Raw genomic sequence first — 98,385 nt, 5'->3', positions numbered from 1 at the left:
TTCGCCCAGTTCCGCCGCCTTGCCATCCGCTACGAACGACGGGCCGACATCCATCTGGCCTTCTCGACCCTGGCGGCCGCCCTCATCGTTTGGCGCTTCATCGAACGATGGTTTTGTTAGGCGCTCTAAGAGGCCGCACTCCAGCAGGATCGCGCGGAGCTGGTTCATCAGCATGGTGCGCATGCCGACCAGCCGCGAGCGGACCCGGTGCAGGCTCTGCATGTCGAGCTGATCCTGCGCCTTCAATGGCACGAAGCGCATAGTCGGACGTGTGGCGGCCTCGGCGATCGCCTCGGCATCGCGGTCGTCGTTCTTCTGCGCCTTGACGTAGGGTCGGACGTACTCGGGCGACATCAGCCGGACGGCGTGCCCTTACGCGGCGAGCAGCCGGCCGAGGTGGTGGGCGCCGCAGCAGGCCTCCATCGCCACCACGCAGGCCGGTAGCTTGGCCGTTTGGCCGACGAGACTGCAGCTGTTCTTGCCAAGGTCGATGCCCAGCACCGTGACTGAACTCTTTGCCATTCCAGATCCCTCCAGGTGTCCCTGGCAGCAGCATGCCACCGACAGTTCCGTGAGGGGCGGGCCATCCCATAAGCCATCGGCATCTTCGCGGAGATGCCCAAGTGACCTTCGCCTTCATCGAGCAGTATGCGCGGACCTGGCCGGTGCGTCTCATGTGCCGCGTGCGCGGAGTTTCACCCAGCGGCTTCTACGGATGGCGGTTACGGTCTGAGAGCGTCCGCTCGGCCTCCAATCGCCAACTCCTGGACGACGTCCGGCGCATCCACGCCGCCCACCACCGACGCTAGGGTGTCCCACGCGTGCATGCCGCCCTGCGAGCCGAGGGCCGGTCCGTCAGCCGCGGGCGGGTGGAGCGTCTCAGGCGCCGGCATGGCATTCTTGTGCTGGCGGGGCGTCGGTTCCGGCCCTGTACGACCGACAGTTGTCACGATCTCCCCATCGCGCCCAATTTCCTCAAGCAGGACTTCTCAGCCGCGCGATCCGACATGGTCTGGCAGGCCGATATGACCTACCTGCCGACCGGCGAGGGCTGGCTGTACTCGACCGCCGTCCTCGATCTGGCCACGCGCAAGATCGTCGGTTGGTCGATGCGCGATCACATACGCGCCGAGCTGAGCGTAGCGGCATTGATGATGGCCGCCCAGCGGCAGCGGCCGGCCGCCGGGCTCATCTGCTACTCGGATCGCGGCAGCCAGTACGCGGCCGAAGGTTATCGGAAGCAGCTCGCCGCAATGGGGGCTAGGCCCTCCCTGAGTCAGACCGCCGGTTGCTACGATAACGCCCCGATGGAAAGCTTCTTCCACACGCTCAAGGTCGAGCTCGTCCATCAGCGACGATGGGCGACCCGGGATGAAGCGCGGTGCGATCTGTAAGCCTACATCGAGGGCTACTACAATCGGCAACGCATCCACTCGGCACTCGGCTATCTCACGCTCGAACAAGCCGAGAGGACCGCGAAATGCTCTCCCTGTGTCCGCGACATCGAGACAGGATCAGGGCGCGCTGGGCGTACTTGAGCGGACGGGAGCGGTCGCTGACAATCGACACTAGTCGCTCCGCGTCGGTTCGTTAGAGGAGCACGCATACCGTCTGGGTTCGGGCCCAGGCTCGCAGGTCTCACTGACTACGTGGATCTTCCGTCCGCGTCACTACACTAGATCACAACTTTGGGTTCCGACCATATTGTATCTGTTTGGTATTGAAGTAAGGAGGTTGAGATGCATAGGCGGCCGATCGCGAATCCTGCACCGCACCGTGTTGGCTTCGACTACAGCCAGCTGGACGAAGATGCTGCGGGGGAGGCACGGGCAATCGTCGGACGTTACCATGCTCGCCAGAAGGCCTACATAATTGATACGGGGCGGAACCTGCTTGCCGTGAAAGCTCGACTCGAACATGGGCTGTTTCTAGAATGGTTGCGGTCTGAGATTGGAATGACGCCTCGATCGGCTCAGCGGGCGATGGGCGCAGCGGAGGCCCTAGGCGATAAAAGCGACACGGTGTCGTATTTGCCCCCATCGGTTCTCTACGCTCTGTCTTCCCCGTCATTGCACGCTCTTGTCCGACAAGAGATTGTAGAGCGCATTGAGACGGGGGAGGACATGTCGCCTCGCAAAGTAGAAGCAGTATTGAATGAGGCTCGCATCAGATCCCGGCAGGAAAAAACCCAGGCAAGATCAAGGCCTGAGGAAAGGCAACGGCAGGAGGCACCGAACCACGATGCCGAAGCTCGGCGGGGACTTGAGCACGAGAGGTCGCCGGCTGAACAAGCCCGGCACTTAAAATTCAAGAAGGCAAAGGCCAAAGAGCTCGCTGCAATTTTGGCGCCTCTGTTAAGCGCAGATGTGTACAACCACGTCTATGGGCTGCTTTTCGTTGCCGAAAGAGCCGATCTACAGGAAGCTCTGAAGGAAACTTGGAAGAACACTGAAGCCGGGATCAAGCATTCAGACCATCAGCGCGCCGAGCTGATAAAGAGCATTAATGGCTGACACTTGTCATGATAAATTGAACCATGGCGGCGTAGAACTCTCTACTGAAGTCGCTACCATCGTTCGCGTTGATTAGAAAACCAATAAGCGCTCGCCACAAGTTCAGTCGACATTTAGGATCCTGCTGGGTAGTCGGATGCAATTCTCAAGCTCTCGGACGATAAGTCTAGGAGCTTGAGGATGGCCAAGCCGAAGCGGTGCAAGCTGACCCCGGAGCAGTGGCAGCGCCTCGCCTCCCTGCTTCCGGGTTAGTCCGGGGACCCCGGCCCCTCGGGGGCGGACAACCGGGTGGCGGTCGCACCGGGGCCGACCCATGCAAGACCGCGCATGACTCCCAGGTGAACTGCTTTCACCCCTGCGAACGGCGCATCTGCTCCCGAGATGTTTCGGCGCCCGAGGTCGCCATGCCACGCCTTGGCGACATGGCAACTCGTCAGGCGGTCATGACGAGTTGGATACCTAACGCTCGCACGTCACCCTCTGACCGAGCCAGCGTCACCGGCTGACCCCACACGTCACGCGGTGATCGGCCAAGTCCCTGCCGTTTGGGTTTTTCGTCGGTGTCGTATCAATGGGAGGCCTCTTGAACGGAGGCAGGCCATGTCGAACCACGACCCCGATCCGAACGTCACCCCCGAGGAGGGGCCGAAGCACCCCGAATGGACCCCGAGCCGCCGCCTATCGCGGAAGGGCATGTCCCGAGCTCGCAGCGAAGATCTGACCGCCCATGCGAAGGTCGAGGCCCGGCGTAAAGCCGACCGCCGCGAGACCCGGACGCCCAGCCGAGACGACGTTGCCCGTGCTGCCCTGCACTCCCTCCTCGGCGCCCTCGCGAAGGATGGTAATTCTAGAGCGGCCCAAGCCTTTCGAGATTTGACCCTCTATGCCCTGGAGTGCGCCCAGTTCGATCCGGAGGAGGCGCGTCGTGTCCTGGCCGACATGATCGTGCGGGCCGACCATGACCAGAATGAGTGGGTCTATGGTCGTCTCTTCCGAGCTTGGCGTGCCGGGGGTTGCAAAGGCCCTCGACCGAGGCGTTCGGCTGAGGCCGTGGAGATCCCGCGTCGTCCGAACGGCACGATGCCTTGGACGAACACCGAACCTCGCCCGCCGGGTTCGAAGCGCCCAGCTGCATCACCGGATGATCCCGCCTGACAATCACCTGCTGACGCCTACTAACGGGGGGCCGAGGTGAATCCTCGGTCCATCGACGAGGAGAAATGTCGACCTCAGAAGGCGAGTGTATCCACACACCCATCGCCGGCCGAAGTGCTTCGGTGGATTGCTGTCGGGCGGTCTCGCTCGCATCCTGGGTCCATGCCTTCGCCTGCGCCCGATAGTTCGAGCCCCCTGGCCTGAACGACGATCGCCCTACTCGCCGGCAGCCTGCCGGTCTAACTGATCTGGTAGTACCTGAAGGCGATGCGCGCCCCTCGCCGCAAAAGCCCCGGGATCGCCTGAACTGGCTTCAGGCGTCGTACCCGAACCACCATGACCTGCCGACTTCAGCTCGACAGGCGCCATGGATGCCGACACCCCACAGACGGAGGGCCGGCCGGCTGGTGATCTACGCGCTCCAGGCTGGCGCGATAGTGTGTCTGACGATCGCGATGACATCCGACCTTACCAAACGCGACGGGAAGATGCCGAACTTCGCCGGCATCGCCGTGATCATGATTGTCGTCGTCGCCTTCACGACGGCCGAGCTCACCAACCTATGGGAGTGGGCGTACGGTCAGCTTCAGGGCCTTCCATTCCGCGCCGGCGGCGGCGTCGGAGCGCTGCGCCATGCCGTAGCCCCGCAGCGCGCCATCCAGCGCCATGACGGTGAGGCGGATAGCGCCTTTGGAGCCCAGCGGCTGGGTCGTGAGGCGGCGAAAGGTCGAACCCATCTTCGGTTCAGTGAATAGCTGCGCCAGCTCGTCGAGACCGCGGCCCAACCGCCACTGCTCAATCCGGTCCATGATGTGGCCGGGGAGCTTCACGCAATCGGTCATCACCGCGACGCCAGCCTCCGAGAGAGCCTTGCCGGCCCCCAAGTTCCACGTCGATCGCGTTGTTGAACGACGTGCCCGAACCGATCGCCTGCGGCCTGATCTAAGCATAGTAGATGTCGAGGAGCCGCTGGATCCCCGTCCACGTCTTCTCGCCGTCTGGGAAGGAGCGGATCGCCGCTTCGACGCTCGCCCACTCGCCGGAGTGGCCGACGAGCCCCAGCGAGAACTTCGCTCCTCCAGCTTGATTGGCGCCGGCCTCGAGCCGCTGCGTCGCGTCTTGAAACACCTGCTCGACGTGCATCCGCACGAGGTCCTGAGCGGCGCGGGGATTGTTCCTGACCATGCCCTGGCCCCCTTGCGCAACCTCCTCGGCCTAGACGCCCTTCGCTCCGGTCGGGAAGAGAGCCTGTATCGCCTCCTGCACCTGCGGCTGGTTCGCGATCTTGCCGAGCGAGGAGCGCATCACGCGCTCAATGCCATCGTGCGCCGAAGCTATGTCTTGGAGCTGATCCCGTGCCGCTGGGAACTGCCGGAACAGGTCCTCGTGCTGCCGGGTCGCCGTGCGACTGTCCTGCGCCCAAGTCGCCCCCGGCTGATCCGTCGCCGCGTCGAGGATCTGGGTCGCGAGCCGGCCCTCCATGGCTTGGCGGGCCTCGGGCGGGGCCACGTCGTTGAAGGCCCGGGCCGGCGTTGGTCCCTCGGCGATCGCGTCCGGCACTAGGTCGGGGGGCACCGTCGAGCGACCGCTCTGCTTGTCCCGGGCGGCGATACAGCCGAGCGCCGTCCCTTCACCGAAGGGGTCGAGGTTGCGCGAAGCGGCCTCGAACCTGGAACGGGCATGCTCCTCCGGGACGGCGGTCAGCGCCTGGTCGATCCGCTCTCGCACTCCCATGAGCACACGCTGCGCCGATGACCCTGACCCAGCAAACTGGTCCAGGCCGAGCGCAAGTTTTTCGGGCATCCTGAACCCTGAAGGAGGGTGGATGCCATGCCTCGCAAACGCTTCACGAACGAGCAGATCGCCTTCGCCCTACGTCAGGCGGAGAACGGTGCGACGGTGGACGAGGTCTGCCGGAAGATGGGCGTGTCTGAGCCGACGTTCTACCGCTGGAAGAAGCAGTTCGTCGGCATGGGCGTGCCGGAGATCCGGCGGCTGAAGCAGCTGGAAGACGAGAACAGCAAGCTTAAGCGGCTGGTCGCTGACCTGACGCTGGACCGCTCGATGCTGCAGGACGTGCTCAAGCGAAAGTGGTGAGGCCCGCCGTTCGTCGTGAGGTCGCCGGCCACCTGCGGATGGCCTACGACATCAGCGAACGTCGGGCCTGTCAGGCGGCCGGGTTCGGTCGCTCGTCCCAGCGCTACAGGAAGCGGTCGGATCCGCAGGTGGCGCTGCGCATGCGGCTGAAGGAGTTGGCGGCGCGGGTGCGCTACGGCTACCGGCGGCTGCACATCCTGTTACGGCGGGAGGGCTGGGTCGTGAACCACAAGCGCACCTACCGCCTCTACCGGGACGAAGGGCTGTCGATCCGGTCCAAGCTACTCAAGCACAAGCGGGCTTGGCGCTACCGCCAGGGGCGACCGGCGATCGGCGGTCCCAACGAGGTCTGGGCGATGGACTTCATGTCTGACGGCCTGTTCGACGGACGCCCGTTCAGGATCCTGACGGTGGTCGACTGCCATACACGAGAGGCGCTCTCGTTGACGCCGAGAGCCAACTTCCGCGCCCTTAAGGTCGTCGAAGCGCTCGACGCCCTGGTTAGGCTTCGTGGCCGTCCGAGGAGCCTCCGGGTGGATAATGGGCCGGAGTTTGCCGGACGCATGCTCGATCAGTGGCCTACCTGAACGGAGTCGAGATCGACTTCTCTCGACCGGGCAAGCCGACCGACAACGCTTACATTGAGGCCTTCAACGGGCGCCTGCGAGCGGAATGCTTGAACGCCTCGTGGTTCCTGTCCCTAGCCGATGCCCGCGCGCGCATCGAAAAATGGAGGTGTCACTACAACGAAGACCGACCTCATACGGCTTTGGGCGGCTTGACGCCCCGAGCCTTCGCCGACCAAGCTCTTACAGCCCGACAGTTTGCATAGGCTGTGGACCACAAACGGGGTCAACTCCAACTGGCCCGCAGGCCATACCTCAGGGCGGACCACTTCGATGGGGGCGGATCACCGGTCAGCGACGCTTCCCGCTTCCTGCGCCGCAATCCAGTTCATGCACGACGCTTCGATGCGCATGCCGCTTGCCTGACAGGCCCTTGCTTCCGGCCCGGTTATTTCACCGGTGGGCGCGGCTTCCAGATCCTGGAGGCCACGTCGGCCTTGGCTGAAAGGGCGGCGTGGAGCGTGGGGTCGGCATCCCGTCGCCCCTCCCGGATCGCACGGACGAGCGCATCGGCTCCCTCCCCGGCAAGGAGGTCGGTCTCGGCGGCAGCGAGCCCATCTCCCTCCCCGATCTCGCGGGCGGCGATGCCCAGCGCGTTCGCCACCATCAGCGCCACGTAGCGCGGGCGGCCAGTGAGGCCGGGCACGACCTCCTCGGCAAGCGCCCGGCGGGCGGCTTCGATCAGGTCAGCGCCGGAGGGGTCGTCACGCATCGAATTGGCTCCGTGGCCAGGCGGCGGGGGCGGTGGCGGCGAGGATCGCCTGTTCCAGTTCCGGCACCATCCGCCCGGTGAGGGCGAGTTCGAGGGAGAATTCGCGGCCCGAGACGTGCCGCGCCCCCTGCTCCAGGGCGATCACCGCCCAGCGCAGATGCGCCATCACCTCCCAGTAGGCGACCCGCTCGCGGTCCACCGACTGCCCGCCCCCGGCGGCGTAGCCGCGCTCGAACGCCTCGCGTGAGCCGATGCCCCCCGCCTCCTTGTCGTGGCGGCCGAAGCGCCAGCAGGCGGCGCAGAACCAGCCGAGATCCTGGGCTGGATCGCCCCACCCGGCGAATTCCCAATCGAGGATCGCGGTCAGCCCCGCCTCATCGACCATGTAATTGCCGGTGCGGAAGTCCCGGTGGACGAGGGCCGGCGCCGGGCAGGACGGCGCGGCGGCCTCGGCCCAGCGCAGGCCCCATTCGATGGCCGGGCGCTTGGCGCCGATCCCGTCGAGGTTTTCGCGCAGGCGCGCGATCTCGGCGCGGGCCGGATCCGGCTCGGGCGGGCCGAGGAAGGCGAGCGCGGGCGGCGGGTCCTGGCGCGGGTCGAGGACGCCGTGGATCCTGGCGAGTTCGCGCCCGAGGTCTTCGGCGAGCTTCTCGCGGTCGCCGCCGAGGGTGAGGTCCTTGGCGATGCGCGGCCCGAGGCCGACCCCCGCCACCAGCCCCATCAAGGCGAAGGGCGCGCCGATCACCCCCGCGTCGTCGCAGAAGCCGATGGGCTCGGGTACGCGCACCCCCGCCGCGTGGGCGGCTTCGAGCAAGCGGAACTCCTCCCTCCGCGAGCGGCTGGAGGCGATGGTGGCGGCTGCGTCCCGGCGCAGGACGAACGCCCGCACCCCCTCCCCGCTCCGGCAGCGGATCAGGCGGTTCTCCTGGATCGAGCCGCCGCCGAGGGGGCGGCTCTCCTCGATCCGCAGGTCCGGCACGCCGAGATGCGCGGCGATCCAGGCGCTGAGCTGCGTCTCGTCCATGCTCACAGCCCCGAGACGAGGTGGCCGCCATCGACGGCGAGGACCGAGCCGGTCATGTACGATCCGGCCTGCGAGGCGAGGAGCAGCAGCGCCCCGTCGAGCTCGCCGGCCTCGCCCAGCCGCCGCTGCGGCACGCGCTTGATGAGCGCCTTGCCCGGCTCGGACTCGAAGAACGCGGCGTTCAGTTCGGTGCGCACGTAGCCCGGCGCCAGGGCGTTCACGCGGATGCCGTGGCGCGCCCATTCGAGGGCGAGGCTCTTGGTCAACTGGATCACGGCGGCCTTCGAGGCGGCGTAGGACGCGAGCCCCCCGGCGACCCGCAGCCCCAGGATCGAGGCGACGTTGACGATGCTGCCCCCCTGCCCCGCCGCGACCATGCGTTGGGCGGTGGCCTGGGCGACGAGGAACACGCCCTTCAGGTTGGTGTCGAGCACCCCGTCCCATTCGGCTTCCGAGAGGTCGAGGGCGGGGGTCGTGGTGGTGACGCCCGCGTTGTTCACGAGCACCGACACCGGGCCGAAGCGCTCCTCTGCTTGAGTCAGAGCCGCCTCGATGCTCGCCCGGTCGGTGACGTCCATCACGATCGCCCGCGCCTGCCCGCCCCGCGCCTCGACGGCGGCGACGGTCTCAGCCAGCGCCTCTGCGCGGCGGGCGCCGAGGGAGAGGGTCGCCCCGGTCGTCGCCAGCATGGTGGCGAAGTGGCGCCCGAGCCCGCTCGACGCGCCGGTCACGAGGATGTGCCGGCCGGTCAGGTCGAAGATGCCGCTCATGCTCGCCTCACTGCACGCGCTCGAAGGCGACGGCGATGCCCTGGCCGCCGCCGATGCACATGGTGGCGAGGCCGTAGCGGCCGCCGATGCGGGCGAGTTCGTAGAGGGTCTTCACGGCGATGATCGCCCCGCTGGCGCCGATCGGATGGCCGAGCGCGATGGCGCCGCCGTTGGGGTTCACCCTCTCCGGGTCGAGGTCGAGGACGCGGGACACCGCGCAGGCCTGGGCGGCGAAGGCCTCGTTCGACTCGATCACGTCGAAGTCGGAGGCGCGCAGGCCGGTGCGCTCCAACAGCCGCGTCACCGCCGGGACCGGCCCCATCCCCATCTCGGACGGGTCGACGCCGGCATGGGCATAGCCGACGATGCGGGCGAGCGGCTTGGCGCCCTCGCGGGCGGCCTTGTCGGCGCTCATCAGCACGAGGGCGGCGGCGCCGTCGTTGAGGCCGGAGGCGTTGCCGGCGGTGACGCTGCCGGTCTTGGCGAAGGCCGGGCGGAGCTTGGCGAGGTCGTCGCGGCTCGTGGCCTTGGGGTGCTCGTCGGTGTCGAAGGGCACGGTCTCGCGCTTGCGCTGCACCGGGATCACCAGGATCTGGTCGCGGAACCGGCCCTCGGCGATGGCCCTGGCCGCGCGGGCCTGGCTCTGTTCGGCGAAAGCGTCCTGATCCTCGCGGGAGATGCCGTAGCGGCTCGCGATGTTCTCGGCGGTGACGCCCATATGCCCGTTGCCGAAGGGATCGGAGAGCGCGCCGGTCATGTAATCGACGGCGGTGATGTCGCCCATCTTCTGGCCGAACCGGGCCGCCGACAGGAGATGCGGCGACCGGCTCATGCTCTCGGCGCCGCCTGCGAGCGCGGCGTCCGCATCGCCCAGCATCACGGATTGGGCCGCCGAGACGAGGGCCTGCAGGCCGCTGCCGCAGAGGCGGTTCACGGTCATTGCGGGCACCTCCTGCGGGATGCCGCCCTCCATCGCCGCGACGCGGGCGATGTAGGCGTCGCGCGGGGTCGTGGGGATGACGTGGCCGAAGACCACGTGGCCGATCTCCTCACCCTTGGTCCCGGAGCGCTTGAGCGCCTCGGTCACGCATCGCGCGGCGAGTTCGGAGGGCGGGATCGCCGCCAGCGACCCGCCGAAGGTGCCGATGGCCGTGCGCACGGCCCCGGTGATGACCACGTCCGTCATGGCGACCATTCCTTGTGTTACGCGCCCACGTCCCAAGTCCAGAAGGCGTCGCCCTCGGCTTCCAGGTTGCGGTTCAGCACCATCTTGTGGACCTCGTCGGCCCCATCCACGAGCCGCGCCTGCCTTGCGTAGCGGTAGATCCATTCGAGCGGCGTATCCGTGGAATAGCCCCGCGCGCCGTTGATCTGGATCGCCGTGTCGGCCGCCGCGTGCAGGAGGTTCGCCACATGAACCTTCGCCATGGAGACCTCCTTGCGGGCGAAGCTGCCCCGGTCCAGCGCCCAGGCGGCCTTGGCCACGAGGAGCCGGCCGATCTCGATGCGCATGGCGAGGTCGCCGAGCATGAGCTGAATGCTCTCCCGGTCGGCCAGCCGGATGCCGAAGCCGTGTCGCTCGGCGGCGTAGGCGCGGGCGATCTCAACGCAGCGCTTCGACAGGCCGAGCCAGCGCATGCAATGCGTCAGGCGCGCCGGACCAAGGCGGATCTGCGTGAGCTTGAGCCCGTCGCCCTCGTTCATCAGCACGTCGCGCGCGGGGATTTCCAGCCCCTCGAAGGCGATCTCGCAATGGCCGCCGTGCTCCTCCGGCCCCATGATCCCGATGCGCCGGACGATGTGCCAGCCGGGGCTGTCCCGGTGGAACAGGAAGGCGGTGAGGCCCCTGCGGGCATCGTCGGAGGTCCGCGCCATCAGGATGAAGTGGGCCGCGTCCTCCGCGCCCGTGATGTACCACTTGCGGCCGGTGACGACGTAGCTGTCCCCCCGCCGCTCGGCGCGGGTCTGGATCATGCCGGGATCCGAGCCGCCGCCGGGATGGGGCTCCGTCATCGCAAAGGCGGAGCGAACCTCGCCGCGCACGATCGGATCGAGCCAGCGCGCCTTCTGCTCGAGGGTGGCGACCTTCTCCAGCACCATCATGTTGCCGTCGTCGGGGGCGGCGGAGTTGAACACCACGGGCCCGAAGATCGAGCGATTCATCGCCTCGTAGCAGACCGCCATGCCGACCTTGTCGAGGCCCGCCCCGCCGGTCTCCGGCTTCAGCTGAAGGCACCACAGGCCCTCGGCGCGGGCGAGGCCGCGCAGGCGCTCCAGCTCCGGCAGGGCGATGTTGCCGTGGCCGTCGTAGGCGGCCTTGTCCCGCTCCACGGGGATGACGTGGGTGTCGACGAAGGCCGCGATGCGGGCGCGGTACTCCTCGACGCGCGGGGAAATCGTGAAATCCATCGGAAGCAGCTTCCCCAGATCGTCGAAAAACGAGCGAGCGCTCGCTTTTTTAGCGTTTGAACCCGGCCGTGGCAACAGGCTATGAGACCCTATGGGCGAGACGATGGACCCATGACGCTGGCACGGGATCCGGATGTGAAGGGCGCGGCGGTGGAGGCATTCCCCAGGCACGCCACGACGACCGAAGCGATCTGCGTCCGCATCCTCGAACGTCATCGCGACCACGTGAGCGTGCGCAAGCCGCACCTCGCCACCGCCAACCTCGCCCGGATCATCGAGGCGGTGCTGAAGCTGTCGAGCCGGCAGAGCTTCCACGAAATCAGCCTGCGCGACCTCGCCCGCGTCACCGGCCTCAGCATGGGCGGCCTCTATTCCTACTTCGACAACAAGAACACTCTCCTCGTCATGATCCTGACGGAGGTGTCCGAGACGGTGGAGGCGGTTTTGCGGGATGCGCCCGCCGGACTCGAGGCCGATCCCGCCGCGCATCTGCGCTGGCTGATCGAGACGCATATTCGGCTCACCGAGGCGATGCAGCCGTGGTTCGTCTTCGCCTTCATGGAGGCGAAGGGCTTCCCCGCCGCCGCGCGGGCCTTCGCCATCGAGAGCGAACTCGCAACGGAGCGGATTTTCGCGGATGTGCTGGCGCGTGGGGTCGAGCGAGGCGTCTTCGCGATCCCCGATGTCAATCTGACGGCGGCGCTCATCAAGCCGTTGCTGCAGGATTGGTACGTCAAGCGTGCGAAATACCGGAAACGCGGCACGCCCATCGGCGCCTATATTGCCAGCGTAATCGCCTTCGTCGAGCGCGCGATCACGAAGGCGTAAAGGGGGGGGAAGAGTCGGGATGAGCCGGCACCCAGTGCGCACTGCTATTCGGCAGTTGCAGGATCAGGGGCTGGTCTCGCGAAACAAGAAGGCTGGGACGTGGGTCGAGGCGACCGCCCCGGCCAGCGGATACCGGCAGGCGTTGGCCTCCCTGGAGGACATCATTCAGTTTGGCGAGGCCCACGTCCGCGACGTTTAGGCGATCGGCCTGGTGACGGGCGATGCCGGCGTCGCGGCGGAACTCGGGCGCGCCGGGAACGCACCGGACGGTCACTGAGAACAATTGAGAGCGAGACGGAGCGCCGTAGATCTAGAATCCTGTACGTTTTCACTCGCCGCTTAACGTGCGATTGAGATCCGCGTCTGGAGGTTCGGTCGATGAAGACTGGCTGCCACCCTGGCCTCTCAGGCCGATGACGCGGTGGTGGGCTTTCTGACCTCGTAATCGCGCAGGCCGGGTCCCGGGCCTTTGATCTCCAGACCGCCCGCATCTCCGAGCGCCTGGATACGGCCGAACAGAACGATGTCGCTGACCGCCTGACCGGGTGGGTCAACCTCGACGGCCAGATGTTGCATCGTGCGCCCGATCACCTTCGCCGCGACTTCCCAGTCTGCTGTGGCTTGGGAGATGAGCGCAGCGTCGAAGTGGGTCAGTGGAGCCGACACCAAGCGGCCGTCGCGCACGATGCGCAAGGGGGCATCCTCGCTCCTCAATGCCGCCCACGCAGCGGCGGCGGCGGCGCACTCGGCCCGTGAGAAGACGCGTCGCTTGTCCTTCAGGCCAGACGCGACGATGTCCTCACGCCGCATGATCCCGAGCGACCAGGGCCTTCGGACGCCGTCGCGCGTGACGAAGTCGAGGTCCGTGGCGTCGATGACGTCGAAGGGGCGGCCATTCATCCGGAACGCGAATTCGAGGAAACTGGCGTGTTCGGCCGCGTCGCTTCTGCAGACCCAGTAGACGGGATGCACCCGAGCCGACGTGGCTTCCGCCCAAGGCTCCTCCGCCTCGCGCTGATCGGCGTAGGGATCGGGCCGCAAGACGGCTTTGAGCCAAGCGTGCCGAACATCCGGGTCCGGCGGGTTGATGGGGCCGTAATTCAGGGCGCCCGAGAGCGCGATGACGCGCGCGTCGTCGCGCTGCGATCGGAGCGCGTCACGGATGGTATCCGCTCGGCTCACCCCCCACGTCACATGGACGATTTCGGCAGCATCGGACATCGGCGACCCTCATCGCCGCGCGGTCGTCGGGGCGGCGGAGATCACAGTCGCCTTCCGACGTGGCGACAATGTTACCCGTCGGGCCCGCCGTGTAACGTTTCATGACAGCACACCGAAAGTCCCGCCCCCCATGGCCTCCCACGGAAAACGGGGCCAGACGACGACCCATCAAAGAGCTTCTTGGACAACATCGAAACTCGTTGGCCGAAGCCATCCGAATTCGTCGGTATAGCGATGTAACCCGGAGGGTGCTGCGACGAATTCTGCTCTGTGCCACGAACGCGGCATTGAACGGCAGAAACTCAGAGATGACCAATCTGTTCCGTCTCGCCTCAGCCGTCTTCGTGTCGACAAATTCAAGATGCGAAAGACTATAAAAATCGGAGGACGACCTCTTCAAGCCGCTTAACAACCCCTTACATCATGAACGCGGCTGGGGTGCCGCGAAGGACAAGATCACCATGATGAAGCGTGTCGCGATGGCCGTGGTGGCCGCGAGTTCTCTTCTGGTCGCCAGCCAGGCGGCCGAGGCCAAGGGCTGCATCAAGGGCGCCATCGTCGGCGGCATCGCCGGTCACTACACCGGGCACGGCGTACTCGGGGCCGTGGGCGGGTGCGCGGCCGGTCGGGTCCTCGCGAACCGGCAGGCGCGGAACCGGCAGGTCGCGCAGCCCTCGACCGGCAACGGCATGGCGCGTCCGAGCCGGGGTGCGGGCGGCTACGTCGGCTACTGATCCCACCGTAGCGGCTGACGCCGGTTTCGGTCAGGTAGCTCAGGCTCGAATAGCCCGTGCCGAAGCCGTCGAGCGCGATGCGGACGCCGGTCGCGCGGAGGCGGTTCAGATTCTCCAGCACCTCCGGCCCGTGATCGAGCAGGACCGATTCGGTAATCTCGATCTCGAGCTTGTCCGGGCCGAGTCCGGTCTCGCCGAGGATGGCGGCCACCTCCGCGTGAAAGCCCGGCATCCGGATGTGCAGGGAGGAGATGTTCACGGCAACCCGCAGGTCGGGCCAGCCTCGGGCATCCGTGCAGGCGCGCCGCAACGCCCAGCGGCCGATCTCCACGATGAAGCCGGTCGCCGACGAGATGGCCGCGGCTGTCGTTGACGGCCTAATCCGGTCCTCGTTGTTACCGAGGATTGTCTCGCCCGCGTGCCCAGCAAGACGACGCGTCTCAGTCGCTCAACTATGGGTGCGGTGGCGCCCGCGTGGTCCAACCGATACGGGCGTGTTGTCCCGGTTCTCTTCGGCGAGCTTGCGCCACCGGGTCACGCGCTCCGGTTTGATCGCGCCTTCGGTGATCGCGGCGGTCACGGCGCAGCCGGGCTCATGGGCGTGGGTACAGTCGCGGTATCGGCACGACGGTGCGCGTTCGACGATCTCGGCAAACACGATGTCGAGCCCGTCCGCGGCTCCACCGAGATGCAGCGTTCGCATCCCCGGCGTGTCGATGACCCAGCCACCGCCGGCCATGCGATGCAACGAACGGCCGGTGGTCGTGTGGCGTCCCTTCGCATCGTGCTCGCGAATGCCGCCGGTCTCCTGGGCAACGACCTGATCGGGACCCGCCAGCGTGTTCACCAGAGTCGATTTGCCGACCCCGGAGGAGCCGACCAACGCCACCGTCCGCCCCATCCCGCACCACGGAGCCAGCGTGTCGGCAGCCGTGGGGAGACGGGGATTGACCGTCACCACGTCGAGTCCGCGTTGCAACGCGGACGCTTCACGCTGGTAGGTCTCCAGATCGTCCGTCGTGTCGGCCTTAGTGAGCAGGAGCACGGGTTGTGTGCCGCCTTGATTGGCCAGGGCCAGGTAGCGCTCCAGGCGCGCGGGATTGAAGTCGGCGTTGCAGGACGTGACGATGAACAGCGTGTCGACATTGGCCGCCGCGGCCTGAAGCGTCTTGCTGCCTTCCGTGCGTCGCTCCATCACCGTCAGGCGGTCGAGACGGCGGTGCAGGGTCCGGGTCTCGGGCTCGACGAGGATCCAATCGCCCACCGTGACGTCGCCCGCGTTGGCACGGACGGCCAGCGTCAACGCGACCGAGCCGGCCTCCGACAGGGCGGTCAGGCGAGAGCGGTGGATCGCGGCGATCCGCATCGGGGCGAGATCGACCTCGTGGGGCTCGCGCTGGTCTTCGAAGAAATCGGACCAACCCAGACTTGCAAGGTCGATGGATTGGGGGGCGGTCGGATGATCGGTCACGGTCCGGCCCATGACACGCGATCCCGCGCCTGGCCAGCCATCCGCCTCATGCTCCGGCGATAGCGGGGCGCCAGCGGTCGAGTTCGCGGTCGATGGCGCCTTCGGTGGCGCGCAGGAACTCGGCGGTCGGCAGGTTCCGGTCGAGGGTGGCGAGGTAGCTCACCACGACGGTGCCGGCCCGGGCCGGGCCGCCGCCGGGCCAGAAGAGGCCGGAATTCACGGCGACCGGCACCACCGGCAGGCCGAGGCGGCCGTAGAGCAGTTCGACGCCGCGCTTGAACCGCACGGGATCGGCCATCTCACCCCGGGTCCCCTCTGGGAAGATCAGCACCGAGCGGCCCGACGCGACGGCCGCTTGGCATCCGTCGATCATCGTGCGCAGGGCCTGCGTGCCGTTGGCGCGATCGATGATGATCATCGGCGAGCGGCGCAGGAACCAGCCGACCACGGGAATCGCCAGCAATTCGCGCTTGGCGATGATGGCGACGTCGGGGACGAGCACGAGGAAGGCCAAGGTCTCCCAGGCGGATTGATGGTTCGCGACGATCAGGCAAGGTTCGGCGGGGATGTGCTCCCGCCCCTCCTCGACGTAGTTCAGCCCGACGAGGCGGCGCAGGCCGAAGAGGATGCCGTGCGCCCACAGACGCGTCGCCGCGCGGATCGGACGGGTCGGCGATCCGGCCAGGGCGAAGACCGCCAGCGGCGCGAGGAACAAAGCTGTCCACCCCATCCAGTACGAGGCGAACAGAAAAAACCGGACGCGTGCCAAGGTGGGTCCTCTTGATCGGGCCCGAGCCGGGGCAGATCGTCTGAATAGCGTCTCGCGGCGCGGGACGCACGACGTTTCGGCCGCGATCCGCCGGCTCGGGCGGTGAACCGCGACGCGATGCCGTCCGATCATGACTGAATAACGTCCGTGGTCCCGGATCGTGCGGGCGGCGCGGCGGTGGCGAGCGCCCGCCGCACGGTGGAGCGCGCCGCCTCGATGGCGACGGTGGCGGCGCCGAGCGTGCGTGGTTCGGTCGGCCGGTTCAGGGCGTGGCGCGCGATGCTGCCCGCGAGGTCGTCCACCTCCCCCGCCATCGCCTCCAGGCGCACGCGGTCGGTCTCCCGCCGCGCCTCCGTCCGCAATTCCAGCAGCCGGGCGGTCGCCACCTCGATCCGCTCCCGGCGGATCCGTCCGAGGCGCTGGCGCAGCCACGCCGCCGTCGAGCCCAGGCCGCCGCCGAGGATGGCGACGAGGTAGATCCAGCTCTCGTAGCGCTCGATGAAGGTTTCCTGTTCGCGCTCGTAATAGTCGATGGCCCCCGGATGGATGGGCAGGCGGGCGCTCGTGGCGTCCGCCGTGTCCTCGTAATCCGGATGCACGACGTCCTCGGCCGCCGGTACGGTCTCCGCCAGGGTCGAGCGCATCTCGAACAGGTGCTGCGTCACCTCGGCGGCGACGCTGCGCGACAGGCCGGCGCGCCCCATCAGGCGGTAGGACGAGCCCACGGTGGCGACGTCCTCGGCGGGCAGGCGGGGATGGCCGCCATAGAGCCCGGCCGGCACCGTGACCGGCTGCAGGCGCGGCCAGCGCGCCAGCACGGCCGCTGCGTCGGAGACACCGAAGAGGGCGACCTCGCCGCCCTCGGCCGCGTCGGCGACGGCGCCGACCGCCCGTCGCGCCGCCGGGAAGGTGGGGGTCGTCACGAGGGCCAGGGCGTCGATGCGCCCGTCCCGGATCGCGGCGGTGACGTCCGCTTCCTCGACCGGGACGAGGGCGACGGCCTTCGGGCCGATGTCGCCGGCCGGCGCATCGGCGAGGAGGTCGAGCCCGTAATGGGCGACGAGGTTGCGCAGCAGGGTCCGGTCCGCCGTGCGGCCCGCGAGCATGCCGAGCCGCTTGCCCGCGAGGTCCGGCACGGCCTTGATGCCGGAGGCCCCCGGCGCGACGACGAAGGCGGCCAGCGCCCGCAGCACCGCGAGGGTGAGGCCGTTGCCCGGCAGGGCCACGTCCGGCTGGACCACCGCGAGGTCGGCCTGTCCGGCCTTCAGCGCCTCCGCGCTCTCGCGCACACCGTCGAAGCCCACGACCTTCAGCCGGATTCCGAGCTTCCGTCGGGCGAGTTCCGCCGCGTAGGCCCGCAGCAGCGCCGGCTCCGTCCCGCCCTGTGGGGCGACCGCGAGGGTCAGGGTCGTCGGGCGGGTCAGCCAGTACGCGGCGACGCCGCCGAAGACCAAGAAGGCCACGAGGCCGAGGGGCAGCAGGGCCTCGCGGAGGCCGGGCAACGCCAATGTCCGCAATACGCTTCCCCCCGCGACCGGTCGGCGCCCGAAGTCCGGGAGCCTAACGGCAAACCCGGTCAATCCGCTCCGCTGGCCGTCACGGGCCGGTCGGGAAGCGGCGCGGCGAGGACCTTGTCGATGCGGCGGCCATCCATGTCGATGACCTCCAGCCGCCATCCCTCGGCCACGAGGGTGTCGCCGGTCGCCGGGATGCGTCCGAGGCGATAGATGATGAAGCCGGCGAGCGTCGCGTAATCGTCCATGGCCGGCGGCTCGGCGAAGGCGAGGCGCTCGAAGGCCTCGGCGGCCGGCATCATACCGTCGATGAGGAGCGAGCCGTCCTCCCGCTCGACCACGGACGGATCCTCACCGGGCTCGGGGATGTCACCCGCGATGGCCTCCAGCAGGTCCGTCTGGGTGACGAGACCTTCCAGGCTGCCGTACTCGTCCACGATCACCGCCATCTGCACCGGATTGCGCTGGAAGCTTTCCAGGGCGGCGAGGACCGTCAGCGCCTCGTGGATGACGTTCGGGGGCTGGGTCGCCGCCTCGACGTCGGGCGTCAGGCCATCGAGGATCTGGTGGAGCAGGTCCTGCTTGCGCAGCACGCCGACGAGTTCGTCGATGCCGCCCCGGCTGACGACGACATGGGCGTGGCTGCAGGCCCGCACCGCCCTCAGGATCGCGTCCGGCGGCGCGTCGAGATCGACCCATTCGACCTCGTGGCGCGGCGTCATGATCTCGCGGACCCGGCGATCCCCGAGCTTGAAGATGCGCTCCACGGCCTCCTGCTGCGCCTCGCGGAGGAGGCCGGCCTCGCGGCTCGCCTCGACCAGCAGGTTCAATTCGGCGGTCGAGTGGTGGCCGCCCTCCCCGTGGCCGGGTTGCAGGCCGCACAGGCGCAGCACGCCGTTGCCGAGCCCGTTGAGGAACGAGATCGCCGGGCGGAAGAGGATCAGGAACAGGCTGAGCGGCCGGATGATCGCCAGCGCCGTGCGCTCGCTGCGCTGAAGCGCGAGACTTTTCGGCGCCAACTCGCCGAGCACGATGTGCAGCGCGGTGATGATGGTGAACGAGATCACCACCGCGACCGTGTGCGCCGCCGCGTTCGAGAGCGTGTCGGGCAGCCACACCAGGACGGGCTCGATCAGCCGGGCCAAGGCGGGTTCGCCGACCCAGCCGAGGGCCAGCGACGAGATGGTGATGCCGAGCTGGGTCGCCGCGAGATGGGCGTCGAGATGGTCGGTCGCCCAGAGCAGCGCCTTGGCGTTCAGGCGTCGCTCGGCGACGAGTTCGGCGACGCGGCTGCGCCGCACCGCCACCAGGGCGAACTCGGCCGCCACGAAGAAGCCGTTCGCAAGAACGAGGGCGAGGACGGCGAACAACCCGACGAAAGTGCCCCAACCATCGTCAGAAATCGCCGCCTCCCGCCAAGCCCCACGCCCCGCGGGTCCTTACAGCACGGACGGCGTTCAGCCTACGGGCTTTCGCCGTCCGTGCCGCAGAGCCGTCGACCTGCCTTACGGCATGTTCTCGGCGCTCGGGTAGGCGCGGACGCGGCTGCGCCCATCGACCATGCCAGCCGAGGACAGGCCGGTGCCGGAGGGCGACGGCTGCAGGTCCGTCGGCTGGGTCGCGGCGGTGGCCGCCGGCATCTCCCAGCCGTCCGACTTCCAGTTCCGCGTCCGCTCGTCCATGTCGATGGAGCCGTGCTGCTCGAGGATGTCCATCACCATCGGCGACCGCGAGTCGTCCGCGCGCACCGTCACGAGGGTGCCGCCCCGGCGCACGCCCTCGGAATAGACATGGGCGTCGCTCTCGTTGAGCCCGGCCCCCGCCAGACCGCCGACGAGACCGCCCGCCGCCGCGCCGATCCCGGCGCCGGTGAGGGCGCTGACCAGCCAGCCGGCCGCCACCACCGGTCCCACGCCGGGGATCGCCAGCAGGCCGAGGCCGGCGAGCAATCCGGCCGCGCCGCCCGCTACGGTGCCGAGGGTCGCCCCGGTGCCCGCGCCGGTCTCGGCGCCCTGCTTGGTGTCGTGATCGGTGCCCGAACCGAGGCGGCCCGCGTGCCTGTCACCCTCGTTGTTGCTGACGATGCTCACGTTCGCATGGGGGATGCCGCCGGCTTCCAGCTTGGCGACGGCCTCTCCGGCGTCGTCGTAGCTGTCGAACAGGGCGGTAATGGTCTGCTGTGCCATGGTGGCCTCCTGACTGGATTTCGGGGTGCTGGCCGTCCGGTGCCGCTAGTGGGGAGCGGCGACGTTGCCCTTGAAGTCCACGCCGACGGGCACGGCCTTGCCGTTCATCATCGCGGTGCCCCGCCAGATGCCCTTGTCGTCCTTCTTGAGATCCTTGGCGTCCTTGAAGCCGGCCTCGTCCAGACGGTGGCGGACCTGCGCCTCGGTGAAGCTGTTGGCGCCTTCCTCAAGCTTGGCGCCCGAGGCGGTCGCGGTCGTGCTCGGAGTGTTGGCGTCCGGCCGGTCGGTGTTGGGCCGGGCGACGGCCTTCTGGCCGCCCGACGACTCGCTCGTCGCGGCATCGGGGGCAGGCTTGCCGGTCACGGTGGTCTGGGCGGCGACCGGGCTCAGACCCAGAAGGGTCAGCAGAGCAACGGTGGTCAGTGTCTGGCGCATTACGCATCTCCCACGCGGTTTCACGGAATGAAGCCATGTCGCGGAGGAAGCGTTCCGAAAATAATGGACGATCCCGGCCCGTTGCAACGAACCTCGGCCATAGACAACGGCCGGTACATGGGATCGGCAAGTATAACTTCAATTAGCACAGCAAGGATCGTACCACGCATTGCCCCGGCCCCGGGGAACCGGGGGACGCGCGGGCTCCGTGGCGAAACCTGCGCACCATGGCATGATTTATTTCACGGCGCCGCGACACATCAATAAATCATCGTTTGTTTGTACATTATCGTCCGCGAATGATGTGTTCGCCGCGGGCTTTGGACGATCGAATTCAGACTTCGGTAGCGCCCTGGGCCGATCATGAGGCCACGATCGAGCCCCGTGCGGCCGCCTCGCGGCGCCGGGCTCGCCGCACGCAACAGGGATCCCGTCATGCTCGACTTCGTCGCCCGCCGCCGCCACGCCGTCATGCGTGCCGCGACGCTCGCGGCTCTCCGCACGCCGGTGGTGAATCTCGACGGGAAGGGCCTCGTCACGGCGATCAACCCGGCCATGGCCGACCTCCTCGGCGGCCTCCGGCCGGGGGAGGTCGTCGGCCGGCACATCGACGGCCTCTGCCGCGACACGGACGGACGGTCCCTCGCCGCCCTGGACGGTCGAGGGGCGACGGCCGTGGCCATGCTCGGCGGGCGCCTCTACGACGTCACGGCGGCGCCCGTGACGGTCGAGGGCGAGAATGTGGGCCAGTCCCTCGCCTGGAGCGACGCCGCGCCCCGCCTGGAAGCCGGGGACCATGCCCGCCGCCTCGCGGCGGTGGAGGCGGCGCAGGCGGTGATCGAGTTCCTGCCCGACGGCACGATCCTGACGGCCAACGGATTGTTCCTCGACCTGATGGGCTACACCCTGGACGAGATCCGGGGCCGCCATCACGGCCTCTTCGTCGATGTGGCCTATCGCGACAGCCGCGACTACGCCGTGTTCTGGGACGGGCTGCGCGCCGGACGCGCGGAGGTCGCCGCGTTCAAGCGGATCACGAAGGCCGGCAAGGCCGTGTGGATCAAGGGCGCCTACAACCCGATCCGGGACGAGGGGGGCCAGGTCGCCAAGGTGGTGAAATACGCCACCGACGTCACGGCGCAGACGGTCGAGGCGGCGGCGCTGCGGGGGCAGGTCGATGCCATCCGCAAGTCGCAGGCGGTGATCAGCTTCGACCTCGACGGCCACGTCCTGGAGGCGAACGCGAATTTCCTGAACGCGGTCGGCTACACGGCCGGGGAGGTCGTCGGCCAGCACCACGGAATGTTCGTCGATCCCGCCGAGCGCGCCGGCACGGACTATGCCCGCTTCTGGGAGGCCCTGCGCCGGGGCGAGTTCCAAGCGGGGCAGTTCCGCCGCATCGGCAAGGGCGGCCGCGAGGTCTGGATCGAGGCGAGCTACAACCCGGTCTTCGACGCAGACGGGCGGCCGGTGCAGGTGACGAAGTTCGCCATCGACGTCACCGCGCAGGTCGAGCAGCGCGAGCGCGTCCGCCTTCTGGAGGAGGAGGCCGCCCGGGAGCGGGCCGAGGCGGAGGTGCGCCACAAGGCCGAACTCGCGCAGCTCGCGGACGCCTTCGAGCAGACGGTGGGTGCCGTCCTGTCCTCGGTCGCCTCGGCGGCGACGGAGTTGCAGGCCACCGCCTCCAGCATGTCGGGGATCGCCGCCGACACCGCGCGCCAGTCGACGACGGTCGCCGCCGCCGCCAACCAGGCCGCCGCCAACGTCAACACCGTCGCCGCCGCCGCCGAGGAGCTCGGGGCCTCGGTGGACGAGATCGCCCGGCAGGTGTCCGGCTCGGAGGACCTCGCGGGGCAGGCCGTGACCGAGGCCGACCAGACGGCGATGCTGGTGCAGGAACTCAGCGAAGCGGTGCGCAAGATCGGCGACGTGGTGTCGATGATCTCGGCCATCGCGAGCCAGACCAACCTCCTGGCCCTCAACGCCACGATCGAGGCGGCGCGGGCCGGCGAGGCCGGGCGCGGCTTCGCCGTCGTCGCGGCGGAGGTGAAGGAGCTGGCGAACCAGACCGCCCGCGCCACCGAGGACATCACGAAGCAGATCGGGCGCATCCAGGGGGCGACCGTCAGCGCCGTGGGGGCCATCGACGGCATCCGGCACCGCATCCAGGAGATCAACGCGGTCGCCTCGTCCATCGCCGCCGCCGTGCAGCAGCAGGGGGCGGCGACGCAGGAGATCGTGCGCAACGTGACCGAGGCCGCCGCCGGGACCGGTGAGGTGACGAGCAACATCACCGGCGTCGCCCGCGCCTCGGAGGAAACCGGCGCGGCGGCCACGCAGGTCCTGACGGCGGCCTCGGACCTGTCGCGTCAGTCCGAGCACCTGGGCGGCGAGGTCACGCGGTTCCTGACCAAGATCCGGGCCGCGTGAGCGGCGACAAACGGCCGCTGCGAATTCGACCCTCGTTCTTGCTGGCGCCCCGCCGAAAAGACAGTCATTTAATCAAATCCTCATCGATTTGACCCGCTATTCACGCATCGGCTTGAGGGCCGTGGCAGTCGTCACCGTGCAGAATGGCGGGAACACAGGAGACGATCCTCCTTCCCCGTGGAGACTTGAGATGCTGCTCCCCAATGCCGAGTTCAGATCGAAGCTGAACGCGCTCGACGCCTCCCAGGCACTGATCGAGTTCGATCTCGACGGCCGGGTCGTGAACGCCAACGCCAAATTCCTCGCCGCCCTCGGCTACCGGATCGAGGAGATCCGGGGGCAGCACCACGCGATGTTCGTGGACCCGGCCGAGCGCGAGGGCAACGCCTACCGGCAGTTCTGGGCGGCTTTGCGCCGGGGCGAGTTCCAGCAGGCCGAATACAAGCGCATCGCCAAGGGCGGCCGCGAGGTCTGGATCCAGGGGAGCTACAACCCCCTCATCGGGCGCAACGGCAAGCCCTACGGCGTGTTCAAATGCGCCACCGACATCACGGAACAGAAGCTGCGCAATGCCGACAACGCGGGCAAGCTCGACGCCCTCGATCGCTCGCAGGGCATCATCGAGTTCGCCCTCGACGGCACCGTCCTGACGGCGAACCCCAACTTCCTGGCGGTCGTCGGCTACGGCCTCGACGAGGTGCAGGGCCGGCATCACGCCATCTTCGTGGACGAATCCGAGCACGGGAGCGACGCCTACCGCGCGTTCTGGGACGGGCTGCGCCGGGGCGAGTTCCAGCAGGCCGAATACAAGCGCATCGCCAAGGGCGGGCGCGCCGTCTGGATCCAGGCCACCTACAATCCCGTCCGCGACGCCGCCGGCCGTCTCGTGAAGGTCGTCAAGTTCGCCACCGACATCACCCCCGCCGTGGAAGAGCGCCAGTGCCGGGCGGAGCTGCACCGCAGCATCGATCACGATCTCGATGGCATCGCCGCCGCCGTCTTCCAGGCCTCCCAGCAGGCCGTGGGGGCCGCCAGCGCCGCCGAGCAGGCCTCGGGCAACACCCAGGGCGTCGCGGCGGGCGCGGAGGAACTCGCCTCGTCCGTCGGGGAGATCGGCCGGCAGGTCAGCCGTGCCCTGCAGGTCACCGGACGCGCCGTCGAACAGGCGAACGCCACCTCCACCGTCGTGGCCGGGCTCGCCTCGGCGGCCCAGCGCATCGGCGACGTGGTCGGCATGATCTCGAGCATCGCATCGCAGACGAACCTCCTGGCGCTCAACGCCACCATCGAGGCGGCCCGCGCCGGCGAGGCCGGCAAGGGCTTCGCCGTGGTCGCCGCCGAGGTGAAGGACCTCGCTGCGCAGACCGCCAAGGCGACCCAGAGCATCGGCGGCCAGATCGCCGAGACCCAGGACGCGGCGAACCGGGCGGCCTCCGCCATCACCGGCATCGGCGAGACTATCGAAGAAGTGAACGCCATCTCCTCGGCCATCTCCTCCGCCGTGGAGCAGCAGGCCGCCGTGGCGCGGGAGATGTCGGTCAACATGCAGGCGATGACCGGCGCGGTCTCCGAGATCAGCCACAGCGTCGGCGTGATCGCCTCCTCGACCCGCGAGGTCGATGCCGCGACGCGCCTCGTCCGCGACGCCTCGCGCAGCATGGCGGCCTAAACCGAGGAGGGCGGATCGCGGCGAACCGTCCTTCCCCTGGCGTCGCGGGCACCGTAATCTTGGCCGACGCTGCTTCGCGGCGACGGGGGCGGGCCACGTGCGGGATCGGGGGGACCGAGCCAGGGCGACTTTGACCGGCTTGCAGCGGAACCGTGCCGGCCGGCGCGGGGCCGTCGCGTACCCGGCATGATTCCCGCGCGCGCCGAGACTCCCGCGGCCTATGCGGGCGATGCGGGACGCCTGGCGGCCCTCACGAGCTACGGCCTTCCCGGCACGCCGGGGGACGGGACGTTCGACGGCCTCATCCGCCTCGCGACGGAGGCCTGTGCCGCGCCGGTCGGCATGATCACCCTGGTCGCCGCCGAGCGGCAATGGTTCAAGGCCCGCATCGGCTTCGAGAAGGCCGAGACCGGCCTCGACCGGTCGATCTGCGTCCACGCCCTGCCGGAGACGGACGCCCTCGTCATCCCGGACCTGACGCGGGACCCGCGCACCCGGGACAACCTCGCCGTCACGGGTCCCTCCGCCTTCCGCTTCTACGCGGGCGCCCCCCTGCGCAGCGCCTGCGGCCACGGGTTGGGCACGGTGTGCGTCATCGACCGCGCCCCGCGCGAAGGCGGCCTGACGCGATCCCAGGCGGACCTCCTGCGGGGGTTGGCCGATCAGGTCATGGCGCTGTTCGAGGCCCGCCGCACCCTGCTGGCCCGCGAGGAAGAGGCGGCCGGGCTGCGGGCGAGCGCGGCCTTCCTGCACAGCGTGCTGGCCGCCTCGCCCGATTGCATCAAGGTGCTCGATCTGGAGGGGCGCCTCGATTTCATGAACGGCCCCGGCCTCGTCGCCATGGATGTCGAGGATTTCGCGACGATCCATGGCGCTTACTGGCCTCGGTTCTGGGCGGGACCGTCCGAGGACGAGGCCCGCGCGGCCGTCGCGCGGGCCGCCGCCGGCGGCGAGGGCCGCTTCGAAGGCTGGGCGCGCACCCTGCGCGGCGTCGTGAAATACTGGGATGTGTCTGTCACTCCCATCCGGGGCGGGGACGGACGGCCGGAACGGCTGCTCGCGGTCTCGCGCGACCGGACCACGGAACGGCAGGCCTCCGTGAGGCTCACCGCCCTGACGCGCCTCGGCGACGACATTCGAAACATGGCGGAGGCCGATTCCGTCTCGGCCCTCGCCGCCGCGACGGCCGGGGAGACCCTTGGCCTGTCGCGGGCCGCCTACGGCGCCGTGGACCGGGCCGAGAGCGGCATCGACTTCCAGCGGGACTGGACGCGGCCGGGCCAGCGCAGCGTCGTCGGGCGCCACCGCTACGCGGATTACGGGCGCTACATCGACGATCTGCGCCGGGGCGAGACCGTGGTGATCGCGGATGTCCGCACCGATCCACGCACCGCCGCGAGCCTCGACGCGCTGCGGCGCTTCGACATCAGCGCGCTCGTCAACGTGCCGGCGATGGCCGGGGACCACCTCGACGGGGTGCTCTGCCTGCACGAATCCGGGCCCCGTGCCTGGACGGCGGAGGAGGTCGCCTTCGCCAAGGCCGTCGCGGATCGGACGCGCCTCGCCCTGATGCGGATCGGGGCGGAGGAGCAGCGCCAATTGCGGACCCATGAGGTCGGCCACCGCCTGAAGAACCTCCTCGCGATGGTGCAGGCCATCGCGACGCAGACCCTGCGCTCGGCCGACGACCTGACGGGGGCGAGCGAGGTCCTGGCGGGCCGCCTCGCGGGGCTCGGGCAATCCTACGATCTGCTGCTCGACGGCGAGTTGGCGACGAGCCCCATCCGGGACGTCGTCACCCGCGCCCTCCACCTGCACGCCGATGCCTCGGGGCGCTTCGACGTCTCGGGACCGGAGATCCTGGTCGGCGGTCAGGTCGCCCTGTCGTTGTCGCTGATGCTGCACGAACTGGCGACGAACGCGGCGAAGTACGGCGCCCTGTCGAACGTGACCGGGCGCGTCGCCGTGGAATGGCGGGTGCGGGAGGCCGGGGGCGGCGCGCGGCTGCGGCTCGCCTGGATTGAACGCGGCGGACCGCCCGTCAGCCCGCCCAAGCGGAAGGGGTTCGGCACCCGGCTGATCGAACGCGGCTTGGCGGGTCAGGTCGGGGGCGAGGTGACCCTCGCCTACGAGCCCGAGGGATTCGCCTTCACCATCGAGGCGCCGCTGGCTGCGTTCCGCTCGGAGAACGCAGTGCAGGACGACGCTCCGGCGCAAGCGGTCTCGACCCCATTTTGACTATTGGTATTTGGTATGCCATGACTCTTCGCGTGTCGGATGGTCGCCTATGCCCCGCGACAATGATGGACGCGGCGCAGGCTCCCTCGGACGCTTCACGGCACAAGGCGAACAAGCCCCCGTGAATCGAAGCCAGATAGGCTCACATCGACGGAGGAAGCCATGATGGGCGCGCCGCTCGCGGGCGTGAAGGTTCTGGACTTCACGCATGTTCAGTCCGGCCCGACATGCACACAGTTGCTGGCTTGGTTCGGCGCTGACGTCATCAAGATCGAGCGCCCGGATGGCGGCGACGCGACGCGCCAGCAGTTGCAGGACATCCCCGGCGTCGACAGCCTCTACTTCACGATGCTGAACCACAACAAACGGTCGATCACGATCGACGTGAAGCACCCGACCGGCAAGGAGGTGCTCTGGCGCCTCATCCGCGAATGCGACGTCCTCGTGGAGAATTTCGCGCCGGGCGCCCTCGACCGGATGGGCCTGACCTGGGACGCCCTGCAGGAGGCCAATCCGCGCCTCATCCTCGCCTCGGTAAAGGGCTTCGGGCCGGGCCGCTACGAGGATTGCAAGGTCTACGAGAACGTCGCCCAATGCGCGGGCGGCTCGGCCTCGACCACGGGCTGGCGCGGCGACAAGCCGATGGTGACCGGCGCGCAGATCGGCGATTCCGGGACCGGGCTCCACCTCGCCCTGGGGATCGTCACCGCCCTCTATCACCGCGTTCAGAGCGGGCGCGGGCAGCGTGTCGATTGTGCGATGCAAGACAGCGTGCTCAACCTCTGCCGGGTGAAGCTGCGCGACCAGCAGCGCCTCGCGCGCGGGCCGCTCCCGGAATACAGCCAGTTCGGCGAGGGTGTGCCCTTCGGTGAGGCCGTCCCGAGGGCCGGGAACGATTCCGGCGGCGGGCAGCCCGGTCGCATCCTGAAATGCCGGGGCTGGGAGCAGGACCCGGACGCCTACATCTACTTCATCGCGCAGGCGGCGGTCTGGAAGCCGATCTGCGACATCATCGGTGAGCCGGACTGGACGACGGACCCGAACTACAGTTCACCCCAGGCCCGCCTGCCGCATCTCAACGAGATCTTCACGCGCATCGAGGCGTGGACGATGAAGCACGACAAGTTCGAGGCGATGGATATCCTCAACGCCTACGACATACCCTGCGGGCCGATCCTCTCGATGAAGGAGATCGCCGAGGACGAGGCGCTGCGCGCCAGCGGAACGGTCGTCGAGGTCGATCACCCGACGCGGGGATCCTACCTCACGGTCGGCAACCCGATCCGCCTGTCGGCGAACCCCGTCGCGATCGAACGCTCGCCGCTGCTGGGCGAGCATACCGACGAGATCCTGCGCGACGTGCTCGGCTGTTCCACCGCCGAGATCGACGCGATCCTGTGGTCGGGCGCGATGGGCCGGGCCACGAAGATCGCGGCGGAGTGAGGCTGGCCTCAGGCGTAGCGGGCGTGGCTGGCGGCCGGACGCTGCCGGCTGTTGCTCTCGTCGGCGGCGCCGGGGGTCAGCTTGTCGGCGACGTAGACGACGAGCAGGCACTGCACGGAAGCGAAGAGGACGAAAGCGGCGAGGGCAGTGGCGAGCATCGTGGTCTCCGGGGCCTATGTTGCGCTGCGGTAGCCCCGATATAAAACCCGCCTCCTTGTATACCAAGTGCAAAATACCAATCTCGCGCATGCAAATTGTGCATGGCAACACGGGGACTAATCCGGCCCCGCGGCGCGCAGCCCTCCGGAGCCGAGGGTGAGTTCGGCTGTGACCGGCGGCCCGTCGGGGGCGGTCTCGTCCTCAGGGCCCCCGTCGAACAGGCCGATGGCCTCGCAGGTCGCCCGCATCGCGGCGTCCGTGCAGAGGCGGTCGAGGGTCGTGCGGTCGCGCGCGACCAACTTGCCGCGCTCAAAGCGCGCGTAGACGCGCCCCGTGCCGCGCTCGGCGAACCGCACCTCTCCGAGCCGGCCGAGGCAGGCCTTCAGGAACCCGACGTTGCGGTCCGGCGCATGGTCGATGCCCGCGTAGACCTGCGCGGGCGTCTCCGCATAGACGTTGATCTTGCGGAAGCGCTCGATGTCGAGGAGCGCGACGGGGTCGAGGACGATCATTGCGTCGTTGCCGCCGAAGGCGATGGTGCGCGGCACCTCGCCGTTCGGGACGGTGTTGTCGAGGAATTCGAAGGCGACCACCTTATCGCGCCGCAGCGCCCACAGGAAGAACAGGCGCGGGATGCCCGCGAAGGCCTCGACGTTGTGGGCCAGCAGGTCCTCGACAGCCTTGTAGCGGCCGAATTCCTGGCCCCGCTTCCAGGCCCGCTCCACCGTGGCCTCGGGGGGCGTGACCATGAATTGCAGATAGATCGTGTGGCCGAAGCGGGTGAGCAGCTGGCCCGGCCGATCCGCCGCCGCATCGACGGCGAAACTGTCGAAGCGGAAGCGGTCGATCAGCAGATGGGACATCCGCCCCTCGGCTGCCTTGCGGCTCATGTAGAGGTCGAGCTTTTCGTCGACGATCTCCACCTCGTAGCCGGTGAGCGGACCGGCATAGCGCCGCGCGGCCCCGAGACTGTCGTAGTCGAGGAGATACTTGCGCCAAACGTCCGGCGTGATCACCGCGAAATCCTGCCAATCCGCACCCGTCCGCTCGGCCAGCGCCCGCTGGTAGGGGCGGATCGTGCTCTTGCCGGATGCCGAAGCGCCCTTCACGTTCATCACCACGGGACGCTCCTGCGCCCGGACCCGGCGATAGCCCTCGGCGGCGACGACGGCGTCGAACCAGGGCGCGATCAACTCGCCGATCCGGCGGCTTCCGTAGCCGTTCGAGACGAGGATGGCGGCGAGCTTGCGCAGCAGGTCCGCATTCCGGGGCAGATGACCGTGCCGGGCGACGAGGCCGGCGGTGACCGTCGCCAGGGCGTCCTGCACCGCCCGCTCCAGGCTGCCGGGCTCGGCCGGTTCGCGCCGGGCGGGCGCCTCGACCGGATCGGGCGTTCGGGCACGCAACCTGAAGCTGAGCCAGCCGCGCCGGATCGGCACGGTCTCGCGCACCGGCCCGTCGAGGAGGAGCGCGATCTCCCGCCGGAGCAGGGTATCCGCCTCCTCCCGGATCGCGCGCAACGCATCCCGGATTTCCGGCAGGTGCCCCTCGATCCCGGCGCGCCAGATCGTCGCCACGATCCGGCGGAAGTTCACGCCGAGATCGGCGTAGACCGTGCCGAGGGGGATCGAGAGATCCGCCATGACCCGCACCAGCAGCTCATGGACGACGAGGCGTTCCGCCCGGAACTGAGTGAGCCGGCTCGCGGGAATCCCGCAGACGTCACTCAGCTCCTCGCTCTCCGCGAAACACGTCTCCGTGTTCTCGTCGCGAAAAATCGTCGCCAGGGGACGGACGTGACGGGGTAAACCGGAGGCGAGACCGGGATTCCAAGCATGGAAACCGGTTTCGCCCGACACCGGATCAGGCGGCGGAGGCGGCGTCGATCGCCTCGAACCGCATCTGGTACTGGTCGCCCCAGATCGCATCGGCCTTCTCGGCCCAGTCCTTGCCGAAATATTTCTTGGCCTGGAACTCGCTGCTCCAGATACAGACCGAGGTGATCCGGGTATCCAGCACCCGGATGTGCTGACTTTCCAGGCCGGAGGTCACGCCGAAGCGCGGCAGCATGTCCTTGCTGGCCAGCGCATGCTCGTTCTCGGCCGCATAGACGACCGGACATTCCACAATCGTGAGGTATTTCATCGGGTTGCTCGCCGGCTCGGTTGCGGTCTCACGCGGACGATCAGCCATGCCTTGGGTGCTCCACGGCAGTCTTCGGCTTGGCGATGTCAGTATTCGGACACGAATCCGGCGCGGCGACCCAGTCGGTGGCCATGGCGTCGTGGGTCCCGCCTGCTCGGCTGGCCATCACGCTCCTCCTTCGGGTCCGCCCTCTCGGAGCGGTTCCTCGACAAAGATTGGTATACAGAATACCTGTTGTCAACAGCGGATCGGGCTCCTGCATGGCAGGAGCGGGTCGCCTTGTGTTTCACAGGCCGAACGAGCATCCTCCGGGGCGTTGCGCGGCGGCGCCTACCTGCCAGCGTCGCTCCCCTGTCAGCGCAGAAGTGTTGTAGAACAGCATGCAGAATCTTGCGATCAGCCCGATCGTTCCGGCGACAAGTCTCCGTACGCTCGCCTACGAAGCCCTCAAATCCGCAATCACCCAGATGGATATTTACGGCCAGGCCGGCGACATCCGCCTGGACGAGCGGAGCCTATCGCAGTCCCTCGGGGTGAGCCGGACGCCGATCCGCGAGGCGCTGACGGTGCTGGAACAGGAGGGCTTCGTGCGCAACGAGCCCCGGCGCGGCATCTTCGTGGTGAAGAAGACCCGCAAGGAGATCGTCGGCATGATCCAGGCCTGGACGGCCCTGGAGAGCATGGCCGCGCGGCTGGCCTGCACCCGCGCGACGGACGACGACCTCGCCTGCATCCGGCGGATGTTTCCGGAGTTCTTCGACCAGAAGCCGGAAGATCACCTCGATGAGTATTCGGAAGCGAACATTCGCTTCCACCAGAAAATCCTGTCGCTGGGCCAGTGCGACGTGATCAACGGCCTGTGCAGCAACCTGCTGATGCATGTCCGGGGCATCCGCAACACCGCCCTGAGGCAAGGCGACCGCGCCTCGAAATCCATCGGCGAGCACGTGAAGATCATCGAGGCGCTGGAAGCGCGCGATGCCGATCTCGCCGAGCGGCTGGTGCGCGAACACGGCCTCGGCCTCGCGACCCATGTCGAGACCTACGGCAACCATCTCGACTGAGGCGTGAGTTCTAGCCGGCGCGCCGTCCCGCCTGACGGCGCTCGGGCGAGGCGTGCCCGGCATGGTCGTGGGCGATGTCGGCCAGCATGGCGCCGATCAGGTCCATCTGGTCCACGATGCCGATCAGCCGTCCGTCCGCGCCGATCACCGGCGCCTGACGCAGGCCGCCTTGCATCATCAGCCACGCCGCCTGCCCGGCGGCGGTGTGCGGTTGCAGGGTGACCGTACCCGTCGTCATTACGTCGGCCACCGTCCCCTGCGGGGCGCGGCCGCGCTGGAGCATGAGGGCGAAGCGCCGCCCGAGGCCAAGGCGCGGAGCCCGGCGCTCCCAGCCGATGGTCTTGTCGATCAGGTCGTCCTGCGTGACGATTCCGAGCACCCGCGCGCTCTCGTCCGTCACCGGCACCATCGTGACGCGGTGCTGACGCAGGCTCGCGAGGGCGTCGCGCAGGGGCGTGTCGGGAGCGATCGCGCGGATGCCGCGTGTGACGAGCGCCCCGCAGGTCGTCTGGCCGGATTGGCGCAGCGAGGCGTGAACCTGCGCCCGGCGCAGGATGACGTGAAGGTCGCCGGGATCGATGTCGAGGACTTCGTCGAATTGCGCGAGTGCCGCGTCGATATCGGCCGTGGTCAGGCCGGAGCCCATCGCGGCGCCGGACTCGCCCGTATCCCGCGCGGCGACCGACGCGGCGTGCGGGTAGCGGCGCCCGGTCAGGTTGTTGAACAGCAGCGCGCAGATCAGCAGCAGGAGCGAGTTCGCCCCGACGGGCCAGAGGACGAAGGTGTAGCCGAGATCGCGGATGGCGGGGCCGCCGAGCACGGCGGTGAGCGCGACCGCGCCGCTCGGGGGATGCAGGCATCCGAACAGCATCATCACCGCGATGGCCGCCGACACGGCGACCGCGCCCGCGAGCATGGCGTCACCGATATGGGCGGCGGCGGTGACGCCGACCAAGGCGGCGACGATGTTGCCGCCGAGGATCGACCAGGGCTGCGCCAGCGGGCTCGCGGGGACCGCGAAGAGCAACACCGCCGAGGCCCCCATCGGGGCGACGAGGATCGGCAGGTCCGCCCCCGACCCGACGGCGGCGCGGGCGATCAGGCCGGTGCAGAGGAGACCGAGCAGCGCGCCGCAGGCCGAGCGCGCGCGCTCCAGGAGGCTGACCGGCGCGAGGCGGGGGACGAAGCGGTCTCGGAAGCGGGTCATCATCGTTCCGTGCCGCGGGACAGGAAACGGGGGCGGACCGGGTCCGCCCCCGCCGGGCCTTGTACTGCTCAGACGGCCTTGGCGTCGTGCAACTCGGCGATCTGCTGCTGAGAATAGCCGAGCTGGGCCAGGATGTCGTTGGTGTGCTCACCCAGCAGCGGCGAGGCCTTGATGTCGACCTGAAGGTCCGAGAACTTGATCGGGCTTCCGACGGTCAGGTACTTGCCGAGCTTCGGATGCGCGACCTCGACGATCGTGCCGCTCTCGCGGAGCGACTTGTCCTCGGCGATCTCCTTCATCGTGAGGACCGGCGAGCACGGAATGTCGAACTTGCGCAGGATGTCGACCGCCTCGAACTTGGTCTTGTCGGCGAGCCAGCCTTCGATGGTGTTGAAGATGTCGAAGATCTTGTCCTGGCGGGCGCGGGCCGTGTTGTAGGCCGGATCGTCGATCCACTCCTCGCGGCCAATGGCCTTACAGATCGGCGCCCAGGCATGACCCTGGATGGTGAAGTAGATGTAGGCGTTCGGGTCGGTCTCCCAGCCCTTGCACTTCAGCACCCAGCCCGGCTGGCCGCCGCCGCCCGCGTTGCCGCCGCGCGGCACCACGTCCGAGAACGTGCCGTGCGGATATTGCGGGTATTCCTCGAGGTATCCGATCGCATCCAGGCGCTGCTGGTCACGCAGCTTCACGCGGCAGAGGTTGATCACCGAATCCTGCATCGACACGGCGACCTTCTGGCCCTTGCCGGTCTTGGTCTTCTGGTGAAGCGCCGTCAGGATGCCGATGGCGAGGTGCATGCCGGTGTTGGAATCGCCGAGCGCGGCGGCCGACACGGTGGGCGGCCCGTCCCAAAAGCCGGTGGTCGAGGCGGCGCCGCCGGCGCATTGCGCCACGTTCTCGTAGACCTTCAGGTCCTCGTAATGGTGGCCGTCCGAGAAGCCCTTCACCGAGGCGAGGATCATGCCCGGGTTCAGTTCCTGGATCCGCGCCCAAGAGAAGCCCATGCGGTCCAGCGCGCCGGGGCCGAAATTCTCGACCATCACGTCGGACTCTCGGATCAGCTTCTCCAGGACTTCCTTGCCCTGCTTGGTCTTGGTGTCGAGGGTCAGCGAACGCTTGTTCGAGTTCAGCATCGTGAAGTAGAGGGCGTCCGCGTCCTCGATGTGGCGGAGCTGGTTGCGGGTGACGTCGCCCGCGCCGGGACGCTCGACCTTGATGACGTCGGCGCCGAACCACGCGAGGAGCTGCGTGCAGGCCGGACCCGCCTGGACGTGGGTGAAGTCGATGATCTTGATGCCTTCGAGCGGCTGAGACATTTTAGTTCCTCCCGTGGATAGAATACTGACTCTCGGAAATACTTCGACTTTCAGGTCGGAATGCACTCTTTGCTTTCGGCTTCTAGGTCCGAAATTCGCTGGCGGAGGCGCTTCTCCTCGCTCCAGCGCTCGGTTTCGTCGCGGATGACGGCGACGATTCCGGTCACCGTGCCGTCCTCGTCCTTGAGGAGGCCGACGGTGAAGGCGATGGACAGGCTGTGCCCGTCCTTGTGCAGGGCCGGCACGCGCAGGAGCTTCGTGCCGTACTTCGTGATCCCCGTGCGCATCGTGTTGGCGTAGCCGTCCCAGTGGCGGCGCCGATGGCGGTCGGGGGTGATCAGATCGAGGGGTTGGCCCAGCGCCTCGGCGGGGGAGAAGCCGAAGATGCGCTCGGCGGCCGGGTTCCACACCACGATGGCTCCGTCGGGATCGGACACCACCACGGCGTCGCCGACGGCATCGACAAGCCCGGACAGATCGAGATGCTGTGCCATGGTGCGCTCACGCGCTCGGCCGGTCTGCGACGCTCGGCTCGGTCATGGCGTTCTCTCCCTTGCTTCCTGCACGAGAGGCTCTCCCTCCCGACGGGTGACTCGGTGATTGGTATCTGGTATGCCACATATCGAATGGCAGTCAAGCCGAATAGGCGATGCGGCGTTGTCGAAATCGCGTGACGATCAGGGAAGGAGGCGGCCGGCATGACGCTCGGACCCAGCATCACGATCACCCAGATCGAGGGCTTCAAGTTCGTCGTCGATTTCGGCGCCGCCTTCCCCACGCTGGCGACGGACGAGCCGGAACCCATCGGGCGTGAGTCCGGCCCCTCGCCGGAGCAGGTTCTGATCGCGGGGGTGAGCAATTGCCTCTGCGCCAGCCTCGCCTTCGCCCTCGGCAAGTTCGGACAGGACGGCGGGGGCGTCACGGCGACGGCGTCGGCCGCCATCGTGCGCAACGCCGAGAAGCGCCTGCGCATCGGCGGGATCGCCGTCGACATCACCCTGGGCGCCGCCGCCGAGGCCATGCCGCGCATCGAGCAGGTGCTTGCCCAGTTCGAGCGGTTCTGCACCGTGTCCGAAAGCGTGAAGGCCGGCATCCCCGTCACCGTCGCGGTGCGGGACGGACACGGAATGCCCTTGCGATGAACCACCGGGAGGAATCGATGGACGATCACGCACGGACGAGGGACGGCGCCAGGGAGCCGGGCGAACTCGCATCCCTGTTCAACGCCCGCGCCAATGCCGGCGATGTGGAGGGTCTGGTGGCGCTCTACGAGCCCGAGGCGGTGCTGGCGGCCGGCGATGTCGTCGCCACCGGCCATGACGAGATCCGCCGGTTCTACACGGACCTTCTCGCCCGGAAGTCCGACTTTCCGCAGGCGGAAACCCTGCCCGCCCTCGTTCAGGACGGCCTCGCACTGACCTTCGCGAGGCTCGCGAACGGCGTCCTGTCCGTCGAGGCGGCGCGGCGCCAAGCGGACGGGACGTGGCTGTGGGCCATCGACCAGTTGAAGATCAAGCCCCGTGGGGAGGCTCCCCCTCGGTCATGAAGAAATCGACCGCGCGCCGTACGACCGCCGGGTCGTAGGCGTGCGGTCCGTCGTATTCGACGAAGGTGACGTCGTAGCCGGCCTCGCGCAGCAGCCGCGCGTGGGTGCGGCCGCTCCGGTCGATGGGGATCTGCTCGTCCCGCGTGCCGTGGGAGATGAAGACGCGCGGTGTCCCGACCTGCGCCTGGACCGACATGAACCCTGCGGAGGACACGATGACGTGGCTGACGAGGTCGCCGTTGGTGAGCCCGAGGGAGAGGGCGTAGCTCCCCCCATCCGAATGGCCCGCGAAGGCGATCCGGCCGGGATCGAGCAGGAAATGCGCGGAGAGCGCCTGGAGCGCGTGTTCGAGCCGGTCACGGTCGGGGCCGTTGCCGGCAATGACGAGATCCCAGGTCGGATGCAGCGATTGCGGGACGAGCAGCAGGAAGCCGCGCGCTTCCGCGTGGACCGCGAGCATCGGCATGATCTTCTCGGCGCTGCCCCCGCCGCCGTGGAACAGGACCACGAGCGGGACGGGGCGGCGCGGCGCGAGGCCTTCGGGCACGTAGAGCCGCGCGTCGCGCTCGGCGAAGAGGCCGAGGATATGGCTGCCCGGCGGAAGGGGATCCTCCGTCGGGAGCCGGAGCGGGACGGTGAGCCGTCCCGCGAGCTTGGGGTCCGTCACCGGGAATGCCCCATGGCGTCCGCCCTCATTTGCGCTTGATCACGCTCTGCGGGTTGAGGCTGCCGATATTGCCGCTCTCGCTGCCGGCGGCGGGGTCGATCACCGCGTTGATCAGCGTCGGCTTGCCCGAGTCCATCGCGGCCTCGACGGCGCGCTTCAGCTCGTCCGGCGTGACGGCCTGGGCGCCCACGCCGCCGAAGGCTTCCATCATCCGGTCGTAGCGGGAATCCGGGACGAAGGTGGTCGTGCCCGGGTCGCGGCCGGTCGGGTCGGTGTCCGTGCCGCGATAGATGCCGTTGTTGTTGAAGACCACGATGCAGATCGGCAGCTTGTACCGGCAGATGGTCTCGACCTCCATGCCGGAGAAGCCGAAGGCGCTATCGCCCTCGACCGCGAGGACGGGCTTGCCCGTCTCGACGGCCGCCGCGATGGCGAAGCCCATGCCGATGCCCATGACGCCCCAGGTGCCGACGTCCAGGCGCTTGCGCGGCTGGTACATGTCGATGATGCCCCGGGCGAGGTCGAGGGTGTTGGCGCCCTCGTTCACGAGCATCGCGTCCGGCCGCTCCTTGATCACGGTGCGCAGGGCGCCGAGCGCGGAGTGGAAGTCCATCGGCGCGGTGTTCTTCATGAGCTTCGGGGCCATCTTGGCGATGTTGGCCTCGCGCTTGGTGCGGATCGTCTCGACCCACTCGGCCGGCGCCCCCGTCCAGCCGTCGCGCATCCCGTCGAGGAGGGCGGCGACGCAGGAGCCGATATCGCCCACGACCGGCGCGACGATCTCGACGTTCGAGTCCATCTCGCGCGGCTCGATGTCGATCTGGATGAAGCGCTTGGAACCGGGCTCGCCCCAGGTCTTGCCCTTGCCGTGCGAGAGCAGCCAGTTGAGGCGCGCGCCGACCAGCAGCACCACGTCGGAGTCCTTCAGCGCTGTCGAGCGCGCGGCACCCGCCGAGAGCGGATGCGTGTCCGGCAAAAGCCCCTTGGCCATGCTCATCGGCACGTAGGGGATGCCGCTGCGCTCCACGAGCTCGCGGACGAGCTCGTCGGCCTGGGCGTAGGCCGCCCCCTTGCCGAGCACGATCAGCGGACGCTTGGCGTTCTTCAACTCGGCCAGGGCGCGGGCGATGGCGGACGGCGCCGGCAGCTGCGCGGGCGCCGCGTCGATCACCTTCACCAGCGACTTCGCGCCGGCCTCGGCATCCATCACCTGCGAGAACAGCTTGGCCGGCAGATCGAGATAGACGCCGCCGGGACGGCCCGACACGGCGGCGCGGATCGCCCGCGCGATGCCGATGCCGATGTCGCAGGCATGGAGCACGCGGAACGCCGCCTTGCACAGGGGCTTGGCGATGGCGAGCTGGTCCATCTCCTCGTAGTCGCCCTGCTGCAGGTCGACGATCTCGCGCTCGGACGAGCCGGAGATCAGGATCATCGGAAAGCAGTTGGTGGTGGCGTTGGCGAGCGCCGTGAGGCCGTTGAGGAAGCCCGGCGCCGAGACGGTGAGGCAGATGCCCGGCTTCTTGGTGAGGAAGCCCGCGATGGCGGCGGCGTTGCCGGCGTTCTGCTCGTGCCGGAAGGACAGGACGCGAATCCCCTCGGCCTGGGCCATGCGGCCGAGGTCCGTGATCGGGATGCCCGGCACGCCGTAGATCGTGGTGATGCCGTTGAGCTTGAGGGCATCGATCACGAGGTGGAACCCGTCGGTCTGCTCCGTCTGCGAGTAGAACTCGCTGATGGCAACGTCGGCGGCCGACATGTCGATCTTCTTCGCCACTGCGGTCATTGGTTGGGCCTCCCAGCAGGTTTCTTGGGTCGATGTTGGCCGGCTCGATGAACCGGCTTTTGGCATAATGTATACCAGAAACGGCGACAAGGTGGTGCGGTTGGAGGGGGTGCGCGCCGGCACGGGACCGGCGCGCACCGGGATTTACGCCATCCGGGCGGCCTGGACCTTAGCGGCCTCGGCGGTGCCGGCGGGCTCCTCGGTGAGGTAGCGACGGCGCAGGGGCTTGAGGACGAACATCGCCAGCGACGCGGCCACGATGTTGAGGCCGATGATCAGGGCGAAGACCGCCGACCAGCCGAAGCTCGCCGAGACCATGCTCGCGAAGGGCACGAGGAAGGCGGCGGTACCCTTGGCGGTATAGAGGAGCCCCGCATTGCTCGCCGCGAACTTCGATCCGAACGTGTCGCCGCAGGTCGCAGGGAACAACGAGTAGATCTCGCCGAAGACCCCGAAATACACGGCCGTCGCCAGAATGAAGACGTAGGGGTTCGTGCCGACGTTGAGCAGGAGGATCATCGCCATCGCCGCGATGCTGAAGGCGATGAACATTGTGTTCTCACGGCCGATATTGTCGGAGACCCAGCCGAAGAACGGGCGGCCGAAGCCGTCGAAGACACGATCCAGGGAGATCGCCAGGGTCAGGGCGGTCATCTGGAGACCGAACAGGCTGACCGGGACGCCCGCGACCTTGAAATCGTGGGCGATGGGGGCGATCTGCGCCGCCGCCATCAGGCCCCCCGAGGCCACCATGACGAACATGGCGTACATGACCCAGAAGACCGGCGTGCGCACTGCCTGCTTGGGCGTGCGGTCGACCTTGGTCTGGGGCACGCGGACGCTGCGCTTCTGCACCGGGCTGAGGGTGGACGGCTTGCGCAGCAGGAAGGACACCAGGACCACGACGAGGCCCTGGCCGATCCCGAAATACAGGAAGGCCGTCTCGTAGCCGCTGGACGCGATCGTCTTGGCGATCGGCACGACGGTGATCGCCGCGCCCGCCCCGAAGCCCGCCGCCGTGGCGCCGGCCGCGAGACCGCGCCGATGGGGGAACCATTTCAGGGCATTGCCGACGCAGGTGCCGTAGACCGACCCCGCGCCGATGCCGCCGACCACCGCGCCGAGATACAGCATAGCGAGCGAATCGGCGTAGGCGTTTAGCACCCAGGCCGAGGCGATCATGATGCCGCCGAAGCAGACGACGAGGCGCGGGCCATACCGGTCCACGAACCATGTCTCAATGGGAACGAGCCAAGTCTCCGTGGCGACGAAGATGGTGAAAGCGATCTGGATGGCGGCGCGGCCCCAGTGGAACTTGCTGTCGATCGGATCGACGAACAATGTCCAGCCGTATTGCAGGTTGGCGATCATCGCCATGCAGACTACGCCGAAGGCGAGTTGCCACCATTTGGCGGAGTCGGCATCTCTCGGGGTGTCGGGGTGTACCGCCGGTGAGCCGAGGGCTGATCGGTGTTCCATTGGCTTTCTCCCGCGGTGGCTTCTTCGAGCTCGCGCGGCTGCATCCTGCACGATCCGTACAGGTATGCAATATACCAGAGTCGAGAAATTGCGGACGCAGCACTATCATGCAGCCTCCCCCACCGGGGGTGACGCCCACCAGACCGCGTGGGTCCGGCGCCTTTGGCTGCCGGTCCTCGCCCTCCTCCTCGCGGGCTGTTCGGACGACGGGGCGGAGCGCCGCCGCGCGTTGGGCGAGGCGCCGAGCTTCACCGCACTCATGCGGGTGGCCGATGCGGAGCGGGGTGGCCGTCTGTTCGGAGCCTGCGCCGCCTGCCATTCGATCAGGCTGGGGGCCGGCGACAAGAATGGACCCGCCCTTCACGGCGTGATGGGCAAACCCATCGCCGGAAACAGCCGGCGCTTCGCCTACACCGGGGCGCTCCGGGCGCTCGGCGGCATGTGGACGCCAGAGCGAATGGACCGATGGCTCGCCGCGTCGGCGACCATGGCGCCGGGCACCAGCATGACGTTCCCCGGCGTCCCGGATGCCCTCGACCGGGCGGACCTCATCGCCTTCCTGCTCTCGCAATCCGACGCGGGCGGGACTGCACCGCATCCCTGACCTGGCGATTGCCTGTTATCAGGCTAGCGCATACATTAAGCGGCTTAATGTCAGTGCTAGTGGTATGAACACGACGGCCATCCTATCGACCGAGGAGCTGGAGAGCCTGCGCCGGCTCGGCGAGCGCGTCCGCCGTGCGCGCCTGCGCCGGAACCTGTCGCAGGTCGAGCTGGCCGAACGGATGGGCGTGCATCGCCCGACGGTCATCAACTTGGAGAAGGGGCGACCCGGCGTGACGCTGGCCGTCGCGATCAAGGCGCTGAGCGTCTTCGGCTATGCCGAGCGGATCGGCGACCTCCTCGCGACGGACCCCGTCGGCGAAGGGATGGAGACGGCCTCCGGCCGGAAGCGCGCGGGCAGCAGGTCCCATGTGGCAAACTTCTAGGACCGGACGGCTCGACTATCTGGTCGTCTACCGCTGGCGCGGTGACGGCTACGGGCCGGTCGGCGACCTGACGTTCGAAGGCTCGGGGCCGCGACGCAACGGGCGCTTCCGCTGCCGCCTCGTACTTCGGCCAGGACGGGGCGAAGGCCATCGATCCGGTCGGCCTGCCGCTCGTCAGGAAATCGTATGCCGCCGCGCCGGAGGAGGTGCCGCTGGCCTTCCACGATGCCGGGCCCGACGGCTGGGGGAAGGAGATCCTGACGCGGGCGTTCCCGACCAGCGTCCTGTCGATGCCGGAATATCTCGCCCTCGGTGGCCTCGGCCGCACGGGCGACCTCGCATTCGGCCCGACGCCGACCAGCGGCCCGGTGACGTGGACGCCCCCCGAAGCGCCGCTCGTGGACCTGCCGGACGAGACCGACGACCTCGACGCGCTGATGGATGCGGCCGCCGCGGTCGAGGCCGGCGATGCCGAGGGGCATCACTTCAAGCTCCTCTTCCGCAACAGCGATGTCGGCGGCGCCCGGCCCAAGGCCAGGATCCGGTCCGAGGGCCGGCAGTGGATCGCGAAGTTCCCGACCTCCATGGACAAGTTCGACGACCCCCGGGTCGAGGCGGCCTGTCTCGACGTGGCCGAAGCGGCCGGCTTTCCGGTTCCGCGCCGAAAGATCGTGGTCGCCGGCCGCCGCGCCGCCCTCTTCGTCGAGCGCTTCGACCGGGACGAGGGCATCGGAGGGCGGCCATACGCGTATCTCAGCGCGGCGACCCTCCTGAAGCAGGCGTCGGCCAGCTACGCCACCGCGCGCACCTACACGGACATCGCCTCGGTCGCCCAGGCGATCGGCGTAAAGGATGCGCCGGCCTCCGTCTTCGGGCGGCTGCTCCTCAACGCGTATCTCCACAACACCGACGACCATCTCAGGAACCACGCCTTCCTCGACAGGGGCGACGGCTGGACGCTCTCCCCGGTCTTCGACCTCGTCCCGCATCCGGATCGCGCCCGGCACGTACCGGCACCCGCACCGGGGATGTCGCCCGCGTGGGACGTCGAGGCCGCGATGCGCGCGCATACGGCCTTCCGCCTGGACGCGGGGGAGGCGCAGGCGATCCGCGAACGCGTCCTTCAGGCCGCGCGACGGCTGGGCGAGTTCATGGACGCGCGCGAGGTGCCGCCGAAGGATCGGCGGTACCTGAAGGATGCGTTTCCGAGAGAGATGAGGTTCGCCCCGTAGCTGCGGAGTGCGTTCGGTCCACCAAAGATGAAGGGCGCGGCCCCTCACCCAAGGCGCAACCCGCGCCGCGCCTTGCGCCGCTGGAGATACAGGCTCGCGGCGAGCGCCGTCGCGATCACCGCCAGGGACATCCCCGTAGTGAGGGTGCCGAGCGCATAGATCTCCGGCGTCGTCACCGTCGTCGTCAGGCCCTGCAATTCGAGAGGCAGGGTGTTGCGGCCACCGATGGCCTGGCTGGTGCGGGCCAGTTCGTCGAAGGACAGGGTGAAGCCGAACAGCGCGACGCCGACCAGCGACGGCCCGAGGATCGGCACCACGACGTGGCGCAGGATCTGCGGCCCGGTCGCCCCGAGGTCCCGCGCGGCCTCCTCGTAGGCCGGATCGAACCGGTTGAAGACCGCGAACATGATGAGGAGGCCGAAGGGCAGGGTCCACGTCAGGTGGGCGCCGAGCGCCGAGGTGTAGAGCCCCATCAGGGTGCCGTGATCCTGCGGCCAGCCCCAGCCGGTGGCGGCGGCCACTGCGTTCACCGCGTCGTCGAGGAGGCGGAATTCCAGCCCGATGCCGAGGGACACGACGATGGAGGGCACGATCAGGCTCGCCACCGCGACGGTGAACAGGGCCCCCTCCCCGGCGAAGCGCTTGCGGAAGGCGAGGCCCGCGAAGAAGGCGATCCCTACGGTGAGCGCCATCACCACGAGGCCCAGCCGCAGGGAGCGCCACAGGGCGCCCCAGATGTCGACGATGCCGACGCCTGCCCAGAGCTTCCCGAACCAATGGGTCGAGACGCCGTTCATCGGGAAGGTCAGCCCCCCCTGCGGCCCCTGGAAGCTGAGGACGAGGATCGTCAGCGTCGGCCCGTAGAGGAAGGCGACGAAGAGGGCGAAGAACGCGGCGAGGCCGTAGAAGGCGGGGGAGCGGGGGCGGTCGCGCATGGCGCTCACAGCTCCTTGCGCAGGTCGATGAGCCGGGTCATCGCGACGATCATCAGCATCACCGCGCCGAGCAGCACCACGGCGTTCGCCGCCGCCGCCGGGAGTTGCAGCGCCGACATCTGCACCTGGATCACCTTGCCCACGGAGGCGATCTGCTGGCCGCCCATGACGCCGACGGTGACGAAGTCGCCCATCACCAGGGTGATGACGAAGATCGAGCCGATGGCGATTCCGGGCTTCGTCAGCGGGACCACGACGTGCCACAGAGTCTGCCAGCCGCTGGCCCCGGCATCGTAGGCGGCCTCGATCAGCGCGCGGTCGATCCGGGCCATGCTGTTGAAGATCGGCACGATCATGAAGACCGTGTTGAGGTGTACGAAGGCGAGCACCACCGCGAAGTCGGAATAGAGCAGGCCCTCGATCGGCCGGTCGATCAGCCCGAGCCCCTGGAGGCTGTCGTTGACGAGGCCGTTGCGGCCGAGGAGCGGGATCCACGAGATCATGCGGATCACGTTCGAGGTCCAGAACGGGATCGTGCAGACGAGGAACAGCGCCATCTGCATGGTCGCCGAGCGGACGTGGAAGGCCACGAAATACGCCACCGTGAAGCCGATCAGCAGGGTGAAGGCCCAGGTCAGCGCGCAGAACTTCAAGGTCGAGAGGTAGGTCCTCACCGTCGTGCAGGGGTCGGCGACGCTGAGGCAGCCGTCGAACACGTCGACGTAGTTCTGCACCGTGAAGGACGGGATGATCTCGTACTCGTTGTACTCCCAGAAGCTGACGATGAGGGTCAGCAGCAGCGGCACGAGGAAGAAGGCCGCGAAGACGAACGCCATCGGCGCCGCCTGGACATAGGCCAGGGCCCGGCGGCGCCGGGTCTTGGCGGTGAGGCTCGCGGCGGCCGGCGCGGCCGGGGTTTCGGCGAGGGCCGGCAGGACGGCGTCGGTCACGCGGCGATGAACTCGTTCCACTTGCGGACCATGTAGGTGTTCTCGTCCATCACCGCGTTCCAGCACGCGACGGACCCCATCCGGGCCTCGAAGGAGCCACCGTCGCGCACCGCGCCGGCCTTCTCCAGCACGCTCCCGTCCGGCCCCTTGATGTCCTTCTCGGCGGGCTTGCCCTCCATCCAGTAGGCCCACTCATAGGGCTCCATGTTGGCCTTGGCCGTGTCGAGCACCGCCGAGTAGTAGCCCTGGCGGTTGAGGTAGGCGCCGGCCCAGCCGGAGAGGAACCAGTTGATGAAGTCGTAGGCCGCGTCGAGCTTGCGGCCCGCCAACGGCTTGGGCAGGCCGAAGCCCGTCGCCCAGGCGCGGTAGCCCTCCTTGAGGGGCTGGTAGGTGCAGGCCACGCCCTGCGAGCGCACCTTCGTGACGGCCGGCGACCACATGGACTGGATCACCGTCTCGCCCGAGGCCATCAGGTTCACGGATTCGTTGAAGTCCTGCCAGAAGGCGCGGAACTGGCCGGCGCGCTTGGCCTCGATCAGCACCTTGATGGTGCGGTCGATCTCGGCCTTCGTCATGTTGCCCTTGTCGGGATAGGTGTAGTCGCCAGTCGCCTCGATCACCATGGCGGCATCCATGATGCCGATGGAGGGGATGTTGAGGATCGAGGCCTTGCCCTTGAACTCGGGGTTCAGGAGCTCCTTCCAGCTCGTGACCGGGCGCTTGATCAGGTCCGGGCGGATGCCCAGCGTGTCGGCGTTGTAGGTGGTGGGGATCAGGGTGATCCACTCGGTCGGCGATGAGGCGAAGCTCTTGGAGTTCTGCCCCTCCAGGTAGAACACCTTCTTGGGCGCCGTGCCCTGGTCGCCGATCTTTTTGCCGCCGACCTCGCCCTTGGTGAAGACCGGAGTGATGTTGTCCGCCTGCTTGATCCGGCGGGCGTCCATGCCCTGGATGTTGCCCGAGGGGATAAGTTTCTTGAGGCTGAAGAACTCGGTGTCGAGGAGGTCGAAGGAGTTCGGCTGCGTCACCACGCGCTTGGTCACCTCGTCGGTGACGACGGGGATGTACTCGATGGTGATGCCGAGATCTTCCTTCACCTTGCGGGCGATGTCGGCGGACTGGTTCACGGCGGTGCCGAGGTAGCGCAGGGTCACGGGCTCGGCGGCGATGACGTTCGGGAAGCCGGTGATCGGCCCGGCGCCGAGGGTGAGCCCGGTGGCCCCCGCCCCCCGGAGCAGGGTGCGGCGGCTGAGCTTGATCGTGGTGGTCATGCGCAGGGTCCTCGACGCGTTGGAATTCTTAGAGATCAGGCGCTCAGGCGGTGGGCGGCTGCCGCATCCCACCCGAGCGGCACGGTCTGCCCCAGGGCGAGGGGACGGCCCGCATAGGCGCCGTCCGCGATCACCGCCGTGAGGGCGGCGGGCGCGCCGCCGCCGAGGCCGTCGGCCTCGAAGCCCACATGCACGCTGGTGCCCTGGTACTCGATGGACACGACCTTGGCCGGCACCGCTTCGACGCCGGCGTCGGGTCCGAGGCGCATCCGGTCGGCGCGCACGGCGATCTCGGTAGCGTCGGGCAGGCGGATGACGTTGTGGCCGCCAATGAAGCGCGCGACGAAGGCGGTGGCCGGGCGCTCGAACACCGTGCGCGGGTCGGCGGCCTGCTCGATGCGCCCGCCGTTCATCACCACCACGAGGTCGGAGAGGGCCATCGCCTCCTCCTGGCTGTGGGTGACGTGGATGAAGGTGAGGCCGAGCTCGGCCTGGATCCGCTTCAGCTCCGTCCGCATCCGCACCCGCAGGAACGGGTCGAGGGCGGAGAGCGGCTCGTCGAGGAGGAGCACCTTGGGGCCGGTGACGAGGGCGCGGGCAAGCGCCACCCGCTGCTGCTGGCCGCCCGAGAGCTGGGCCGGCAGGCGCTCGGCGAGGTGGGCCATCTGCACGAGGTCGAGCATGGCGAGGGCCTTCGCCCGCCGCTCGGCCTTGCCGACGCCGCGCATCCGCAGGCTGAAGGCGACGTTGTCCCGGCAGTTGAGATGCGGGAACAGGGCGTAGCTCTGGAACATCATCGCGGTGCCGCGCTCGGCGGGCGTCGCGTCGCCCACCGCCTTGGGGCCGATGACCACATCGCCGGACGAGACCGTCTCGTGCCCGCCGATCATCCGCAGGGTCGTGGTCTTGCCGCAGCCCGAGGGGCCGAGCAGGCAGCAATAGGCCCCCGACCGGACCTTCAGGTCGATGCCGTCCACCGCCACGGTCTGGCCGTAGCGCTTGGTCAGCTGGATCAGCTCCACATCCATGCCATTCTCCCCGCATCCAGCCCAGCAAGGGACGGGCCAGTCGGCCCCCGAGCGGGCCGGGAATCGGGCGATCAGAGCGGGGGTGTGGCCTGCACGGACCGGTCGAGCACCCGGCCCCGTCCGGGCTCGCCGACGACCCGGCCGTCCTCGGCCACGACCTCCCCCCGCGCGAGAGTCATCACCGGCCAGCCCGTCACCCGGAACCCCTCCCAGGGGGTGTAGTCCGCCCCGTGGTGGAGGTTGGCCTGCGTGATCGTCTCCTTCCGGTTCGGGTCCCACAGGGTCAGGTCCGCGTCGAAGCCGACGCCGATGGAGCCCTTGCGCGGATAGAGGCCGTAGAGCTTGGCGTGGTTCGTCGCGGTCAATTCCACGAAGCGGTTCAGGGAGAGGCGCCCGGCCGAGACGCCCTCGGAGAACAGGATCGGCAGACGGGTCTCGATGCCGGGGATGCCGTTGGGGACGTAGCGGAAGGAGTCCTTCCCCCGCGGGTTCAGCTTTCCCTGCGCGTCGTCGTAGCGGAACGGGCAATGGTCCGAGGAAACGATCTCGAACACGCCCCCCTGCAGCCCGCGCCAGATCGCGGCCTGGCTCGCCGTATCGCGGGGCGGGGGCGAGCAGACGTACTTCGCCCCCGCCATCGGGTCTGCCTCGCCCCGGCCCTTCAGGTCCTCGGCGGTGAGGGTCAGGTATTGCGGGCAGGTCTCGGCGTGGATCTTCAGCCCCCGCCCGCGGGCCCAGGCGATCTGCTCCATCGCCTGCTCCCCCGAGACGTGGACGATGACGATGGGCAGGTCCACGAGTTCGGCGTGGGAGATCGCCCGGTGCGCCGCCTCGCGCTCCACCAGTTCCGGCCGCGACAGGGCGTGGCCGTAGGGCGCCGTCTGCCCGGCCCGCTCCAGCTTCTCGCTCATGTAGCGGATGGTGTCGTAGCCCTCGGCATGGACCATTACGCGGGCGCCCTCCCGGCGGGCGAGGTCGAACACGTCGAGGATCTGCCGGTCGTTCAGGACGAGGTCGTCATAGGTCATGAAGACCTTGAATGAGGTGTAGCCCTCGGCGATCAGAGCCGGCAACTCCTGGCCGAGCACCGCCGGGGTCGGGTCCGAGACGATGAGATGGATCGCCACGTCGATGTGGCATTGGCCCTCGGCGAGGGCCCGGTAGGCGTGGGTCGCCTGCCGCAGGGACGCCCCCCGGGGCTGGAGGGCGAAGGGCATCACGCAGGTGTTGCCACCGGCCGCCGCCGCCCGTGTCGCGGAGGCGAAGTCGTCGGCCATGACGATGCCGGGCCCTGAGGCCTGCGCGATGTGGACATGGCTGTCGATGCCCCCCGGCAGCACGAGGAGGCCGGAGGCATCGACGGTGCGGGCGGCATCGGTGATCCGCTCGGCCACGGCGGCGATGCGCCCGTCGCGGATGCCGATATCGGCGCGCAGGGTGTCGGCGGCGGTCACCACCGTGCCGTTGCGGATGGCGAGGTCGAACTCGGGCACGGCGTCAGTTCCTCACGCGGGCGATGATGGCCACCGGGCCGCCGCCATCCGGCCCCTGATGCTCGGCGCCGCCGGAGACGAACAGGTCCGTCCGGCCGAGGGCGGCGGCGGCCACCCCGCCGACCAGGGCGCGGGCGTGGCGGGTGGCGTTGATGTCGCTATCGTCGTTCATGATGTGGCGTTGGCCCCGGATCAGGCCGTCGTGGGACGGCTCGGCCTTGGCCAGCAGGGCGATCACCCGCGCCGACGCCTCCGGCGGCAACTGCCCCGCCCCCGGCAAGCCGAGATCGGTGAGCACCCCCAGGATCGCGGGCAGGTCGATGCCGTCTTCCATGACCCGGTGGGCGATGGCGAGGGGGCCGGTCCAGCCCGGCGCATTGCCGAGCACGATGATCTCGTTGCGCATCAGTTCGATCCCCGCTGAAGCGCTGGCGCGGCCGGAGAACAGGTCGCGCCGGGCGCCGATGGCCGAATCCGAGAGCGCGTCGCGATCGACCTCCCCGAGGGCGACGGCGATGCCCAGTGCCGAGGCGCCCCGGGACAGGCCCATCGAGGCGTAGGTGTCGTGCGTGGCGACGCCGTGGCCCCGGGCGGCGGCTTCGGCGATCCGGGCGCTCGTCAGCAGCGGGCACTTCACCTGCACGAAATGCACGTCGGCGGGGTCGGCGAGCCCCGCCCCGGCCATGGCCCGGCCGACCGCCGTCGCGGTCGCCTCGACCTGCGCCATCCGGCCGATCTCCTCCGGCCGGAACTCCGGGGTGAAGTCCGTGCCGATGGCGAGCGCCCTCCCCTCCCCCGCCGCAGGGCCCTCCCGCCGGGCGAGGACGAGGAAATGCGGCGACAGCCCGCCCTCCGTTCCGCCGGACATGACGAGAGCGATCCGGGCTCCGACTTCCGCCGCCGTGCAGCCGATGGCGCCGGCGAGCGCCGTCTCCAGCGCCTTCACCGCGAGTTGCCGGGTGAAATCGTTCACGCAGCCATTGCCCTCGGTCTTGCCGAAGATCGCGACGATCTCGGACGCGCCCACCATCCCGGAGGCGACGAGGTCCATCACCCCGGAGACATCGGCGGGATGCTGCGCGGGCACGCGGAAGACGAGGCATTCGGGCATGGGGGAACCGGATCGGGGTGGGACGGAGCGCGGACCCGTCACCCGTCCGCGCGACAAGCGGCGGGAGGGGCTGGCACGGCCGGGACTGCCCCTCGCGGGCAAGCACGAAGCGGACCATCACCGGTGAAACTGGGGCGCCCCGCCGGGGCCGGGTTTCCCTAACCGGGGCTGAACGGCGCGGTTCAGGGCCGATTTCGACACCGTGATCCATCAATCGGGCTCACCCGGCGATCCCGGAGTGACCTCGCACGTTCGATACCCCGGCGCAGCGAGGCGCCCTTCCTTGAGGAATGGATGATGACGAAGACCGCCGCCCTGCTCGGCGCCACCGCGCTGCTGTTCGCCACCGCCGCCGTGGCGCAGCCGGCCCCGCCCCCGCCCGACGGCCCGCGCGGTCGCGCCGAGGCCCCACCGCCCCCGCCCCCCGGCGGTCCCCGTCGCGGCCCGGACGCCCCGCCCCCTCCCCCGCCGCCGCCGCCGCCGCCGTCGAAGGGCGCGCACTTCGCTGTCGAGCGGGGCGATACGCGCATCGATGTGAAATGCGCCGACGACGAGCCGATGAAGGCCTGCGCCGACATCACGCTCCAGCTCCTCGACAAGCTCTCGACCCTCAAGCCCGCAGACGCGCGCTGACACCGAGTCCGACCGGGCCGCGCAGTCCGTCGCGGCCCGGACCTTCTTTGGAGAACACCACTCACATGAACGACACGCAGGAAGTCTCAGGGACGGTCTGGGCCGTCTTCGGTCATCGCCTGGCCATCGAGGGAACCGGGGGGCGCTTCCTCGCCGACCTCGGCCCGAAGGGCGCGGAGGGTCTGACGGTCGCCGTCGGCGACACAATCTCCCTCAAGGGCGAGCGCAGGCCGACGGAGATCAAGGTGACGTCCATCACCTTGAACCAGGACGCCGCCCGCGCAATCACATGGCCGGCGAAGCCGGATCAGGACGAGGCCGACCCGTCGGCCGCCATCGCGGCAGCGAAGGACGAGGGATACGCCGTCGAGGGCGAGCCGAAGCGCAAGCCCAAGCACTTCGAGATCGTCGGCACGAAGGACGGAGCCCGCCACGAACTCCACGTCGCGTTCGACGGCACGATCCGCAAGGTGAAGCCCGTCGCCGCCTGAGGCGGCACAACCGTGCCCGGGCACGGGCCGTTCAGCGAGCGTGAACTCGCCAACGGCGACGGGTCGCCGTCGCCATCGTCGAACGCGACGGCAAGGTCTCCGTGATCGTGAAGGAGCAGGCCGCCTAGTCGATGACCTCGACCACGCGGCGCGTGCGCGGGTCCACCAGCACCGGGTGGTCGTTCACGACCGTGTAGTTGTAGCTCGGCAGGGCGAATTCGGGGGGGACGTCGTAATAGACGACGCCGTCCTCCGGCAGGACGGTGCCGACGCTCACCCGGCCCGGATAGGAGAAGGACGGACGGCGCTCGCCCGTGGCGTAGATGCGGAAGCGCTCTCGCCGGTCGATGCCGAGGATGCCGTTGGCCGTGCCAACCGCCGCCCCGACCGCACCGCCGACGACGGCGCCGAGCGGGCCTGCGATCATCTCGCCCCGGTTCGCCCCGTCCCGGGCCCCGCGTTCGAGCCCCTGGGCATGCGCGGCCCCCGTCCAGGCCAGAATCGCCGCCATCGCGGCCCATGCGAGTTTGCAGGTCATCGTCATTCCCCCAAAGTGCCGGCGAGTCCGGCCTCGTCGTCGTGTGTCGGCGCGCCGGGTCAGCGCGCCCCGGTCATGGCCCGCACCGGTGCGCCGGCGAGGTCGACCGTGGAGCCGACCGTGTCCCGGAGCCCCGAGCCGACATGGGACAGGTGCTCGCCGTAGGTCTCGCGGGTCTGCGGATCCACGAGGGCCACCGGGGCCGCCACCGCCAGGGCCGCGCCGGTCGCCACCGTGGAGGCGGCGCCGGCCGCCGTGCTCACCAGCCTGTCGCCGATGCCGACCTGCCCGTCCGAGATCGGTTGGCCGTCGGCGAGGCGCTTGCCCAGCAGGGCGACCACGTCCCCGGAGGCGAACTTGCCGTGATTGAGCGGATCGTCGCCCTTCACGGTTGAGAGATTCAGGACGCCGATGTTCTGGCGCTCCAGCTCGGACTTGTACGGCTCGGCCGCCGGGTCGATGGCCCCGAGGCGCACGCTGTCGCCCCAGACGAGCCGGGAGACCGCCAGGGCCTGGTCGTCGCCGGACACCATTAGGGTCAGCCGGGGCCGGTTCGGGCCCATGTCGCGGAACGCCTCGCGGGCGAGGTCCATGTCCACGTCCGGCGCGGCGAGGATGACGTTGCGGATCTTGGGGGCCACCCGCCGGTCGCGGATGGCCATCTGGCGCAGGCTCTCCAGGGTCAGCCAGTTGCCCATGGAATGGGCGAGCACCGTGACCTCGCCGACATTCGGGTCGCGGGCGAGGTCCCTCAGCACCGTTTCGAGGCCGTTGCGGGAGAAGTTGGTGCTCTCCCGGTCGTAGCCATAGGCGAGGACGGAGCCCTTGGACGGCCACGTGAACAGCACCGGGGCCACCTCGGCCCCGGAATCGTGCACGATCTGCGCGAACCGGAAGACGGCATCCTCGAACTTGTTGTTGAAGCCGTGGACGAACACCAGAACATGGCGCTTGGCCCCGCGCCGGACGGCCCGGCCGGTCCAGGCGGGGACGTCGGCCCGCGCGACCGGCTCGACCCGGAGCGCGACGAAATCGGTGGCGGGGTTTCCGGGCAGCGTCCGGGGCCATTGCACGGAACCGGGCTGGCGCGTCCCATCGGGCGGGATCGACACGGACAGGTCCGTGTACGTCACCGCGTCGCCGCGCTCGCCGGAGAACAGCACGCCACGGTCGGAGGCGGATTTGCGGGTGGTCGCGACCAGCATGTCGACCCGCGAGGCGCCGGGGATGGTCTCGACGGCGGCGACGGGAAGCAGCACCCCGGTCGGGCGGCCGGCGCACCCGGCCAGCAGCGTGAGGGCGGCAGCGGCCACGAGGCCTCGCACCGCTCCCCCTGTCCCCATGAACGTCCCGTACACCGGCATCCCCGCGACACACCTCGGTAAGGCAGGGCGGGATAATGGTTTACCAAATCCTACCCGGACCCGGATGCCCGATGATTGCGGCGGCGCCGGGTCCGGCACGGCCTCGTTTCGGGGGTGCGTCCGTTCGGCCAGTGTCGGGGTCGCGGGCCAGCATGCGCTGGTAGACGTTCTCGACGGGCGTGAGCGGCGCGCGGTCGCCGAGCAGGATATCGAGGAATTCCAGGCTGTCGACGTGGCGGCCGAGCACCACGAGGCAGACGGTGAACGGGGCAGCCGGGATCAGGCCGTTCGGCCGATCACCGCCCAGAGCGGATCGCCGGGGCCGCCGTCGGGCAGGACGGCGTAGGCTTCGATGCCGGTGAACCCGGCCTGCCGGAGATAGAGCTCGATGAGCCGGGCCTGATCGTCGCCGCCGACGGCGCGCCAGATGGCCACCGCCTTCGTCGGAAAACACCGGTTGGAGAACGTGATGACGACGCGGCCGTCGGGCGCGAGCACCCGCGCGACCTCGCGCAGGACGGCCACGGGATCCTGAAGGTATTGCACCCCGACACAGACGAGGGCCGCATCGACGCCGCCCGTGTCGAGGGGCAGGATCGGATCGGCGTTGAGATCCTGCACGAAACGCTGCGTCAGGCGCGGGTTGGCGGCAAGTTCGCGCGCGTTGAGGCCATGGCCGATCACGGCGTCGTAGGCGGCTTCCACCGGCAGGTGGCTCACCCAACTCGACATCAGGTCGAGGATCCGTCCGCCGGACGGCAGGTACGTGCGGTAGAGGTCGGTCACGGCGGCGATGGCCGCGTCGTCGATATGCGTGACGAAGCGCGGCTGCGCGTAGAAGAGGGTGTCCGGCGTCTCGTCCTGCTTGGCGAAGGCTTCGGGGGGCAATCCGGTCAGGTCGCTCATGGATCGTCCCCGCTCGCCCGCTGCACCCGACAGGCCTGATGTAGGGCATCCCGGCCGGATTCCCCTCCCCCGCCTCACGGGGATACGCTTCGATCCAGGCCCATCTGCCAGAAGTCGGCCTCCAGCCGCGAGGCGGCGGCGAAGGTCGCCACGAGATCGGGCCAGCGGGCCTCCGTCAGGGACCGCGCCGCGAGGGCGTCGAGATGGGCGCGGGCCCGCGCCGCGACGGCGCGATAGGGTTGCCCGGCATATTCGCCGATCCACTCGCGGTACGGGTGGTCCGCCAGGGCCGCGACGCCGTCCGGCGCCAGGGCCTCCCCGATCACGGCGTAGCCCACGACGCAGGGTGCGAGGGCGACGTGCAGATCGAGGAGATCTCCGGCCGCTCCGCAATCCAGCACGAAGCGCGTATAGGCGACCGTCGCGGCCTCCTCCGGCGTGGCGGCGAGTTCGTCCACCCCGATGCCCCAGCGGGCGCACAGCCGGATATGCAGTTCCGTCTCGTCCAGGATGGCGGCGAGCCCGGCCTGCGCGGCCCGGATGTCCTCCGTCGTCCGGCTCTTGTAGGCGGCCAGCGCATAGGCCCGCGCGAACTGGATCAGGAACAGGTAATCCTGCACCAGATAGGCGCGGAAGGCCGCCTCGGGCAGCGTCCCGTCGCCGAGCTGGCGCACGAAGGGATGCTCGACGTAACGGGCCCATTCGTCGGGCGCCGCCGCCCTCAAGCGCTCGAAGACGTCCATGCCGGCTCCCCGCTGAATCGAACACATCATGAACAAACGTCGGTCAGAGGACGGGGTCGGCCGCCGCCGCGAGCCGTCCGGCCGCGATGGCATCGAGGAAGGTCTGGTAATCCTTGGCGTTCCGGTCCCCGTAGAGGCTGGCCCAGTCGGCGATGGCCTCGCGGAGGTCGATGCGCCCCGTATGGCCGCAATAGCCCGCGATGGCCGCCGCGTCCCCCGTCCGGGCATGGGCCTTGGCCAGCAGCGCCCCGTAGGCGTGGGAGAAGTAGAGCAGGGATTGCCCCGTCATCCGCGCGATCGGGATCTCGCCCTTCATGTTCTTCATCTGCCGCACGTAGAACGGCCGCCCCTCGATCGAGGTCCACCCGAGGAGCGGATCGCCCACCGCCTGCAGCAGGCGCTGCCCGTAGATCACCCGCTCGCCCTCGTGGCTGGCATAGGGCTCCGGCATGCCGCGCAGGTACGGTGCATGGGCCGGGCGCACGGCCTCCTTCACCTGCAGGAAAAGCGCATCTTGATCCGAATTGCCGAAGAGCAGGGCGACATAGGCCCGGGTGCCGACGCTGCCGACGCCCACGACCCGGTGCGCCACATCCACCACCTGATAGCGGCTGAGCATGAAGCGCCGCTCGCGCGGCAGGGTTTCGGCGTAGCGCTCCAGGCCCGTCGTGATGGCCTCGCGGGTCGCCTCATCGACGCGGACGAGGATCGGCGGCTCCTCGCGGAAGCGCCAGCCCCCGTCCGTGCGCCGCTCACCCACCCGGTCGAGGAGGCTCTTGTTGTTCTTCCGCCGCGCCTTCTCCACGGCCTTCGCCACGACGGCCTGGGAGCGGGCATCGATCTCGACACCCGCGAAGGTGAGGTCGTCGGCCCGTGACGCCCGCCGCCACACATCGAGCGACCCGCAGGGCGCCAGATCGTCCATGGTGAACTGGTAGCCCGACACGGCGCTCACGACCGCCTCCCGGCGCTCGGCGACGGGGAGGTCGGCATCGCGCCCCGCGACCTCGATGCTGGCGCAGAGCCGCTTCAGGTCCCACTCCCACGGGCCGACCGTGACCTCGTCGAAATCGTTGAGATCGAGCACCACGTCGCCCTGCGGCGAGCCGAACAGGCCGAAATTGGAGATGTGGGCGTCCCCGTTCATCACCACGTTGATCGCGGTGCGCGGACCCTGTGCCAGATCCCAGGCCATGACCTGCGCCGCCCCGCGCAGGAACGCGAAGGGCGAGGAGGCCATACGCGCGACGCGCAAGGGCAGGAGATGCGCCTGCCGCCCCTCATGCGCGGCCTCGATGAGGCTCACCGGATCGGGGCGATCCGAACCGGTCGCGAGGATGGCATGGGCGGCGTGCGGGATCTCCATCCGCAGCGACTTGCCGGCCGCACGGCGCTTGTCCCACGGCTCAACGCCGGCCCGCAGGTTGATGCGCGGGAAATCCGCCAACGGCTCAAGCACGCCATCCTCCGCCGCCTCGACCAGCCCGTCCCGTCGATCGTCGATGTCCGGGGTCGTGCCCGTGGCTTGCGTAGACCGTTCCATCGCCCTCACCCGTGTTCCGCCCACGCTAACGCCCCAAACGTCGATTCACTGCATCCGCCGGCACGGGGTTCTCCCGCCCCTTCAACCGCGCCCGGATCAGGGCTTGCAGGACCGGAGCGAGGCTGTACTCCCCTGCCCTCTTCCGCTCCACCAGCGACCGCAGATAGCCGCCGGGGCTCTTGATCTGCTCGCAGCGCTGCAGGATCGCCGCCACCGTCACGGCAGCGGTATCCGCCCCCATCACGTCCTGCGCCTCGCGCCACGCATGGGGACTGATCCCCAGGGCGGAGCGGGCGACATCGGCCGTCTCCACGAGATCGCGCCAGGTGCGGATGCCCTCCCGCGCATAGTCGGTGATGTCCGGGCAGGCATCGAGGACGATGCCCAGGGGATACGTGGCCCCCCTCACCCCGCCGGAGCGTCCCGCATCCACCGCCTTCGGTTCGAGACCCGCCGACGGTTCCTTCTCCACCATCTCGAAGGCCGGTTCAGTATCAGGGAGTTTGGGGTTTGAACTCTGTTTGTGCCGCTCATCCTGAAAGGCATTGCCGCTCGAATCCGACGCATCCGCGTGCGCGAGCAACAGCTTGCCCACATCGACGCTCAGTTCGGACAAGGCCTCCGTTGCCGTGCCTAGATCGGCGAGCCCGGCCGACCGGCCGAGGGCCGCGAGGATGGTCCGGTACCGGGTCCGCAGGGGCTCTGCGCTCCCCTCCCCGCCTTCCGCCTCCAGAGCCAGGATCAGCTTCATGCAGTCCCGCCGCAGCAGCGTCAGGCGTTCGCGGGCGATCCGCAGGGCCAGGGCTGCAGCGCGCACCGCCTCGGCCTCGGCTGCGAACTCGGCGGCGCGGGCGACGAGGGGCGTGATGTCGAAGCCGAAGGCCTGCGAGACCGCCCCGCCCTGCCCCCGACGCGCGTAGCGCTTGCCGTTCGGGCTGTCGCGGCGGATGACGATGCCGGCCTCGACCAGGGCCGCGAGATGCCGCCGGAGGCTAGGCTCGGCCATGCCATGCGCCCGCAGGGCCAGCGCGGCATTCGAGGGGAACACCACGAGTTCGCACCCCTCCCCGCGCGTCAGCGTCGTATCGGGATGGAAGGTCAGGAGCGCGTCGAGGACGGCAAGCGCCCGGTCTGACAGGCCGAGCCTGCCCCGCGCGGCGGCGATGTCACGGAAGACGGACCACTTGTTGACGGTGATCGCGTCCGGGCAGCCGGCCGCCTTCGCCTGTGCATCGATCTGCGCAGCCGTCAGCGGACGCCGCCCAAAGGGCGTCGTGAGATGCAGGTTCATCGTCTGGCCGAGCACCGGGCAAAGACCGGGCGTTCGCCGAATCGACGTCAAACTGCTTGACGATGTGCCGGGAGATGTGATTCTCTACGTTTGCTTAGGACGAGAGAGGGTCTTCCGGACGCGGTTCGGGGGGCCCTTTCTTTTTGCGGTGATCTCGTCTCCTTTCGTTGGTGCCGCAGGTCGGGGTTAGCCCTTGCTCTGCCGGTAGGCCGCAAGGATCTCGGGAAGCCGATCGAGGACGTAGTCCGCCAGACCCGGTTCGAGTGTCTCATCGAACGCAAGCGCGACCCGGTCGGTCGAACGCTCCACGCGGGCGAGCTTCCGCCCCCGGTCGTCCTTCCAGACCTGCGCCTTGGGCTTGCGCTCCTGCTTCGGGGCCAGCGTCGCGAAGATCGCCGCGAAGCGCTCGTCGGTGCCCTTGGCCTGGAACGCTGGATCGCCCATCAAGCCCGTGAGTGCGGCGCGCTCGGCGCCCTTGATGCGCTCGGCCAGCAGCATCCAGCGCGGCCGTCCGGCGGCCGGGGCCGGGCCGATCGCCGTGAGGACATCCTCCGGCACGCTGCGCGCGACCGAGATGAGGGTCGAGAGGTCGCCCTTGCCTACGCCCATCGCGGCGGTGATCGTCTCGCGCGGGAAGCCGTGCTCCTCCAGGCGCAGGGCGAAGAACGCACGCTCGATGTAGCTGAGGTCCCGCCGCTCCAGGTTCTCCTTGCCCTGCGCGATGACGAGCTCGGCATCCGTGAGAGGCCGGACGATGGCCCGCACCGGCCGTTCCAGCACCTGGGCGGCCCGCGTCCTGCGGCGGCCGAAGGCGATCTGGTAGCGGCCGCTCGCCGTGGGGTGAGGGCGCACCAGCACGGGGACCTGCTGCCCGCTCTCGCGAATGCTCTCAACCAGCGAGCCAAGCCCGACATCGTTCGCATCCGCTACGCGGTCGGCGATGAACGACGCATCGATCAGGCTCGGGTCGAGGTCGATGACCGCCGCGCCCTGTTCGAGGATCGCGGCGGCATCCGCCTTCGCGGCGAGGCCGCGCAGGGTGTTGCTCATCGCACCGATGGCGCCACTGCGTCGGCGCTCCGGCGGCGGGGCAGGGGGGTTTGCAGGTGCAAACTCCGCCGCCTTTGCCTCAGGGTTTGCATCTGCAAACGCGTCCGGGCTCGCGGCCGGCTTCGGCGCCGGCTTGGCCCCGAACAGGGCGTCGAGGTTGGAGCGTCGGCTCATGCCCGCCCCCAGGCGGCGCGGATCAGGCTCTCGATCTCGCTGTTGACGGCATCGAGCGCTTCGAGCGCCCGGTCATAGGTCGAGCGGGTCACCCCCTCCCGGCCGATCTCGTAGAGCGTCTGCTTCGACAGGCCGGCATCCGACACCGCCGAGGATTTCAGCATCGGCGCCGTCAGCACCGCGTCCTCGAACAGCGTGCGAAGCATCCCGACGATGCGGGTCTGCGGCGCGTCGTGCTGCTCGTAGCGGGTGATGAGGTAGCGCAGCCAATCGTATTGCAGCTTGCCGCCGTGCTCCGTCACCACGCCGAGCAGATCCTCCGTCATGGCCAGGAACTGGCTCATCGAGGCGACGTCGAGCATCTGCGGATGCACGGTCACGAGGAGCCCCGAGGCGGCGCAGAGAGCGGAGAGGGTGAGGTAGCCGAGCTGCGGCGGGCAATCGATCACCACCACGTCATAGCGGTCCTCGACCGATTCGAGGGCGCGCGCCACCCGGTCGAAGAACAGCGGCTCGCCGGGGCGTCGCTCGCCGAGGGCGCGGGGGGTCTCGTGCTCGAACTCCATCAGTTCGAGGTTGGCGGGCACGAGGTCGAGCCCGGTGAAGTAGGTCTGCCGGATGATCGCCTCGAGCGGGCGACGCTCCGCATCGTAGCGGATCGCGCCGTAGAGGGTCTCGTTCTCGCCGACCTCCAGTTCCGGCTGAACGCCGAGCAAAGCCGACATGCTGGCCTGTGGATCGAGATCCAGGGCAAGGACCCGGTAACCTTTGAGGACCAGATGTTGGGCGAGATGGGCCGTGGTGGTGGTCTTGCCGGAACCGCCCTTGAAGTTGGCGATCGCGATGACCTGCAGGTGATCGTCCTCGCCCCGCCGCGGCTGGTAGCGCCGTCCGCCGCGGGTGTTCTCATCGAGATAGGCGCGCAGGGCGTGGACATCGGCGAGGCTGTACGAACGGCGACCGGTCGAGGACACCTCCGGCTGCGGGCCGAGCCCTTCGGCGGCGAGTTGCTGGATCCGCGAGACGGTGACACCCACCATCCGCGCGACCTCGGTCGAGGTGAAGCGGCGCAGGGTCTTGGCCGAGCTCGGCGGGAACAGGCCGGAGGAGATGGCCTGAAGTTGCTCGCGCAGGATCGTGGCATGCCCGCCGATCATGGCGGCGGGCGACACGGGGGGAGGGGGGGCGACGCTGTGCGCGCCCGTATGCTGGTTCATCCTCTCGGGCCCCGCTTGCAGAAAAAGCGCCAGAATGGCGAACAAACTGCAACTGACCCTAAGCAGCCACGATTCGCAAGCGAGAGTCGAGTCCCCCGTCGCGGGAAGGCAAGCTTGGCCGGAGACTCGCCTGTGGGCGAATCGGCGTGTGCCGCGCCCTAGAACGCGTACCGCACCTCACAATAGGGGAGGGCGGCCCCGTGCCAGGCGAGCAATTGGTCGAGCCATTTGCGCTTCCAGCCCGACCGGTAGCGCAGGTTGCGCATGCCGCTCTGGCTCCACTTCGTCTCCTGAAGGTCCGGGCGCCACAGCAAGTCTTCGCCCTTCGGATGCCAGGCGAGATTCGTGTCGTGCAGCGTCTCATTGTGCGTGAGCATGATGATCTCGCACTTGAGTTGCGCCTTCGCCCGGTCGGTGAGGGTGCCGTCGATCTCGGCGAACAGCGCCCGCCATTCGGGCTCCCAGCCCTCGTGCACGATGACCGGGCTGAAGTTGACATGCACCTCGTAGCCGGCCTCGACGAAGTCGTTGATGGCCGCGATGCGCTCGCCGATGGGCGAGGTGCGGACATCCACCACCTTCGAGACGGCCTCCGGCATGAGCGAGAACCGGATGCGGGTGCGCCCCTGCGGGTCGTAGTCGAGGAGGTCCCGGTTGACGAGCTTCGTCGCGAAGGAACCCTTGCCGTTCGGGATGCCCCGGAAGGCCGCGACGAGATCGCGGACGTTGTCCGAGACGGTGGCGTCGAGGGAGAGGTCGCCGTTCTCCCCGAGGTCGTAGACCCAGTCGACGGGATCGATGGTGTTCGGCTCCGGCTTCGCGCCCAGGCGCTTGGCGTGGCGGGCGATGGCGGCGGCGATCTCGTCCACGTTGACGAAGACGCTGACCGGGTTCGCGTAGCCCTTCCGGCGCGGCACGTAGCAATAGGAGCAGGCCATCGCGCAGCCGTTCGAGGACGAGGGCGCGATGAAATCGGCCGAGCGCCCGTTCGGCCGCATGGTGAGCCCCTTCTTGACGCCCAGCACGAGGACGTCCCGCTTCATGCGAAGCCAATCGCCGGCCAGTTCCGGATCGTCCGTCAGTTCGGGGATCTTCCAGTGGCTCGCCACCTCGACGAGTTCGGCGTCGGGGAAGCGCGCGAGCACAGCGCGGCCCCGTTCATACGACCGGACGGCGGGCTCGAGGTAGATCCGCCTCGGGTCGAGGAGCGTGCGCGGCAGGGCCATCCCCTGCATATGGGGAGGAGGAGGCCGCGCGTCAGCCTGTCCATGCCGCGTGAACGGAACCCGTGGCCGTATCCGGCTTCGAGTCGCCGATGAAGATTACGATCGGGCCGTGGGCGTCGCGCCGTGGATCGTAGAAGTCGAGTAGGTCCGGGTGGAGGCGCTGGATGAATTCCGGCCGGCGGCCGCTGCGGCGGAGCAGATGGTCGATGACGACCTGATCGCCGTGGACTGCGTTCGGCACGGGGCCGCAGGAGCCCGGCGCCATCCACCGCTCCGGCTCGGCCGCGAAGGTGTCGTAGAGCGAAGCGAGGTCGTCGCCGGACCAGCGCAGCAAAGCGCTGGAGAGCCTGCCTTTATGAAGATAATCCTCCATCGCCGCGAGGCCCGGCGTGGCCAGGGCGTCGGCCGGGCCGGTCAGCACCGTGTCGAGGTCGCAGAGCAGCGTCGGGCCCTCGCTCAGGCCAGGCCGGAACGCCTCCATCTTGGCCCACCAGACCGGCCAGTCGTGCAGCAGGGGCACCCGCTCAACGCCCTCGACCGCCAGAGGGAGGTCGGTGAGGCAGAGGATCCGTTCGAAGGTCGGCGCATGGCGGCGGATGCCTCTGGCGAGGCGTTCGACCCAGGTCGCGTCGTAGCGTCCGCCGCCCTTCAGGACGGTGATCAGCGTGGCCATCGGGTTCAGTCCTTCAGGGGGTGAAGGCGGATCTGCCCAGCGGCCTCGGCGGCGGCGAACCACGCCCGCTCGGCCGCCCAGGGATGGCCCGGCCAGCCATCGAAGCCGAAGCCGTGGGCCTCCGCTGCCGACGCCTGCGCCGGGCGGCCGAGAATCAGCGCGAGGGTGACGAGGAAGCCGGTGCTTGGGTTCGGTTCGCCCTCCGTCCCGGCGGCGAGGAGAGCGTGCGCATACCCGTGCAGGGCATCCGGCAGGATGTGGATCGGCCGTCTCAAGGGTTGCAGCAGGGCCAGCATCTCGCGGGTCCAGCAGATCGGTTCGGGGACGTTCTGCTCCGGCGGGAGCATCGGGAAGGGGAGGATGAAACTCTCCGCCGCGCGGATCACCGGGCGGTCGAGGAAGCCGGGATCCTCCAGCCATTCCCGCGTCTGGCCGCCGCGATTGACGAGGGCGAGATGCGTGACGCGCCGGCCCGTCCTCCCGCCGAACCCGGCGGCGTTGTTGAAGCGGATCACGCTGGACGCCGCATCGACGGCTTGCCCTACATCTCCGATCCCGGGCGCATTGCCGACGATGGCGAGGGTCGGGCCGGTGGGCAGGCCCAGGGCGTCGGGGAAGGGGAGGGCGGCGGTCAATGGCATCAGGGACAAGGCGCGAGGGGTGCGGCCGGGGGAGGGCGCGGGCCTCCGACAACCCGAACGGCGCGAAATCGCCCCACGCGGCCTGACGATCATGCGCCGCTGCTTCGTCTGCGATGCCGCCATGATCGGGCCGACCACCCGCCGGCTGATCGTCGCGAACGGCCGTGCGCGCGCCTTCCCGTTCGCCTGCCAATCGTGCGGCGTCCTGCTGGCGGACGCTGCCGACCGCTCCGCGTGCCGGGAGCACCTGACGCATCGCCTCGCCGCGCCGGTCTTCGAGTCGGACGCTGAGGCGCCCTACGGCCTCGACCTCTACACGCTGCGCACCGCCGCGACCCGCCTCGGGCTCGGCGTCCGGCCCCTCGACGCAGCGGGCCACGTGGCCCTGCGCCATCCCCACGACGCCCATGCGGCGCGGGCCGGGCTCGCCGCCCTCGCGGGGGAGGGGAGGCGCCCGGTCTCCCTCGGGCTCCTCTGCCGCCCTGCCGAATGCGACGCAGTCCTGGCCGCCCTGCCGGGGCAGGGGGGCTGGACGGACGACGTCGTGATCCTCCTCGACGGGCCGGCGAGCGCCCTCCGCACGGTGCCGGTCGCGGGCTTCCCGGATGGGGCGGTGCGCGTGGCCGCCCGCCCCCTCGACGGTGATTTCGCCGCGCAGCGGAACGCCCTTCAGGACCTCGCGCGCCATGGCTGGATGCTGCAGCTCGACGCCGACGAATCGCTGAGCCCCGAGGCCGGCCTTCTCATGCCGGCCCTCGCCGCCCTGGCCGAGGCGGGGGAGGGGGTCTCGGTCGGGTTCGCACGTGCAAACCACGTCGATGGCGTGCTGTCCGACGTCTTCCCCGACGTGCAGTACCGGCTCAACCGGAGGGGCGTGCGCTTCGCCGGGCGGGTGCACGAGCGGCCCGTCCTGGACGGCGGCTGGCCGCGCGGCTTCATCAGCCTGCACGGTCCCATCGTGCATCACCTGAACGGCGCGCATGTGCGGGCGCGGTCCCGACGCTACGAAGCCCTCGACCCCGGTCGCGGTAGGCCGGAGGAGGAAGAGGCTCTGCTGCGCCCCTACGCCGAGTGACGGGAGGCCGCGATGGCGCGGCGGTAGAGCGCCAACGTCTCGCGGCCAAGGCTGTCCCGGCTGAAGCGACCGGCCGCGGCGAGGGCCTTGTCTTGATAGGCGCGGCGCAGGGCGGGATCGCGCAGGAGCGGGCGCAGGGCGTCCGCGAGCGCGGCGCCGGTCGCGGCCTCGGCGAGGGGGCCGGCGCCCGGCTCGCCGACGAAGGCGCGGGCGCTCGCATCCTCCGCGCAGGCGACGACCGGACGGCCATAGGTCAGCGCCTCCTGATAGACGAGGCCGAAGCTCTCGTAGCGGGAGGGAGCGACCACCGCATGGGCCTCCGCGTAGGCCTGCGCCAGCGCCGGCCCGTCGATGCGGCCGCAGGCCCGGAGATGCCGTCGCGCCGCATCGGGGATACTCGCCGGGAGATCGCCCGGCGCCACGCCGACGCAGTCGAGCCGGAAGGCCGGCACGGCCCCCCGCGCATGGTCCTCGGCCAGGAGGGCCAATGCGGCCATCAGAACGTCGAACCCTTTTCGCGCCTCTGCCCGCCCGACGAAGAGCAGGCGCACCGGCTCCGCCGCCTCGGGGTAGGTCGCGCCGCTCGCGCCCGCCGCGATCTCCGGCGGGAGGCTGAGGCCGATCACCGCCTCGGGCTGCCGGCCGTCGAGGCCGTAAGCGCGGGCGATCACCGCCCCATGCGCCGCGGTGTTGGCGATGAGCCCGGCGCTGCCCCGCACCTGCCGCCGTTCGAGGGCCTCGGCCGTCCACCCGTCGAGGCGGTTCCGCAGCGTGGTGGCGCCCTCGCGAGTAAGGGCGGCGGGGGTCGAACTGCGCGTCACCAGCGGCAGGCCGGGACGGGATGTGAGCAGCGCGGCCGGCGCGTACCAGTTCGTTGCCTCGATGACGGCGAAGGGCGCACGGGCGTGGGCGTCCAGCACCGCGCGACGGAAGGCGAGGGGCGCCGCGAGATGCCCGGCCGATCCCCACAGGCGCAGCCGCGCCAGCGCCCCGCCGGGCGGCAGGGCTAGCCCGACGACGGTGACGCCGCCGGTCCTGACCTCTCTCACCCTGTCCAGGGTGAAGACCGTAACCTCGGCGCCGGCCTGGGCGAGGCTTTCGGCGATCTCGCGGGCGGCGGTCGAAAGACCGCTCGGGGCCGGCGGATAATCCCAGGCCAGGAGGGCGGTACGCATCAGGCGGCGAGGAGGCGCCGGTAGACGGCGAGGTAGTCGCGCGCCATGCGCTCGGCGGTGAAGCGCGCCTCGAACCGGCGGCGGACGAGGGCGCGGTCGAGCCCCGCGACGCGAGCGAGGGCGGCGACCGCCTCCTCCTCGCTCGACACGATGAAGCCCGTCACCCCGTCCTCGACGATCTCCGGCACCGAGCCCCGGTTCCAGGCGATGACCGGCGTCCCGCAGGCCATCGCCTCGATCATCACGAGGCCGAACGGCTCGGGCCAGTCGATGGGGAACAGGAGGGCGCGGGCGGCGCCGAGAAGGGCGCCCTTGGCGGGGTCGTCCACGGGCCCGAGATAGGTCGCGTCAGGTCCGAGCAGCGGGCGCACCTGCCGGTCGAAATACTCAGGGTTGCCGACGTCGATCGTGCCGCCGAGGCGGATCGGCACCCCCGCCGCCCGGGCGACGCGGATCGCGACATCGGGCCGCTTCTGGTCGGTCATCCGGCCGACGAAGGCGACGTGGTCGCCCGGCCGGGACGAGAACGCGTAGCGGTCCCGGTCGATGCCGTGATGCACGACGCCCGCTCGGTTCGCCGCCGGGATGCCGGCCTCCTGCGCGGCGGAGATGGCGGCCACCGGCAAATCGGGAAACCCCGCGAAGAACAGCGCCCGGTCGAGCTCGTCCACCCGCCAATGCACCGTGGTCAGGCTGCGGCGACGATGCGTCCCGAGCAGCGCCGCATGGGCGAACTCACCATGGCAATGCACGATGTCGAACGACCCAAGACGGAGGCGAAGTGCCTCCAATTGCAGGGCATCCAGGGCGGCCGGGACACCCGGCGCGACGCGGCCGTGCGCCCGTTCGAGGGCCGACAAGCTCGGATAATCGCCGATGCGAGGTAAGTCTGTCGCACTGTCCGATGGCGCAAAAAGTGTTATTTCAATGCCCAAGCTTCGCAATGCCACACATAGATCGTGCACAACTCGTTCTGTGCCGCCGTGATGATTTGGGGGAACAGGAAAAATGTTAGGCGCAACTTGGGCAACGCGAATCACAGGGCGCTCTTTGCATAGGTTAAGTCGTCGGAGACGTGCGAAAGCGTACGTTTGATGTTCGTCCTGCATATCGCCTTGCAGGGCTGCCTGCGCGGCGACGATGTCGTCTACGGCCTCACCGCCGATACCGGAGGCCATATCCGGTACTTGCTCGATCTCGTCGCGGCCTCGGCGCAGGATCGCGATGTGACGCGGATCGTGGTGGCGACCCGCCGGTTCACCGGCCCGCTCGGCGCCGCCTACGCCGTGCCCGAAGAGCGGCTCTCCGACAAGGCCACGCTCGTGCGGCTCGTGAGCGCGTCCCCCGACTACCGGGTGAAGGAAGAGATGCACGCCGAGGTCGCGTGCTTCGCGGACAACCTCGTCGCCTGGATCGCCGCGCAGGACCGCGCCCCCGATCTCATCCACGCCCATTACGCGGACGCGGCCACGGTGGCGGCCCTGGTGGAGGATCGCCTCGGCATCCCCTTCGTCTTCACCGCCCATTCCCTCGGGCAGGTCAAAGCGATGATGCTGGGCGCGTCCCCCGTGCGCCCCGATCTCGCCCGCCGCATCGCCACCGAGGAGGACGCCCTGGCGCGGGCCCACCTCGTCATCGCCTCATCCCGTGACGAGGCGGAGGTGCAATACGCCGGCTATGACGCCTACGATCCCGGCCGGGTCCGCGTCCTACCCCCCGGCAGCGACCTCGCCCGCTTCGCGGCGGCCCGTCCGCATCCCCGCGTCGATGCGGCCATCGACCGCTTTCTGCACGACCCGGCCAAACCCACGATCCTCGCCCTCGCGCGGCCCGTCGCCCGCAAGAACCTCGCGGCGCTGGTGCGGGCCTATGGCGAGAGCGCCGCGCTCCGGGCGCGGGCCAACCTCGTGATCGTCGCCGGCACCCGCGAGGACATCGACACCCTCGACGGCGACATGGCCGAGACGATGCGCGACCTGCTGGTGCTCATCGATCGCTACGACCTGTACGGCCGCATTGCCTACCCCAAGACCCATAGGCCGGAGGACGTGCCGGCGATCTACGCCTATGCCCGCGACCGGGGCGGCGTGTTCGTCAACCCGGCCCTCAACGAGCCCTTCGGCCTGACCCTGCTCGAAGCCTCGGCCGCCGGCCTGCCGCTGGTCGCCACCGACAGCGGCGGGCCGAACGACATCGTCGAGACCTGCGGCAACGGGCTCTTGGTGGATCCCCGCGCCCCCGGCGCCATCGCCGCCGCCTGCCTGCGGATCCTTGGCGACCCCGCCCTCTACGCGCGCTGCGTGGCCGGCGGCGCGCGGGCTGCGGCGACCTACGATTGGGACCGGCACGCGGCGCGCTACCACGGACTGCTGCGCGACCTCCTGGCCCCGCAACCGGTCGCGCCGCCGACGCGGCAGCTCCTCGTCTGCGATATCGACAACACGCTGATCGGCTGCGAGGCGGCCCTCGGCATCTTCCGCCGCTGGCGCAGCCGGCAGGCCGGGCTCGCCTTCGGGGTCGCCACCGGCCGCTCCTTCCACAGCGCCATGGCGGTGCTGGAGCAGCAGGAGAGCCCCCGGCCGCAGGTGATGATCACCTCGGTCGGCTCCGAGATCTACCATCTCGACGGAAACGGCGTGACCTACACGGTGGACCTCGCGTGGCGGCAGACCATCGCCGCCGGATGGAACCGGGCGGGGGTCCACGACGCCCTGTGCGGCCTCGACGGGCTCGTCCCCCAGGGGCCGTTGGAACAGCGGGCGCTGAAACTCAGCTATTTCGGTGACGCGGCGGTGGCCCGGCGGGTACGGGACTTGCTGGACGAGGCGGGGCTTCCCGCCCGCGTCATCCACAGCCACGGCCGCTATCTCGACGTGCTGCCGACCGCCGCCTCGAAGGGCACCGCCGTCGATCACGTCCGCGCGCTCTACGCCCTGCCGGAGCACGCGGTGTTCGTGGCCGGTGATTCCGGCAACGACATCGAGATGCTGCGGGTCCGCACCCAGGCGATCATCGTCGCGAACTATTCCGACGACCTCGCCAGCAACGCGGCCCTCCAGCATTCCTACGTCGCCCGCCGGACCCATGCGCGCGGCATCATCGAGGGCGTCTCGCATTTCCGGCGGATGCTGGCGCATGTCGGCTGACGCCGCGCCGAGCGTCTTGACCCTGGTGCGGGGCCGGGCGGAGTGCCTGCGCAACCTCATGCGCGGCCTCGCGGGCCAGACCTTGCGCCCGCGCGAACTCATCATCGCCTGGATGCAGCCAGAACCGGCGCCGGACCTGCCCGATCCCGGCTGCCCCATCCGCCATGTGATCGTCCCCGGCGAGCGGATGCCCCTCGCGGCGGCCCGCAACCGCGCCGCCGACGCCGCGTCCGCCGACCTGCTCGTCTTCCTCGACGTCGATTGCATCCCCTCGCCGACGCTGGTCGCGGCCTATGCCGGGGCCGCCGCCACCGCGCGGGGCCTGTTGCTCGGCGAAGTCCTCTACCTGCCGCCCGGCGCGTCGGCCCACAATCCGGCTACCCTGGACCGGCTCGCGCAGGCCCATCCTGCCCGGCCGGCGCCGCCCGCCTCGGGCCTCCGGCCGGAGCCCGATGCCGGCCAGCTCTGGGGGCTGTCCTTTGCGGTGGCGGCGGCCGACTGGCGCGCAATCGGCGGCATGGACGAGGCCTATGACGGCTATGGCGGCGAGGAGACCGATTTCGCGGCGCGGCTCGCCGCAACCGGGCTGCCGACCTACTGGGTCGGGGGGGCCCGCGCCTACCATCAGCATCACCCGGTGCACGTGCCGCCATTGCAGCATTTCGCGCCGATCCTGGCGAACGCGGCGCGCTTCCATGCCCGGCACGGGCGCTGGTGCATGACCTACTGGCTCGGCCAGTTCCGCGACGCCGGCCTCATCGCCTGGGACGAGGACGCCCCCGCGATCCGCCCGATCCGCCCCCCGACCGAGGCCGAGATCGCCGCCGCCCTGCGGCCCGACGCCCTGTTCTCCTGACCGCGAGCCCCATGACCAAGCCCATCGCCTTCTTCGTCCACCACCAAGGACGGGGCCACGCCAACCGCACCATGGCGGTGGTGAGCGAGTTCGCCCGCGAGCGCCCGGTCTCGGTGCTGACGGCGGATCCGAGCCTGTTCGATGGCTTCTCCCGCGACATCGAGATCGTGCCCCTGCCGAACATGATCGGCGCCGCCGTGCCCACCCCCCGGCTCTACGCTGAGCCGACGCCGCAGGTGATGCATTGCGTGCCGCTGGGCCTCACCCCCATGCGCCGGACCATGCGGACCATCCTCGACCATCTCGACGACCGGGGCGTCGGGCTGTTCGTGGTCGATGTCTCGGCAGAGATCGCGCTCCTGTCGCGCATCGCCAGCGTGCCCGCCGTGCAGATCCGCATGCATGGCGACCGCTCCGATATCGGGCATGTCGGCGCCTACGAGGCCTGCGTCGGGATGCTCGCCCCCTTCGACGAGCGCTTGGAGCAGGACGATTACCCGGCGGGCCTGCGCGCCAAGACCTTCTACAGCGGCGGCCTGTGCACGAGCGTCGATCGCGTGCCCGAGCGCGCCGAGGCGCGGGCGCGGCTCGGCCTCGATCCCACGCGCGAGATCGTCGTGGCCGTGACCGGCGGCGGGGGCAGCGGGACGCCCTACGCGCCGCTGACGGTGGCCGCCCGCGCCGCGCCGGACGCGCTCTGGCTCACTCTCGGCCCGACCCATCGCGAGGGCCACGAGACCGACTTCGCCAACCTGCGCGAACTCGGCTGGGTGCCTTCCGTCACCGATTACCTCGCGGCGGCCGACATCGTGATCGCCTCGGCCGGCGACAACACGGTGCACGAGGTCGCCCGCGTCGGCGGGCGCCTCGTCGTCATGCCCGAATGGCGCTACTTCGCCGAGCAGACCCGCAAGGCCGAGGCGCTGGTCCGTCTCGGCGCCGCCGTGCAGGCCCCCGTCTGGCCGGGCGACCTCCAGGGCTGGCGCGACCTCCTCGACCGCGCCCGCGGCCTCGACGGCACGGCCCTGCGCAGCCTCTACGCGCCGGATGCGGCGGCGCGCGCCGCCTCCTGGCTCGAAGGCCTTACCGACGCCCTCTGGGACGGGGCCGAGGCGGCCTCGCTCCACTCCGTCGCGGCCGAATGACCGCCCCCTGTCCGCCCCCATCGGAGCCCGAGGCCCGCATGTCCACCGTTTCCGTCGTGACCCTCGCCAAGGGCCGGCCGGCGCACCTGCGCAACGTGCTCCTCGGCCTCGAACGCCAGAGCCAGCTCCCCGTCGAGTTCATCGTCGCGGTGATGCAGGACGCGCCCTACGACCTGCCGGAGACGCGCTTCCCCGTGCGCCAGATCCTCGTGCCGGGGCGCGAACTCCCCCTGGCGGCGGCGCGCAACCAGGGCGTGGCGGCGGCGAGCGGGGATATCGTGGCCTTCCTCGACGTCGATTGCATTCCCGCGCCGGACTTCGTGGCCGATTACGCGCGGGCCCTCGATGAGCTCGACGGTCTCATGATGGGCGAGGTGCTGCATCTGCCCGAGCGCGCGACGGCCGGCGCCTGGGATTACCCCGATCTCGACGCGGTCGCCGAACGGCATTCCGACCGGCGCGGCCCCCCGGCCTCCGGCATCGAGATCTGCCGGGATTACCGCTGCTTCTGGTCGCTGAATTTCGCGATCCGCCGTGCCACCTTCGCGGCCACCGGCGGCTTCGACGAGCGCTATGTCGGCTATGGCGGCGAAGATACCGATTTCGGCAAGATCCTCGACACGCAAGGTATCCCCATCGCCTGGACGAAGGGGGCGCGGGCCTATCACCAGTACCACCCCCACCACATGCCGCCGGTCCACCATCTCGACAGCGTGGTGCGCAACGCGGAACTCTTCGAAGCCAAGTGGGGCTACCGCACCATGGGGCATTGGCTCTACGCGTTCCGCGTGATGGGCCTGATCGACGACACGCCCGACCGGCCGATCACGATCCTGCGTCGCCCCGACGCCGCCGACCTCGCCCTCACCGGCCAGCAGAGCGACCAGCCCTATACGAACTCCGCCTCGGTCATCCGGGCCATCGAGGCGCGGGAGGCTGCCCTGTCGGCATGAGGATCGCGCTCCTCGCCCATCTCCGCCACCCGATCGCCCCGCCTTTCGCGGGGGGGCTCGAATCCTACACCTGGCACCTCGCCGAGGGCCTGAGCGCCCGCGGCCACGACGTGGTGCTGTTCGCCTCCGGCGACAGCGACCCGCGCTTCGCCCGCGATCCGGTGATCCCGGTCCATCAGGAGGCCCGCTTTCCCGGCCTCGAACACCGGGGCGATGCGGGCCTCAGGGCGCATCTCGACGGGGGATACGCCGCCGCCTGCGACCGGATCGCGGCGGGCGGGTTCAACGTGCTGCACAACAACAGCCTGAGTCGCCTGCCGCTGGAGCCGCAGCGTCTCGCGGCGACGCCGACCGTCACCTCGCTGCACGTGCCGCCCTACGACGCCCTGCGCTGGTTCGTTCACGCGAGCGCCGTGCCGGGGCACCACCTCACAGCCACTTCTGCGGCGCTGCTGCGGGATTGGTGGCCGGAAGGCCCGCCGCCGGGGGCCTCGGTGCTCCACAACGGCATCGATCCGGCCGCCTGGCCCTTCGTCGCGCAAGGCGACGGCAGCGCCGTCTGGTGCGCGCGCCTCGCGGCGGTAAAGGGGGCGCATCACGCCATCGCGGCGGCGCGGTGCGCGGGCCTCGCCCTCACCCTGTTCGGCCCCATCGAGGAGCCCGATTACTGGGCGGAGCGGATCGCGCCGTTACTCGGCGGGCCGATCCGCTACGGCGGCCATCTCGCCGGAGCGGAGCTTGCGGCGGAGATCGGCCGCGCGTCGGTGTTCCTGTTCACCCCCTGCTGGGATGAGCCGTTCGGCCTCGCCGCCGTCGAGGCGATGGCCTGCGGCCTGCCGGTCGCGGGTTTCGCCAGGGGCGCCGCCGCCGAGGTCATCGGCGAGGCGGGCCGCCTCGTGCGCTGCGGCGACGCGGACGCGCTGGCCGCGTCCCTCGGCGAGGCCCTGGCGATCCCCCGGACGGTCCCGCGCGCGCGGGTCCTGCGCCTCTTCACCCGCGACCTGTGGCTCGACCGCTGCGAGGCGCTCTATGCCCAACACCTGATCCCCAGCGAGACATGACCCGACAGGACCTCATCGCCGCCCTCTGGCACGGACGCGACCCGTTCGCCGATCCCCCGGCGGATCTCCGCCCCCTCGACCTGCAGGGCTGGCGCAGCGTGCACCCCTATCTCGCGGAAGCCGTGAGCGAGTTCCGCCCCCGGGTCGTCGTCGAGATCGGCACCTGGAAGGGGGCGAGCGCCCTTTACCTTGCCCGCACCATGGCCGAGCAGGGCGTCGAGGGGACGGTCATCGCCGTCGATACGTGGCTCGGCGCCGTCGATCACTGGGCCGACGAATCCCTCTTCGCGGAACTCGCCACCGAGCACGGCTTCCCCAGCCTCTACCGCACCTTCCTCGCCAACGTGGTGCGCGAGGGCATGACCGGGCGCGTGCTGCCGCTGCCGCTCGATTCCGTGAACGCCGCCGAACTCCTGCGGCTGCGCGGCGTCGCCGCCGACGTGATCCACCTCGATGCCGGCCACGAGGAGGCGTCCGTCGCGGCGGATCTGCGCGCGTGGTGGCCAATCCTGCGGCCGGGCGGCCTGCTCATCGCCGACGATTACGACCGCTTGGGCGGCCGCTTCCCCGGCGTGACCCGGGCCGTCGATGCCTTCTGCGCCGAGCAGGGCGTCGAGGGGCCGTGGTCGCAGCGGGGCAAGTGCAAGTTCGTCAAGCCGGCTTAGGCTCGGAGCCGACCGGCGCCTCGGAAGCGGGGACCTCGCCGGCTTCGACGGGGACATCCCCGAAGACGAGGCCGCCGAGGGCCCGCGCCTGAGCCCACCGGTGCCGCGCCGCCTCGACCAGGGCGCCGCGGCGCGAGACCGGGACGCGGTAGCAGAGGACGTCGTGGCAGACGCCCCGGCTCCAGAACTTCTTGTTGTTCTCCAGGCCGCGCCCGAATTCGACCGCCAGACCGCGCTTCATCGCCCAGCGCAGGCAATACTCGTTGAGCAGCAGGCCGGGCGAGTATTGCCCCCAGGCGGGATCGAACGCCGCGATGATCCAGTCGACGTGGCGGGTGCCGACGCTGGCGAGGAGCGCGGCGATCACCGCGCCGTTCACCGACAGGGTGTAGACGACGCAATCCGTCGCGCCGGGATCGCCGGCCAGCTCACGCAGGAAGCGGTCGTATTCCGGCGCCGTCAGCCAGGGGCCGTCCTTGCCGGTCTTGCGGGCCCAATGGCGCTTCTGTTCGAGGAGCCATCCCGCGAGGGCGGAGCGCCGCTGTGGTTCGGATGCCGCCTCGAACGTCACCTCGCCGGTCTTGGCGAGGCCCCTATGCTTCTTGTTCTGCATCTTGCGCGTGTAGGCGCTCAGGGACGCATAGTATTCAGCCCAGCCGGTGCCCTCGTCCCATCGCAGGTAGGGGGCGACATCCGGGTTCGTCCCGGCCTGCCCGCGCCTGTCGGCGGTTTCGGTCATCACGTGGTGGAGGGGCGAGCCGAGGGTAATGTAGTCGAGCCAGACGATGTCGGCCTGCCCGGTCCGCCGCAGAAAGTCCCAGGCGCCTTGCGTGCGCGCCTCCCGCTCCGGCCCCGGCTCCGTCAGCACGGCGGTGAGTTCGGCGGCCTGCGGGCCCAATTGGGAGGCGAGGTTCCACAGCCCGTGCCGCCGCCGGATCACCAGCGGCCAGAGGAAGACGAGCCGGCCGTCCTGCCAGCCGGTGAGGGCGCAGAGCCGGCGGGGAGACGGGTCCTTGTCGTTGTGCCACGCGTGGAAGCAGGCCCGCTCCGTCTGCACATGGGCGCCGTCCGCCGCGCGCCACAGGGCATCCCAGTCCGGCTTGAGGCGCCAGAGCTCGGCCGGGTCCGTGACGGCCCGCCAGACGAGAGATGCCCCTCCGACCTTCGGCCCCATCATGGTTAAGTTTCCGCAAGTGCAAGACGAGTACAATACTGTCTACATTACGGCCAGCAGGCGTTTACAAGTTGTTGCCTTCGCGCCACGGAAATGATCGGGACATCAAATAGCATGGGATGACGGCCTAGCCGAGCAGCGTACTGAGGGCCGGAGCGAGATGGACGGTCTCCATGGTGACGGGGGCCGGGCGGGCGTAGGGCGCGCGCGCCGCCGCGAGGCAGGCCCGCACGCCCGCCTCCACCGAGCACAGGACCGGCACCGGCACCTGCGGTTGCAGCCGGGACGCCAAGCCGGCCAGGGCCGCGCCGCCGAGGATGACCGCCTCGGCGCCATCCTTCTCCACGCAGTCGCGGCAAGCCGCCGCGAGGGCCGCCAGGGCCGCGTCCGGGTCCCTGGCGATCTCCCCGCCGGTGCGCTCCACCGTGCGGATGCCGGCGAGGCCGTCGCCGAGCCCGAACCCGGCGACGATCTCCTCCAGCATCGGCTTCCACAGGGCGCCCCCCGTGACGATGCCGTAGCGGCCCGCGCCGTGCCGCGCTTCGAGGCAGGAGGCTTCGAGCATCCCTACCACCGGGACCGGGGAGATCTCGCGCAGGGCGAGGAGACCGGGATCGCCGAAGCAGGCGATGAAGACCGCATCGCACCCCGCCGCATGCTCCGCGAAGGCGTCGAGGGCCGCATGTCCGGCGATGGCCAGGGCCGTGCGGCTCGCGATGTAGGCGGCGCCGAAGCGGGCCGTCACCGGCACGAAGGTCGCCGCATCGCCCGCCACCGCCGCGACCCGGTCGGCCACCAGGGTGGTGACCGAGACGCTGGTGTTCGGATTGAGCAGAAGGATCCGCATCGGGGTCTCGTCTCTCAGGCGGGGCGCGCAACCGACGCCGGGCGACGTCGCATGATGAGGGCGTAGAGCACGAAGCCCAGGCCGCAGCCGATGAACCACGTGAAGTTCGCGACGCTCTCCAGGCCGGGCAGGATCACGCAGAGCACCGGGATCAGGGCCGAGGGCACGATCGCCGTGATCGCCGCGCGGTTGTAGCCGTTTTGGTACCAGTACGTGCCGGCGGGGTTCATCGTGTAGAGATCGTCGACGACGACCTGTTCCTTCTTCACGAGGTAGAAGTCGGCGATCAAGATGCCGAACAGCGGGCCGATGAAGGCGCCGAGCACGTCCAGCGTGTAATGGATCACCGCCGGATTGTTGTAGAGGTTCCACGGCGTGATGAAGATCGAGGCCACGGCCGCGATCATCCCGCCCATCCGCCAGGAGATGCGGCGCGGCGAGACGTTCGAGAAGTCGAAGGCCGGCGAGACGAAGTTCGCGACGATGTTGATGCCGATCGTCGCCGTCATGAAGGTGAGGGCGCCCAGCACCACGGCGAAGGTGCTGTCGATGCGGCTCACCGTCTCCACCGGATCGGTGATGAGATGGCCGAAGACCGGGACGGTGGCCGAGGCCGTGATGACGGTGAGGAGCGAGAAGCCGAGGAAGTTCACCGGCAGGCCCCAGAAATTGCCCTTCTTCACCGCCGCGAAGCTCGACCCGTAGCGGGAGAAGTCACCGAAGTTCAGCATCGGGCCGGAGAAGTAGGATACGACCAGCGCGACGGCGTTGATCATCACCGGCAGCGCGTCCCAGCCGGTGTACTTCACGGCCCCGAGGTTCAGCCCGATCTGGTCGAAGCCGGCCTTGGCGACGAGGTAGGCGGCGAGCGCGATCATGACGACGTAGACCGCCGGCCCCGCCCAATCGATGAAGACGCGGATCGCCTCCATGCCGCGCCAGAACACCAGAGCCTGCAGCACCCAGAGGGTCATGAAGGCGGACCAGCCCAAAGCCGAGAGGCCCGCGAAGCCGTATCGCGTCACGTCCGCGTAGGGCATCAGCTCGGGGTAGAAGCGCAGGGCGACCACCGTGAGCGCCGCCGAGGCGAGGTAGGTCTGGATGCCGTACCACGCCACCGCGATCAGCCCCCGGATGATCGCCGGGATGTTGGCGCCCTTCACGCCGAAGGAGGCGCGGCAGATCACGGGGTAGGGGGTGCCGGTGACTTGGCTCGGCTTGGCGACGAGGTTGCAGAAGACCTGCACGATCACGATGCCGACGAGGAGGGCGATCAGCACCTGCCAACTCACGAGGCCAAGGGAGAACAGGCTCCCGGCGGTGACGTAGCCGCCGACGCTGTGCACGTCGGACATCCAGAAGGCGAAGATGTTGTAGGTGCCCCAGGTCTGCTTGCGCAGCGGGGCAAGGTCCTCGTTGACGAGGTCGGGATCGTAGCCCGGCTTGATGACGACGGTTTCCGGCCCGTCCGACACGGCGGCGCTGATCCCGGCCGCTTCCACGTGTGCGTACATCGCGTGTCTCCCTAGTGGTGGGGCGGCCCTGTTGCCGGGCCTTCTCGTGTGCGCCGTGCCGCGTGACGCCTCACCGGCCCCGTGTCGAGCCTTGGAAGAAGCGTCGGCGATCCCGGACGGGACGGCGGGGGACCATGGCGTGATCCCCCGTCCCGAACGATGATAAGTCGGCCACCGAGCCATCGTCCAATATGTTGTTCGGCTCGATTGATAGGTTTGGCGGAAGGGTCATCCGCCCTGGAAGCGCGTGGCCAGGCCTGCGGCCTCCGCGCGGAGCAGCGTGAGGAAGGTGTCCACCACCGGGCTTTTCCGCCGATGGTGCAGGGCGTGGACATCCGCCGACAGGAACGGCGGATCGAAGGGCAGGACGACGACACCGGGATGGTTCAGGCGCCCGACGAATTCCGGGATGATCGCGAGCCCGAACCCGGCGGCGACGAGGCTGACGAGCGACGAGGCCTCGCGCACCTGCTGCGAGATGACCGGGGTGAAGCCCCGCGCGACGCAGGCCCGGTGGATCTCCTCCGCGAAGCGCGAGCTGTCGAGGCGCAGGGAGATCAGCCGCTCGGTGCGGAAGATCTCCACCGGCACGCTGCGCCCCGAGGCACGGGGATGCCCCACCGGCAGGGCGACGCAGAGCCCTTCCCGCCACGCGACCTCGCCGGTCAGGTCGGGGTCGTCCGGCGGGCTGCGCAGGAAGCTGAGGTCGGTGCGGTGCGCCTTCAACGCCGCGATCTGATCGCCCGGCGACATCTCGTGGATGCGCACGTCGACGCCCCGGTGGCGCTCCTCGAAGGCGCGGATCAGGGAGCCGAGGGGGCCGACCAGCACCGAACTCGTCATGCCGATGTTGAGGATGCCGGCGGTGCCGGTGCCGATGGTGCGCGCCCGGTCCACGGCGTCGGCCGCTTGGACGAGGATCGCCCTGGCATTGCGCAGGAAATCCTCCCCCGCCGCCGTCAGGGCCACCCGCCGGCTCGTCCGCTCGAACAGATTCACGCCGATTTCGAGTTCGAGATCGCGGATTTGCTGGCTGAGGGGCGGCTGGGAGACGCCCAGCGCGTTGGCGGCCGCCGTGAAGCTCAGATGATCCGCCACGGCCGTGAAATACCGGAGATGCCGAAGCTCCATGACCCAAGCCAGATGAAACGCGAATGGATGAGACCACAGACGGGGTTTGGCGTCTACGTGCGCGCGGGGACGCCACGGACGGCGCAGGCAAGGAACAGGGCCGCGACGGCGCCCGCGGTGAGGGTCGAGCCGACCACGGCCGCGAACGGTCCCGCCAGCGCCGAGCCGGCCACGTCGCCGAAGTTCATCGCCGCCATGTAGACCTGGAACTGCGTCGCCGAGGCCTGTCCCGTGCGGCTCGCCAGCAGCACCGTCGGCAGCAGCGCGACATAGAGGAGGGCCGGCACGACGCTGGCGAGCCCCAGGATGACGGGCCCCGCCACGGGCTCCCATCCGGCCCCGATCAGCGCACCCGCGCCCCCGAACGCCACCGCGCAGGCGACGAGGAGGCCGCGCAGGGCCCGGTGCGGCCCGATGCGGTCGACGGCGGCGCCGAGGCCCGCCGCGCCGATCGTCCCGCCGAGCAGCGCCAGCCCGGCCTGGAGGCGGGAAAGGTCGTCCGCGTTCCAGCCATGGACCTGCACCAGGGCGACGGCGAACGGCACTTGGAACAGCGCCAGCCCGAAATCGATGGCGAAGCACATCGCCAGCAGGATCGCCGCGTCGCGCCCCCGGAACGACGCGAGGAGCCCGCGCGCGAAGCGAAAGGACTCAGCGAGCCGCCCCCGCTTCGGTCCCGGCGCGGGCGCGTCCCGGCGCAGCGACAGGAGCCGGTCGTCCGGATTCTCGCGCACGAGGATCGGCATCAGGGCCAGCGGCAGGGTCAGGGCGAGGAGCGCCCCGGCCGCGCCGGGAAAGCCGACGTTCGTGAGAAGCCACGCGAAGATCGCGGCGCCGGCCGCGCTGCCGATCACGAAGCCCGCGCGCGTGCCCGCGCTGGTACGTCCCAGTTCGTCGGCCGGCACGGTGCCGGCGATCATGCGGTCGGTGGCGGTGTCGGCGAGGGAGGCGGCGAGGCTGTGCAGGAACAGCGCGGCGCTCACCGCCGTGAGCCCCGGCTCCGCCCCAAGGAGGAGGAGGCCCGCGAGGCAGACCTGCGCGACGGCGAGCGACAGCACGAGCCAGAAGCGGCGCGGCCCGATGCGATGGTGCGTGGCGCGGTCGATCACCGGCCCCCAGAGCAGCGGCTGCAGCACCCAGGGGAGGCCGACGAGGGCGAGATGGCGGCCGACCTCCGCCGTGGAGGCGCCGGCCGCCGCGAAATGGTTCGCCAGCGCCGTCAGGGCGAAGCCCGCGACCAGCCCCTGATAGAGGTAGAGGAGCGTGAACAGGCCGAGCCGCCAGCGCGACGATTGCAGACTCGGCGGCCCTCGGCGCATCGGCAGGTTTCTCCATCGCCCCGTCGCCGAACCGGCAGTGCTTGCCGTGGCGTCCGAGACAGCGCTTCTGTTCATGCGGTCCCGAAGTTGTGATCAGTCTTTAATCTATTTGTACGACGCTGTGGAACGCCAGAACCGACCCCGCATCGTGCGGAGGTCGTCAGGATACCTTTGCGTATGCAACGCTTCTCCATTCGCACGCAGTTGATCGCTGCATTCAGCGTCGTCGCCCTGCTCCTGCTGGGTATGGGCTGCGTCGCCCTCACGGCGACCGCGTCCATCAACGCGCAGCTCGTGCGGGTGAACACGAACTGGCTGCCGAGCGAGCAGAAGGCCGGCGAGATCAACGCGACGCTCGCCCGCTACACCATCGCCAGCTTCCGGCAGGTCACGGCCGACGGCATGGGCACGCGGCTGAAGATGGATGCGCTGGTCGGCAATCTCGGCGTGAAGATCCAGAAGCTGATCGGCCAGTACGACGGCCTCGTCGCTTCGGCGGAGGAGCGGCAGGCCTTCGAGAAGCTCAAGGCGGCCTGGACGGCCTATCACCGCGAGGTCGAGCCGGTGATGGCGCTCGCCCGCGACGGCGAACAGGCCCAGGCCATCGACACCCTCGGCGGCAAGCTGAACGAATTGCAGATCGCCGCGACTCAGGCGATCCAGGACCTCGTGACGCTCAACGTCCGGGGGGCGGAGGCGTCGCGCGTCCAGTCGGACGAGGAGTATGCCCAGGTGCGGCAGGTGGTCTTCGGCGTGCTGGCCTGCGGCCTCCTCGTCTGCGCCGGACTCGCCATCCTGATCGTGCGCGGGATCGGCCGGGGCATCGCCTCGGTGGTGCGCCCCATGACCGCCCTGGCGGCGGGCGACCTCGATGCGCGCATTCCCGCCTACCGCCCCACCACCGAGATCGGCGCGATCGCCGAGGCGATCCGGGTCTTCAAGGACGGGCTCATCAGGATGCGCCATCTGGAGGAGGAGACGGCGCAGGCGCGTCTCGCCGCCGAGGAACAGCGCAAGATCGGCATGCGCCAACTGGCCGACCGCTTCGAATCCGCGATGGGCGGGATCATCGCGACGGTCTCGGCCTCCGCCACGGAATTGCAGCAGACGGCGGGCGCGATGAGCGGCACCGCCGCCGAGACCGCCGCGCAATCCTCGGCCGTGGCCTCGGCGGCCGAGGTGGCCGCGAGCAATGTGAACACCGTCGCGGCGGCGGCCGAGGAACTGGGCTCCTCCGTCCAGGAGATCGGCCGGCAGGTCGATGGCTCCGCGACCATCGCGCGCCAAGCCGTGACCGATGCCGACCGGACCGGCGTGCTGGTCCACGAACTGAGCGAGACCGTCGAGCGGATCGGCGACGTGGTGGGGCTGATCTCCTCCATCGCCGGCCAGACCAACCTGCTCGCGCTCAACGCCACCATCGAGGCGGCGCGGGCCGGGGAGGCGGGCAAGGGCTTCGCCGTCGTCGCCGCCGAGGTGAAGGAACTCGCCGGGCAGACGGCGCGGGCGACGCAGGACATCTCGGTTCAGATCGGGCGGATCCAGGGCTCGACGGGCCAAGCGGTGGCGGCCATCGCCAGCATCACCCAGCGGATCCGCGACATCAGCGCGACCTCGACCTCGATCGCCGCCGCCGTGGAGCAGCAGGGCGCGGCCACGCAGGAGATCGTGCGCAACGTGACCCAAGCCGCCGCCGGCACGGGCGAAGTGACCGGCAACATCGCCGGCGTTGCGAGCGCGGCGGAACATACCGGCGCGGCGGCGAGCCAAGTGCTCGGGGCGGCCTCCGCCCTCTCGCGCCAATCGGAGGAGTTGGCCGGCGAGATGGGCCGGTTCCTGGCCTCGGTGCGGGCGGCCTGAGGCGCAAACCGACCGAGGCGGGTCGCGATGGCCACCCGCCTCGGTCGTCGGACGCGCAGGCGCCGTTACGACTGGGACTTGAGGTAGGCGATCAGGTCCGTCAGCTTCTTGTCGTCCGCGATGCCCTGGAAGATCATCTTGTTGCCAGGCACCTTGGCCTTCGGGTTCTTCAGCCACTCGCGCAGGTTGGCCTCGTCCCAGGTCAGGCCCGAGTTCTTGAGGGCGGCCGAGTAGTTGTAGCCCTCGTAGGTGCCCGCCTTGCGGCCGACGACGCCCTTCAGGTCCGGGCCGACGCCATTCTTCTGGAAGTTGTGGCACGCCTTGCAGGGCGCGAACGCCTTCTCACCGGCCGCGACATCGCCGGCGTCCTGGGCGTGGGCCGACAGGCCGGTGAGGGCGACCAGGATGGCGCCGAACGCAAGTGAACGCATCGTTTTCCTCGTGTTTGTTGATGGGCCACACCCCTCCTCGCCGGCCGACAGCGGTGAGTGACAGAGGCGACGAGACGGTGTGCGTGCCGAGGAGTGAACGGGCGCTCGCCGTGCTTAATCCCGTCCGGCCGCCCCGCCTTTCCCAAAACGTCGCATGTCGCGCCGTGATCGAACCAACCCCGGCGAATCCCGTTGGGGGCTGATGACAGATCAGCCTTCGCCCGCCCCCCTAGATCAGGTCGCCGATGCCCGTCGGCGCGAGATGGCCGTGGAGCATCTGCTCTTCGGCACGATCCGCTTCCTCGCGCAGCGCCACCCGGAGCTGCTGGACGAACTCGACGGGAGCCTCGGGCATCTCTGGGACAAGTCCGAGGGCGAGGCGCGCGACGACGAGGCCGTGCGGGAGATCGCCCGGAAGTTCATCCGCAGCCTGCGCGCCGAGGGCTGATTCCGGCGCAGGCGCGGGACCACGACGGTCGTGACTGGGAGAGAGACATGAACGCAGCACCGGACGGCTCGGTCATCCAGCGGGACGCGCCGCGTCCCGACCTCGTGGCCTTCGAGATCAAGGACACGATCACCAAGGCGGACATCGAATGGATGTCGGCGGTGACGGATCGGGCCATGCAGACGCACGACAAGATCGACATGCTCCTCATCATGTCGAACTACGAAGGTTCGGATTTCGGCGCGAAGTTCGACGGCTACGCCAACAGCGTGAAGGCGCGCTCGGTCGCCCATATCCGGCACTACGTCGTCGTCGGCGCACCGGCCTTCGCGGAGGCGATGATCAAGCTCTCCGGGCTGGTCCTGCCGGTGGAGACGAAGACCTTCGACCTCGAGGACGAGGCGTCGGCCTGGGCCTATCTCGCCGAGGCGGGCCACACGTAAAAAAATGCCCGGCACGGGGGCCGGGCAGTCTCAATCCCTTTTGCACGGGGACATCACGATCGGGACTTTGGAGAACCCCGATCGCAATTGGTGATCAGAAGTCGCGCTGGACGCGGAAGCGCGCCTGGAAGACGTCGGTGCTGGTGATGGTCTTCACCGGGATACCCGAGTTCACCTGGGCGGCGGTGTAGCTGAACTTCTGGGTGTCGAGCACCCGGCCGTTCTGGACACCGTACTGCGCGTAGATGCCCTCGACACCGATATCGAGGTCCTTCACTGGCGACCAGATCAGGTTCGCGCCGGCATAGAGCATGTACGTGTCGCGCAGGTTGCCGTTGAGGTTGTAGAACCGCGTACCGGGCGTGCCGACCCCCAGCGTGGAGATGACGGTGCTGCCGGCATTGGTGCCGCCGGCGCCGGGGACGAAGCCGAAGTAGGCGCCCTGGGCGGCGCGGGCGCCGTTGGCGAAGGTGTTCTCACCGTAGGACGCGAACACCGCCGAGCGCCACTCGGGGGCCCAGTAGTGCAGGAACGAACCGACCACCGAGAAGCTCGTGGAGAGCTGGAGCTGGTTGGTGAACGGGTTGACCGTCGCGTCGGAGAAGTTCTGGTTGAACGACGCGCCCTGGATCGAGGTCGGGTTGATCGCGTAGGAGCCGCTGTACGAGCCGTTGCCGGTGTACATCTGCGCGCCCTCGGCATAGGCGCCCTGGAGGTAGAAGACGTCGCCCGGCGCGATGAACGGGGCGTTGATCTTCAGGCCGCCCTGCACGGCCCAGCCGTACTCGCTGTGTGTGCTCGGGGCGACGGCGTTGGTGGCGGTGAGGGCCTGACCGGCGCTGTTGAAGCCGAGGAAGCCGCCCTGGGTGATGACGTTGCCGGTGTTCAGCTCATGGACGGCGGCGGAGATCTGCGCCGAGCCCCAGGGCTGGTCGTAGCGCAGCACGCCGACGAAGTCGGGCATGCGGTTGCGCTGGATGCCGTCGGTGAAGCCGAAGCCGATGGGCTGGCCGGCGGCGTTGACGCCGAGGACGACCGGGATCAGCGAGTTGGCCTGACCGAAGATGGCGGTGGAGGTGCTGCCCACCGTGGCGGCGAGGGCCGAGGTCGGCGAGTAGATCGGGGTACGGCGGAAGCTCGGATCTTCCATCGACAGGGTAGCGGAGAAGCCGTTGCCGATCGTGGCGGTGTAGGCCAGCAGGTTCGTGGACGAGACGTCCGAACCCGACGTGCCGCCGACGAACTCGAAGTCATGGGCGTAGAAGTCGAAGAACGAGGACGCGCGACCGGCGGTCAGGCCGGCGAACTGCACGAAGGCCTTGTCGGTGTTGAAGTACTGCTCGACACGACCGTACTGATCGATGCCGGTGCCCGGGAAGGCGTTGCCGATACGGATCTGGGTGCCGGAATGCACGGTCGGAATGCCGGTGCGGCTGGCGGCCTCGATGCGCAGGAAGGCGCGCAGGGTGCCGTAGCCGGTCTGGGTGCGGGCATCGAGGTTGATGCGGGCGAGACCGCGGTAGCCGCTGTAATCACCGTTGCCCTGGCCGCGGCCGAGGGGAGCCTGGTAGCCGTACTCGAAGCGGGCACGGCCCGAGAGACGGAGGCAAGTATCGGTGCCGGGAATGTAGAAGAAGCCGGCGCCGTAGGCCGAGCAGACGCGCACGAATTCGATCGGGACCGCCTTCTTGACCGGCAGGTCGGCGGCCTGCACGGCGCCGACGGCGGCGAGCGCCGCAGCCGACCCGAGCAGAGAGCTCTTCAAGAGTTTCATTATAGACCCCAAAGCTTCGAGACCAGAATGCGACTTGCCTGTTCGTGCGGCTTTGATCGCTTATTGAGGACCCGCGTCTGATCGACGGGTCTTACTGGGCCTTCCTTTTGCGGCGGCCCTATATCCTACTCAAATCATAATCTGGCCTGAGTCTGCAATGTGTTTCTATCTGAAACATTGCAACACGCCCAGGGTGTTGCTTGCACGACACTTTTTCACTATTGGAAATCGTTGAGAAACACGTCGATTACATTTGGGAAACAGTATCTCCGGCGCCGCTCACCACGGTGGAACACCGGAGGTCCGGGCCGGTCAGCCCTTCGCGACCGCCATGATGCGCCGCGAGACCGTCCCGACGAGGACGAACCGGTCGCCGACCTGGATGAAGCCGAGGGGATCGCTCGCCTGTCCGAGCCCGGACAATTCGGGCGGCATCGGGTGCAGGTACACCTGCGCCGGGACGACGGTGCCGGGATCGAGCGGGAACGTCATCCGCGTGACCGGGCGGACATGCCGGCGTTCCGCCTGCGCCTTCAGGGCCTCGACCTGGGCCAACGTCAGGGTCGGGCCGGGGGCCCCCTCGGTCGTGTCGCGCGTGCGCAGGTCGTCGAGGGTGCGGGACACCTCCCCCAGCACATCGGGCGACGCCGCCGCGCCGCTGGCGGACGGGGCGGGGAGGGGGGTCGTTCCCTCGCGGGGGCGAAGCGGGATGGAGCGCACCGGATTGCCGGCAGCCTGCTCCTTGGCAGTCTCCGGGACGCGTCCGCCGCGTCCCACCAATTGATAGGCCAGCACGCCGACCGCCACCAAAGCGGCGAGGAGGCTGATCAAAAGTAATCGACGCATCGTGCACCCACGGTGGGAAAGGCACGACCGTCTAGCCCGCGCCCCGCGCGAGAGGTAGCCCGGCCTCAGCGGCCGCGGCGCGTCAGATCCGGAGGGTGACGAGCCACACGAGACTCAAGGCGCCCACGAGGAAGGTGGCCGAGGAGACGAGCACGGCGACCTCTTCGCGGTGCCGGTGGACGAAGGACTGGGAGAAAGCGAGCATGGCGGTGGCATCGGCTGTGATCTGTTCAGCCTCGCGCCCGAACCTTGATCATTCGGAGGCAAACGGCGTCATCCACAAGCGGTCCGCGACCAGTGTCGCCCTGCGGCCACAACCGCCCGCCGTCACCCCCGCGCGGCGGGTGCGGCCACGCGGAGCCCCCGCTCCGGCCCGCGATGGCGCCCGATCCAGAAGACGAGGGCGCAGCCGAGGCCGGTGAGGGCACAGAGGGGCAGGAGGGCGATGGGGAAGCTCCCGGTCTGCTCCCGGAGGACGCCGATCAGCGAGGTGATCGCGCCGGTCCCGAGATGCGCCAGCGTGTTGATCGCCGCGATTCCGGCCGCGACCTGGGCCGGCGGCAAAGTCTCGGTGGCCAGGGCGAAGAACGGTCCCTTGATGGCGTAATTGCCGAGCAGCACCAGGGAGAGCAGCACCAGCGTCACCCAGAGCGAGCCCGTCAGCAGCGTCAGGGCGAAGCTGAGCGAGGTCAGCGCCAGGGGCAGGGCGGTGCTCCAGATCCGCTCGCCGCTCCGGTCGGCGCGCAGGCCCCAGAAGATCATGAAGGCCGAGGCGATGCCGAACGGGATCATGTTCAGCAACCCGGTCTCGAGGTTGCTGAGACCGAAGCCCTTCAGAATCTGCGGCATCCAGAGCGACAGCGTATTGCTGGTCGCGGAGCTGCCTGCATAGATCACGGCGAGCAGCCAGACCTGACGGCTGGCGAGGACGGCCCGCACCGCCCCGAACCCGTGCGCGGCATGGGGCGACGCCGCCTCGGCGGAGCGGCGCTCCGTGTCCAACCGGGTCGTCAGCCAGTCGCGCTCCTCCTGTGTGAGGAAGGTGGCGCTCGCCGGCCGGCTCGGCAGCAGCGCCAGGGCGCCGAGGCCGAGCAGCACCGCCGGGACCGCCTCCAGGATCAGGAGCCATTGCCAGCCGCGCAGGCCGGCGGTGCCGTCGAGGGTGAGCAGGGCCGCCGACAGGGGCGAGCCGAAGAAGCTCGACAGCGGGATCGCCACCATGAACATCGCCACGATGCGCGCCCGGTAGGCCTTGGGGAACCAGTAGGTCAGGTAGAGGATCACGCCGGGGAAGAAGCCGGCCTCGGCGGCGCCGAGGAGGAAGCGGGCGACCGCGAAGCTCACCGGCCCGGTGACGAAGGCCGAGCCGATGCCGACGAGCCCCCAGGTGATCATGATCCGCGCGATCCAGATCCGCGCGCCGACCCGCTCCATGGCGAGGTTGCTCGGCACCTCGAACAGCACGTAGGCCACGAAGAACAGCCCGCCGCCGAGGCCGAAGGCCGCCGTGGAGAGGCCGAGGTCGCGGTTCATGGTGAGCGCGGCGAAGCCGACATTCACCCGGTCGACATAGGCGATGAAGTAGCAGAGCACGAGGAACGGGATCAGGCGAAGCCCGACCTTGCGCATCGTCCGGCTCTCGAACGCCTCCTCGGGCGTGGTCAACGCGGCCATGGTGGTCTCCTCGGGTCAGGCGTCGAAGCGGAAGAGCTGCGCGGGCGTGCGGCCGAGCACGATGGCCCGCTCCGCCGCATCGGGAATCCAGAGCGCGAGGTCGGAGAGCGCTCTTGCCGGGCTCGCCACCGTCTCGAATTGCGTGTGCGGCCAGTCGCTACCCCAGACGAGGCGCTGCACGCCGAAGGCCTCGCGCAGGCGAGCGGCCGCCGCGCTCGCATGGCGCGCCCCGTCCTCGCCCTTGCCGATCCGGTAGGCGCCGGACAGCTTCACCCAGACGCGCTGCCCGGCGCCGAAGGCGAGGAGTTGCGCGAAACCGGGATCGTCCGTGCCGAGGGCAGGGTCGATGCGGCCGAAATGATCGACCACCACCGGCACGCCGGCCTCGACGAGGGGCGGCAGCAAAGCCTGGAGCCGGCGCGCCTCGGCCTGGACCTCGATCTGCCAGCCCAGCGCCTTCACCCGGGCCAGATGGGCCTGCCAGACCGGGCTCGCCAAAGCGGGATCGGGCTTGCCGATGAGGTTGAGGCGCAGGCCCACCACGCCGGAGCCGGCGAGGTCGCGCATCGTGGTGTCCTCGGCCTCCGGGGCCAGCACGGCGATGCCGCGCAGCCGCTTCGGCTCCCGCTTCAGGGCCGAGACCATGTAACTGTTATCCGTGCCGAGGAAGCTCGGCTGGATCAGCACGCCGTTCGTCATGCCGTTGCGGTCGAGCATGGCGAGGTAATCGGCGATGCTCGCGTCGTAGTCGGGGGCGTAGCGGCGCTCGCCCGCGAGGGTCAGGTCGCGGGTGAAGACGTGGGCGTGGGTGTCGATCCGGACGGGATCCGCGGCGCGGGCCCGCGCGGGCAGGGCGAGGGCGAGGCCCCCGGCAAGCAGGTCTCGGCAGAAGGAGCGCCGGTTCATCGGATCGTCTCTGGCGTCAGGGGAGAGGAGGGGGCGTCGGGCAGGAGCGCGACGGCGAGGAGCACCAGCCCGTAGGCCGACAGGGCCGACACGCCGATGGCGGGGCCGAGGCCGAGGATCTCGCTCAGGAGGCCGACGCCGAGGGGCAGCAGGGCCGAGGCGAGGCGCCCGGCATTGTAGCAAAAGCCCATCCCCGTACCGCGCAGGCCGGTGGGGAAGAGCTCGCTGAACAGGGCGGCGAGGCTCGCCGGGATGCCGGCGGTGCAGAAGCCCAGGGGCGCGCCCAACAGCAGCAGCGCCGTGCCGCTCACCGGCACGAGCAGATAGAGCACCACCAGCCCCATGCAGCCGACAGCGTAGAGGGCCACCGTCCGACGCCGCCCGAGGCGGTCCACCAGCCCGCCCGCGACGAGGCAGCCGAGGCCGAAGGAGACGATGATGTTCGCGAGATAGAGGCCGGTGCCCAGCACCGACGCCCCGCGCTCGGCGCTGAGATAGGTCGGCAGCCACGTGAACAGGGCGTGGAAGCCGCCATGGGCGCCGAGGCCGAGGAGCGTGCCCGTCACCGTGGCCCGGCGCATGGCGGGGGAGAAGATTGCCAGCGGCCCCGTCCGCGCCGGGACGGCCTCGCGCGGGCGCGGCGGCTCCGGCACGGTGCGGCGGATCACGAGGACGAGCAGGGCCGGGGCGAGCCCGCAGGCGAACAGCACCCGCCACGCCGCCTCCGGCCCCAGGGCCGAGAAGGCGGCGGTTGAGAGGAGCAGCGCCGCGCCCCAGCCGAGCGCCCAGCCGGACTGGACGGCGCCGAGGGCCCGGCCGCGATGGGCGGGGCGGATCGCCTCCGCCATCAGCACGGCGCCGGCCGCCCATTCGGCGCCGAAGCCCAGCCCCTGCACCGCCTTGAGGACCAGCAACTGCGCGAAGCTCTGGGAGAACGCGGCGAGGAAGGTCGAGACCGCGAACCACAGGATCGTGACCTGAAGCGCCCGGACGCGCCCGATCCGGTCGGCGAGCACGCCACCGATCCATCCGCCCAGCGCCGCCGCGACGAGGGTGACGGCGCCGATCAGGCCGGCATCCGTGCGGCTCAAGCCGAAGGTCGCGATCAGGGCGGGGATCGCGAGGCTGAACATCTGCACGTCCAGGGCGTCGAGAGACCATCCGCCCAAACAGGACCAGAAGGTACGACGCTCGGCCGGACCGATCTCGCGGTACCAGCGGAACAAGGGCTTTCCTCCGTCCCCTTGAGAGGACTAGTCATTTATATGAATATATGACCGCGTGGCGAACCGGTCGTCAAGACCCTCAGCGGATGTCGACGTGGTACCGGAAGCCCGCCGCCGGTCCCCGCGTCAGACGCCATTCGATGGGGCGGTTGTCAAAACCGAAGGCAAGGCGCTCGATGAGCACCACCGGGGCGCCCTCGTCGAGGCCGAGGAGATCGCCATCGCCATCGGCGGCGGTCGCGGAGCCCACCGTCAGGGTCTCCTCCGCGCGGGCGACGATCTCGCCGCAGATCGCCTCGTAGGCGGGGTAGAGGAGGTCGCCGATCTCCGTCAGCGGGGCCGTCAGCAGGGGCGCGAAGCGCGCGGCCGGCAGCCAGATCTCCTCGGACAGGACCGGGCGCCCGCCGATGAGCCGCGTGCGCAGGAGGCTCAGTGCCTCGGCGCCGGCCTCCAGTTCCAGCGCCCGACGCACGGCGTCGGGGGCACGGCAGCGCCGGCGGTCGCGGATGCGGCCCTCCGGCACGGCCTGCGCGCCCTCGGAATCGAGATGGCGGAAGAAGCGGAAGAGGGAGCGGTCGAAGCGAGGCCGGCGGACGAAGGTCCCCCGGCCCTGCTGTCGCTCCACAAGGCCGTCGGCGACGAGGCTGTCGATGGCCTTCCGCACGGTGCCGATGGCGACACGATGCGTCGCCGCCAACTCGGCCTCCGTCGGGATCGGCTCGCCCGTGCGCCAGACGTTGCGGGCGATCTTGTGGGCGATCTCGTCGCGCAGCCGTTGGTAGAGCGGCAGGCGCAGATCGGATGGAAGGGTGGCGTTCCCGGTCATGTGTATGACTGTATGACCTTCGCGTCCCTTCGCCAACGTGGCCGTGGGCGTGACGTCTACGGGCGGGCGCGGTCCAGGCGGTAGGAGACCGCCCAGATCGCGAGACCGCCGAGGGCCAGCGCCACGCCGACCCATCCCGTGCTGGGAAGGCCGAATTTGGCCGCGAGGGCCAGACCGGCGAGCCACGGGCCGAGGGCGTTCGCAACGTTGAACGCGGAATGGTTGAGCGCGGCGGCCAGCGTCTGCGCGTCCTCGGCTACGTCCATCAGGCGGGTCTGCAGGATCGTCGCGAGGCCACAGCCGCAGCCGATCAGGAACACCGTGGGCGTCAGCGTCCACAGGCTCGCCGAGGCCCACGGATAAAGCGCGAGGGCCGCCGCGCTCCAGACCAGGGTCGCCCCGGCCGCCGGCATCTGTGCGCGGTCGGCCGCCCAGGCGCAGATCAGGTTGCCGGCCGTCATGCCGAGGCCGAACACCGCCAGCACGGCGGGAATCGCGAGGGGAGGGGCGTGCGTCACCGCCAGCAGGGTCGAGGCCAGATAGGTGTAGACCGAGAACAGGCCGCCGAAGCCGATGGCGCCGGTGGCCAGCGTCAGCCAGACCTGCCCGCGCTTGAGCGCGCCGAGTTCGCGCAGGGGGCTCGCCCCCGCCGCCGGGGCGCCGAGGGGCGCGAAGGCGCGCACGAGCACGGCAGTGAGGAGCGCGAGCAGAGCCACGAGGCCGAAGCTCCAGCGCCAGCCCACGACCTGGCCGATGCCGTTGGCGAGCGGCACGCCGACCACCGTAGCGATGGTCAGCCCCAGAATGACCCGCGAGACCGCCTGCGAGCGCCGCTCCCTCGGCACCAGCGAGGCGGCGACCAGGGCGGCGACGCCGAAATAGGCGCCGTGCGGCAGGCCCGCGAGGAAGCGGAACGCCAGCATCCAGCCGTAGCTCGGGGCGAGGGCCGAGAGCCCGTTGCCGAGGGCGAACAGCACCATCAGGCCGATGAGCAGCGTGCGCCGGGCGATCTTCGCCGCCAGCACGGCGATGACGGGGGCGCCGACGACGACGCCCAGTGCGTAGGCGCTGATCACGTGCCCCGCCGTCGGGGCATCGAGGCCGAGATCGGGCGCAAAGGCCGGCAGCAGGCTCATGGCCGCGAACTCGGTCGTGCCGATGGCGAAGCCGCCCATCGCCAGGGCGGCGAGGACTAAGGTCGGGTTGCGGCCGGGCGCGGCCACGGGCGGCGCGGCCGCCGCCGCGACCTCGGTGTCGAGGGGCGTGGTCTCTGGAAGCGCGACAAGGGTCATCGGTCGGGATCAACTCCCTGCGGATCAGCAGGCACACGGAATGGAAGCGACACCGGGCCTATCAGCCCCGGCGTGTCCGTACCTACATGGCGAGGGGCCGGCGATCGTCGCGGCAGGGCTGCCCTGCATTCGGGGCGGGTCTATGGAGAATGACGAGGACCGTCGGACGACTCGTTTTTCGCGCTTATCGGGTCTTCGTCAGAACTCTCCACATCCCCTAAAAGTATTCGCATAAGAAAGATTATGGAACTAGAGTCGGTTTTCGATGGAAGTGTCGGCTCTTGCAAACCCAACTTATTCCGCCGCGAGGCCGAGCGTGGGCTCCTCGACGAGATAAGCGCCGCAGGCCGTCATCAGATCGCGAAGGAGAGACAGAGCCTCTTCGACCTGCGCCGGTGTGGTGAGCCCTTCGCGCGCATGCGTGCCGCCGCCGGCCAGCGTCACCGTGATGGTGAACCGTCCCTCGGGGTGTTCGATGATCCGATAGGATGCGCGGCGGGCCATATGCTCGAGTGCCGACGATGGTTGCGAAGAGGACAACTCCAGTCATGCTAGGTCAAGCCCCGAACTTCAAGCGATAATCTCGCTGTTCAGGCCCCTGTGACTTGGGCGTGACCAAAACGATCGAAGCAAACCCGATTGGAGCACGACAAGCCTGTAGGGACTGTAATCGCTGCGTACTTGTCTGATGTCTTCAGCGACGCCCCGGTGGCGTTCCGCCCGTGCCGCGTAAAGTGTCAGTCGAAGCCAGGGCCATTTTCGAGCGCGCTGTTCATTCCTCATACAAATACCCAAGGGCACGGCATGGGCCGCGCGCCACGGTGTGTCCGCCACTGACCCAGATCACGTCAGCGACGGATACCAGGCTCCGGAGAAGGCCCGCGAACGGTTTGGCCGCGCGATCGGCGGATCGATCCCTCGCGCGGTGGCGTTTGAGAAGTCTCGGACGCCAACATGAGGGGTGCATGGCGCGCGTGGTCACGTACAGCATCGTCGATTGCGTCGACGGCCGGTTCGCGGTGGTCGCCGTGGCGGCGTCCGGTGCCTCGTATCGGCGCGGCGAATTGCTGACGCTCGCGGAGGCCGAGGATTGCGCCGAAGACCTGCGCGTCGCCCTGGCCGGGTGTGGCGTCGTCCTCGCCCGCCGCGACGCGACGCCCCCCGGAACCGGCGTGACGGGCATCGCCCTGAGCCGCCGCTGGTAGCGGCGAGTCCCCTACTCCGTCAGGCTCGTGCAGAGCAGGCTCGGCCGGTAGAGCGTGCGGAACCCCGCTCGGGCGTAGAGCGCCTCGACCGGCCCTCCCGCCGGGCATTGCAGGAACACGAACGCCGCGCCGCGCGCCCTCGCCTCGCGTAAGGCGGCGTGGACGAGGGCGGCGCCGAGACCGCGATTCTGCCGGTCGATGCGGGTGCTGACATTATAGAGCCCGGCCGCGCCGTCGCGCAGGGCGAGGGTGGCGCAGGCCGCCGGCCCCGCCGCGTCCTTGAGGATCATGTGCCACAGCGCGAGGCCGGGGCTCGGCTTGGCCCTTCGCAGGGCCGGCAGGTAGGTCCGGCGCAGGTGCTTGCGCACCGCCCCGTCGTCGAAGGACTGCGCGAAGACCTCCTCGAAGGCCGCATCCACCCGGGGCGAGAGCGTGAGCGCGGCGGGATCGGCGGCCCGCGTCGGCACGGGCGGGGGCCGGGCCACCATCCAGCTCGCCGGAAACGTCGCCGCAGGGGTGAACAGCGCGCGCAACCGGTCGTGCTCGGCTTCGTCCCTGGCGAGGAAGGCCGGCGGCCGGCCGCGCCCAAGGGAGGCCGCGCCCGCCCAGGAGAATTGCGCAGGCGTGCGGATGCCGTAGGCGAAGTTCAGGGTCGGGTCCGGGATGGCCCGCGACCAGACGAAGCCCGCCCCATCGGGCCCCCGCGCCGCGCCGTCGAGGAGGGAGCCGGTCAGCGCCGCGACATGCGCCTGGAGCAGGGTCTCGAAGGTCGGATCGCAGGCGATCTCCAGGCTCACGCGGCGCTCCACGACGGCGCCGGCTCCGTCAGGGCGGCGATCCGGGCGTGGAGGGCGGGGGAGAGCACGATGTCGAGATGGTCTGTCTCCGGCACGGTCTCGACGGAAAGGAGGCGCGACGTTGTCGGCGCCCAGTCGATCACCGGGAGGCGGTGGGCGAGCGATGCCTCCGCCACGAAGCTGCGGATCGGGACAGACCCCGGCTCCAGCCGCAGGGCGCGGAACTGCAGGGCGTGATCGACCAGCGTCCAGAGGATGCGCTCCCGGCTGCCGACCTCGGGGCCGTCGGCGGGCAGGGGTTGCGGCTCACTCGCCATGAAGCGGAGGAACTGCGCCCGCGCCTCCGCATCTATCCGCGCGCGCAACGCCTCCCAGTCGGCGCGCATGGGCGAGCGGTCGAGCCAGGCCGCGAGCATCGCCTCGTGGGCGGCGCGCTCGTCCGGTGGGAGCGGATGGCCCGCGCCAGGGGCGAAGGTGGGTTCGAGGCCGCAGGCATCGAGCATCCCGACGTAATCCAGGGGAAAGCCGGGCCCGAGTTGCCGGGCGGTCTCGTAGGCGAGGACACCGCCCCAGGACCACCCCAGGAACACGCAGGCGCCGGAGCGGCCCCGCATCAGGTCGCGGACCCTGTCCGCATAGGCGCGGGCGAGGTCGGCGACTGGCGGCAGAGGGCGGACCTCCTCGACCAGGGACGCGCAGAGGAACCCATGGGCCTCCTGATCCGGCCCCAGCGCCGCGACCAGCGGCTCGTACTCGCGGGTGCTGACCAGCAGGCCGGGAAACAGCACGAGGAGCGGTCGCGGGCTCCCCGGCCGCCCGGCGGCGAGCCGTACCGTGGCGGCCGGGCCGCCCTCCTCCGTGGCCGAGCCGGCCTCGATCCGCTGGGCCAGTTCGGCGAGCGTTGGGTTGCGCAGCAGGTCGGCGATGCCGATCCCGCCCTGTGGCGCCATGAGGCGCAGACGTCCCACGAGCCGCAGGGCCGAGAGGGAATCGCCGCCGAGGTCGAAGAAGCGCCGGTCCGCGACGCGCACCGGGAAGCCCAGCACCTCGGAGCAGATCCGGGCGAGACGCTGCTCCGTGGCACCGGAGGGTGGCCGCCCTGCCCTATCGTCGGCGGGGTCGGGCAGCGCGGCCCTGTCGAGCTTGCCGTTGGCCGTCACCGGCATCCCGTCGAGGAGCGTCAGGCTCGACGGCACCATCGGCTCGGGCAGGAGGCGGCCGAGGGCCATCCGCAGGCGCCCGGCCTCCAGATGCTGCCCCGGCGCCGGCACGACGTAGCCCGCCAGGACCGCGCCGCCGACGCCGCTCCGGTGCAGCACGACGGCCTCCGCCACGCCGGGGAGGCCGCGCAGGGCGGCCTCGACCTCGCCGATCTCGATGCGGTGGCCGCGGATCTTCACCTGATCGTCCGCCCGGCCGGCGAAGGCGAGGCTGCCATCCGGGCGCCGCCTCACGCGGTCGCCCGTCCGGTACATCCGCCCGCCCGCGGGGAACGGGTTCGGCAGGAAGCGCTCCGCCGTGAGGGCCGGGCGGCGCCAATAGCCCTCGGCGAGCCCCCCGGCGATGAAGAGTTCGCCGGTCTCCCCCTCCGGCACGGGCTCCAGGTCCGGCCCGAGCACGTAGACCGCGCGGGCCCCCACCGGCCCGCCGATGGGCGCGTAGGGCTCCGGGAAGGTCGTCCCCGGCGGCACCTTCCAGATCAGCGGGGAGATCACGCATTCGGTCGGGCCGTAGCCGTTGATGAGCAGGCGTGGCTTCAGGGCCCGGCCGAGGCGGGCGAAGGTCTCGCGCGCCATGGCCTCGCCGCCGAAGGAATAGACCGCGACCGGCGGCGCCTCGCCCAGGCGCTCGGCCCAATCCGCCACCTGCCCGATGAAGCTCGTCGGGAAGCCGGCATGGGTGACGCGGTGGCGGCGGATCTGCGCCAGGGTCTCGGCGGCGGTCCAGAGGTCGGGCCCCCGGAGGACGATGCATCCGCCGGCGACGAGGGGCGTCATCCAGCGCTCGTGCGCCCCGTCGAAGGCGAAGGACAGGACGTGGAGTTCGCGCGACTCCGCATCCATCTCGTAGGCCGCCGCCGTCGTGCGGCAATGCATGGCGAGCGGCCCGTGCGCGACGAGCACGCCCTTCGGCCGCCCCGACGAGCCCGAGGTGTAGATGAGATAAGCGGGGTCCCCCGGCTCCGGCATCCGTGCGGGGGCACCGGCCGGGTCGGCCTCCGCGAGGGCTGCGGGATCGAGCCGCGTCACCCCCGCTGGCAGGTCGAGGCGGGCGGCGATGGCTTCGGTCGCGATGCACTCGCCGATCCCCGCATCCTCCAGCATCATCCGCACGCGGGCTGGGGGATAGGCGGGATCGAGGGGCAGGAAAGCGGCGCCCGCGCGCAGGATTCCGAGCAACGCGGCGATGAGAAGCGGCGAGCGGTCGAGGGCCACCGCCACGAGGTGCCCGCGCCCGATCCCCCGTCGGACAAGCCCCGCCGCGAGGGCGGCGGCGTGGCGATCCAGCCCCTCGCGGCTGAGCGTCTCCGCGCCGAAGATCACGGCCGGGCGCCCCGGATCCTCCGTCGCGAGACGAGCGAGCCGTTCCGGCACGCTCTCCCGATCCGCATCGAGCGGGAGCGGCCGGTCGCCCTCGGGGACGGGGGCATGGGCATCGATCCAGTCCCGCGCCGCCGCGAGCCCGCACGGGCCGTGCGCCTGCCGCCAGCCCGCAGGCAGGGGGCGGCCGGCGGGCCAGAAGGCCCCGTGCCCGGCCCCGTCGAACGCGACCACGAGAGGCCCCGCCATCCATTCCGCCACCGATGGATCGTGGTCCTGCCCGGTCATGCATCCTCTCCCGTGCCCCAGGGGGCTCCGACAGACCAGACGAATGACGGCACGCGGTGTTCACGCCGCCGCCGTCCGAAAAAATCTGCTGAACCGGGGCGGGGTCCATCCGTCAGGGAGGTGCCGAGGACACACGGGAAACGGATGACGGACGTGGCGAGACCCGACACAGGAGACGAGCCGGCCGGGCTCGCATGGGCCGGCAGCCGGGACATTCCGGTCGTGCGATATTCCGGCGCGCCGTCGCCCGAGGCGGTCGAGGCGATCCTCGCGGGCGCCGAGCGCCTGACCGCCGCCGACACCCGTGCGCAGCGCATCCTCGTGGAGGCGGACCCGGCCATCGGCGCGCGGCTCTGTGCCCTCGGCGCGGCCCGCCGGGTCCGCGACGGCGTGGAGATCCTGCCGGGCCTGCTCTGGCAATGCGCCGGGCGCTGGCTGCCCCAGGCCCGCCCGGCCTTCCCCGAATTGTTCACCGTCACCGCCGGGCGGCGGCATCCCCTGCGGCCGGAGACGCCCTCCGGCATCGTCTATGCCCGCGCGATCCCCTGGCTCGGCCGGACGCTGACCTTCCGCACCCTGACGGAGCCCGGCGACATCGCCCTGTTCTCCGGCTGGATGAACGACCCCCGCGTCGCCGCGATCTGGGAGGAGAGCGGGAGCCTCGCCGCACATGCGGCCCTGATCGCCCGCCTGCAGGCCGATCCGGCCACCCTGCCCCTGTTCGGCTGCCTCGACGGGCAGCCCTTCGGCTATTTCGAACTGTACTGGGCGCGGGAGAGCCGCCTCGGCCCACTCTACGAATCCGGGCCCTACGATCGCGGCTGGCACGTCGCCATCGGCGACCCGGCGGTGCGGGGGCGCCCCTACCTCTCGGCCTGGCTGCCCTCGCTGATGCACTACCTGTTCCTCGACGAGCCGCGCACGGCGCGCATCGTCGGCGAGCCGCGCGCCGACCACGCCCAGCAGATCCGCAACCTGCACGCCTCCGGCTTCGGCACGGTGGCGACCATCGACTTCCCCCACAAGCGCGCGGCCCTGGTGGCCCTGTCGCGCGAGCATTTCGTCCGCGACCGGCTGTGGGTGCCGGGGGCGGCCGCCGCCGACGCGGCGCCGCGCCCGCCCGCCGTCCCGGTCGAGGACCCATCCGAGGAAGCGTGCGCATGACCGACCAGCCCACCACCGACGACATCCTCGGCATCGGCTTCGGCCCGGCCAACCTGTCGCTCGCCATCGCCCTGAGGGACGCGCTCGCGGGCTCGTCCCTGCGGCCCTCCTTCCGCTTCATCGAGCGGCAGGCGCGCTTCGGCTGGCACCGGGCGATGATGCTGCCCGGCGCGGACATGCAGATCAGCTTCGTGAAGGACCTCGTGTCCCTGCGCGATCCGACGAGCCCCTTCAGCTTCCTCAACTACCTGCATGTGAAGGGCCGGCTGAGCACCTTCCTGAACCTCAAGACGTTCACGCCCTCGCGGATCGAATACAACGACTACCTCACCTGGGCGGCGGAGCACTTCGCGGAGGCCGTCTCCTATGGCGAGGCGGTCGAGGCGGTGCGGCCGGAGATCCGGGACGGACGCCTCGCGGCCTTCGTCGTGGAGGCGCGGGACGGGACCGGCGCGCACCGGCTCAGGCGCTGCCGCCATCTCGTCGTGGCGGCGGGGGGCGATCCGTCGATCCCCGAGCCCTTCGCGGCCCATGCCCGCGACCGGCGGCTGATCCATTCCTCGTGGTACCTGCCGGGAATCGCGCAGGCGCTCGGGGAGCCGCGCCTCGACGGGCCGGACGCGCGGATCCTCGTGGTCGGCGGCGGGCAGAGCGCCGTGGAGATCGCCACCGATCTCGGCGCGCGCTATCCCCGCGCCCTGATCGACCTCGCCATCCGCGGCCCGGCGCTCAAGCCCGCCGACGACAGCCCCTTCGTGAACGAGATCTTCGACCCGGCCGCCGTCGACACGGTTCACGACGCCCCGGCTCCGCTGCGCGCGGACCTGATCGCCGCCCACCGGGCCACCAATTACGCGGTGGTCGATGCCGACCTGATCCAGTCCTTCTACGCCACCCTCTACGAGCAGACGGTGAGCGGCGTGACGCGCTTCCGCCTGCGGCGCTCGACCGAGGTGACGGCCCTCGACGCGACGGACGGGGGCCTTCACGCGACCCTGCGGGATCGCCTGACGGGGGCGCTCGATCACCAGACTTACGCGGCGGTGATCTGCGCCACCGGCTACCGGCGCGCGACCGTGCCCGCGATCCTCGATCCGCTGCGCCCCTTCCTGGCGGGCGAGACCGTCGACCGGCAGTACCGGTTGCCCCTCGTCCAGGCCGATTCGCGGGTGAGCCTGCATCTCCAGGGCTTCAGCGAGCCGACCCACGGGCTGACCGAGACCCTGCTCTCGATCCTGCCGGTGCGGGCGGGTGCCATCGCGCGCACGATCCTCGGCGAGGAGCAGGCCGCCCGCTCCGCCATCCGGCCGGCGGCGATGCAGCGATGAGCCGGCCGCTCGCCCTCGACGACGCGCGGGTCGCCGTCCTGATCCTTCGCCTCGCGGGGCCGGCGATCCTCGGTATCTCGGCGCACGCCCTCCAGATGGTGGTCAATGCGTGGTTCGTGGCCGACCTCGGGGCGACGGCCATCGCCACCATCGCCATCGCCTACCCGGTGACGCTCCTCGTGGCCGCCCTCGGCTACGGCGCGGGGATCGCGGCGGCCTCGCAGGTCTCGCGGGCCCTCGGGGCGGGGGACGGCAACCGGGCGGGCGCGGCGGCGGCCCTCGGTTTCTGGCTGGCCCTGCCGGCCGGCTTGGCCGTGACCGTCGCGATCCTCCTCGACACCCCCGCGTGGCTCCGGCTCCTCGGGGCGGATGAGGCGCTGGCCGCCGCCGCCGCGCCCTACACGGCGCTGGCGACGGTCGGCACCGGGCTGATGCTCGTGATGATCGTCGGCGGCTTCGTGGTGCGGGCGCAGGGCCATGCCCGCCTCAGCGGAGCGATCATGGTCGGCGGGTTCGGCCTCAACATCGTCCTCGACGCGGTGCTGATCCGCTTCTGCGGCCTCGGGACCCTGGGCGCCGGCTGGGCCATCGTCGGGGCGCAGGTGGCGGCCGCCCTCGCCTATCTGTGGGTCTTCGCCCGCGGGCGGGGCGCCCTGCGGCTGGTCTCGCCGCGCCGGGGCGGGCCGGGCCTCCTCGGCGAAGCCCTGCGCCTCGCCGTCCCGGTCACGGGGTCGAGCCTGCTCGCGGCCTTCGCGATGGCGCTCTTCGTGGAGGCGGCGGCCCCCTACGGCGCGGCGGCGGTGGCGGCCCAGGGGATCGCCCTGCGCCTGACCCTCGTGGCGGCCTTGCCCCTCCTCGGCCTCGTGGCCGGCGCGCAGGTCGTGTTCGGCCACGCGGCGGGGGCGGGCTTGCCGCACAGGCTGCGCCGGGCGCTGGGCTTCACCGTCGCCGCGTCCCTGGTCTACGGCCTCGCGGCGGGGGGCCTGATGATCGCCCTCGCCGCCCCCTTGGTCGGGCTGTTCGCGCAGGAGGCCGAGACGGTGCGGGCGGGCATCGAGGCCGTGTCGGTCTTCGCCCTCGCCTTCCTGCCCATCGGGCTGCAGCTCACCGCCGCCGCCCTGTTCCAGGCCATCGGCGCCCCGCGCCGGGCCGCCGCCGTCTCACTGGCGGCGCAGGGGCTGGCGCTGATCCCGCCGCTGCTGATCCTGCCGCCGCTCCTCGGCTACGAGGGCGTGCTCGTGAGCCGCGTCGTGGCCGAATACCTCGCCGACGGGCTCGGCCTCGTCCTCCTCCTGGCGTGGGCGGCGGGCGCGCGCCGGGCAGCCGGCGCAGCGCGGATCGAGGGCCGCAAGGCACTGCTGATGCCCGCGCCGCACGAGGCCGCATACCAGGGCCCGTGAGACGCCGAGCCGCCGGGCGATCTCGATCTGCGGGACGCCCTCGACCCGGTGCAGGCGGAAGGCGGTGCGCATCGGCTCCGGCAGGGCCGCCACGGCCGTCTCGACCCGGCGCAGGGCGTCCCGCGTGGCCGTCGTCGCCTCCGGCGTTCCGGTGACACCGTCAGCCGTGTCCGGCGCGAGATCGAGAGGGCAGAACAGCCGCCGCTCGAAGCCCCGCCGCCGCGCCCGGTCGAGGGCGAGGTTGCGGACCATCCGCCCGACATAGGCGTCCGGCTCGCCCGCGATGCCCTCCGGCGGCTCGGCGATGAGCCGCAGCATCACGTCCTGCACGACGTCCTCGGCCAGCGCGGGGCAATCCAGGATGCGCCGCGCCCTGTGCAGATGGGCGGCGCAGCTTCGCGCGAGCGCCGCCCCCCGATCGCTGCCCGACAGGGTTCGGGAGGCCATGAGTTTTCTCACAAGATCGACCCAGTCCGAGGGGCTTACACAAGCAAGACCTGACCAACAATCAGGATGTTTTCTAATTGGATTTATTAAAATCTGCGGGAATATCGAAGACGAAAGTATTGTTATTGCTATCGGCATGAGCGTCGATGATTTAGAGACTCTAACAAAACCGGGTTTGGCGCGTTGGGTGAAGATGGCGAGACCGCTCCTTCCCGATGGCCTGTGGGCCGAGATCGCACCGCTGCTGCCGCCTGAACGGGCCAAGCCGAAGGGCGGTCGGCCTCGAACCTCCGACCGCGCGGCACTGACGGGGA

92 protein-coding genes and 6 pseudogenes are annotated in these 98,385 nt (G+C 69.9%); 36 read left to right on the top strand and 62 right to left on the bottom strand.

The features are described 5' to 3' along the window. Window positions 1-120 (top strand): annotated as a pseudogene (locus tag AAHF99_RS21950) (IS5/IS1182 family transposase); the annotation flags it as partial. Here AAHF99_RS21950 and AAHF99_RS21945 read toward each other — a convergent pair. Further along, a pseudogene (locus AAHF99_RS21945) lies at window positions 94-501 on the bottom strand (IS110 family transposase); the annotation flags it as partial. The pseudogenes AAHF99_RS21950 and AAHF99_RS21945 sit on opposite strands and share 27 nt — an antisense overlap. Before the next feature lie 92 nt (window positions 502-593). On the opposite strand from AAHF99_RS21945, the pseudogene AAHF99_RS21940 reads away from it, so the two are divergent. The 4 genes and pseudogenes from AAHF99_RS21940 to AAHF99_RS21925 all read left to right on the top strand — a co-directional run. Beyond that, window positions 594-1,538: pseudogene (locus AAHF99_RS21940) on the top strand (IS3 family transposase); the annotation flags it as partial. Between the two features lie 201 nt (window positions 1,539-1,739). Further along, complete coding sequence (locus AAHF99_RS21935) at window positions 1,740-2,513, top strand: DUF3102 domain-containing protein (RefSeq protein WP_342166586.1); 774 nt, start codon at window positions 1,740-1,742, stop codon at window positions 2,511-2,513. Window positions 2,514-3,113: 600 nt separating this feature from the next. Further along, the gene (locus tag AAHF99_RS21930) at window positions 3,114-3,668 is read left to right on the top strand and encodes a hypothetical protein (RefSeq protein ID WP_342166585.1); all 555 of its coding nucleotides are present in this window, start codon (window positions 3,114-3,116) and stop codon (window positions 3,666-3,668) included. A gap of 407 nt (window positions 3,669-4,075) precedes the next feature. Continuing rightward, a complete protein-coding gene (locus AAHF99_RS21925; protein ID WP_342166584.1) occupies window positions 4,076-4,423 on the top strand; it encodes a hypothetical protein in 348 nt (115 codons plus the stop codon). Between the two features lie 187 nt (window positions 4,424-4,610). Here the strand turns inward: AAHF99_RS21925 and AAHF99_RS21920 are convergent, their stop codons facing one another. Both AAHF99_RS21920 and AAHF99_RS21915 read right to left on the bottom strand, forming a co-directional pair. Further along, the gene (locus AAHF99_RS21920; protein WP_342166582.1) at window positions 4,611-4,853 is read right to left on the bottom strand and encodes a hypothetical protein; all 243 of its coding nucleotides are present in this window, start codon (window positions 4,851-4,853) and stop codon (window positions 4,611-4,613) included. A 30-nt stretch (window positions 4,854-4,883) separates the two neighbouring features. After that, the gene (locus tag AAHF99_RS21915; protein WP_342166580.1) at window positions 4,884-5,402 is read right to left on the bottom strand and encodes a hypothetical protein; all 519 of its coding nucleotides are present in this window, start codon (window positions 5,400-5,402) and stop codon (window positions 4,884-4,886) included. Between the two features lie 96 nt (window positions 5,403-5,498). Between AAHF99_RS21915 and AAHF99_RS21910 the strand changes: the two are divergent. Beyond that, a pseudogene (locus AAHF99_RS21910) lies at window positions 5,499-6,597 on the top strand (IS3 family transposase). A gap of 182 nt (window positions 6,598-6,779) precedes the next feature. Here the strand turns inward: AAHF99_RS21910 and AAHF99_RS21905 are convergent. The 5 genes from AAHF99_RS21905 to AAHF99_RS21885 are packed head-to-tail and all read right to left on the bottom strand — an operon-like array spanning window position 6,780 to window position 11,306. Next, window positions 6,780-7,103: a DUF6285 domain-containing protein gene (locus AAHF99_RS21905; protein ID WP_342166579.1), complete on the bottom strand. Its 324-nt coding sequence runs from the start codon at window positions 7,101-7,103 to the stop codon at window positions 6,780-6,782. After that, on the bottom strand, window positions 7,096-8,127 hold the full coding sequence (locus AAHF99_RS21900) for a phosphotransferase family protein (protein ID WP_342166578.1): 1,032 nt from the start codon (window positions 8,125-8,127) through the stop codon (window positions 7,096-7,098). The genes AAHF99_RS21905 and AAHF99_RS21900 overlap by 8 nt, the downstream gene beginning before the upstream one ends. A gap of 2 nt (window positions 8,128-8,129) precedes the next feature. Next, window positions 8,130-8,897 (bottom strand): SDR family NAD(P)-dependent oxidoreductase, encoded by a 768-nt coding sequence (locus AAHF99_RS21895; RefSeq protein WP_342166577.1) that lies wholly within the window; start codon window positions 8,895-8,897, stop codon window positions 8,130-8,132. A gap of 7 nt (window positions 8,898-8,904) precedes the next feature. Next, window positions 8,905-10,083 (bottom strand): beta-ketothiolase BktB, encoded by a 1,179-nt coding sequence (bktB, locus tag AAHF99_RS21890; RefSeq protein WP_342166576.1) that lies wholly within the window; start codon window positions 10,081-10,083, stop codon window positions 8,905-8,907. Window positions 10,084-10,100: 17 nt separating this feature from the next. Then, a complete protein-coding gene (locus AAHF99_RS21885) occupies window positions 10,101-11,306 on the bottom strand; it encodes an acyl-CoA dehydrogenase family protein (protein ID WP_342166575.1) in 1,206 nt (401 codons plus the stop codon). 111 nt (window positions 11,307-11,417) lie between these two features. On the opposite strand from AAHF99_RS21885, the gene AAHF99_RS21880 reads away from it, so the two are divergent. After that, window positions 11,418-12,134, top strand: coding sequence for a TetR/AcrR family transcriptional regulator (locus AAHF99_RS21880; RefSeq protein ID WP_342166574.1), 717 nt, complete (start codon window positions 11,418-11,420; stop codon window positions 12,132-12,134). A 19-nt stretch (window positions 12,135-12,153) separates the two neighbouring features. Continuing rightward, a complete protein-coding gene (locus AAHF99_RS21875; protein ID WP_342166572.1) occupies window positions 12,154-12,333 on the top strand; it encodes a GntR family transcriptional regulator in 180 nt (59 codons plus the stop codon). Window positions 12,334-12,539: 206 nt separating this feature from the next. On the opposite strand, the gene AAHF99_RS21870 is transcribed toward AAHF99_RS21875, so the two are convergent. Then, a complete protein-coding gene (locus tag AAHF99_RS21870; RefSeq protein ID WP_342166571.1) occupies window positions 12,540-13,355 on the bottom strand; it encodes a DUF3658 domain-containing protein in 816 nt (271 codons plus the stop codon). A 461-nt stretch (window positions 13,356-13,816) separates the two neighbouring features. On the opposite strand from AAHF99_RS21870, the gene AAHF99_RS21865 reads away from it, so the two are divergent. Continuing rightward, a complete protein-coding gene (locus AAHF99_RS21865; protein ID WP_412759929.1) occupies window positions 13,817-14,089 on the top strand; it encodes a hypothetical protein in 273 nt (90 codons plus the stop codon). A 31-nt stretch (window positions 14,090-14,120) separates the two neighbouring features. Here the strand turns inward: AAHF99_RS21865 and AAHF99_RS21860 are convergent. From AAHF99_RS21860 to AAHF99_RS21830, 7 genes and pseudogenes are all read right to left on the bottom strand, one after another. Beyond that, window positions 14,121-14,471, bottom strand: a pseudogene (locus AAHF99_RS21860) (EAL domain-containing protein); the annotation flags it as partial. A gap of 66 nt (window positions 14,472-14,537) precedes the next feature. Further along, window positions 14,538-15,572: a ribosome small subunit-dependent GTPase A gene (rsgA, locus tag AAHF99_RS21855; RefSeq protein ID WP_342166570.1), complete on the bottom strand. Its 1,035-nt coding sequence runs from the start codon at window positions 15,570-15,572 to the stop codon at window positions 14,538-14,540. A 34-nt stretch (window positions 15,573-15,606) separates the two neighbouring features. Continuing rightward, window positions 15,607-16,290 (bottom strand): lysophospholipid acyltransferase family protein, encoded by a 684-nt coding sequence (locus AAHF99_RS21850; protein ID WP_412759931.1) that lies wholly within the window; start codon window positions 16,288-16,290, stop codon window positions 15,607-15,609. 167 nt (window positions 16,291-16,457) lie between these two features. Further along, window positions 16,458-17,831 carry a TAXI family TRAP transporter solute-binding subunit gene (locus AAHF99_RS21845; RefSeq protein ID WP_342166568.1) on the bottom strand — a complete coding sequence of 458 codons (1,374 nt, stop codon included), beginning with the start codon at window positions 17,829-17,831 and terminating at the stop codon, window positions 16,458-16,460. 74 nt (window positions 17,832-17,905) lie between these two features. Then, window positions 17,906-19,213 (bottom strand): hemolysin family protein, encoded by a 1,308-nt coding sequence (locus AAHF99_RS21840; protein ID WP_342166567.1) that lies wholly within the window; start codon window positions 19,211-19,213, stop codon window positions 17,906-17,908. Between the two features lie 135 nt (window positions 19,214-19,348). Next, window positions 19,349-20,029, bottom strand: coding sequence for a hypothetical protein (locus tag AAHF99_RS21835; RefSeq protein WP_342166566.1), 681 nt, complete (start codon window positions 20,027-20,029; stop codon window positions 19,349-19,351). A 45-nt stretch (window positions 20,030-20,074) separates the two neighbouring features. Further along, a complete protein-coding gene (locus tag AAHF99_RS21830; protein WP_342166565.1) occupies window positions 20,075-20,464 on the bottom strand; it encodes a hypothetical protein in 390 nt (129 codons plus the stop codon). 780 nt (window positions 20,465-21,244) lie between these two features. Here AAHF99_RS21830 and AAHF99_RS21825 point away from each other — a divergent pair. The 4 genes from AAHF99_RS21825 (at window position 21,245) to frc (AAHF99_RS21810) (ending at window position 28,244) form a co-directional block, all read left to right on the top strand. Continuing rightward, window positions 21,245-22,894, top strand: a complete 1,650-nt coding sequence (locus AAHF99_RS21825; protein WP_459558957.1) for a methyl-accepting chemotaxis protein — start codon at window positions 21,245-21,247, stop codon at window positions 22,892-22,894. 190 nt (window positions 22,895-23,084) lie between these two features. Then, window positions 23,085-24,563, top strand: coding sequence for a methyl-accepting chemotaxis protein (locus AAHF99_RS21820; protein WP_342166563.1), 1,479 nt, complete (start codon window positions 23,085-23,087; stop codon window positions 24,561-24,563). A gap of 186 nt (window positions 24,564-24,749) precedes the next feature. Further along, window positions 24,750-26,801, top strand: a complete 2,052-nt coding sequence (locus AAHF99_RS21815) for a GAF domain-containing protein (protein ID WP_342166562.1) — start codon at window positions 24,750-24,752, stop codon at window positions 26,799-26,801. Window positions 26,802-26,966: 165 nt separating this feature from the next. Continuing rightward, window positions 26,967-28,244, top strand: coding sequence for a formyl-CoA transferase (gene frc / locus AAHF99_RS21810; protein WP_342166588.1), 1,278 nt, complete (start codon window positions 26,967-26,969; stop codon window positions 28,242-28,244). Window positions 28,245-28,252: 8 nt separating this feature from the next. On the opposite strand, the gene AAHF99_RS21805 is transcribed toward frc (AAHF99_RS21810), so the two are convergent. The 3 genes from AAHF99_RS21805 to AAHF99_RS21795 form a co-directional block, all read right to left on the bottom strand. After that, a complete protein-coding gene (locus AAHF99_RS21805; protein WP_243957892.1) occupies window positions 28,253-28,402 on the bottom strand; it encodes a hypothetical protein in 150 nt (49 codons plus the stop codon). Between the two features lie 117 nt (window positions 28,403-28,519). Next, window positions 28,520-30,046, bottom strand: a complete 1,527-nt coding sequence (locus AAHF99_RS21800) for a DEAD/DEAH box helicase family protein (protein WP_342166561.1) — start codon at window positions 30,044-30,046, stop codon at window positions 28,520-28,522. A 220-nt stretch (window positions 30,047-30,266) separates the two neighbouring features. Beyond that, on the bottom strand, window positions 30,267-30,596 hold the full coding sequence (locus AAHF99_RS21795; RefSeq protein ID WP_342166560.1) for a hypothetical protein: 330 nt from the start codon (window positions 30,594-30,596) through the stop codon (window positions 30,267-30,269). Between the two features lie 332 nt (window positions 30,597-30,928). On the opposite strand from AAHF99_RS21795, the gene AAHF99_RS21790 reads away from it, so the two are divergent. Continuing rightward, window positions 30,929-31,612 carry a GntR family transcriptional regulator gene (locus tag AAHF99_RS21790; RefSeq protein ID WP_342166559.1) on the top strand — a complete coding sequence of 228 codons (684 nt, stop codon included), beginning with the start codon at window positions 30,929-30,931 and terminating at the stop codon, window positions 31,610-31,612. 10 nt (window positions 31,613-31,622) lie between these two features. Here the strand turns inward: AAHF99_RS21790 and AAHF99_RS21785 are convergent, their stop codons facing one another. The 3 genes from AAHF99_RS21785 to AAHF99_RS21775 form a co-directional block, all read right to left on the bottom strand. Further along, entirely contained in the window at window positions 31,623-32,819 is a 1,197-nt protein-coding gene (locus tag AAHF99_RS21785; protein ID WP_342166558.1) for an HPP family protein, read from the bottom strand. A 68-nt stretch (window positions 32,820-32,887) separates the two neighbouring features. After that, on the bottom strand, window positions 32,888-34,138 hold the full coding sequence (gene frc, locus AAHF99_RS21780; RefSeq protein ID WP_342166557.1) for a formyl-CoA transferase: 1,251 nt from the start codon (window positions 34,136-34,138) through the stop codon (window positions 32,888-32,890). A 50-nt stretch (window positions 34,139-34,188) separates the two neighbouring features. After that, on the bottom strand, window positions 34,189-34,632 hold the full coding sequence (locus AAHF99_RS21775; RefSeq protein ID WP_342166556.1) for a PAS domain-containing protein: 444 nt from the start codon (window positions 34,630-34,632) through the stop codon (window positions 34,189-34,191). 204 nt (window positions 34,633-34,836) lie between these two features. Here AAHF99_RS21775 and AAHF99_RS21770 point away from each other — a divergent pair, with 204 nt between their 5' ends. Together AAHF99_RS21770 and AAHF99_RS21765 are read left to right on the top strand one after the other, a co-directional pair. Next, on the top strand, window positions 34,837-35,280 hold the full coding sequence (locus tag AAHF99_RS21770) for an OsmC family protein (protein ID WP_342166555.1): 444 nt from the start codon (window positions 34,837-34,839) through the stop codon (window positions 35,278-35,280). A 17-nt stretch (window positions 35,281-35,297) separates the two neighbouring features. Further along, entirely contained in the window at window positions 35,298-35,684 is a 387-nt protein-coding gene (locus AAHF99_RS21765) for a nuclear transport factor 2 family protein (protein WP_342166554.1), read from the top strand. Here AAHF99_RS21765 and AAHF99_RS21760 read toward each other — a convergent pair. The 3 genes from AAHF99_RS21760 to oxlT all read right to left on the bottom strand — a co-directional run bounded on the left by AAHF99_RS21760 (window position 35,650) and on the right by oxlT (window position 39,616). Next, a complete protein-coding gene (locus AAHF99_RS21760; RefSeq protein ID WP_342166553.1) occupies window positions 35,650-36,351 on the bottom strand; it encodes an alpha/beta hydrolase in 702 nt (233 codons plus the stop codon). The genes AAHF99_RS21765 and AAHF99_RS21760 overlap by 35 nt on opposite strands. Before the next feature lie 25 nt (window positions 36,352-36,376). Then, window positions 36,377-38,137: an oxalyl-CoA decarboxylase gene (gene oxc, locus AAHF99_RS21755; RefSeq protein ID WP_412759928.1), complete on the bottom strand. Its 1,761-nt coding sequence runs from the start codon at window positions 38,135-38,137 to the stop codon at window positions 36,377-36,379. Window positions 38,138-38,281: 144 nt separating this feature from the next. Continuing rightward, window positions 38,282-39,616 carry an oxalate/formate MFS antiporter gene (gene oxlT, locus AAHF99_RS21750; protein WP_342166552.1) on the bottom strand — a complete coding sequence of 445 codons (1,335 nt, stop codon included), beginning with the start codon at window positions 39,614-39,616 and terminating at the stop codon, window positions 38,282-38,284. 64 nt (window positions 39,617-39,680) lie between these two features. Here oxlT and AAHF99_RS21745 point away from each other — a divergent pair, with 64 nt between their 5' ends. The 3 genes from AAHF99_RS21745 (at window position 39,681) to AAHF99_RS21735 (ending at window position 41,837) form a co-directional block, all read left to right on the top strand. Further along, window positions 39,681-40,220 (top strand): c-type cytochrome, encoded by a 540-nt coding sequence (locus tag AAHF99_RS21745; protein ID WP_342166551.1) that lies wholly within the window; start codon window positions 39,681-39,683, stop codon window positions 40,218-40,220. A gap of 64 nt (window positions 40,221-40,284) precedes the next feature. Then, complete coding sequence (locus tag AAHF99_RS21740) at window positions 40,285-40,605, top strand: helix-turn-helix transcriptional regulator (protein ID WP_342166550.1); 321 nt, start codon at window positions 40,285-40,287, stop codon at window positions 40,603-40,605. A gap of 206 nt (window positions 40,606-40,811) precedes the next feature. Next, the gene (locus AAHF99_RS21735) at window positions 40,812-41,837 is read left to right on the top strand and encodes a type II toxin-antitoxin system HipA family toxin (protein WP_342166549.1); all 1,026 of its coding nucleotides are present in this window, start codon (window positions 40,812-40,814) and stop codon (window positions 41,835-41,837) included. 44 nt (window positions 41,838-41,881) lie between these two features. Here the strand turns inward: AAHF99_RS21735 and AAHF99_RS21730 are convergent, their stop codons facing one another. The 6 genes from AAHF99_RS21730 to atzD form a co-directional block, all read right to left on the bottom strand. Beyond that, window positions 41,882-42,772 (bottom strand): ABC transporter permease, encoded by an 891-nt coding sequence (locus AAHF99_RS21730; RefSeq protein WP_342166548.1) that lies wholly within the window; start codon window positions 42,770-42,772, stop codon window positions 41,882-41,884. Window positions 42,773-42,777: 5 nt separating this feature from the next. Continuing rightward, the gene (locus AAHF99_RS21725) at window positions 42,778-43,722 is read right to left on the bottom strand and encodes an ABC transporter permease (RefSeq protein WP_342166547.1); all 945 of its coding nucleotides are present in this window, start codon (window positions 43,720-43,722) and stop codon (window positions 42,778-42,780) included. Further along, on the bottom strand, window positions 43,719-44,993 hold the full coding sequence (locus AAHF99_RS21720) for an ABC transporter substrate-binding protein (RefSeq protein WP_342166546.1): 1,275 nt from the start codon (window positions 44,991-44,993) through the stop codon (window positions 43,719-43,721). Before AAHF99_RS21720 ends, AAHF99_RS21725 begins: the two co-directional genes overlap by 4 nt. 35 nt (window positions 44,994-45,028) lie before the next feature. Continuing rightward, entirely contained in the window at window positions 45,029-46,021 is a 993-nt protein-coding gene (locus AAHF99_RS21715; RefSeq protein WP_342166545.1) for an ABC transporter ATP-binding protein, read from the bottom strand. A 71-nt stretch (window positions 46,022-46,092) separates the two neighbouring features. Continuing rightward, entirely contained in the window at window positions 46,093-47,514 is a 1,422-nt protein-coding gene (gene hydA, locus AAHF99_RS21710; protein ID WP_342166544.1) for a dihydropyrimidinase, read from the bottom strand. 4 nt (window positions 47,515-47,518) lie between these two features. Further along, a complete protein-coding gene (gene atzD, locus AAHF99_RS21705) occupies window positions 47,519-48,625 on the bottom strand; it encodes a cyanuric acid amidohydrolase (protein ID WP_342166543.1) in 1,107 nt (368 codons plus the stop codon). Between the two features lie 297 nt (window positions 48,626-48,922). Between atzD and AAHF99_RS21700 the strand changes: the two genes are divergently transcribed. After that, window positions 48,923-49,258, top strand: a complete 336-nt coding sequence (locus AAHF99_RS21700) for a hypothetical protein (RefSeq protein WP_342166542.1) — start codon at window positions 48,923-48,925, stop codon at window positions 49,256-49,258. 65 nt (window positions 49,259-49,323) lie between these two features. Next, window positions 49,324-49,749 (top strand): hypothetical protein, encoded by a 426-nt coding sequence (locus tag AAHF99_RS21695; protein WP_342166541.1) that lies wholly within the window; start codon window positions 49,324-49,326, stop codon window positions 49,747-49,749. A gap of 124 nt (window positions 49,750-49,873) precedes the next feature. Here the strand turns inward: AAHF99_RS21695 and AAHF99_RS21690 are convergent, their stop codons facing one another. The 11 genes from AAHF99_RS21690 to AAHF99_RS21640 all read right to left on the bottom strand — a co-directional run bounded on the left by AAHF99_RS21690 (window position 49,874) and on the right by AAHF99_RS21640 (window position 61,115). Continuing rightward, complete coding sequence (locus tag AAHF99_RS21690) at window positions 49,874-50,287, bottom strand: DUF1236 domain-containing protein (RefSeq protein ID WP_342166540.1); 414 nt, start codon at window positions 50,285-50,287, stop codon at window positions 49,874-49,876. Between the two features lie 59 nt (window positions 50,288-50,346). After that, window positions 50,347-51,600, bottom strand: coding sequence for an alpha/beta hydrolase (locus AAHF99_RS21685; protein WP_342166539.1), 1,254 nt, complete (start codon window positions 51,598-51,600; stop codon window positions 50,347-50,349). Window positions 51,601-51,930: 330 nt separating this feature from the next. Beyond that, window positions 51,931-52,557 carry a class I SAM-dependent methyltransferase gene (locus tag AAHF99_RS21680; protein ID WP_342166538.1) on the bottom strand — a complete coding sequence of 209 codons (627 nt, stop codon included), beginning with the start codon at window positions 52,555-52,557 and terminating at the stop codon, window positions 51,931-51,933. A 74-nt stretch (window positions 52,558-52,631) separates the two neighbouring features. Next, on the bottom strand, window positions 52,632-53,300 hold the full coding sequence (locus tag AAHF99_RS21675) for a TenA family protein (protein ID WP_342166536.1): 669 nt from the start codon (window positions 53,298-53,300) through the stop codon (window positions 52,632-52,634). Window positions 53,301-53,343: 43 nt separating this feature from the next. Then, complete coding sequence (locus AAHF99_RS21670) at window positions 53,344-54,843, bottom strand: DUF2252 domain-containing protein (RefSeq protein WP_342166535.1); 1,500 nt, start codon at window positions 54,841-54,843, stop codon at window positions 53,344-53,346. A gap of 25 nt (window positions 54,844-54,868) precedes the next feature. After that, on the bottom strand, window positions 54,869-56,134 hold the full coding sequence (gene repC, locus AAHF99_RS21665) for a plasmid replication protein RepC (RefSeq protein WP_342166534.1): 1,266 nt from the start codon (window positions 56,132-56,134) through the stop codon (window positions 54,869-54,871). A gap of 186 nt (window positions 56,135-56,320) precedes the next feature. Then, on the bottom strand, window positions 56,321-57,358 hold the full coding sequence (gene repB / locus AAHF99_RS21660; RefSeq protein ID WP_342166533.1) for a plasmid partitioning protein RepB: 1,038 nt from the start codon (window positions 57,356-57,358) through the stop codon (window positions 56,321-56,323). Further along, on the bottom strand, window positions 57,355-58,575 hold the full coding sequence (repA, locus tag AAHF99_RS21655) for a plasmid partitioning protein RepA (protein WP_409564722.1): 1,221 nt from the start codon (window positions 58,573-58,575) through the stop codon (window positions 57,355-57,357). The genes repB and repA overlap by 4 nt, the downstream gene beginning before the upstream one ends. A 158-nt stretch (window positions 58,576-58,733) precedes the next feature. Beyond that, the gene (locus AAHF99_RS21650; RefSeq protein ID WP_342166532.1) at window positions 58,734-59,801 is read right to left on the bottom strand and encodes a spore photoproduct lyase family protein; all 1,068 of its coding nucleotides are present in this window, start codon (window positions 59,799-59,801) and stop codon (window positions 58,734-58,736) included. Between the two features lie 31 nt (window positions 59,802-59,832). Beyond that, the gene (locus AAHF99_RS21645; RefSeq protein WP_342166531.1) at window positions 59,833-60,474 is read right to left on the bottom strand and encodes a hypothetical protein; all 642 of its coding nucleotides are present in this window, start codon (window positions 60,472-60,474) and stop codon (window positions 59,833-59,835) included. A gap of 5 nt (window positions 60,475-60,479) precedes the next feature. Beyond that, complete coding sequence (locus AAHF99_RS21640; protein WP_342166530.1) at window positions 60,480-61,115, bottom strand: hypothetical protein; 636 nt, start codon at window positions 61,113-61,115, stop codon at window positions 60,480-60,482. A 91-nt stretch (window positions 61,116-61,206) separates the two neighbouring features. On the opposite strand from AAHF99_RS21640, the gene AAHF99_RS21635 reads away from it, so the two are divergent. Further along, complete coding sequence (locus AAHF99_RS21635) at window positions 61,207-62,190, top strand: glycosyltransferase family protein (protein WP_342166529.1); 984 nt, start codon at window positions 61,207-61,209, stop codon at window positions 62,188-62,190. On the opposite strand, the gene AAHF99_RS21630 is transcribed toward AAHF99_RS21635, so the two are convergent. Further along, window positions 62,178-63,365 (bottom strand): glycosyltransferase family 4 protein, encoded by a 1,188-nt coding sequence (locus AAHF99_RS21630; protein WP_342166528.1) that lies wholly within the window; start codon window positions 63,363-63,365, stop codon window positions 62,178-62,180. The genes AAHF99_RS21635 and AAHF99_RS21630 overlap by 13 nt on opposite strands. Next, window positions 63,365-64,405, bottom strand: coding sequence for a glycosyltransferase family 4 protein (locus tag AAHF99_RS21625; RefSeq protein WP_342166527.1), 1,041 nt, complete (start codon window positions 64,403-64,405; stop codon window positions 63,365-63,367). The genes AAHF99_RS21630 and AAHF99_RS21625 overlap by 1 nt, the downstream gene beginning before the upstream one ends. Before the next feature lie 54 nt (window positions 64,406-64,459). On the opposite strand from AAHF99_RS21625, the gene AAHF99_RS21620 reads away from it, so the two are divergent. The 6 genes from AAHF99_RS21620 to AAHF99_RS21595 are packed head-to-tail and all read left to right on the top strand — an operon-like array spanning window position 64,460 to window position 71,191. Continuing rightward, complete coding sequence (locus tag AAHF99_RS21620; RefSeq protein WP_342166526.1) at window positions 64,460-66,511, top strand: HAD-IIB family hydrolase; 2,052 nt, start codon at window positions 64,460-64,462, stop codon at window positions 66,509-66,511. Then, window positions 66,501-67,367 (top strand): glycosyltransferase family 2 protein, encoded by an 867-nt coding sequence (locus AAHF99_RS21615; protein ID WP_342166525.1) that lies wholly within the window; start codon window positions 66,501-66,503, stop codon window positions 67,365-67,367. The genes AAHF99_RS21620 and AAHF99_RS21615 overlap by 11 nt, the downstream gene beginning before the upstream one ends. Before the next feature lie 11 nt (window positions 67,368-67,378). Then, on the top strand, window positions 67,379-68,512 hold the full coding sequence (locus AAHF99_RS21610; protein WP_342166524.1) for a glycosyltransferase: 1,134 nt from the start codon (window positions 67,379-67,381) through the stop codon (window positions 68,510-68,512). Window positions 68,513-68,550: 38 nt separating this feature from the next. Next, window positions 68,551-69,465, top strand: coding sequence for a glycosyltransferase family 2 protein (locus tag AAHF99_RS21605; protein WP_342166523.1), 915 nt, complete (start codon window positions 68,551-68,553; stop codon window positions 69,463-69,465). After that, window positions 69,462-70,526: a glycosyltransferase gene (locus AAHF99_RS21600; protein WP_342166522.1), complete on the top strand. Its 1,065-nt coding sequence runs from the start codon at window positions 69,462-69,464 to the stop codon at window positions 70,524-70,526. Before AAHF99_RS21605 ends, AAHF99_RS21600 begins: the two co-directional genes overlap by 4 nt. Next, window positions 70,523-71,191, top strand: coding sequence for a class I SAM-dependent methyltransferase (locus tag AAHF99_RS21595; RefSeq protein WP_342166521.1), 669 nt, complete (start codon window positions 70,523-70,525; stop codon window positions 71,189-71,191). Before AAHF99_RS21600 ends, AAHF99_RS21595 begins: the two co-directional genes overlap by 4 nt. Here AAHF99_RS21595 and AAHF99_RS21590 read toward each other — a convergent pair. The 5 genes from AAHF99_RS21590 to AAHF99_RS21570 form a co-directional block, all read right to left on the bottom strand. Further along, entirely contained in the window at window positions 71,178-72,368 is a 1,191-nt protein-coding gene (locus tag AAHF99_RS21590; RefSeq protein ID WP_342166520.1) for a GNAT family N-acetyltransferase, read from the bottom strand. The genes AAHF99_RS21595 and AAHF99_RS21590 overlap by 14 nt on opposite strands. 124 nt (window positions 72,369-72,492) lie before the next feature. Continuing rightward, window positions 72,493-73,212, bottom strand: coding sequence for an aspartate/glutamate racemase family protein (locus tag AAHF99_RS21585; protein WP_342166519.1), 720 nt, complete (start codon window positions 73,210-73,212; stop codon window positions 72,493-72,495). A 14-nt stretch (window positions 73,213-73,226) separates the two neighbouring features. Beyond that, window positions 73,227-74,726: an NCS1 family nucleobase:cation symporter-1 gene (locus AAHF99_RS21580; RefSeq protein WP_342166518.1), complete on the bottom strand. Its 1,500-nt coding sequence runs from the start codon at window positions 74,724-74,726 to the stop codon at window positions 73,227-73,229. 228 nt (window positions 74,727-74,954) lie between these two features. Continuing rightward, window positions 74,955-75,857, bottom strand: coding sequence for a LysR family transcriptional regulator (locus AAHF99_RS21575; protein WP_342166517.1), 903 nt, complete (start codon window positions 75,855-75,857; stop codon window positions 74,955-74,957). A gap of 53 nt (window positions 75,858-75,910) precedes the next feature. Next, the gene (locus tag AAHF99_RS21570) at window positions 75,911-77,176 is read right to left on the bottom strand and encodes an MFS transporter (RefSeq protein ID WP_342166516.1); all 1,266 of its coding nucleotides are present in this window, start codon (window positions 77,174-77,176) and stop codon (window positions 75,911-75,913) included. A 171-nt stretch (window positions 77,177-77,347) separates the two neighbouring features. Between AAHF99_RS21570 and AAHF99_RS21565 the strand changes: the two genes are divergently transcribed. After that, a complete protein-coding gene (locus tag AAHF99_RS21565) occupies window positions 77,348-79,036 on the top strand; it encodes a methyl-accepting chemotaxis protein (protein WP_412759927.1) in 1,689 nt (562 codons plus the stop codon). Window positions 79,037-79,101: 65 nt separating this feature from the next. Here the strand turns inward: AAHF99_RS21565 and AAHF99_RS21560 are convergent, their stop codons facing one another. Then, window positions 79,102-79,467, bottom strand: a complete 366-nt coding sequence (locus AAHF99_RS21560; protein ID WP_342166514.1) for a c-type cytochrome — start codon at window positions 79,465-79,467, stop codon at window positions 79,102-79,104. 202 nt (window positions 79,468-79,669) lie between these two features. On the opposite strand from AAHF99_RS21560, the gene AAHF99_RS21555 reads away from it, so the two are divergent. Together AAHF99_RS21555 and AAHF99_RS21550 are read left to right on the top strand one after the other, a co-directional pair. Further along, window positions 79,670-79,915 carry a hypothetical protein gene (locus AAHF99_RS21555; protein ID WP_342166513.1) on the top strand — a complete coding sequence of 82 codons (246 nt, stop codon included), beginning with the start codon at window positions 79,670-79,672 and terminating at the stop codon, window positions 79,913-79,915. A 47-nt stretch (window positions 79,916-79,962) separates the two neighbouring features. Then, window positions 79,963-80,358, top strand: coding sequence for a SpoIIAA family protein (locus AAHF99_RS21550; RefSeq protein ID WP_342166512.1), 396 nt, complete (start codon window positions 79,963-79,965; stop codon window positions 80,356-80,358). 94 nt (window positions 80,359-80,452) lie between these two features. Here AAHF99_RS21550 and AAHF99_RS21545 read toward each other — a convergent pair whose 3' ends face one another. The 9 genes from AAHF99_RS21545 to AAHF99_RS21505 form a co-directional block, all read right to left on the bottom strand. After that, the gene (locus AAHF99_RS21545) at window positions 80,453-82,132 is read right to left on the bottom strand and encodes a porin (protein ID WP_342166511.1); all 1,680 of its coding nucleotides are present in this window, start codon (window positions 82,130-82,132) and stop codon (window positions 80,453-80,455) included. Between the two features lie 312 nt (window positions 82,133-82,444). Further along, window positions 82,445-82,963, bottom strand: coding sequence for a hypothetical protein (locus tag AAHF99_RS21540; protein WP_342166510.1), 519 nt, complete (start codon window positions 82,961-82,963; stop codon window positions 82,445-82,447). A 97-nt stretch (window positions 82,964-83,060) separates the two neighbouring features. Then, window positions 83,061-83,183 carry a hypothetical protein gene (locus AAHF99_RS21535; RefSeq protein WP_342166509.1) on the bottom strand — a complete coding sequence of 41 codons (123 nt, stop codon included), beginning with the start codon at window positions 83,181-83,183 and terminating at the stop codon, window positions 83,061-83,063. 122 nt (window positions 83,184-83,305) lie between these two features. After that, window positions 83,306-84,652 carry an MFS transporter gene (locus AAHF99_RS21530; protein ID WP_342166508.1) on the bottom strand — a complete coding sequence of 449 codons (1,347 nt, stop codon included), beginning with the start codon at window positions 84,650-84,652 and terminating at the stop codon, window positions 83,306-83,308. A gap of 15 nt (window positions 84,653-84,667) precedes the next feature. Then, complete coding sequence (locus AAHF99_RS21525) at window positions 84,668-85,558, bottom strand: amidohydrolase family protein (protein ID WP_342166507.1); 891 nt, start codon at window positions 85,556-85,558, stop codon at window positions 84,668-84,670. After that, window positions 85,555-86,784: an MFS transporter gene (locus tag AAHF99_RS21520; protein WP_342166506.1), complete on the bottom strand. Its 1,230-nt coding sequence runs from the start codon at window positions 86,782-86,784 to the stop codon at window positions 85,555-85,557. Before AAHF99_RS21520 ends, AAHF99_RS21525 begins: the two co-directional genes overlap by 4 nt. A 79-nt stretch (window positions 86,785-86,863) precedes the next feature. Beyond that, a complete protein-coding gene (locus AAHF99_RS21515; RefSeq protein ID WP_342166505.1) occupies window positions 86,864-87,610 on the bottom strand; it encodes a GntR family transcriptional regulator in 747 nt (248 codons plus the stop codon). Between the two features lie 56 nt (window positions 87,611-87,666). After that, the gene (locus tag AAHF99_RS21510) at window positions 87,667-88,902 is read right to left on the bottom strand and encodes an MFS transporter (RefSeq protein WP_342166504.1); all 1,236 of its coding nucleotides are present in this window, start codon (window positions 88,900-88,902) and stop codon (window positions 87,667-87,669) included. 294 nt (window positions 88,903-89,196) lie between these two features. After that, window positions 89,197-89,406 (bottom strand): hypothetical protein, encoded by a 210-nt coding sequence (locus AAHF99_RS21505; protein WP_342166503.1) that lies wholly within the window; start codon window positions 89,404-89,406, stop codon window positions 89,197-89,199. A 461-nt stretch (window positions 89,407-89,867) separates the two neighbouring features. Between AAHF99_RS21505 and AAHF99_RS21500 the strand changes: the two genes are divergently transcribed. Next, the gene (locus tag AAHF99_RS21500; RefSeq protein WP_342166502.1) at window positions 89,868-90,107 is read left to right on the top strand and encodes a hypothetical protein; all 240 of its coding nucleotides are present in this window, start codon (window positions 89,868-89,870) and stop codon (window positions 90,105-90,107) included. An 11-nt stretch (window positions 90,108-90,118) separates the two neighbouring features. On the opposite strand, the gene AAHF99_RS21495 is transcribed toward AAHF99_RS21500, so the two are convergent. Together AAHF99_RS21495 and AAHF99_RS21490 are read right to left on the bottom strand one after the other, a co-directional pair. Then, window positions 90,119-90,904 (bottom strand): GNAT family N-acetyltransferase, encoded by a 786-nt coding sequence (locus AAHF99_RS21495; protein ID WP_342166501.1) that lies wholly within the window; start codon window positions 90,902-90,904, stop codon window positions 90,119-90,121. Then, window positions 90,901-93,732 (bottom strand): amino acid adenylation domain-containing protein, encoded by a 2,832-nt coding sequence (locus tag AAHF99_RS21490; protein WP_342166500.1) that lies wholly within the window; start codon window positions 93,730-93,732, stop codon window positions 90,901-90,903. The genes AAHF99_RS21495 and AAHF99_RS21490 overlap by 4 nt, the downstream gene beginning before the upstream one ends. A gap of 153 nt (window positions 93,733-93,885) precedes the next feature. On the opposite strand from AAHF99_RS21490, the gene AAHF99_RS21485 reads away from it, so the two are divergent. The 3 genes from AAHF99_RS21485 to AAHF99_RS21475 are packed head-to-tail and all read left to right on the top strand — an operon-like array spanning window position 93,886 to window position 97,624. Next, complete coding sequence (locus AAHF99_RS21485) at window positions 93,886-94,896, top strand: GNAT family N-acetyltransferase (protein WP_342166499.1); 1,011 nt, start codon at window positions 93,886-93,888, stop codon at window positions 94,894-94,896. Then, complete coding sequence (locus AAHF99_RS21480) at window positions 94,893-96,224, top strand: lysine N(6)-hydroxylase/L-ornithine N(5)-oxygenase family protein (protein ID WP_342166498.1); 1,332 nt, start codon at window positions 94,893-94,895, stop codon at window positions 96,222-96,224. Before AAHF99_RS21485 ends, AAHF99_RS21480 begins: the two co-directional genes overlap by 4 nt. Further along, the gene (locus tag AAHF99_RS21475) at window positions 96,221-97,624 is read left to right on the top strand and encodes an MATE family efflux transporter (RefSeq protein ID WP_342166497.1); all 1,404 of its coding nucleotides are present in this window, start codon (window positions 96,221-96,223) and stop codon (window positions 97,622-97,624) included. The genes AAHF99_RS21480 and AAHF99_RS21475 overlap by 4 nt, the downstream gene beginning before the upstream one ends. Window positions 97,625-97,633: 9 nt before the next feature. Here the strand turns inward: AAHF99_RS21475 and AAHF99_RS21470 are convergent. Beyond that, a pseudogene (locus AAHF99_RS21470) lies at window positions 97,634-98,071 on the bottom strand (sigma-70 family RNA polymerase sigma factor); the annotation flags it as partial. Between AAHF99_RS21470 and AAHF99_RS21465 the strand changes: the two are divergent. Beyond that, the coding region (locus AAHF99_RS21465; RefSeq protein ID WP_342166496.1) for a transposase at window positions 98,070-98,385 on the top strand (316 nt) is incomplete at its 3' end. The pseudogene AAHF99_RS21470 and the gene AAHF99_RS21465 sit on opposite strands and share 2 nt — an antisense overlap.

It is taken from the genome of Methylobacterium litchii (assembly GCF_038442315.1).
Lineage (GTDB): Bacteria > Pseudomonadota > Alphaproteobacteria > Rhizobiales > Beijerinckiaceae > Methylobacterium > Methylobacterium litchii.
This window is presented reverse-complemented; position numbering and strand designations above follow the sequence as displayed.

Coding starts and splice junctions, on each gene's coding strand:
- AAHF99_RS21645 (WP_342166531.1), bottom strand. CDS start 60,474: ATGGCCACGCTGATCACCGTCCTGAAGGGCGGCGGACGCTACGACGCG.
- AAHF99_RS21635 (WP_342166529.1), top strand. CDS start 61,207: ATGCGCCGCTGCTTCGTCTGCGATGCCGCCATGATCGGGCCGACCACC.
- AAHF99_RS21690 (WP_342166540.1), bottom strand. CDS start 50,287: ATGACCTGCAAACTCGCATGGGCCGCGATGGCGGCGATTCTGGCCTGG.
- AAHF99_RS21885 (WP_342166575.1), bottom strand. CDS start 11,306: ATGGATTTCACGATTTCCCCGCGCGTCGAGGAGTACCGCGCCCGCATC.
- AAHF99_RS21695 (WP_342166541.1), top strand. CDS start 49,324: ATGAACGACACGCAGGAAGTCTCAGGGACGGTCTGGGCCGTCTTCGGT.
- AAHF99_RS21620 (WP_342166526.1), top strand. CDS start 64,460: ATGTTCGTCCTGCATATCGCCTTGCAGGGCTGCCTGCGCGGCGACGAT.
- AAHF99_RS21580 (WP_342166518.1), bottom strand. CDS start 74,726: ATGTACGCACACGTGGAAGCGGCCGGGATCAGCGCCGCCGTGTCGGAC.
- AAHF99_RS21700 (WP_342166542.1), top strand. CDS start 48,923: ATGACGAAGACCGCCGCCCTGCTCGGCGCCACCGCGCTGCTGTTCGCC.
- AAHF99_RS21935 (WP_342166586.1), top strand. CDS start 1,740: ATGCATAGGCGGCCGATCGCGAATCCTGCACCGCACCGTGTTGGCTTC.
- repA (WP_409564722.1), bottom strand. CDS start 58,575: ATGAACCAGCATACGGGCGCGCACAGCGTCGCCCCCCCTCCCCCCGTG.
- AAHF99_RS21570 (WP_342166516.1), bottom strand. CDS start 77,176: ATGCGCCGAGGGCCGCCGAGTCTGCAATCGTCGCGCTGGCGGCTCGGC.
- AAHF99_RS21605 (WP_342166523.1), top strand. CDS start 68,551: ATGTCCACCGTTTCCGTCGTGACCCTCGCCAAGGGCCGGCCGGCGCAC.
- AAHF99_RS21545 (WP_342166511.1), bottom strand. CDS start 82,132: ATGAAACTCTTGAAGAGCTCTCTGCTCGGGTCGGCTGCGGCGCTCGCC.
- AAHF99_RS21870 (WP_342166571.1), bottom strand. CDS start 13,355: ATGTCCGATGCTGCCGAAATCGTCCATGTGACGTGGGGGGTGAGCCGA.
- AAHF99_RS21740 (WP_342166550.1), top strand. CDS start 40,285: ATGAACACGACGGCCATCCTATCGACCGAGGAGCTGGAGAGCCTGCGC.
- AAHF99_RS21670 (WP_342166535.1), bottom strand. CDS start 54,843: ATGGAACGGTCTACGCAAGCCACGGGCACGACCCCGGACATCGACGAT.
- repB (WP_342166533.1), bottom strand. CDS start 57,358: ATGAGCCGACGCTCCAACCTCGACGCCCTGTTCGGGGCCAAGCCGGCG.
- oxc (WP_412759928.1), bottom strand. CDS start 38,137: ATGACCGCAGTGGCGAAGAAGATCGACATGTCGGCCGCCGACGTTGCC.
- AAHF99_RS21820 (WP_342166563.1), top strand. CDS start 23,085: ATGCTGCTCCCCAATGCCGAGTTCAGATCGAAGCTGAACGCGCTCGAC.
- AAHF99_RS21515 (WP_342166505.1), bottom strand. CDS start 87,610: ATGACCGGGAACGCCACCCTTCCATCCGATCTGCGCCTGCCGCTCTAC.
- AAHF99_RS21765 (WP_342166554.1), top strand. CDS start 35,298: ATGGACGATCACGCACGGACGAGGGACGGCGCCAGGGAGCCGGGCGAA.
- AAHF99_RS21895 (WP_342166577.1), bottom strand. CDS start 8,897: ATGAGCGGCATCTTCGACCTGACCGGCCGGCACATCCTCGTGACCGGC.
- AAHF99_RS21500 (WP_342166502.1), top strand. CDS start 89,868: ATGGCGCGCGTGGTCACGTACAGCATCGTCGATTGCGTCGACGGCCGG.
- AAHF99_RS21680 (WP_342166538.1), bottom strand. CDS start 52,557: ATGAGCGACCTGACCGGATTGCCCCCCGAAGCCTTCGCCAAGCAGGAC.
- AAHF99_RS21640 (WP_342166530.1), bottom strand. CDS start 61,115: ATGCCATTGACCGCCGCCCTCCCCTTCCCCGACGCCCTGGGCCTGCCC.
- AAHF99_RS21490 (WP_342166500.1), bottom strand. CDS start 93,732: ATGACCGGGCAGGACCACGATCCATCGGTGGCGGAATGGATGGCGGGG.
- AAHF99_RS21585 (WP_342166519.1), bottom strand. CDS start 73,212: ATGCGGATCCTTCTGCTCAATCCGAACACCAGCGTCTCGGTCACCACC.
- AAHF99_RS21805 (WP_243957892.1), bottom strand. CDS start 28,402: ATGCTCGCCACTGCCCTCGCCGCTTTCGTCCTCTTCGCTTCCGTGCAG.
- repC (WP_342166534.1), bottom strand. CDS start 56,134: ATGAACCTGCATCTCACGACGCCCTTTGGGCGGCGTCCGCTGACGGCT.
- AAHF99_RS21815 (WP_342166562.1), top strand. CDS start 24,750: ATGATTCCCGCGCGCGCCGAGACTCCCGCGGCCTATGCGGGCGATGCG.
- AAHF99_RS21590 (WP_342166520.1), bottom strand. CDS start 72,368: ATGATGGGGCCGAAGGTCGGAGGGGCATCTCTCGTCTGGCGGGCCGTC.
- AAHF99_RS21800 (WP_342166561.1), bottom strand. CDS start 30,046: ATGGCGGATCTCTCGATCCCCCTCGGCACGGTCTACGCCGATCTCGGC.
- AAHF99_RS21530 (WP_342166508.1), bottom strand. CDS start 84,652: ATGGCCGCGTTGACCACGCCCGAGGAGGCGTTCGAGAGCCGGACGATG.
- AAHF99_RS21915 (WP_342166580.1), bottom strand. CDS start 5,402: ATGGGAGTGCGAGAGCGGATCGACCAGGCGCTGACCGCCGTCCCGGAG.
- AAHF99_RS21575 (WP_342166517.1), bottom strand. CDS start 75,857: ATGGAGCTTCGGCATCTCCGGTATTTCACGGCCGTGGCGGATCATCTG.
- AAHF99_RS21630 (WP_342166528.1), bottom strand. CDS start 63,365: ATGCGTACCGCCCTCCTGGCCTGGGATTATCCGCCGGCCCCGAGCGGT.
- AAHF99_RS21875 (WP_342166572.1), top strand. CDS start 12,154: ATGAGCCGGCACCCAGTGCGCACTGCTATTCGGCAGTTGCAGGATCAG.
- AAHF99_RS21560 (WP_342166514.1), bottom strand. CDS start 79,467: ATGCGTTCACTTGCGTTCGGCGCCATCCTGGTCGCCCTCACCGGCCTG.
- AAHF99_RS21650 (WP_342166532.1), bottom strand. CDS start 59,801: ATGGCCCTGCCGCGCACGCTCCTCGACCCGAGGCGGATCTACCTCGAG.
- AAHF99_RS21920 (WP_342166582.1), bottom strand. CDS start 4,853: ATGGTCAGGAACAATCCCCGCGCCGCTCAGGACCTCGTGCGGATGCAC.
- AAHF99_RS21775 (WP_342166556.1), bottom strand. CDS start 34,632: ATGGCACAGCATCTCGATCTGTCCGGGCTTGTCGATGCCGTCGGCGAC.
- AAHF99_RS21550 (WP_342166512.1), top strand. CDS start 79,963: ATGAACGCAGCACCGGACGGCTCGGTCATCCAGCGGGACGCGCCGCGT.
- AAHF99_RS21795 (WP_342166560.1), bottom strand. CDS start 30,596: ATGGCTGATCGTCCGCGTGAGACCGCAACCGAGCCGGCGAGCAACCCG.
- AAHF99_RS21905 (WP_342166579.1), bottom strand. CDS start 7,103: ATGCGTGACGACCCCTCCGGCGCTGACCTGATCGAAGCCGCCCGCCGG.
- AAHF99_RS21475 (WP_342166497.1), top strand. CDS start 96,221: ATGAGCCGGCCGCTCGCCCTCGACGACGCGCGGGTCGCCGTCCTGATC.
- AAHF99_RS21865 (WP_412759929.1), top strand. CDS start 13,817: ATGATGAAGCGTGTCGCGATGGCCGTGGTGGCCGCGAGTTCTCTTCTG.
- AAHF99_RS21770 (WP_342166555.1), top strand. CDS start 34,837: ATGACGCTCGGACCCAGCATCACGATCACCCAGATCGAGGGCTTCAAG.
- AAHF99_RS21745 (WP_342166551.1), top strand. CDS start 39,681: ATGCAATATACCAGAGTCGAGAAATTGCGGACGCAGCACTATCATGCA.
- AAHF99_RS21480 (WP_342166498.1), top strand. CDS start 94,893: ATGACCGACCAGCCCACCACCGACGACATCCTCGGCATCGGCTTCGGC.
- atzD (WP_342166543.1), bottom strand. CDS start 48,625: ATGCCCGAATGCCTCGTCTTCCGCGTGCCCGCGCAGCATCCCGCCGAT.
- AAHF99_RS21600 (WP_342166522.1), top strand. CDS start 69,462: ATGAGGATCGCGCTCCTCGCCCATCTCCGCCACCCGATCGCCCCGCCT.
- AAHF99_RS21715 (WP_342166545.1), bottom strand. CDS start 46,021: ATGGATGTGGAGCTGATCCAGCTGACCAAGCGCTACGGCCAGACCGTG.
- AAHF99_RS21505 (WP_342166503.1), bottom strand. CDS start 89,406: ATGGCCCGCCGCGCATCCTATCGGATCATCGAACACCCCGAGGGACGG.
- AAHF99_RS21555 (WP_342166513.1), top strand. CDS start 79,670: ATGACAGATCAGCCTTCGCCCGCCCCCCTAGATCAGGTCGCCGATGCC.
- AAHF99_RS21785 (WP_342166558.1), bottom strand. CDS start 32,819: ATGACCCGCTTCCGAGACCGCTTCGTCCCCCGCCTCGCGCCGGTCAGC.
- AAHF99_RS21615 (WP_342166525.1), top strand. CDS start 66,501: ATGTCGGCTGACGCCGCGCCGAGCGTCTTGACCCTGGTGCGGGGCCGG.
- rsgA (WP_342166570.1), bottom strand. CDS start 15,572: ATGGGCCGGACCGTGACCGATCATCCGACCGCCCCCCAATCCATCGAC.
- AAHF99_RS21930 (WP_342166585.1), top strand. CDS start 3,114: ATGTCGAACCACGACCCCGATCCGAACGTCACCCCCGAGGAGGGGCCG.
- oxlT (WP_342166552.1), bottom strand. CDS start 39,616: ATGGAACACCGATCAGCCCTCGGCTCACCGGCGGTACACCCCGACACC.
- AAHF99_RS21675 (WP_342166536.1), bottom strand. CDS start 53,300: ATGGACGTCTTCGAGCGCTTGAGGGCGGCGGCGCCCGACGAATGGGCC.
- AAHF99_RS21835 (WP_342166566.1), bottom strand. CDS start 20,029: ATGGCACAGCAGACCATTACCGCCCTGTTCGACAGCTACGACGACGCC.
- AAHF99_RS21730 (WP_342166548.1), bottom strand. CDS start 42,772: ATGCGCGACCGCCCCCGCTCCCCCGCCTTCTACGGCCTCGCCGCGTTC.
- AAHF99_RS21610 (WP_342166524.1), top strand. CDS start 67,379: ATGACCAAGCCCATCGCCTTCTTCGTCCACCACCAAGGACGGGGCCAC.
- AAHF99_RS21525 (WP_342166507.1), bottom strand. CDS start 85,558: ATGAACCGGCGCTCCTTCTGCCGAGACCTGCTTGCCGGGGGCCTCGCC.
- AAHF99_RS21595 (WP_342166521.1), top strand. CDS start 70,523: ATGACCCGACAGGACCTCATCGCCGCCCTCTGGCACGGACGCGACCCG.
- AAHF99_RS21880 (WP_342166574.1), top strand. CDS start 11,418: ATGACGCTGGCACGGGATCCGGATGTGAAGGGCGCGGCGGTGGAGGCA.
- AAHF99_RS21535 (WP_342166509.1), bottom strand. CDS start 83,183: ATGCTCGCTTTCTCCCAGTCCTTCGTCCACCGGCACCGCGAAGAGGTC.
- frc (WP_342166557.1), bottom strand. CDS start 34,138: ATGTCTCAGCCGCTCGAAGGCATCAAGATCATCGACTTCACCCACGTC.
- AAHF99_RS21510 (WP_342166504.1), bottom strand. CDS start 88,902: ATGACCCTTGTCGCGCTTCCAGAGACCACGCCCCTCGACACCGAGGTC.
- AAHF99_RS21790 (WP_342166559.1), top strand. CDS start 30,929: ATGCAGAATCTTGCGATCAGCCCGATCGTTCCGGCGACAAGTCTCCGT.
- AAHF99_RS21850 (WP_412759931.1), bottom strand. CDS start 16,290: ATGGGGTGGACAGCTTTGTTCCTCGCGCCGCTGGCGGTCTTCGCCCTG.
- AAHF99_RS21900 (WP_342166578.1), bottom strand. CDS start 8,127: ATGGACGAGACGCAGCTCAGCGCCTGGATCGCCGCGCATCTCGGCGTG.
- frc (WP_342166588.1), top strand. CDS start 26,967: ATGGGCGCGCCGCTCGCGGGCGTGAAGGTTCTGGACTTCACGCATGTT.
- bktB (WP_342166576.1), bottom strand. CDS start 10,083: ATGACGGACGTGGTCATCACCGGGGCCGTGCGCACGGCCATCGGCACC.
- AAHF99_RS21720 (WP_342166546.1), bottom strand. CDS start 44,993: ATGACCACCACGATCAAGCTCAGCCGCCGCACCCTGCTCCGGGGGGCG.
- AAHF99_RS21830 (WP_342166565.1), bottom strand. CDS start 20,464: ATGCGCCAGACACTGACCACCGTTGCTCTGCTGACCCTTCTGGGTCTG.